Genomic DNA, 112,658 nt, shown 5'->3' on the forward strand with positions numbered 1-112,658 from the left:
AAAAGTACGATATCTCGCTCGAACGGACATTGAGCGGGCACAAATCGGCAAATGCGGTGAGCGAGTTCCCTATCCCGAACGGAGAGCCGATCGATCCACCGACGAATGGGGCGCAGCGGCGCAAAATTATCGCAACCCTTTGGAGAGTGGATGGGTAAAACATGTTCCATAGAAGCAAGCCAAAAACAAGGCCCAAACGTTATCTACTGGGAAATGTAACAAGAAATTTACAAAACTGGCATGGGGGGAATAACCTATCGCTTGTAGAGATTTCCGCCGATCCGATCGAGAGCTTGTAGGCTAGAAAAGTCGATTCTTCGATTCGCCGCCATTTCAACTATGCAAAAGACTCATGCCTTCGCACTTCTAGCCCCCGTACCAGAGGAGCACCTCATTTCTGGATTGGAAGCGATCGCCGCCCAGTTAGACTCTGATGACTTACCAGCAGACCACGTCCCCAAAATTGCCTTTGGGAGCATGGCCTTTGAAGTGCTGGCGGAGGTCGAAAAACTGCGGGCTGGGAAATCTGTTGAGGTTTTAATTTATGCCTCTCACGCCAAAGGAGAGCAGCCTCTGAATCCAGAAGCGACTTGGCGGGGGCTGTACGTGGGGTGTGTGGGGTCGCGTCGAGGTCGTTATCCAGGAAAATCTATTTTCCGACCTCAAGCTACGGCAACCGACAAACTCAATTGGGCCGTGTTTTGGGAAGTGCAGGAGCTAGAACGGCTCAAAACATCAATACCCATTGGGAGTTTGACGGGGAAGGGAAAAAAGACGCCCTATCAATCTCGATTCATCCCGGAAGGTCCGGTTCAGATTGACTATCCCGCTTCTAAAGGAAAGCAAAATCCGTAAACAAAAAATCAAGTCTACTCTTCGAACGCATTCAGCTCGGGCATTAAGGCCATTGCTTCATACATCCACGTAGACCGTGACGGCAGCGATCGCCACGTACATGTCATCGTTTTTGTCATTCAATTCAGCAATGGCCCTGCCCTCCACCACCATGCCGCCCCGCTCTACTGTCAGGGTCTTTTCTCCAAAAGGCAGTACCGCCAACACCTCCGCCTCGCGCACGTCCTCCGGGAACGGCACCGCTACTTTTACTTCAATACTCATTTCGTTGGGGTGCTCTAGCCCCGCAACCTCCCAGATGCCGGGGAGGGCGTTATGGGCGATCGCGTCGCGCACCGCGCGGGCCGCCGCTACCGTAGGGTCTTGACCGTGTTGGTCCACCCCCATCCCCATCTCGATCGCAAAACGTTTGCGCGCCATTTCCCTATCCTTCACACTGTAAATTACACCGAGACTCGACGAGGCAATCCATGCAGCTCCACCTCTCCACCTGGCCTGAAGTTGAAGCCTACCTGCAAACCTCCCAAGGCATTATTCTACCGATCGGTTCTACAGAGCAACACGGCCCCACGGGCTTGATCGGCACGGATGCCATTTGTGCCGAGGCGATCGCCAAGGGGGTTGGCGAAGCCACTCAGGCTTTGGTAGGACCCACCATCAACGTGGGGATGGCGCTCCACCACGCGGCTTTCCCCGGCAGCATGAGCCTTCGTCCCAGTACTTTAATCCTGGTCGTTCGCGATTATCTCGTCAGCTTGAGCCGTGCTGGCTTCCGCAAGTTCTTTTTTATCAACGGCCACGGCGGCAATGTCGCCACCCTCAAAGCCGCGTTCTCGGAAGCCTATGCTACCCTGACCGATTTGCAGGTGCCAGAGGGCGATCGCGTTCAATGTACGGTTGCCAACTGGTATATGTGTTCTGAGGTATATCGCAAAGCCAAGGAACTCTATGGCGACAAAGAAGGTTCCCACGCCACTCCTAGCGAAGTGGCGGTGACGCAGTTTGTCTATCCTGAAGCCATCAAAACAGCTCCTTTGGATCCAGAGGTTGCCAAAGGCCATTCCATTTACGGTGCCGCTGATTTCCGCCGTCGCTACCCAGATGGACGCATGGGTTCTGACCCCTCCCTCGCTACGCCAGAACAGGGCAAAGCGTTGTACGACTTGGCTGTCAATAGCCTGACGCAAGACTACCTTCAGTTCGTCCAACAACCCTAACGGTCTGCCGATCTGGTGCGCGCTCATTGTTGAGGTCGCGCGCTGAGAGACCGTTAAGTTTTCGACGCATAAAGTTTTACAAAACAACATCTCGTGAAGGAAAGATCGTAAAAGTTGCATTTACCCCGAAGGCTTGCTATACCGGAGATATAGAGCGCACTGGCTCCCTTCACAGGCTTCCTTAGCGCTTAAATAAATTTGAGATTTCACCATGATGTCGTCCGGTGCTGCGATCGTTCAATGGGGACGTTGTCCTCAGTTTGTGTGTGGGGTTTTAGCTGCTTCCATCTTTTTGGCTGCAAATTTACCAGGACTGACTCAAGCTCAAGAGACCGCAAAATCTCTCAACGCTCAACTTTTCTTCCTGCAGGCTGCTCCTGCGGCGCAGCAGGTTTCCGTACCGCCCAGCCCTCTCCAGAGCGGTGCGGCGGTAAGCCGTAAAGATCCGCTGAACAGTGCCTATCCCATTCCTTGGGACTCGATCTGGGCGCACCAGCACCAAGCCAGCCAGGCTGGTCAAACGGTAACAAAGCGCTATCTAAGCGCGGCACTCCTCTCTCCAGACGGCCAAACAAAGGTCCATTCAGAGATTCAACTGCATCTCAACCCAGAGATGACCGACAGCTATATTTCGAGTCAGCTCGTCATTTCAGACCCGCGCGGAACCGTTTTGCAGAGCATTCCTTCAACCTTTCACCTCGGCGATGGCCCCGTGAAAGAAACCGCCGCCCGTCAAGATGGCACCCTCAGCATTTTAATGCCAGCCGCTTGGTCTAAAGACGGTCAACAGCTCTTGGCCCGACAATTTGAAGCAGTGTTTGGGTCGGATGTGTCTTCCGACTACGCCCTCGTTTGGAATCGGAGAAACCAGCAGGCGAGAATCGTCGCGCCGACACCGCTGAGCTACGATACCGCCGTTCTTCTGGGTTGGAGCCACAGCAATCCGGACCAAATTTTGTTTGAGACTTCTACGCTAGGGGAATCCAAAACCACCACCCTTGCAGTCAGCCACGACGGGACGACCATCGCCTCTCCCAGCGATCGCCCGCTTCCGATCGGACAGCGCGTGACATTCCCGACGCCCTCCCAAGCAAGGCGATAGACAGATCGCGCCCATCCATTGCCCATTGCGGGGATGGGCTTATCGGCTGCTGGGAGTAAGATTGACGTCTTTGACTTCGCCGGGCTTGCCCATCAGTTTTGCAGGCTGGCCGTTGACTCCAAGCATGACGCCACCCGCATTTCCAGCAGAGATCTGGATTGACTGCTTTGCGGTAATGGTCCTAGCCGTTCCGGTCTTGAGAACGCCTTCATAACTGGGCTTGCCATCTACGCTAATGTCAAGGTAGGAATCTGCCTTGAGGTTGAGCTGCGCCTGAACGGGGGCTGCTGGTTTCGGCTTGGCTGCGGCAACGACCTTTTTGGGGGCCGCCGCAACGGATGCTTTCGGTGAAGGACGGCTCGCGCCAACCGTTCCAGATGTCGAGTCTGCTGGCTTAAACAACGCGTACAGCAACGCCACGGCTCCAAGGACTGCCGCCAAGTAAAGGACGTAGAGATGCCAAGGCCGCAGCGCGGTGCTCCCCGCCCCTAACATTTTCGCGTTAGCACTGCCTACGTGCGCCTTACCCAGCGGAAACGACTCAGACAGAGAAACGCCATCCAGGCCCATCGCTTCCGCAAAACGACGAATGAAGCCACGCACGTAGAGCGGTTCGGGAAGCACTTCGAGGTTCCCCTTTTCGATCGCCTCTAGAAAACGATGCTGAATCATCGTTTTAGTGGCAATTTCTTCTAGGGACAGTCCTTTTTTGGTGCGATGGCTCCGCAAATGGGCACCAAGTTCCGTTAGCTTTTGAATCTGCTCTGGGTCGAAAACGGTAGGGCTGCTCATAGAATGGTTTCCTTTTGGCGTGCGGCGCGGGCCTCGATCTTGATAATAGGACGCAACGCATCAATTTCAGATAAAGTCAGAGATCGATATTGACCTGGGCTTAATATACATCCATAAGTATCCACTAGGGCAATAGGGCCAATGCGGGTGCGGTGGAGCTGCAAAACAGGATGCCCAAGGGCTTTTGCAACGAGCCGAATCTGGCGGTTGCGCCCCTCCTGTAAAATAACCTGAAGCTGCGTTGAGTTTTGCAATGCATTCGGCGGAGCGAGCACTTCAACTTCGGCGGGCAAGGTTAGCCGCCCCTCTAGGAGAATACCGCTGCGCCACCGATTGAGGGTGGCGGCAGTGGGGGTTCCGCGCACCGTTACTTCGTACGTTTTGGTAACGCGATGGCGGGGGTGGGTTAGGGCAAATGTGAGCGCTCCATCGTTGGTGAGCAAAAGCGCTCCTGTGGTTTGGGTGTCCAGCCGCCCCACGGGGTGCAGCCCCGCAGCCCGATCCTGCGGCGACAGCAGATCTAAGACCGTCGGTCGCCCCTGGGGGTCGGAACAGGTGCTCACAACGCCCAAAGGCTTATGGAGCAACAGGTAAACGGAGGATGGCCGAGGCGATCGCCCGATCGCTTTCTCCTCTACTTCGACGAAATCGACATCGGGGTCTGCCTTTTGACCCAACGCAGCAACGCAGCCATTCACCCGCACCTTGCCGTCTAAAATGAGTTGCTCGGCGTGGCGGCGAGACGCAATGCCCCGTTGCGCTAGTATTTTTTGCAGTCGTTCTTGCATATCGGATCCTAGCTGCCCCTGTTAAAGCGGCAGTACGAGCTGGGCAGCGGCATTAAAGCACTGTTTGGCTAACCCCTGCACCACCAAAACCGTCGTCAGCAGCGTTGAAAACGCCAGCATAAACATAATCAACATTTGGTAAGAAGCCGCATCCAGAGGATTGATGCCGCTCAGTAACTGTCCCGTCATAATGCCGGGGAGCGTCACCACTCCCACCACCATCATGGCGTTGAGGGTGGGAATCAGTCCAGTGCGGATGGCAGCTTTGCGGTAGGCGGCGATCGCCTGCTCTGGCGTTGCCCCCAGACAGAGGTGCGTTTCGATCTCGGCGCGGTGCGTTTGGACCATCTGCATCAGCCGTTCGCCGGCCAGCGCCGCTCCGTTCATCACGTTGCCCAGTACGATCCCGGCCAGCGGAATGAGGTATTGAGGGTCGAACCACATTGCGGGGCGAATCACCAGAACGGTGGTGTAGGTCAGCACGATCGCCAAACTCGTCGCCATCGAGCCGCCCAGCAGCCATAACTCATTGGGGATGCGTTTGCCGATGCGGTTGCGGGTTTCCATGGTGGCGATCGCCAACATTCCCGCAACGACCGCCAATACTGCCCCAGGATTTTTCCAGTCAAACACAAACCACAGCAGATAACCGACGACAACGAGCTGAACGGTCGTCCGGGCCGTTGCCACCATCAGCTCTCGTTCCAAGCCGAGTCGCTGCCACCTCGAGAGGGCTACGGCGATCGCCATCATGCCTACAGCTCCGAGGAAGTCAGCGGGCTGAAGCGGAATCAGGTCGATCGCAATCGCATAAAAATAAAGACTGGTTTGGAACATCTGAACCGATCGCGATACATTAAGGCTTGTGCTTTATATTTACTACAAATGAGGTTGCTTCCAAATCCTGCTGGCTTCAGGTCGTGGCGCAACTCCATCCCTCCCCAACGGGTATAAGGCTTGCATTGTACGAGGTTGCCCCCTTTTTGACTGTTAGGATAACGACTGAGTGAACACAATCCCCCCCCTCGATCTCGGGCGTCAGTATCGAGCGCTTCAAGACGATATCAATGCGGCCGTTCTAGCGGTGTTAGCTTCAGGTCAGTATATTGGCGGGCCGCAGGTTACCCAATTCGAGCAAGCCTTTGCGACCTACATCAATACCCCTTTTTGCATTAGCTGCAACTCCGGCACCGATGCGCTCTACTTGGCGCTGCGGGCCTTTGATATCGGCCCAGGGGATGAGGTCATCACCAGTCCGTTTACGTTTATTGCCACCGCAGAAGTCATCAGCATGGCAGGCGCCACGCCGATTTTTGTCGATATCATCCCCGAAACCTTCAACCTAGATCCCCAACAGGTCCAATCTGCCATTACCCCGCGCACGCGGGCAATTATGCCCGTCCACTTATTCGGACAGCCAGCGGACATGACGCAGTTGATGGCGATCGCCCAAGCCCACGCGCTGCCCGTGATCGAAGACTGCGCCCAAGCGACGGGGGCGGTATGGCCCGATGCGACCGGTCAGCCGCAAAAGGTCGGCAGCATCGGACACATCGGCTGCTTTAGCTTTTATCCCAGCAAAAATTTAGGCGGCTGCGGCGACGGCGGGGCGATTACGACCCGCAACAGCGATCTCGCCGAAAAAATGCGCGTTTTGCGCGACCATGGCCGCAGCAGCGGATACATCCACGAAGCCATCGGCACGAACAGTCGCTTGGATGCCGTGCAGGCTGCGATTTTATCCGTCAAGCTCCGCCACCTCGATCGCTGGAACCTGCAGCGAAAAGCTATCGCGGAACGCTACGGACAGCTCCTCGGCAACATTCCCGGCATTACCGTTCCCCCCGATCGGGGGGATAGCGTCTGGAACCAATACACTATCCGAGTCGCCCACGAAGGCGACCTGCAATACCTGCGCCGAAGCCGCGATCGCGCCCTTTTATCGGAAGCTGATTTTGTCCTGAGAGCCCGCGGCGTCGAACCGCCCGCACCCCGCCGCGATCGCGTGCGGGTCGCGCTGGCGGAGCAGGGCGTTCAGTCGATGGTTTACTATCCATTGCCGCTCCACCTTCAGCCCGTGTACGCGCATCTGGACTACGAGCTGGGCCAATTGCCGATCGCAGACAAAGCCGCCCTAGAAGTTTTGTCTTTGCCCATGTTTCCCGAGCTGACCCCACCCGAACAAGAACGCATTCGCAATAGCCTCAAAGAGGTGCTTCCCTATTGTTAATAAATGGGCTGTTAATCGTTCTCGAACTCAGACTTTTAGGTTGGCTTGCATGAGATGTAGAGCCTCTGTGGTTTTTTGTCGTTCTAGAGCCCTGGATAAAATATTTGCAACGATTTCAAGAAATTTAATCTCTTCTGGAGAGAATGATTTGTGCCGGGTTGAGTAAGCCCCTAATACGCCATAGGGTCCGTCGTCGGGCAAGTTGATAGGGACGATCGTACCGCTCTTAATGCCATGCGCTTGCAGCAAAGGGCGATCGGTATATGGATGTTCTGCGCTCAAATATTGTGCGATCGAAACGGGTTCGTTGGATGCAATCGCAAGTTCCGCCAAGGAACCGTGTTGGTCGATCGACGCGCGTCCGACGAGACCTTCGTTCCAACCTTCACCTGCTTTAAGCAATAAAGCATTTCCAACGGGAAGCAATTCCAAAATACCGCAAAGTTCGATGTCCATATTCTGAACGATAGATCTTGAAGCTTCCTGCTGTAACTCAACAAAATGCGTTCCATCCAGGGCTGACAGAGCGAGCTGGGCTACAGCAGATTCGCGATCCAGTTGAAAGGTTAGCTTTTTCTCGATGAGCGTAAAATTACGATCTCGTTCGGATTTAGACACAAAAGAACTACTTACTGCACCTTCACCCACTTTTTCTGAGGGGAGGTGAATTTGAGATTTCACCATCATCTGCTTGATAGTTCGAATGCGCTCTAAATAGTTGATAATTCTCACAATAAATTCTGGGCCAATAATAGGCTTGTTGATATAATCGATCGCTCCCAGATTGAATACTTGATTGACAATATCAGCATTGTTATGAACGGTCAGGAATAGTATGGGTAAGTCGTCCCAATTCGAGTTACTGCGAATTTGCTCGCACAGCTCGATACCGCTCATTTCTGGCATTTCAACGTCGAGCACTAATAAATCTGGAACGCTATGGGAGAGTGCTTCCAAACATTGGCGAGGATCGTTCAGAGTGATGACCTGAATCCCCCAGGGGCGAAGGAGAGAACTGAGTACTGTCAATAATGTAGAATCGTCGTCGACCACTACAATTTTCGCTCGAGTTCGATCGGCTTGTTTCCAGGTTTCAACTAAGGTGTCTAAAATCTCGGGAATGGGCTTTTCTTTCTCTAAAATCATCTGTCCGCTGAGGAAAGAAAATTCCGGGTGATTTTGAAAAAGCTCTCGATCGGCAAAGAGAACGATCGGAATGGGAGGAACTTGTTTGTTTAGCTCGGCCCAAAAGCTCAAAGTATCCTCGGAAGAATTAAAAGCTAGAGGGTCAAATAAAATGAGATGGGGCCGATTGAATAAAATTTTATTTCTTGCGTCGTCTAAAGTATGGGCGACTTGAGACGCAAAGCCAAAATTTTTCGATTGGACGAGTAGATCGCGAATAGAATTAGTTGGGGTATCGATAACGAGCAGAGAAAGGTGTTCTACGTCACCTTGAAAAGATGGCAAGCTTTGATGCTGTGGGGGTCGATCGATCTTCAGGCGTAAAGCGTCGATCAGCGCGCGAAGGTCCCCTCTGTTTTTTGAGTTTGCAACATCGTCTAAACGCAATTTTTCCTCAATATTACGGGCCAGTTCGGTGGCTTCAAAAAGACCAAAGGTACCCAATGTGCCCGCTAGGGTATGGGCTTCTTGCTGTGCCCTTTTGCAAAGTTCGCAATTGAGTTTTTGGTTCGAAAGGCTGGCCGCCGCCTCTTCCAATATTTCTATACGTTCTCTGACTCGATCTTTCGATCGATACCAAATACCATCTAGCAAACCTTGCGTTTCTCTTTGTCGATCTTCTCGGCGATCGAACGTATTTTTTTTCTGGCTGTCGTTATTTTGTTTGTGCTGCGGTTCCGCTGGCAGCAGTTCTATCGGCCTCAATCGGTAGCCGATGCCGTAGACTGTCTCGATTAAATCCTGGGGCGCTCCCGCTTTTTTTAATTTCTGTCTCAGCCCTTTAATGTGGGTGCGAATCGCTTCTTCTCCAGGCATTTCTTCAAATGCCCAGAGGTGCTCGAGAATCATGCCGCAACTGAAGACCCGCTTACCGTTACGCAGAAACAGTTCTAGTAATGCATATTCTTTTGGCGTTAATGGCAGCAGTTTGGAGCGATAGGTCACTTGACAGCGGCTCGGGTCGAGGGTCAAGTCGCCCCAATTTAAAACGGGCTGAGATCTGAGTTCGCTCCGTCGCAATAGGGCGCGAACCCTTGCAACCAATTCTTCTTCCTCGAACGGCTTAACCATATAGTCATCCGCTCCGGCATCCAAACCAATGGCCTTTTCATGACTGCTGTCGCGCCCGGTCAGCAGCATGATCGGAGTTTGCAGCCCTTTTTCCCGAATGCGTCGGCATAATGCGATCCCGTCCAATCGAGGAAGGGCCAGATCTAAGAGAATGAGGTCGTATTCAAAAGATTCGATTAAGTCCCAACCGACCTGGCCGTCGTTTGCAATTTCGACGGCATAGCGACAATCATTCAGCATGGCTGAGATTGCTTCCGAAGTCAGCCGATCGTCCTCAATGACAAGAATTTTCATAGCGCGGACAAACTCTAGATTCAACGGGAAACCAGGAAGTGCAATGGGAAGGCTATTTTGTCGGATCGATGCCTGCCTTCTAGTCTAACGGCATGGGAGAATGTAGCAGCGCGATCGGTGCTCTCAAAGAACGTCAGAAACCCGCTCGCGCCCTGCACGATGACAGCGTCAAATTCGGAACCCGACCATGTTGCCTAGCGATCTTTTGATGCATCGATTGAGCGGGGAAACGCTGATCCCCAAACGGTTGCCGCTGGAGACAGGGTACGGGGCGATCGCCGCCGAACTGATCGCGCTTTTTCGCGACGCCCAGGGCAGCACGCGAGGCGAGGTGAACCGCCAGCTCTTGGAACTGGAAGGTGAAGATACCGACTACCGAACCAAGCGCGGGTTAGCCCACCTGCTGGCTCAAAACTACAGCACCTTTGAAATTCGCAGTCCCCTAGATCCGCAATTGCTGCGCCAGCGCGCCTTCAGCCTAGCCGCCCGGTATGCCCCCACGCCACTACGGGCCGCTCAAACGCTCCAAACCCTAGCCCAACAGCTCACCCAAGAATTGGGCCATGAGGTTTTGCCCGCACAGCTTACCCGAGGGCTATATGCCGACCTCAACGAAAATCAAATCCTGACCCAGTTTGAAGAACCGACCCCTGAAGCGCTACTGCACCGCTATAACCTGTCCCAAGTACAGGGCGTGTTTTACCGTGCCAGCGATATTGTCATCAACGCCCATCGTAACGATCCGGGAGAATACAAGCTGTTATTTCGGTACCTGAAGCTCTTTGGCCTCATGACCTACATTGAGGGGGATACCGAACACGGATTTACCCTTACCATTGACGGACCCGCGAGCCTATTTCAAACCAGTACCCGCTACGGGCTGGCCCTAGCTAAGCTTTTGCCCGCACTGCTGCACGTGACCAAATGGAGTCTGACCGCAACCCTGAAAGTGGAGGATGCCTATACTGGCTCGACGAGTCTGAGGCGTTTTGCCCTCGATTCAGGCTGCGGATTGGTGAGTCATTACCCGCCGGGAAAAACCTTTGACAGTCTGATCGAGGCAGGTTTCGCAGAGCGCTGGGCCAAGACGAAGACAGACTGGCATCTAGAGCGGGAGGTAGACTTAATCCCGATTCCTGGGAGCGTGATGATTCCAGATTTTCGGCTGGTGCATCCCGACGGACGAACTGCACTGCTGGAAATTATTGGCTATTGGCGACCGGAGTACCTCAAGAAAAAATTTTCTCAGGTGCGTCAGGCTGGACGCAGCGACCTCATTTTAGCGATCTCAGAACGGCTCAACCTCGAAAAAGCAGGGGTTGACTTTAAAGATACGCCTGCTCCGCTAGTTTGGTTTAAGGACAAGCTGCTGCCAAAAGCCGTACTGAATCTTTTAGAAACATAAAGAAACGCGTCTGGAATCCTCGTGTCAACAACCTCAATCCAACGCGCGATCGGCCATCCATCTATGGGGATGACTGGTTAAAACCCATGCGAAGTCCTGTTCTAAAACGATCGTTGTAAGTTAGAATGCTAGATCTAGCACTAAATTTAGCTAGGGTGAATTCGGCTTTAATCCATTCGGCAGGCTTCATCAAGCACTCCCCCACGTTCGGTGTTCGTCTAACATCAGCAGGAGGTGTCAATTCTACGGAGGATATCTAGGAAATACTAAGCATGGTCAATCAGAAAACAGAAGCGCCAAACGTTGGCTTTACCCACGAAGATTTTGCAGCCTTACTCGATAAATACGACTATCACTTTAACCCTGGCGATACGGTGGCGGGGACGGTGTTCAGTATTGAGCCAAGAGGCGCTCTGATTGATATTGGTGCAAAGACCGCCGCTTATATTCCCATTCAGGAAATGTCGATCAACCGCATTGACAATCCTGAAGAGGTGTTGAATTCTAACGAAACTCGCGAGTTTTTCATTCTAGCGGATGAAAATGAAGACGGTCAGCTGACGCTCTCCATTCGTCGGATTGAGTACATGCGAGCTTGGGAGCGCGTCCGCCAGCTTCAAACGGAAGACGCAACGGTGCGTTCTGCAGTATTTGCCACCAATCGCGGCGGCGCGCTGGTGCGGATTGAGGGGCTGCGGGGCTTTATTCCTGGGTCTCACATCAGCACCCGCGCGGCGAAGGAAGAGTTAATCGGTGAAGAGCTGCCGCTCAAGTTTTTGGAGGTGGATGAGGAGCGCAACCGTCTCGTACTGAGCCACCGTCGAGCGCTGGTCGAGCGGAAGATGAACCGCTTAGAGGTAGGTGAAGTGGTGATCGGCGCGGTGCGCGGCATCAAACCCTACGGTGCGTTTATTGATATCGGCGGCGTGAGCGGTCTGCTGCACATTTCTGAAATTTCTCACGACCACATCGATACGCCCCACAGCGTCTTCAATGTGAACGATGAAGTCAAGGTCATGATTATCGATCTGGATGCAGAACGCGGACGCATTTCGCTTTCGACGAAGCAGCTCGAGCCGGAACCGGGGGATATGGTCAAAAACCCTCAGGTGGTTTACGACCAAGCTGAGGCAATGGCGGCAAAGTATCGCGAGCAAATGGCTTTAGCTCAACAAGCGGCTAGCGATGCAGCGGCTGCGAAGGAAGTGGCGGCTGCGGCAATCGACGAGGATGACGCTGAATAGGCGATCGCCTTTTGCAATTAATAAAAACGCCTTGGCTGGTTCGAGATAATGAAGAACGGCCAAGGCATTTTTGTTGGCAGCTTTCATGCTCTATTGCGTACCAAATAATGGCGATCGCCCATCAATCAAAATCGGCGTATTGAGGCGGGTTAGCCCCAACCCGCTTCGCAATCTTGGGGTATTTGCCGCTCGGGGCATCTTCCGTTATTGACAGCACGTCAATCTGATGCCACCAGTCATCGCCAAAGTCAAACCAATAACCAAAGGACTCATCTTCAGTCAAGCCGAGTTCGCCAAGCGTGGTAGTAGATACATCGCCCGCCAGCTCATCGTCGGGGTCTGAAAAAGCCTGTTTTAATCCATAGCGTCTAGCGTTGGAATCGTGGGGGCCGCGACCGCCCACTTGAAACTCGTACAGATGCTCCTCTTCTCGGCCAAATGCCTTAAAGAGAATTTTATGAAGATCCTCTAAAGTGTTGCTGGCTTTAATTTCAATGGTGCGCGAGATCGTTGGATTTTTTTTGGCAAATGCTTCCGTTATTGGCCCATCCAATATGAACGCCTCTAGGACTAGCAGAGCCTTCGGAGAGGTAGGAGCAGGGGCAGCCGCTTTTTTCTTAGGAATTGTTGCGATCGCGGGAGCCGCAGTCTTCGAGCGATCGTCTCCAGGGACGTACGGAATTAAGCCTTTTGCGTGGGCTATCTCTTGAAATTCTCTAGGCGCAGATCTGGCGTCTATAATGTACCCATTCACAGAAATCATCCAGGCCATCGGATTGTCGTCTAACTGACTGGGCAGACACCAATCGGGATCCATCTGATGCATTTTGAGCGTATCGCGCACCAGTTTTGACTTGGCTTGTCCCGTGCTGGCACTAACTCCAAAGCTCTCGTACAAATCCGTTGCTCTAATATGCGGATCTTGGGAAGCGTCAAACAGAAAATTGACCATCCCGATGGCGTGGGTGATGCCGCAAGCCCAAGTTTTTTCAGTCCCGCTGAGAAGCGGCGAGGGTCTTTTCCGACAAAGCGCTGCGGTTGCAAAACGGATAAACTCAGCATACTCAGCGTTTAGATGTTGCTGGGCAAATTTATCCGTAAGGGCAACAATGCGAGCGAACTTTTCTTGCATTGCCTTGGGGACATCTTCTGATTTCTTCGCGCGCGCCATCCTGATTCCCTCGAAGTAACGCTTTTTATCCGGGTAGTGCGAGTTTCATCCTCAAAACACGAGCGCGATCGCCCTCCATTTCACCCGCTAGAATACCGATCTACTAAAAACTTTAATACAAATGTATTTTTAAGTCATTTTACTTCCGATAATCTAGTCTCTACCTATCCGTACGCCGAAGTCGTCAAGCTCATCGATCCCACTACAGTCTGAAAAAATGACTATTCCCGCTGCCAAACTCATGCCTTCCCCATCGCCATCCTTAGCGCTCACAATCGGCGACCCAGCCGGAATTGGGCCGGAGGTCGTACTCAAAGCGCTGGCTCGCGGATCTGACGGTATTACAATTTTTGGCGATCGCCTCACTCTCCACCAAACCTATCGCCAAATCGAACGAGCCCAAGGCACTGACTACGTTCGCACCCATCTCGCCCACCCCGACACCCTGACCGTTGTCGAACCAGAGCATGACGTCGGAGATTGGAGTCTAGGATCTCCCTCAGCCCAGACCGGTGCAGCCAGTTTTGCCGATCTAGAGAGAGCGATCGCCCAAACCCTAGCAGGCCACTACGCGGGTATCGTGACGGGACCCATTGCAAAATCCGCGTGGAAAGCGGCGGGCCATCTCTACCCCGGTCAAACCGAATTGCTGGCCGAAAAAGCTGGCGTCAGTCGATTTGGCATGATGTTTGCGGCCACCTCGCCCGTTACCCAGTGGCAGTTGCGCGCGCTCTTGGCCACCACTCATATTCCTTTAGCGCAAGTACCTCAGGCGCTCTCGCCCGAGCTTTTGTCCTTGAAACTAGACTTGCTGATCGAGACCTTGCGAGTTTTATTTGGAATTGATTCGCCGACCATTGCGATCGCCGGACTCAACCCCCATAGTGGAGAGCAAGGGCAACTCGGCACTGAAGAAATAGACTGGATCGTACCCTGGCTGGATCGAATGCGCGATCGCTACCCCCAGGCCACCCTTGAAGGCCCCATCCCGCCCGATACGATGTGGGTTAGGCCGGGACAGGCGTGGTTCGGGCAAGCGCTCGGGCAAGACCGACCGCCCCACGATGCCTACCTGGCGCTGTATCATGACCAAGGACTCATCCCTGTCAAGTTGATGGCCTTCGACCGCGCCGTGAATACCACCATCGGTCTGCCGTTTATTCGGACTTCCCCCGATCACGGGACGGCCTTCGATATTGCAGGGAAAGGGATTGCCGACGCGACGAGCATGAAAGCGGCGATCGCCCTCGCGCGAGTCCTTGCGAGACCTGCATCGCTCGACCCAATTCCCCATTGACCGAACGTTCCTCAGGAAACCCTTGATATTGCCATCTGCTTTTCATCAACTGCATTGCCAGAAGGATCGAAATGAATCGAATGCGTCTTAAGCCACACTTGCTCTGGGCGGGATTAGCAGGATTCGCTACCCTCAGTGGATGGAGCTTTTTTCAACAGCGAGATTTGCTGCAAGCACAGTCTAAACCGCCCGTCTCCTCTCCGGCGATCGCGCCTAAACCGCCTGCGGTCAAACCAAAACCAGCGGCGAGTCAGTCTAAACCGCCATTGAAGCCTGGGACGAATCAATCTGCTCCTGCGGCGGTTGCAGACCCGGTATTGGTGGGTGCGGGGGACATTGCAGACTGTACTAAGTCAGAAGACGAACTGACCGCGCAGTCGATCGATAAAATCCCCGGTACGGTCTTTACGGCTGGAGATGATGCCTACCCTCGCGGAACCGCAGAGGACTTTCAGAACTGCTACGAGCCAACTTGGGGCCGTTTTAAGGCTCGCACCTTCCCAGTCCCCGGCAATCACGAATATTATTCTCCCAATGCCGAGCCTTACTATGCCTACTTTGGCGCTAAGGCCGGAGTTGCGGGGAAAGGTTACTACAGCTATAACTTGGGCAAGTGGCATGTGGTTGCTCTCAACAGCAATATCGATGCCCAGACTGGCTCAGAGCAGGAGCAGTGGCTCAAGGCCGATCTGGCGGCCCATCCCAGAGCCTGTACTCTGGCCTACTGGCACCATCCGGTATTCAGTTCCGGCGTCCACGGCAACGACCCCAAGATGCAAGATATTTGGCAAACGCTGTATCGTGCTGGCGTAGATGTTGTGGTGAACGGCCACGATCATCACTACGAACGCTTTGCGCCTCAGAACCCCGACGGAAAAGCCGACCCCAAGCGCGGTATTCGTCAGTTTGTGGTGGGAACTGGCGGAGCGGAATTGCGCGAATTGGCGACAGTCCGCCCCAACAGCGAAGTTCAAAATACAGCAACCTACGGAGTCATCAAATTTGTCTTGAGTCCGAAGTCCTATCGGTGGGAGTTTATCCCCATCCAGGGCCAAACCTTCACCGATCGCGGGACGCAAGCTTGCGTTACCTCGTGACTGGGTTCCCACGAGTCTATTGTCCGAGGCAAAACGATCGGAATTTCAGCAGCTTACCCAAACTTAGGAGAACAACACTATGACACGACCTCTTCCAAGCCTTAGCTTTCCCCCGGCAGGAGGGAAAATTTTGGTTGGTGGCGGCATTCTGCTTCTGGTCGCGCTGTTTTTTCGGCCCTTTGCGATTGTCAATGCAGGAGAACGCGGGGTTGTCATGCGGCTGGGCCGGGTGCAGGATGAGGTTTTGGATGAAGGATTTCACTTTATTTTGCCGTTTGTGACGTCGGTTAAAAATATGAGCGTTCGGGTGCAGCGCAGTGATATTAAGGCCCAAGCGGCTTCTAAAGATCTACAAGATGTCACGACGGAATTGGCGCTGAACTGGCATGTCGATCCCGTTAAGGTCAACACGGTTTTCCAGCGAATTGGGGATGAAACTCAAATTTTGCAGCGGATTATTAGCCCGGCAGTTTCTGAGGTTTTGAAGGCGGCAACCGCTAAAAAGAATGTCGAAGAAATTTTGACCAAGCGGACGGAACTGAAGAATGAAATCGATCGGGAGCTTAAAACGCGCTTAACCCCTTACGGCTTGGCGGTTGACGATGTATCGCTGGTCGATTTCCTGTTTTCGCCAGAGTTCAATAAGGCTATTGAAGCGAAGCAGGTGGCCGAACAACAGGCCAAACAGGCTGAGTTTGTGGCGCTCAAGGCAACGAAGGATGCGGAGGCTGAGGTGAATCGGGCGAAGGGGCAGGCGGAAGCTCAGCGGCTGCAAAGATCCACCCTCACACCCGACCTATTGCAAAAACAGGCGATCGAGAAGTGGGATGGCAAGTTTCCGACCTATATGGGAGGAAATGGCCCGCTACCGTTTATTAACGTGACGCCTGGTGCAAAGTAATACCAGTTCCAGGAACAAAGCTTACCGCTGGCTTCGACTCCGCTCAGCCAGCTAGAGACTGCACTCCCCGCTTCAGCTCGCTGCCACTGGAATTGCGTGCAGGCAAGTCTGAATCAAATCCCCTGGGCCTCCACCCACTTGGTAAATGGGGCAGTGTAGTATGGCTGAAACCTGCTCTAGGGTCATATCATCCAAAAATTGAGTGGTGCCATGCTTGAGCATGAGGGTCGGCACCAGCAAGCCATCGCCTAAGTCTTTGCCCTTCAAAGCACGAACGATATCGGAACCCGTCAGCAACCCCGTCACGGTCATGGTCTGACCCCAATATTCGCTGTGGAGTGCTGCCATTTCAACGGTCAAGCCGTTTACGCGATTCAACGTCTCTAAAATACCCTGGAACGCCTGTTCGACAGTATTGCCGACAACCCAGGTCAATCGGCGGGGTGGGGAGATCTGGGCGGGCAGCGATCTTGCTGCTCCTTCAAACTGGGTCAAAAACAACCGAATGGAACCCACGCCGTTGTCAATTTGGGGATAGGACTCATAGTGTTCTGCGGGGGGCAATTCCCGACGGGCAATCAAAAACCATTCATCTGCGAGCCAAACAAAGGTCGAGCCGAACTCGCACTGAAACTGCGCTTGGAATGCCTGGACTCGATCGATTATTTCGCGGGCTTTCTCTGTCGTGACTGGAATGACCTCGTTCAGATCGGGTCGAAAACGGGTCAGTCCCACGGGCACGATCGCCACGGAAGCTACTGTAGGGATATCGCCTCGATGGAACCGGGCTAGGTCGCGTATCGTTTGCGCCAAGTGCTCGCCATCGTTAATGCCGGGACACAGCACCACTTGGGCGTGAATCTGCAGCCCTCGCTCTTGGAACCATTGGAGCTGGTCTAGAATTTTGCCCGCTCTGGGGTTTTTGAGCAAGCGGGTGCGGATTTCTGGTTCTGTTGCGTGGACCGAGACGTAGAGCGGAGAGAGTCGCATCCGTTCGATGCGGTTCCACTCGCGATCGCTCAGATTCGTCAGGGTTAGATAGCTGCCGTAGAGAAAGCTGAGGCGATAGTCATCGTCTTTGAGGTACAGGCTTTCCCGCTTGCCGGGGGGTTGCTGATCGATAAAGCAAAACGGGCAGCGGTTGTTGCACTGAATTAAGCCGTCGAAAAACGCGCTTTCAAACTCTAGCCCCAAGTCTTCGTCGCATTCTTTTTCAATCTCAACGGTGTGGGGTTTTCCTTCCGCATCGAGGACTTCTAGTTCGATGTATTCGTCCGCGCACAGAAACTGATAGTCAATGAGATCCCGTAGGGGTTGACCGTTAATGGCGACCAGACTGTCGCCCACCTCAAAGCCCACCTCGGCGGCGATCGACTCGGGCAGGACTTGACTGATGCGGGCGGGACGGATGGCAGAATCACTCATGGAGCTTTTTAAGAGAGGAAAGGAAGCAATCTGAAATCCTCTCTTCAATTTATCTTAGTCCTGAGGGCATTACCTATCACCTGTATCTGAATTACTCTGGCACTCCCTCTTGCCACGTCCACGCTGCTGCTGAAGAAATGCGATTGCATTACCGCTTATTCCCCCGCTAATCGAAGAATGTCGCCAATAATCTTATCGGTCAACCACATCCCTTGGGTACGAAGCTGGTCAATCACTGGGGCGATCGCGTTAAGATGTCCTGATTTTTTAGCTTTGATCAAAACACCTAACGTTCCTGTGTATTTGAGCTGATAAAGATCGGCAATACGTCTACCAAGACTGTCATCCAGAATTAACAAGCTTTCAGGGGATTGAATCCCTAAAGCAATGACTTCAGCTTCCCCTTGGCCTAGGTCGGTCACATTAGGGACAAGAGCTGGGGATGAAATGCGGACAACTTGAATCCACTCAACCAAACTGATGATAGGAACATCCACACCTTAGAAGTAGACCGACTTGTAATTCTTCGCAAACGGCAAATGGAACAGTGATTTTGTTATAAAGCTTTTGGAGTAGATCTAAGCAGCCTACTTGATGTAGATACTGTAATGGCGATGTATCGACAATGACCGACTGTTTAGGCATTGTCGATATCATGCTCTAACTCTTCAGCGGTGAACGCAAATGGCGAAACATGATACTGACCAAGGACATTCAAAAATTTGACTCTTGACATTCCTGCCAATTGAGCAGCTCGTCCTGAAGAGAGTTTGCCTAATTCAAACAGCTTAACGGCTGCCAGAATGGATAATTCCTGCGATATTGTCTCAGGAGACTCTTTCAAACTAATCAGGACTTCATTCGGAACATCGATTTGAACCATGCTCATAAAAAAGTTGCTCAAAATGAGAGGCTAATTTAATTTTAGGGCAGATGACCTCAAAAACAGATCCACGAACGCCAGGCTGTTGAGGTAGGTAGGCGATAGCTAGCTCTTTCAGAGCAGTGACGCACCCAGAGTCCGCAGAACCAGCTCAAAGAAGCTGCAAAGACGATCGCCCAGCCCCAAAATCGCGATCGCAGTCCTAAACCTCGAATTGATTGAGATATTGGCGGAAAAGTCGGTCATCTGGATGAATTGTCAAGCTAAACCCTCTAAAATCATAGGGATATGTCGGTTTAGAGCACATGGCAAAACTGGGGCAAGGGACAACAGAAATCATCAACCGACTGAGACAAGAAGCTTTTGAGATTGTTGATGAAGCGACTGCGCTTGAATTCAAGATTTTCGATCGGTTTGGGGAAACGGAACAAGTGTTGTCTTACATGGATGAGATGAAAAATGTGGCGGAGGAGGCGATCGCGTTATTATCACGGCTGTCTACGCTGCAACTCCAAGTTGCGCAGTCTCAACCTACTGCTGCGCCTGCTATGCTGGAGCTGTTAGCCTGCATTATTCACGAGGTGTATGAGGAGTTGTAAGTTTCACCAAAATTAGAGCTATAGGATGAGATGAAAAGTAAAAGTAGGCAAAAAAGCGATACAAATCGGCTCAAAAAGGCTAAAAACACCTATATTTCCGACAAATAGAGACAAGAATCCTATGACGGGCTTGGCCTACTCAAATTTGAGGGACTGGGACTGGGATAAGTTCCGAGAAATTTGACGCATCTCCTGGGCATAAGGGCAAAACGCAGCCAACTCCACCAGAATCCGTCGGGTAGAAACCGTTACCTTGGCAGCTCCTTTAATGAGCAACAACCGTAGGCGTTCCACCTGAGCCGTTGCCAGTTGTGTTCCATGGGCCGCTTGGCGAATTGCAATCATCAAAATGTAAGCAGCTTGAGCCAAGAGCAGACGAAACTGATTGGCAATAAAAGTGCTGCAACTGAGACGATCTGCTTTGATGCCGAGTTTGAGTTCTTTAATGCGATGCTCGCTGTCGCCGCCGCGTTGAACGTAGAAGTGGTCGTACAATTCTTGAGGCGGTTGCTCCAGATTGGTCACCACAAATCGAGGATTGGGGCCTTGGTCGAGCCATTCTGCCTTCATGACTAATCGTCTGGGTTCATCCCACGTCCGTGCCGCGTAATAGACATCGTCAAACAAGCGAGCCTTTTGCTGGGTTTGGATGTGTTGCAATCTTGCCCGTTCGAGCAAATCGGCAATTTTACGCTCCAATACCGCATTGCGGATAAAGCCAAGGGCATAGCCCACCTTGGAGCGTTCGCAAACCTGCATGATTTCGGGTAAGGAGAATCCCGCATCGCCTCGCAGAATCAGTCTCACAGACGGCCAAACGCGTTTGAGTCGCCAAAATAGCCAGCGTAAAATGCCTGCGACGCCTTTGCCTGAATGACTATTGCCCGCGCGTAACTGCAAAATCAACGGATACCCTGTACTGGCCTCGTTGATGAGCACTGGAAAGTACATATGATGACCGTAGTATCCATGGAAACAGCTCAATTGTTGATTCCCATGGGTTGGGTCGTCCCAGCCATCGATATCCAACACGATTTCGTCGGGTGCGCTCTTGTAGCGTTGGATGAATCCATCCACCATTCGGCTGCGCATGGCAGCGACTTCTGCTTTGCCAATGTGGTTCTCAAGTCGAGTGATGGTGGGTTGGCTTGCCAGTAAATCTGTTCCGACACTCGGCGATCGTCCGCAGGCAACCTTGAAGATGGGGTCGTGGCGCAGCACGTTACTGTCATTGGCATCTTCGTACCCTCCCACCATTTGATATACGCGTTGACTGACCAACTGATGCAGGTTATGGGTGATTTTGCTCGGGTCGCGCCAGTCCTGGATACACGCTGACAATCCTCGACACACTTGAACCTGCTCTTCTGCTTGTCGAGCCAGCAAGATCCCGGCATCTGAGCTTAATTCTAGATCTGAAAATCGAACGACTAAAGGGCGTGGCGTGGGGAAATTGTAGGGCAGGTCCGAATGACACTCTGTCATGGCACAATGGAGATACTAAAAACTCTAGAGAGCCTGATTCTAAACCGTTTCAGGCTCTCTTTTCTTGTGTTTTCCTATCTCTCATGAATTATCCAGGTTAGAGCAGGCGATTCAAAGAACCCTTGTTAGGATTCCAGCGTTAGAACGCAGCATTCAAGAAGTCAAGATGGAATGGAATTTTCTATGACTCAACAACCGCGCATTCCCGATTCGGCAACCTCGAAACGACTTTTGGATAATTTGCGTCGATCGCGGTTGGAGTTGGCTGAAAGCAATTTGGAACTGGCTGAAATTAGTGCTTTGCTGGAGAACGATCTGAGGCAACAGCAGTTAAAAAGGGTTAGGGGTTCGCTCCAGAATAATACTGAACGGGTCTAATGAGGCGATCGCCTAGTTATGTTTTTGCTTGACAGACGAGATCGCCCAGCCCCAAAAATGCGATCGCAGTCCATAGCTCCAAACCCACGATCGCCTCCCCAAACTCCAAATCGATTACAATCTTGGCGAAAAATTTGGTTGTCTGAATAAATTGTTAAGCTAAGTATTAAGTTTTGGGAAAGAAAAATAAACTGAGCCAAGCTGTTGGGCGATGTTCAATCAATGATTATGGTAAACCAGATAGCCATGTTGACTGCTAATCTGCTCGCAATGCCAAATGTCTGCTTGGCTGAGGTGGGCGATCGCAGGCGAGGGCATTCGGTGCAAATTTGGATTGAACGTTATTGAGTATTACAGTGGATTGAAGCTATATCATTAAACTGAATTAAACCATCAAATGATAAAGTAGTGTTATGTCCAAATATCCAACAAGTTTGTTCGTTTCAAAATGTATCTGCTTAAACACTCATTTAGTGTTAACTTGGTGAGTTTGCTAGTTGCATAATCTGTAGAATATTAGTGTTGCCCTATATGAGAATTTATGCTTAATCTGGATTACGCAAACCTTGTTCAGGTTGCTCAGCCCTATAAAGTTCCAGGCCGCGAAGAAGCCAGTGCCTTTTTAAGTTGGTTTCTAGTAAACATATATAGGTTAGATATTATTGAAGTCCAGGATATTGTTTGTGATGGTCATGGAGACAAGGGAATTGATGGAATTTACGTCAATGAAAGTGAAGAATGTATAGATATTTTTCAATCCAAGACCGTACAGAATCCTGGTAAAACGTTGGGAGATACTCAACTCAAAGAATTTGTAGGAAGCCTAGAGCAACTAGCAACGCTTGAAGGCGTGCAATCAATGATTTCAACAACGGGGAACTCGCAGCTTAAGAATTTATTGATTGAGTATAAAGATCTTCTTATATCTTCGAAATATACGATTCGAGGAATTTTCGTCACTAATGCTGTCAAAGATTCTAATGCCGAGAGTTTTTTAAGAGCCACTTCCCCAACAACTCATCTCAAGGTGTGGGATAAGCCTCTTATCATTCAAATGTATGTACCTAGTGAGAAGGCAATACCAGCAACATCAGAAATTTCTTTTGACGTTTTTGGATATGACTATGTTGAATACAATGTTAGTAATACTGCAAAAGTTGTAATTGCTCCAGTATCAGCAGTTGACTTGGTTCAGATGGAAGGTATTGAAAATCAACAGCTTTTTGATTTGAACTTGAGAAAAGATCTGGAGAAAACGAAGGTTAACAAGGATATTGGGAAAAGCATAGATAATGCTTCCGAGCACGGAAACTTTCTGCTTTATCACAACGGAATAACTATCATTTGCGATAAATTAGATACTTCAGATAAAGGTAAAGTAAAAATTCAAGGATATTCTGTAGTAAATGGTTGTCAAACGGTATCAAGTCTCTATAGAAACAAATCTAAAGTCACTCAAGATCTAAGGATATTAACTCGAATTATTCAAGTTAATTCTAATCAATCAGATCTAATTTCAAGAATTACTTATAACAGCAATAATCAGAATGGAATTAAGGCTAGGGATTTCAGATCCAACACACAAACTCAGGTTAGACTTCAGCAAGAAATTAATCAATTTTATCCAGATTATTTTTATGAGATTAAGCGTGGAGACGAGCCTGAACAGCGAATAGTAATTGAAAATACGCTTGCTGGACAAATTTTACTGGCCTTTGATTTGAAGCGACCTTGGGCTGTTCAGAGATATAGCAAGATATTTGACGATTTACATCAAGAGATCTTTGCTCGTCCAGAAGTTAGTGGAGGAAGAATCGTAGTTTTATTTGATTTGTATAAAGAAATAGAAAAAGATCTGCCACGGATTGAACCTTCACTATTTGGTGGTTATCAGATTACTAAATTCTTCTTGCTTTATCTTCTTTCGGAGGTTTTGTCGGATGATGAAGTTGGGAAGATTTTCTATAAGAAGCCAGAAGATTTTTATAGAGAGACTGCTCAGAAAGAGAATCTTCTCAAATGTATTCATATAATCTTAGGTGATTTAATTATCGATTTGAATGGTGAATTCAAGGAGGCAGGTGGAGAGAAATTTGACTTTAAAGCAACATTTAAAGCCCCAAATTTGTTGCGGAGCTTAACGAACAAAGTGATTGCATCTCATAAAAAGCTTATTGCTCGTGAACGTGCAGAATCATTCTCGCAGTTGTGGAATAAATTAGAGAGTCAAGTGTGACGTCCATATAGCGGTTCCGGCTCCCGTGAGGTACAGATTGAAGCCTGAAACCTTTATGCAGTCTTGTTCCACGTGTACCTCATGTCGCAGGGAACCGCTATATTCCATATCAAGAACTGTTATCCCGATCTAGTGTTTGTTCGAAATGCCCCATTCTTTCGTCTACTTTTTCTCAATGTTTAGAACTTATGAGGGTGATTTGTGTGCTCACGTTTCAAATTTAGAAAGCTTACTCCTTCTACAAAAAATATATTCTTGAATACAGATAGAATAAAGCTGAAATCTATAAACTGTTTTGCTCAAGCTTAAATTGGCACAGCCAGTTGTACGATCACCTCTATGTATGACGACACCTGCCGATATCTCGCCGAACACTCGATTCTAGAGATTTATCAGCATGGGCGATCAATTCGCCCTTCATTGATTTATATTTCCCGATTGGTAAGAAACTTGAGATTTTGCAACGCTTTGACCGCTATTTGCTATATTGCAAAGTGGGATGAGTTTTACACATGAATTTTGAGTGGGATGAGCTAAAAAACGAGCGTAACATTGACAAGCACGGCTTCGACTTTGCTGATGCATATCGGATTTTTGACTTGCCAATGGTAGTTGACCTTGATGAGCGCAGTGACTATGGTGAAGATCGATGGATTGGGACAGGACTTCTAGATGAACGAGTCGTCGTCGTCATCTTTACCGAACCAGATCAAAAAACAACCCGTATTATTTCACTAAGAAAAGCACTCTCTCATGAAAGAAGGCGTTATGAGCAATACCTCAAGAACCGACTGGTCTAGAATTGACGCGATGACAGACGATGACATTGATACGTCTGATATTCCGCCTCTGACCGACGAATTTTTCTCCAAGGCAAAATTACGGATGCCATCATCGCCGATCGCTACAGTTTCTGTACCTGTAGATTCTGAGACCTTGAAATGGTTTCAATCAAAAGGTGAAGATGCCGAACAGCATATGACTGCCGCACTAAAAATTTATGCAGCAGCGCAGCAGACATCTGCCGCCATGCGTCAGTCAGCTTAAATTGGCTCAGCCAGTTATAGAATCACGTCTATGTATGACGATACCTGCCGATACCTTGCCGTCTATTTAAGGAAGGACATCATGCAAGAATCTACCGTTTATCGTTCAATCTTGGCAGAAGGCAAAGCAGCAAAACAACGGGAGATTGCGATAAATCTTTTGTGTAGAGGAGTAGCAATCGATATCATCGCCCCTTCCACAGGCTTATCAGTTGAGGAAGTCCAACAACTTCAGCAGCAACTGAACGAATCTCAGCAAAACTAAACAAAATCGGTATGGCGTTGGTAGAGACCGACTTCTTGGAGGTCAGTGCTTGACTTAAGCGATCGCCATAATTTTCTCAGCGTCTCAAGATACCAGCGTGAAGTTATTCCCTTGCCATTTTCCCCATTCTTGATAAAACTAGCAACCTTTGCCAGAATGCCCCTCGATTCACCCGATTCTTGACGATCGCCGCAAAAGCAAGAGATTCTAGAGATTTATCAGCCTGGGCGATCGCACTTCTAGGCAAAAATATCCTTAAGTGATGTATGATTATATACATCACTCTGAAGCGCCACATCATGCACCGAACGCAAATTTATTTGCCGGAAGACCTTCATGAGCGACTAAAAATGCGCTCAAGAGCAGATGGCCTAAGCATCTCCGAATTAGTCCGTCGTGCAGTCGAAAAAGACCTTCAACAGGAATCTTCAACCCGCAGCGCACGTCAGTTTTTTGAAACCCTGAAACCCCTCGAAAGTTTTGCAGACTGCGAACCAGAGCAATACGTGCGATCGCTACGGGATAACAGCCGCATCCTCAGGGACGAGCAGAATATCAATGGCTGAGCGCTTACTATTGGATACCGATGTCATCATCAACTTGCTGAAGAAACATCCAGACACCGTTGAGCGCTTCATAGAGCTGTCAGAGCGCGGCACAATATTTTTGCTATCGCCCATCGTTATCGCAGAAATCTACGCAGGCGCATTCAAACACGAACATTCTCAGATTGAAACCTTCTTTAGCTTGTGCCAACCCCTAACCCTTGACGGAGAAGTTGCGCGTACGGCAGGACATTATGCCAACCGCTATCGAAAAGCATTTCAAGGGATTTCCTTAGAAGATTATTTTCTTGCGGCCACAGCCCATCAGCAACACTGCCCATTGTGGACGGGCAACCGCAAGCACTACCCCATGGATGATGTCGATCTGTTTCCAACTCAGCGATCGGTGTCGTAGGTAGTTGTTGTTGTCTTCATCGAACCCATGACCTCAAACAGGCTGACCTAGCAGGAATCGTTGGTTCTCGCGACGTTGTCTCTGAGGTCGTTAACGGGAAGAGAGACACTAGCAAAGCCCAAGCTTCAGCCCTCGCTCGGCTTTTTCATGTCGATGTGGGGCTTTTCATGGCTTGAGGGATGGCAGGAGCGATCGCTTGTCTTAGCCATATTTAACCCGCTTCGCTGTAGACAACAATTTACTTGAGTTGCCCTGCAAAGACCGCAATCAGAAGCGCTACCCCCAACGCCAGCCGATACCATACAAATCCCCAAGTGTTGTGATTGCGCAGAAATTTGAGGAGCCAGGCAATGGAAAGGTAGGAAAACACGAAGGAAGAAGCGGTACCAATTAAAAGCGGTAGCAGCATATCGTGCTGCCCGAGGGCGTCTTTGCCTTGGACGAGGGTGGCAATGGTGAGAGCCGGAATGCCCAATAAAAAGGAAAACCGCGCTGCCGTATCGCGCTCTAGACCTAACAAGAGCGCAGCCGTTAACGTCGAACCAGAACGGGATGCCCCCGGCAGCAGGGCAATCATTTGGCCCAAGCCCACCAGAAAGCCGTCTTTGACCTCAAGCTGGTCGAAGTTGCGCTTCCGGCTGCCGATTTTCTCGGCTAAGGCCAACAGCAGGGACATAATAATGGCCATTGCGGCAATGAGCAGCGGGCTTTCTAAGGAAACATTCAAAACCTTTTTAATAAACAAGCCCACCGCTAAGGCCGGAATCGTCCCGACGATAATGCCAACCGAAATTTTCCATTCTTCCCGCTGCCAGTCTTTGGCCCGGAATGCGGCGATCGCCCCGGTCACAATCTTGAAAATATCCTGCCAAAAGTAAATGACCACAGCCACAACGCTCCCAAATTGAATAGCGTCGGTGGCTTCCTTGGTCCAAAGGGCTTTCCATCCCAGAATATCGGTAAAGATGAGGAGATGGGCCGTACTGCTGATGGGCAAAAATTCGGTAATGCCCTGCACGATGCCTAAAATAACGGCCTGCACCCAAGTGAAGAACCCAATTTCGGCGGAGGCTGTGCCGGAACCAGGCAGTCCTGCGATCGTGTGGGAAACAAAATGTCCGAGGGTTGGGATGTCTGCGATCGCCACGGGGTTGCTCCATGCCATTAACTCTAAAAGTTTAGCGCCAAGACGGACATTTACTAGGAGCCGGGGTCCCTAATTGTTTGGCTTTTGGAGAATGAACGCGGGATCGCTTTTTCCCGCGAAATGCGGCGATGCCCCTAAACTGCTTCCCTATGACCTAATTCCTCTGCCGTCAAAACCTCCGCAGCCGTCAGTCTTAAACTGGGGAAGGTTGCCGATGCGATCGCCTCCACTTTTGCGACACAAATGGCGATCGCCTATGCTAAAAACATCCTCATCTCATAAGTAGACCAGCATAACCGAAGTCGCCCTCAACCTCCTGTAGCCACTGCTTGCCCGTCCAAATTTTTTTCGCATTGTCGAAAAATGGATCGAAGAAGACCCAACAAAATTGACATTTCCCCAATCCCATACAGTAACGATTCGCTCAACTCTTTATTAACCTCTAGTCGATAGAATTTCCAGCCCTCGCCATTAGTGACAATGCCATAGATATCAATGATTTTTCCCAATTGTTGACAGATCGATCGACAGGTCTGCATCTCCACCAAACACTGAGCCGCCCCCTGTTCAAAATCATCTTTTTTTGCCTCAATTACGCACACAAAGGGAGCTTCTAAATAAGCCCGACGCTCAGCAATTAAGTAGTCTGCATTGCCACAAACATCATCCCCTTCCAAATAAGCACCCTTCCAGACCTTGAGGCGATCGAATCCCTCTAATCCCTCCTCACAGATGGCATCAATCAACAACGTCTTAGACACTTCTAGACTTTCTAAGTCAAATCGTTGTAGCCTCTCTAGTCTTTGTCGAAAAAAGTCGCTAATGGGAATAGGCTGTGCCTCAATTGCCCAGCGCTTGAGATCTGTTACCCCCAAGTACTTAAATGCTTCCCGGTAAGTGAAGCTAGAAAAAGGTTTTTTTCGCTGTTGGATTGCCTGGACCATAGGGATTATCCTGCATCTCTAGGTTTACTACAATTATGCTCTGTCCTGTCAATGAAGGGCTAATACAGCTTCCATCGAATCGTAAATAATGGATGAAGCCATCCATCGCAGATTGCGTGAGCCATGGCCTGTATGAGCATTTCGACCCAACTTCGACAAAAAGTAATGTTGACGCGCTCGCCCTCTTCACCCCCACTTATTCCGCCACCATCAAAATCTCCACTGCCAATAGGCTCAGTTCAGTGGAAATTGTAGATGCGATCGCCACAACTTTAACGACACAAATGGCGATTGCTGACGCTAGAAATATCCTCATCCCAGGGTGGTCCAGCAGGACCTCGCCCCTTCAAGCTTCCTATTCCGCCTCAGCCTGTTCTTCAAAACGGCCTTGACGAGCGTGCTTAAGACATTGTGAAAAAGCACGGTCAGATACCCCCATGGGGGATATTGCGTGTTATCGTTACATAGATACACAAAGACCTCATACTACTTTGTCAGCAACCATCTCGCCCCCCGTCATTTCTGCCAGCGTGCAGACCCCAGCAGCAGCACCTATGGTTCAAGACGTCGGCCTCGGCTCTCGGCTGAGCTGGCGTTTTTTTGGACTAGCCGCTTTCTTGGTTTCGATTCCAGTATTTATTCAAGCGCCCTTGGTTCGCCAGTGGCCCTGGGTGAGCCTGGTGCTGACGCTAGGCTGGATTGCCTTTGGATATACGCTTTGCCGCAAGTCTAGCAACCCCCTCTACGGCGATTTGGTTTTGGGATTTACCTGGAGTTGGTTTGCCGGATCCATCTATTGGGGATGGTTTCGGTGGGAACCCTTCATTCATTTGCCGATCGAGTCCGTGGGCGTCCCCTTTGCCCTTTGGGCGCTGATGCAGCAGCGGTATCGGGTCGGCGCATTCTTTTACTTAGGCTCCCTGTGGGGCACGGCCATTACGGATGGCTATTTTTATCTTTTAGGACTCATTCCCTTCTGGCGTCAGGTCATGCAGGTTGAGGTGCGAGACTCCTTGCCGATTTTGCAAACGGCGCTGCTCCAAATTCAAACTGTCAGCGGGGCGCTGTGGGCAGGTGCGCTAATCCTGGTGTTGTGCGTCAGCGGTCTCCTGCCCTTGGTCAGCCGTCGGGTATGGCGCGGCCAGCACGAAGCGCTGCACTGGTGGGCATTTATGGGAGCGGTCTTAAGTACGCTGGTGGTAGACGGCCTGTTCTGGTTCGCCGTGCGCTTTGCCTAAACGGTAGGGAGCGATTGCAGTTGTGACTCGATCTTCCGATATATTCCCTACAGTAGCGGCCAAAAAAGCCCTGCGGAAGCAGCTATTGGCCCAACGTCGAGCATTGACGGCTGACGCATGGAAATTCAAAAGCGACGCAATTTGCCTGAAATTAGCCCAATCAGAATGGGTGCAGAATGCTCAGACGATCTTGGTGTATTGGGGCGATCGCCAGGAACCGGATCTCAGACCGCTTTGGGAGCACCATTTCCCAGATAAACAGTGGGGGCTGCCCCGGTGCGTCGAAAAACAATTGGTGTGGCACCGATGGCAGCCAATGGAGGCAAATCAGCTTCAGCCTGGCCCCTACGGTATTTTAGAACCGCTGCCTACGCTGCCGATTCTGCTACCCAGCGCCGTAGATTTGATTCTGGTACCTGCGGTGGGCTGCGATCGCCGGGGATTTCGGTTGGGCTATGGTGGCGGATTCTACGATCGGCTGTTCGGCGATCCAGCCTGGGCCAACATCCCGACGATTGGAATTGTGTTCGAGTTCGCTTTCCTCGCAGAACTGACGCCCGATCCGTGGGATTATCCCCTGAAAGCGGTTTGCACGGAACTCGGCATGACGTTGTCGCGCTTGCGCCGATAAAGGTCGCAAACATTGCATCGTAGAGCGTCTTTCAGGATCCGTGCCAAAGCGATACGCGGAACGATCGTCCATTAACCGACTCTGCGCTGAATGTCAGACAACTGCTCGTAAAGCAGTTAACGAAACGCTTTGCAAAGATCGGGAACCTGCTAATAGATCGAGCATTCTGGGGAATCATAACCCCCAACACTGCCCCTTCATCCAATGAAAGCAAGTCTTCCGATCGGTGCAAACTATTGGCGCGCGGCGATCGCCCTCACCCTCGCCCTCACCCTAGGCAGCAGCGTCCGCGCCCAACCGTCCCTAGAGCGAGAAGCCATCGCCCTGCGCCCGCTGGGTCCCAAAGGATTGCAACAATTCCTCAACGCCCACAGCAAAGAACTCGCCGCAACCCTACCGCCCAAACCCCTCCGCGATGCCCTCGATCGCCTCTGCCAGCAGCGCGACTGCTACGCCTCCCGCCTCTACTGGTTCACCGACCTCGACCGAGCCAAAGCCGCAGCCGCAATCAGCGGCAAACCCATCCTCTCCTTACGCCTCCTGGGGAACCTCGATCGAGACCTGAGCTGCGCCAACAGTCGTTTCTTTCGGGTCGCGCTGTATCCCAATGCCGAGATTTCTAAAGTCTTGCGCGATCGCTTCATCCTCCATTGGCAGTCTGTCCGTCCCGTCCCCAAAGTCACCATCGACTTTGGCGATGGCCGCAAACTAGAGCGCACGCTTACAGGCAATAGCATTCACTACATCCTGGATGCCTCCGGTCGCCCTGTCGACGCCATTCCGGGGCTTTATGGACCTCAGGCTTTTCTGCGCCAGTTGCAGCAAAGCGAGGGAGTTGCAAAAACCATTGCGACCCAAACCGATCGAGATCGCAATATTACGCTGAAGAACTATTACGGCGATCGCCTCAACGCAATCCAATCGCAATGGTCGACCGATCTCGCTCAATTGGGGCTGAAAGTGCCAGCTCGTCTGGCATTAGAAATGCCGAGCAGCGATTCGGGGATTCTGCCTAGAGCCGATCGGGCCGGAACCTTTGCCGCCGCTAAAATGGCAGTTGAAAACCCGATCGTTTCATCCGCGCTGAATCAAAGAACCTTGGCTCAAATGACCGATCGGGTAACCTGGGAAAAATTGGCCCAACGCTATGCCAGCGATGCAAAACTAGATGCTCGCAGTCTGGATCTCATTCGAGCCAAGCAAGCGGCAGGGGCGATCGCCGCACCCCAAACCGCCGCTCAGTCCAGATCTGTGCCATCCATCGCGAGATCCTTCGAGTCCGCAATGGCCCTAGATACGGTTAGGAACGAGTATTTGCTGCACGCTCAACTTTACAGGTGGTTCCTGCAAGATCCTAAAACCCAGAATGCGGACGCGCTGAATGACAGGGTATATGCAGAACTGTTTTTAACGCCCAAAACAGATCCCTGGCTGGGATTGCTGCCGGGCGATAGCTACAGTGCGTTGGACAATGACGGGATCTCAACGCGCTGAAGGTTGCCGATGGGTTCGCAAGTCCAGGCGCTTTGGATGTTTCAGCTCCGAAATAATCGACTGTAGAGCGTTTCATGGGCCATACTCGCAAGTGAAAGTCCCCAACCGCAACTTTCTAAGTTCTCGTCGGGTAATTGCAAAATCTCTTCAGCAGAGGTGTGAATTGCGAACTCGAGATTTAAAAGGAGTTGCTGCCCTGCGGTTTGCCCGAGCGGGATTAACTTAATTCCCGCACTTGTGAGATTGGTCGCCCAGCTTTGCAAGTAACCCAGGAGTGCATCGGTCGGCTCGATTTGCCATGCTGCCGCAACAATACCAAAGGCAATCGCAAAGTTACATTCTCGGGCAAACAGCTCGTGCAAAATCGGCCAGGATTTATCCGCCCTATTGCCCTGCATCGGATCGTCTAGGTCCAGCAGCAGCCGCAATAGCGATCGCCCCATCTGCCAGCTTTGCAAGCGCAGCTCCTCCGTATCGCGAGCCGCCGACCACCAGTCATTCCAAGCCAACAGCGCAGGACCATCCCGATCTTTTGCGACGCGACAGGCCCGTAACATCACGCCCGCCTCCATCCGCATCGCCCCGCAGCGCAGTTCTTGCGTCATCCAATCTTGAAGCGCAGCAGCAGAATCGATGCATCGAGACTCCACGAGAAATTCCAACCCCTCGGAGTAGCTGTAGGCTCCTACGGGAAGGGTCGAGCTTGCAAGCTGAAGGAGTCTCAGCAACGGAAAAGAGGTCGAACTTGGATTCAGCAAAATTTTGTCGCCCATCCTTAGCTTGCGAATCAGAGGCATCCTCAGCTTACCGCCAGAAGATCGTTCGATCCACGAACGCCTCGCCACCCCGCACCCTCAACATCAAACTTTCTGAAATCGATCGCCCTTTTAGCCGTCGCGGCAAGTTCCACACGAGAATCGGGTATCCTCACTGCTGAGGGCAACGCGCGATCTGTACAGACAGACTCGACCTGGCGAACGACTAAAGCCTAAGGGCTATAAGAAACGTCGCGCTTCGCGTCCTTCTCTCCGCCAATGTCCTTCCCCAAAAGCTGCCATGGACTCTCATAAACCCGTGCCTCTGACCGCCACCGGACAGCCAGCCTTCAGAGATATCTTAGGACCCCTCGCAGCAGGCTTTTACGCCCTATTCGCGCTGCTGCCCGACAGCAGCAGCCTCCTGGTATCTTGGCCCTGGGTCTTCGTGTGGCAGGTGGCTTTACTGCTGCCCTGGTTCTGGTTGCTGCGGCATTGGTGGGTTCAAAATCAAGTAACAAAGTTGGGCTATAAGCTCGACTGTGGCGTGGGTTTAGCTGTTGTGGGGCTGCTAGGCTCCTCGCTCCTCGCGCCATTTCCGCAGCAAGCGCGCTGGTATGGCTGGGCGGCCCTCTGCGCGCTGGCCGCTCTCTACGCCCTCAATGCTTGGTGTGCTAGCCCGGAACGCAGATTGAAGTTACTGACGGCCCAAGGCGGCTTGAGTATTGCGTTTATTGCAGTCAGTCTGAGCCTTTGGATCGGTCAAACCCTTTTGCCAGAACTGAGCCGCCTCAACAATTTACGGGTCGCAGGGTTAAACCTCTCCTACGATTTTTCGGTGCTAGAGCTGCGCAATTGGGCACCCATTGGGCATCAAAATTATGTAGCGGGCTATCTCGTCCTCAGTTTGCCCCTGCTGTTGGGGCTAACCCTAATTTCCAAAACTCAGATGCGCTGGGTCTGGGGAGCAGGCACCCTTCTGGGACTGGCGGATCTCTACACGACCAGTTCCCGTGGCGGCTGGTTGGGCACTGCGCTGGTGGGAGTATCGGGTGGATTATTGCTGCTGGGACATCGCCGCCTGCCGCTTCGGGTTCGCTGGACGATCGGGCTGGCGTTACTGGCGGGATTGTTCGGCATTGTCTTGGCAAATAATCGGCTGCGATCGCTGTTCTTTGCTGCCACGTCCGATAGCGCGGGCGGAGAAACTGCCTTTCGCCTGATTACCAACGCAACGGGCTGGGCGATCGGGCTGGCGCATCCGTTTTTTGGGGCTGGGCCGGGCAGCGTCCCGCTGCTGTATCAGGCATACCGACCCGCCTGGGCTGGTCGAGAAGCCGAGCTGGTCTATCAGCTCCACAGCACCCCCGCTCAGATTTGGGCAGAACTGGGTGCAGTTGGGATGGGGCTGAGCATTGCGATGGTGGGCTGGCTGGGTTATTGGGGCGTTAGATTGTGGCGCGCGCAACCTGCTGAGTCGAACGGCGATCGCATTCTAACCTGGAGTCTTTTGGCTGGATTGGCTGGGTACGGTGTCGTCAGCATTACGGACTACCAACTCGATATTGTTTGCATTAGCGGCACGCTCGTCGTGTATCTGGCTGGCTTCCTGTCTCTCCTGCGTCAATATCTGCCCTCTAGTTCGGGCGATCGCGCTGTAAAAACAGCCCGCATTGCGTGGCTGTGTTGGGGAATTGTTGGATTGCTGATTGCCGTGGGGATATGGTTAGCGCCTATCCATCGGGCTTGGCAGCTCTCCAGCCTGGGTTTTGCTGCCCTCAGCCAAAAACAAATCGAACCCTTCCAAAATTATCTAGAACAAGCCCATCGGCTTGCCCCCTGGGAACCCTACTATTCCTATCAACTCGGCTGGAATCTGAGTACTGCCACCAGCCAGGATGCACGAGTCAATCGCACTAGGCGCGATCGCGGTCTCGAATTCTTCAAACGTAACGTTCGGGCTTCTCCCCATCAGGAGGCGGGAACGAGCAGTTTGGGGTGGCTCCAGATGTTTAGCCGCCAACCGTCCCTCGCAACGGCATCGTTTCTCCAATCGACTCGCTTGATGCCTGCTAAGCGCGGCGTCTTTTACAGCTTAGGAATCAGCCTTTTGGGTCAGGGGAAAACGGACTTGGGCGTTCAGGCGATCGCCTTAGAGATTGTTAGAGATCCGCTCTTTCTCACGAGTCCTCTTCTAAGAACTTCACAACTCAATTCAACTTATCCCAAAATTCAAAATGCAGTAGTAAGTCTTTACCAGCAAATGCTGAAGGCTCATCCCCAGCAAGATTCCTTCACGGCTTATCTTCATCAATGCCTTGGCGGGGTCTACTGGTGGCAGGGGAAGTTAATCGAAGCAGATGCAGAATGGCGCAAAAACGGATCCAGCTTGAGTCAGACCGTACTCGCGATATCCAAAAACAATAAGCCCCCTACCGAAGTTCCAATCCTCAAAGCCTGGTTAGACCCTCAAAATCGAACCCAGTGGGTTGCCAAAGCATTGCTGCAAACCCGGCAAGCATTGCCCGATCCGAAGGAGGTGCAGGTTATCCAAACCGGAATGGATCGGTCTAAATCTTTTGATATGTGGGTCAAACAAAATGCGCCCCTGCGGCAATCTCCGCGAGAGCGGGCTGGCTTTGGCGTACTCAGCCGCCACATCGACGGGCCAGCGCCAACCGACTTTTTCCCTATAGTGGAGAACGTGGCAATGACCCAGTTTTTGGCAGAGCTGTTGCCCTCCCCAAGCTATAGCCCCGATCTAGATAACGCTTTGCAACCCTTTCGAGGAAAACTGTGGCAGTCGATTGCGCCGACCCAAGCCAAGCTTTAGCGTCAGCAAAGGAATGGGCTTGTGCTATGAGTAAGGCAGTGAAATTTTGACTTGTCCAGTCCTGTTGTCAGGGGAAGATGTGTGGCCTGGATTTGAACTGACGATCGATTAATGCTCGCATTTGCATTATAATAAATATTATAATTTTGGGTGGACTCCAGGTATAGTTAGTCACCCGTAAACGAGCATTGGGGATCGCACTATGCAAACAAAGCTTAGAAAAGTTGGAAGTTCGCTGGGGGCCACATTGCCCAAAGACGTTATCGATCGGCTGGGGCTGAGGGAAGGAGATCGGTTGAATATTGTTGTTACATCTGAAGGAATTATGCTCTCCCCTTACGATCCTGATTTTGAAGCATTTCTTGCGGCTGCGGAAGAGACCACTGCTGAGTATCGGGATGCATTAAAAGCTTTAGCTTGATGAACGAGCCAAAGTGGGTCAGACGAGATGGCGTGTTGGTGGTTCATGACCGTCAAATAGAGCTATTTGGCGGTCAGTACGGTTTGCGAGATGCAGGTTTACTTGACTCGGCGATCGCACGGCCTAAAAATTTTTACTGTTATGAAGGCGCTGACATCATTCGTCTAGCGGCAGCCTATTGCGGTGGAATTTGTCAAAATCATCCATTCATTGATGGCAATAAAAGAACGGCTTTTGTAATCATGGTTGCATTTCTAAAAACCAATCACTATCGATTTCACGCAGAACAAGTCGAAGTAGTAAGCATTATGGAGCAACTAGCCGATGGCAAAATTTCGGAAGAAGAATTGACGGACTGGGTGAGAGCAAAATCTGAAATGCTGCTTTGATGCTTTGGCTAACTTCAAAAGGCTCCGTTCGCAAATAAAACAATCCGAATCGTTTCAACTAAAATTTCAAAGTCCAGATTCAAGGTCCAGTTGTCGATGTAATACAGGTCTAGCCGCGCCGCCTGGTCGAAATCATCGATGTGCGATCGCCCGGAGATTTGCCAGAGTCCGGTAATGCCAGGTAAGACCTGATGGCGAATGTGATGCCAGGAGTTGAAGCGCTCGACATCGCGGATGGGCAGCGGCCTTGGCCCTACGAGGCTCATCTGGCCGACTAGCACGTTAATGAGTTGGGGCAGTTCGTCGATGCTGGTGCGGCGCAGAAAGCGACCAATCCGCGTGCGGCGCGGGTCGTCTTTGATCTTGAAGAGGATGCCGTCTTGGGATTCGTTGCGGGCTTCTAGAGAGGCTTGCAATATTTCAGCATTGACAACCATCGTCCGAAATTTCCACATATGAAAGATTTTGCCGTGGAGTCCGACGCGTTCTTGCCGATAGAAAATGGGACCTAGGGAGGTGAGTTTGATGGCGATCGCAATGCCAATCAGGAAGGGGGCGAGGACCAATATCCCTAGGGCGGCGGCTGTAATATCGATATAGCGTTTGATGCGGTAGTCCAGGCCCAAGAGCATGGGGGGGGCTGCGCGCAGGGTGGGCATTCCGGCAAAGATTTCAGGAATGCCGCGACGGTGGAGGACTTCTACGCTGGAGGGAATCAGCCGGAGAGTAATGCCCAAACGTCTGAGCTGCCAGTAGAGGGTGGAGGCGAGTTCGGTGGGGGGCAGTCCTTCGACGATGACTTCTCGGGCTTTGGAGTTGAGGATGGCGCTCAGGGTCACTTTGGCGTTGGCCGTGGAAGCGAGGGCTGCACCGACGACGTGGTAATGCGATCGCTGTTCTAATAATTTCGACAGGTGGGGTAGGCGTTCTGCGGTGGCGATCAGGAAAATACCGACGGTGGGTTGGCGTTGTTCGAGCTGCTGGAGAACTAGGGTGGAAATGAGGCGAAACCCGATGATAAAGGCCACGCTGAGGGACCACGCGCTGAAGAAGAGCGATCGCGGGACGTCCAGTTTGGGGTCGTAGAAGTAGCTGATGACGAGGGCAAAGAGATAGGCAAGGCTGACGAGCTGAGCGGAGCGAACGTAGTCTTTCCAGGCGGTGGCGCGGTTGTACAGGCCACCGCCCGCCAGGGTCAGCAGGGTGATGGCGGAAAAGATCCAAAACAGGCTGGGTAAGCCGAGCCAAGTCCACCATACCAACTGAGGCGGAATGGGAGAATAGAGCCGATTGAGCTGGGCTGCAATTTTCCACGCGCAGCCGAGGGCTGCAAAGTCTGCTACGACCAGAACGCTGATATTGAGCCACTGCTGCCGATCGTTCCGCCAAACGTTGACGGAATGAATGGCTCTAATATCTTGCGGATGAGTTTTTTTTTGAGTGGGTGGGTTCACAACTGGCCGACTAAGGGTGATGCGCGGGCGCTATGTTTATCCTACCCAGGGATGTCGCGATGGTTTGCTCGGGCTAAACGAGAATGGTCGTACGGTTACAATAAAAATTGAAGCTAGGTTGGGTTTTATTCGCCATGACGCTCTCAATGCACCCCCCTTTAAGCCCTGTTGCAGAGCAACGCGTTCTTTTATCTGGGGTGACTTGGCCGCAGTACGAGAGTTTACTCGAAATTTTTGGAGATCGTCCTGGGCTGCGATTGCTTTATTCCGAAGGGATGCTGGAAATTTTTATACCTTCTTCCGAACATGAAATGCTCAAAAAGGTAATTTCAAGACTCCTAGAGCGCTATGCGGAAGAGGTCGATATTGTAATTCATGGCTATGGCTCGACGACGTTCCGCAGTGAAGCAAAGGCTCAGGGGTTAGAGCCGGATGAGTGTTATTGCGTGGATACCCTTAAGGAGGAAAGACCGGATTTTGCGATCGAGATCAATTTGATGAGTGGGGGTATCGATAAGCTGGCGATCTATCAGGGGTTGGGGGTGCCAGAGGTGTTGATTTGGCAGAATAATGCGCTCGCGCTTTATGGTTTGCGAGGCGAAATTTATCAAGAGGTGCCTTGCAGTCAGTTTTTCCCTGGTTTGGATTTTGGATTGTTGGCTCAATACGTGCAGCCTTACAATCAGCCCCAAGCGGTCAAGGCGTTTCTTGAGGCGATTCGTTTGCGGCAGGAATGATTTAAAGTTTGAAGCCAAGCTGAATTTTGAGTGCTTTTTCCAGGGCTTGCATGTCTGAGCTAGACAACTTGCCAAACAAACTTTTACATCTGCTTTTATCCGCTGTTGTGATTTGATCGGCCATTACCTTGCTTTTTTGACCGTCTACAGTGACGATCGCCTCGCTGGGGTAAAGCCTACCTGTATTACTGGTGAGTGGAACGACTTGAACTCGGTTTAAAGCTGCATTAGATGCGTTATTACTCACAATTACAGCAGGTCGAGTTTTTTGAATCTCTCCGCCTAGAGATGGATCGAAGTCTACCCACCAGACTTCACCGCGTAGCATCAGCAACATCTCCAATCAATGCATTGCTCCATTCCAAGGCTTCTTGTTCGCGTTCAGTATCAGCAGCCATGGCTTGATAAGCGGAGGCAAGGTCATCCTGCATGACGTGGGGTCTTGCTAAATCTTCTAGGAATTGGCTAATTTTGCGCCGCCCAATAACGCGCACGAGTCCGTCGTAAACGTCTTCATCAAGGGTGATGGTCATTCGCTTGTGCATAATTCCAAAACTTATCGTATACGCACATGCATTGTATCAAAACTTGGCGTTGGTATGGGCGATCGGGCTTACTTCCCAAGCGATCGCCCATCCAACCAAAGTGTTATGTCAAAATAATAAAAAAGCGCTTAAGATTTCAAGTAGTGCTTGACTTACAGACCTATGACATTAGCGCCCGCCCCAGTAAAACAATACATAAAGCAACACGATCGAGGATATTGGATTGAAGACACCCGTATCTCTCTTGATTCAGTCGTCTATTCTTTTTTGAACGGGGAGTCGCCTGAAAGTATTGCCCAAAATTTTCCGTTGCTTTCATTGGAACAGGTGTATGGGGCGATCGCGTTCTACCTTGCTAACCGTGAAATGGTTGATGTCTATTTACAGGAGGGTGAGGCAGAATTTCAGCTTCTGCAACAATCTTTCAGAGAAAAGAGTCCCCTTCTGTATCAAAAACTCAATGCTGCTCGAGTTCAAAAGCAGAGTTTGACGTGACCAAAGTTCGATTTCAAGCTGATGCTGACCTCAGACAGGCGATTGTATCTGGCGTCATTCGCAGACAACCTAAACTTGATTTTCAGTCCGCCAATAGAACTCTTGCATGAATCCTGGAAGCCGTCCGAATGAATTCGGGGCTACAAGAACAAAGTCTGCCTTCGCAGACTAAATCTGGATTTCTCTTAAGTCCGCGAAGGCGGACATCGTTCTTGTAGCCGCGATTTTAATCGCTAGGATATTCGTGCAAGAGGTCTAATGAAGCAGGGCTTGAAGGGATAAAAGATGGAGCTGTGTTAGCTATTGCGGCGCAGGCTGGTAGGGTTCTGGTCACACACGATCGTAAAACGATGCCGACTGAGTTTGGCCAGTTTGTTTTATCGCAAACCAGTTCTGGAGTACTGGTTCTTTCCCAAAGTCTCGCGGTCAGCGATGCAATTGATGCACTCATTTTAGTTTGGGAAGCATCTATGGCTGAGGAATGGATCGATCAAATCATGTCTTTGCCGTTTTGAGAAACGGCATGTTCTTTTTCCCAAACAGGATAAGACTCAGTGCGGATGCTTAAGCCCGGAAGTGGGGGTAGCAAGTGCTTGCGGGTATAGCGCACCATGCTTTTGAGGTGTAGCCACGTGTAAAGGCTCCAAAGCTTTTTATCGCTGACGGCGATGTGATGGTGAATGATTCGAGCGGTGGGGACGTAATAGACCTGCCAACCTGCGGTATGCATACGATGCGCCCAGTCGATGTCTTCGACGTACAGAAAATAGCCTTCATCTAGAGGGCCAACGGTTTCTAGTACTTCACGACGGATAAACATACAAGCTCCTAACAGCCAGTCTACGGGCTGCGGCTGGGTGCGATCTAAGTCCTGCATGAGGTGATGCTGGTTGAGGTGAGATTGCTTCAGAAATACGCGAAGCGGGGTGCGGCGGGCAATGACTGAACCGAGGGTTGGGAAGCGACGAGGGGAGGGCTGAATTTGACCGTTAGGAAACAAAAGCTGGGCACCACACATGCCAACTTGGGGATGGGTATCCATAAATTCGATGAGCTGCGATAAGGCTCCGGGCTGGATTTCTGTGTCAGGGTTTAGCAGCAATAGATAACGTCCGGTTGCTTTTGCCATGCCAAAGTTATTATTGGCTGAAAATCCCTGACGTTTGGTATTGATATGGAGTTTGACGGAGGGGTATTGTTGGGCGATCGCAGCACTCTCATCATCAGATCGGTTATCCACCACAATGACTTCACCGCCGAGTCGTTTTACTTCTGGCACTAGGGCAGCTAAACATCTCTCAATATATTGAGCATGATTGTGGGTTACAGTGATAACGGAGATTGATACTTGAGTCATTTTATATTGAGAAAAGATTCAACAAATGAATTAACCAAGTAGTTTCTTATAAATAAATTCTGTTTTTTCCGCCAATTTATCCCAAGTATAATTCTGTTTTACCTTATTTTTCCCTGCTTCACCCATTGCTTGAGCTTGAGTGGTGTTTGATAATATCTGACAGATTCTATCAGCTATTTCATTGAAATTCTGCGAAATTAAGTATCCATCAATTCCATGAGTAATAACATCAGAAACCGCAGGAATATTACAGCCAATAACAGGTTTAGCAAAGCTCCATGCTTCTGTATAGACACCACCAAAACTTTCTTGATTTGAGGGAACGCAAAGCAATGTACAGGCAGCTAAAGCGTTCGTTTTTTCCTGTAAATCTACTGTACCCAATCGATGAACTCGTCTGTCTTGGAGACGGGCAAAATCTTTCTCTGATTGAGCAACTGGAGGGCCGATGAAGACAAAGTTGGCTTCAGGAAATTTTTTCCATACCATAGGCATTGCTTCTAAGAGTTGCCGATAGCCTTTATAAGGGTAGTGCTGTCCTAAAAATAAAATAATGGGTTCCTCAATTTGATAACGCTGTATAAAGACTTGAGGTTCTGCTTTTTCAGCCAATATTGGGCCTATGCCTGTAATGTGAATTCGTTCTTCTTTCACGCCTAAACCGATCAGCACCTCTTTCTCAGCTTTGGTAAGCGCTATAACTGCATCGGCTTGTTGATACAACTTTAAGTATTCACGGTAGCGCCATCCAACCCAACGAGGATGATGAACGGCAGTCAAGACAAATGGGATATCATATTTTCTTGCCATTTTTAGAGAAGCATAACTAAGACCTTCTCGACCTATACGAACGTTGTGAACCAAATCTACGCGATCGGCAAAAATCTCTAAATGTTTCGCAATCACTCCTGCAATTATAGGCAATGCTATCCTCATTAAAGGGTAATACAGCGGAAGAATAGGTGCCAAATAAAATTTCTCTGAAATCTTTAAGCCAAGACGATGAACTGGAATATTATCAATGTAGTAATCTTGTGGAATCATAGGCGCATTGAGAGTTGTTCCTAGTAACCAATCTGTTCTATTCTTATTCCAGTGGCATACAACCTGAACAGCGTGTTTTCGGAGCATTTCCTGTCCCAATAAATGATGATGAAGCTGGGCACCACCAATAAATGGAGGATAAGCTGTAAGAGTATATAAACAACGCATATAATTTAGAATCAACTAGCATCCACAACGGTTCGATAAACTTGCACAGTCTGCTCAGCACAATAAAGCCAGCTAAATTTCCGCGCACGATCTAGTGAAAGCTGGGATAACTTAGACCGAAGAAGACTATCACTACCTACGGTAAGAAGGGCCTGGCAGAGGGCATCTTGGTCTAATGGATCGATCATTAATCCAGCATTTCCAACAACCTCAGGCAAAGAACTTGCAATTGAAGAGATAACCGGAACGCCGCATTGCATAGCTTCTAATGGTGGTAAGCCAAACCCTTCATAAAGAGAGGGATAAATAAAAGCAGTGGCACCACTATAAATTGCACTTAGGTCAACATCAGGAATATATCCTGTAAAAATAACACGAGATTGTAATTCAGGAATTTTCTGAATAGCATGAAAAATATCTGTATTTTTCCAGCCATTAACTCCAACTAAAACAAGATTAAAGTCTAAACCAGGCATTTCTGCGAGCAGTCGGCCAAAGCAATTAATCAAAAAAGCTAAGTTCTTACGAGGTTCTAAAGTTGAAAGACTCAGGAAATAAGGTTTATTCGGAATCCCATAGCGGCACAACACTGAATTAATAATTTCCCTTTTAGATACAAAATTAAAATGATTCGCAGCCGCTAGAGGAATTACAAAAATTCGTTCGGCTTTAATATTAAAGAGTCGGAGAATATCTTGTTTTGTAAATTCAGAATTGCAAATAACCCAGTCTCTATCAACATCAAGGCTTTGTAAAATAGTATCAAACAGATGAACTTTACCCTTCGTCATCCACTCAGGATGAATTCTAGGAATTAAATCATAAATTGTGAGTATTCTTGGAATATTACCTATAAGATCTCGATCGGGCAGAGGATGATGAGGCGAATGATAAACGTCAAATAATTGAGAAGTTTTTTGCAAAGCTACATCAATTTTTGCTATATAATCAAAAGGAATACGAATTGCTAGAGACCCTTTGTAAAAAAGAGAGTTATTGTTAATGTATTTTTGAATAAGTATTTTTTGGGTTTTAATTGCTATTTCATAGATAAAGTCTAAATGAAATTGGCTAGTATAGTGCTCAAATAAAATATTATCTTTATCGGAAAATTGTTCAAAATACAATCTAGTACTGATACTGTCCCATATCTGACTTGTTTGATTAAGTGTAGTGGCGACTAGTTCTACCGACTGCTGGTCAACAATAGTATTAAAAAGGGATTCTACAGCTCTGTAAATTCCTGTCCTAGCTTTAGGATTAATAAATCCTAAGCCAAGCATAGTCACGTCATATGCAACTCTCATATATTTAATTAGCTATTATAATTTTCATCCGTATAAATTATTATTGATTAATATTCTTTAAATATCCTAGCTTTTCTTCAATCATCATTTCTATAACTTCAGTCATGGAACTTTTTGCTTTCCATCCTAGATGTTGTTCTGCTTTAGCTGGGTTCCCTTTGCCAAACGCGATGTCAGTTGGTCGTAGGAGGCTTGAATCGACAACAACATGATTGCTCCAATCCAAATTCAGCTTTGCAAAGACACTATGCACAAAGTCTTCTAATTTATGAGAAATACCAGTTGCAATAACATAATCATCTGGATTTTCCTCTTGAAGCATTAAGTACATTGCTTCTACATATTCAGGTGCCCAACCCCAGTCTCTCTCAATCGTAAGGTTTCCTAAGGATAACTTATGGTCTTGAAGCCCTAATGCAATTTTACAGGCTGAAGTAATAATTTTTTGTGTAACGAACCGCTCTGGACGTAATGGAGATTCGTGATTAAATAAGATACCTGAACAAGCAAATATATTATAAGCTTCGCGATAATTAGCTACTTCCCAAAATGACGCTGCTTTTGCAACTCCATATGGACTTCGTGGACGAAATGGGGTATTTTCATCAGCCGCATGATTCCCACTATTCCCAAAACATTCGCTAGAACCAGCATTATAAAATTTAATTGGTTCACCTAAAAAACGAATAGCTTCTAAGAGATTAAGCGTACCTGTTGCTATGCTTTCTAAGGTCTCTACTGGTTGTCCAAAAGATAAACCAACAGAACTCTGACCAGCTAAGTTATAAACTTCGTCAGGTTTAACTTTTACCAGAACTTGTAAGACGCTCCTAAAGTCATTAAGTGCCATAGACTCCAACTTGACTTTCTCAAGAATTCCAAGTCGAAATAAGTTTCGAAATGATGACATCTGTGCATCACGAGAAGTCCCATATACGACATAGCTTTTATTGAGAAGCAATTGAGTAAGGTAGGCTCCATCTTGTCCAGAAATTCCACAAATCAAGGCAGTTTTCATCATGTAAAAACCATTTTTTCTTAAAAATCAGCTATAGCAGGTCAATAAGCTTTATCTTTATACTCTAAATAGCCAAACTTATTTATCGACTATTTAAAACTTTTTTGTACACTTCCACAGTATCTGCTGCACACTTTGACCAACTAAAATTTTTGGATCGAATTAAGCCTTTATATCGAAGTTCTTGAGCTAGATCTTTATCATTCAGCACTGTTAGCATTGCCTGACAAAGTTCATCTTCATCCGCAGGATTGACCATAAGACCTGCATCTCCAACAACTTCTGGTAATGAAGTGACATTCGATGTAATTACAGGTGTTCCGCATTGCATTGCTTCTAAAGGGGGTAAGCCGAAACCCTCATATAGAGAAGGAAAAATGAAAGCAGAAGAACCGCTATATAAAGCGCTTAAGTCGGTATCTTCTACATAACCTGTAAATATTACGCTCGAACTAAGTTTAGAAGAAGAATCAATGCTATTAATTATTTCCGCTAGCCTATAATGTTTTGAACCTGCTAAAACAAGTTTAACATTTAGATTAGGTTGCTCCTCTTTTAACTTATAAAAACAACGAATAAGATGAATAAGATTTTTGTGTGGGGCAAGATGGGTAGCAAGGCTAAGAAAATAATTTCCTTCGGGAATCCTATAAAGTTTCCGAACACTGTCTATAGCTTCAAGATCTTTAACTGGATGGAAATGCTTTGCCGCTGCCAAATGAGTAACAAAGGTACGTTCTAAAGGAAATCCCGTGTACTCACAAAATTCTTGCTTTGTATGCTCAGAAATACAAATAATCCAATCATCCTTTAAATCAACACTACTAAGTGTGTCTTTAAATGCCTTGTTTAAGGATGGAGCAACAAGGTCAGGTTTAACTACTGGGATTAAGTCCTGTATCGTCAGAACTCTAGGAATTTTTTTTGTTATTTTTTTTGAAGGGAGTTTATGATACGTAGAGTGTATTATGTCTACACTCTGCCAATCAATTTTTTGGTAAGCATCAAACAGTGATATTAATTGGAATATTCCCTTGTTGTAAGCTAACTTCAATGAATGGTTATGATCGATATTAGATTCTTCTGGATGATTAAAAGAATAATATTTTTCATAAAATGATTTAATTCCTAGGCGACTCTTAAATACATCAATGTGCTTATATTTTGCCCAAGTTGGCTCTTTCTGGATACATGATAGAAATTTTACGGAGTTAAATATTAAGTTTTTTTCAATACATATGCATGACAAAAATAATTCGATACCACCTTTATTCCCTAATGCATGCATTAGTTCCTCAGTCTCTCTAAAAATACCAGATTTATGATCTTGCCGTTTAAGTTCTTTAACTAGAAATGAAATATCATAAGCAACTTTTATTTTCATAAATATTTAATAAACTTACTTAACAACCTTTGTTCTTTTCTCTAAAAACTACTTTTTAAAGGGTTAGTTAACAGAATCAAAGATATTGACGACTATCTTATTCTTCAAGCGATACTTTATATGCTTCGATTGTTTGATTTGCACAATTTCTCCAATTAAACTTTTTAGCTCTTTCAATTGAGGCTATACACATTTGCTCTCTTGTTAGGGAACTATTATATATTTCAAGGATATTCTGACATAAGCTATCCTTATCTAGTGGATCTAACATTATTCCAGCGTTTCCAACTACTTCAGGCAGTGAAGAAGTATTTGATGTTATGACGGGAATTCCACATTGCATAGCTTCTAATGGTGGCAGGCCAAAGCCTTCATAAAAAGAAAGATAGGTAAATACCAGTGAGCCACTATATAACGCTGCCAAATCTTGATCGGCAACATATCCTGTAAGAATTATTCGTTTTTTCACAAAACTATGATTTTCAATCTCTTCAAAAATACTTTGATAACTCCACCCTTTTACACCTACTAGAACAAGATACAGATCCGTAAGATGTTCTTCTAGAATTAAATTTGCAAAGCATCGAATAACGTGATCAATATTCTTTCTAGGTTCTAAAGTACATATGCTTAGCACATACTTAGCATCAAGAGGAATATTGTATTTAAGTTTTATAGACTTTAATTTTTCTAAATCTTTACAGGGATAAAATATATCAGTATTAGCAGCTAAGTAAGTTATAAATGCCTTAGAAGGATCGAAATCTTTTACGTAATTGCACAAATCATTTTTGGTTGACTCTGAAATACAAGCTACATAACCGTCTCTACCCACACTTTTTAAGACAGACTTTATGAAATCTCTGTTATTTGTGCCTCTACAATAATGTGGATGCAAGATTGGAATTAAATCATAGATTGTTATAAAATTTTTAATTTTTTTTGATTCTTTTATGATGGAAGGTATTGGATAACAAGGTGTATGAAAGATATCTGCTGCGTTTAATATTTTCTTATCTATAGTACTAGGGAAAAACTTATTACTGTACCTAAGCGACTTTCTTAGAACCTTCAGTAAAAAGCGTTTTAATCCTACTTCATTATAAATTTTACCATTCAAGTAATCAATTCTTTTTCCGACAAACTTCTTGGTATCAGAATGTCCCACAAGCGTATTATTAAGATCGGGATTTTCCGACAAGTATTTCAAACATTGTAGTAAGCAATCTAGCTGTGAAGTTGCGCTAAAAGTAAGATCACACTCACCCATTTTTGCCAGTTCATATACTAGGTCTTCTACAACTCGGTAGATGCCCACCTTATTTATAGGATCATTGTGCCCTATCCCTAGCAAGGATATATCGTAAATTACATTCATTAGTCCACCAAAAATAATTAAATTGTACTAATTAGTCTGTAGTATTCAAGAAGTGTCAATATAAAATCATGAATCCTCTACGAATAAAACTTTCTAACCCAGAAACATCATTTATTGAGAGCACTAGCGCAAGTAAAATATATTAAATTTATTTTCTAAATTTCATCATTAATAAGTTGCAAATCGCATTTAAAGAGTCAATCGTGACACACATATTTTAACAGGCAAACGACATCCTCCATAGCCTCGATCTCCTACTAAATCACTAGAGCTAGAAGTAGATTCCCAAGTTAATGTATCATTGATTGCATCTAATGGATAAGTATTTGAATGTAATGCTATAGCAATTGAATAAAATCCAGGATGAAGTGGATTCCTGTCCAAATAAAAATTTATATCATGCAAACCAGTCCCTATATTTAAGGGTGGTTGATCGTGATCGGAGTCGAGAGTCATAACTCTTGAACCTGTTATATTATCAAACCCGATTCCGACCAAGAGATTGTCTATTTTTTGAAAACAGTTGATTGTAAATATCAAGCTTAAAGGCTTTCCATAACTAAATTCGGTACCTTGAGATAATCTCAAGGAAAGTAGTCGTGCTTTTTCCCCAAAATCATTCTTTCTAGGAATAGAATTTAAGTCAACACAATAATTTGTGCGAGACTCTTGGCTAGAGTAAATCTGAATTGCTTCTTCAACTGTCGAAACTTCTTCGACTTTTCCTTGACTAAAATAGATTGCACTAGAACATAAACGCCTAATAGCTTGCATATTGTGACTAACGAATATAACAGTTCTGCCTTCCTTTGCAACTTCTCCCATTTTACCTAAGCATTTTTTCTGAAATGCTCCATCTCCTACCGCCAAAACCTCGTCAACGATTAGAATTTCTGGTTCTAGATGGGCTGCAACAGCAAATGCTAGTCGTACATACATTCCCGAAGAATAGCGTTTTACAGGTGTATCTAAAAATTTCTCAACTTCCGAAAATTCAACAATCTCATCAAAATTTTTGCTAATTTCTAATCGGCTCATGCCCAAGATAGCTCCGTTGAGAAAAATATTTTCTCTTCCCGTTAATTCTGGATGAAAACCTGTACCTACTTCCAATAGGCTAGCTACTCGTCCATTTAAGGTAACTTCACCTAGGGTTGGCTCTACAATGCGGCTCAAAATCTTTAGTAGTGTTGACTTCCCCGCACCATTGCGTCCAATGATGCCAATGCGATCGCCCTGCTTCACCTCAAACGACACATCCTTCAGAGCCCAAAACTCCTCCTGTGTCGAACCCATTGCAAGATCTTGCTTAGAACCAGAAAGATGACGACCTATAGACTTGACCCCATCAGCGATAACATCCCTAAGCGCCGTGTACTGCTGAGCCTGTTGGTGCCTGATAATATATTTTTTGCTAAGATTTTCGACCTTGATTACCGTATCAGACATAATCAATATTCACCTTCCTAAATCACATCAGCGAAGGTTCGTTCCATCTTGCGGAAATACCAGATCCCGCTGCAAAACAGCGCCAGCACAACCGCCATCGAAAGCAACGTTGTCCAGCCCGACAAAACACTGGATTGACCCGTAATAGCCCACCGAAACCCGTCAATCACTCCTACCATTGGATTCAGCGAATACAGCAGACGCCACCTCTCCGGTATCACACTACTGCTAAACCCGACAGGCGATAGGTATAGCCCAAACTGGATCAAAAAAGGCACCACAAACCGAAAATCTCGATACTGTACGTTCAGCGCGGCCAGCCACAGCCCCGCGCCCATCGAAGCCAAAAAAGCCATTAACGTAAATACAGGTAGCGCTACAATCCGCCAAGACGGTAAAAAGTTATACCAGGCCATCAATCCTAACAAAATCATCCCAGAAATCAGAAAATCGACAAAGCTCACGATGACAGAACTTGTGGGAATAATTAGCCGAGGGAAATAAACCTTAGACAGTAAATTCGAGTTGCCAATCAAACTATTGCTGCATTCAGCTAAAGCATTGCTGAAAAATTGCCAAGGTAGCAACCCCGCAAACACCAGAATCGGATAGGGCACCCCATTCGACGGCAGCTTGGCGATCGCCCCAAACACCACCGTAAATACGATCATCGTCAGCAAAGGTCGCAGCAACGCCCACGCAATCCCGATCGCCGTCTGCTTATAGCGCACCAAAATATCGCGCCAAGCCAAAAAATAAAATAACTCGCGATAGCGCCATAAATCCTGCCAATACAGACGCTCAGACTCCCCAGCGCGGATAATAAGCTGCGGTCGAGAATGGGTCATGCTAAAAACCTAACGCGCGATCGCATTTTGAGTAGACCTTTCCTAAAGAGTAAGTGAAGCTTTGTCCTAGACGTGTAGAGTCTCAACAAGACTATGAATACACTCCAATCCTCAGTATGCCCAAAACAGGCTTGCAGCGATCGCAAACTTCACAAACCTTCTGTCTTGCGGGCTAACCCATTCCTTACAGCCACAGCCGAAACCAGCTTATTGGCAGAATTACAGAAAGAAAGTCTAGAATTAATCTCTAGATATCCAGTATAGAAACTATGGCTATCAATATTAAAAACGCCGAAGTGGATTCCCTCATCAAGCGACTGCGCGAATTAACGGGTCAGGGTCCTACAGAGATCGTGAAAGCAGCCTTAGAGCGCGAATATCGAGAACTGCGGCGGCAACGGCGGCAAACTCAACTCGCAGAACATTTATCGGCCATTCAGTCTGCTGCCTCTCAGAAAGCGAATGACTTTGTGCCAGATTCGCTCTACGACGAAGATGGCTTGCCGAAATGATTGTGGATACCTCAGCGGTCATGGCGATCGCATTGCAAGAACCCCATTGGGAAACCCTTTACCAACAGGCGATCGAGGCACCAGAATTACTGATGTCTTGCGGCACATTGCAAGAACTCACGATCGTGGCCCTACGCAAAGGGTTATTAACCGAGGTTGAAGCATTGCTAGCGCATTTAGACCTAGACTACGTTCCCGTCGATCGGACTTTGGCACTCAAGGGCCTAGAACTATACCAGCGCTACGGCAAAGGAGGCGGTCATCCCGCTCAACTCAACTACGGAGATTGTTTTGCAGCGGCAGCAGCCACAATTCATAAAATGCCCCTGTTATATGCGGGAAAAGACTTTCAAGCAGCAGGGTTCTAGACAACGCGATCGCCTTGCTCCTTTGCCCACTGACGCACCGCCTTAGCCCAACTGGTTTCGCCCATCTCCTGGGCACGAATCAATAATCTTTGCACCGCCTCTACCGTGACCATCGGCAGCGCGAGAGATTGACATTGTGGAATGTACTCGGTCGCAGTCAACCCCAAAATCTTGAAGCTTTCTCCATCAAACTGCCAAACCTCCGGCACGCCCAGGGCCGCATAAATTGGCAATCGGGGCAAAGAAGGATTGCTGATATCAATTTCGATGGCTAAATCCGGCGGCGGGTCGATCGCCAGATCGATTTCCATTTTGCCCCGCACAATTGCTTCATTCTGAATGTAATAGCACTCATCCGCCTCAACCCCCTTGAGCAGATCCTTTCGACTCCAAGTCGAAGCACTCAAACTGCGGATTTCTAGATTCATCTCCTCCGTCACAATCTCAACCAAACGCCCCAACAACCGTTTATAGGTCTCATGGGGCGGTAAAGGCATAAAAATCTCCAGTACGCCATTGTCATAGGTCAAGCGCTTGGCAGGCTGAGATTCCAACTCCTGCACGAGAGACTGGTAAGTCTGCCATGTGATGCCTTGCAGCATCACTCCAGAAGAATGCTGCGGGCGATCGGGATGGGTGACGGTAAGCATAGCCAATTTTCTCAATTCTTGAATCTGGATCGCACAAGTCTCCGATTCAGTAATAACAGTCTAACTTTATCGCTCATCGCGGCTAAACCCGGCCTTGCGGCCAAGGGTAAAATGGATTGTCGTAGCAGGAATCCCCATGGCCCTCGCGTTCTCAGAAATCGATACGGCGCTTTCCCAGGCTGAAACGTGGGACCAGCCGACAGCAGCCTACGTGCATATCCCGTTTTGTCGGCGGCGCTGTTTTTACTGCGATTTTCCGGTTTCGGTCATCGGCGATCGCCTTCGAGGAGAAACCTCTCTCGGCATTCAGCAGTACGTAGACTGGCTGTGCCAAGAAATCCGCGCGACGCCGTCTCAAGGTCAACCGCTCCAAACCATCTTTTTTGGAGGCGGAACGCCTTCCTTGCTCGCAGTAGAGCAAGTCCATCGAATTGTAGAAACCCTCGGCCAGCAATTCGGATTGGCAGAACGGCCAGAGATTTCGATGGAGATGGATCCTGGGACATTTACCTCAGACCAAATCCAAGGCTATCGGCAGGCTGGGGTAAACCGCGTCAGTTTGGGTTCGCAAGCCTTTCAGGATGAATTGCTGCGCGACTGCGGGCGCACCCACCGGACGCCAGACATTTATGCAGCCGTAGATCTATTGCGGCAGGCGGGATACGACAACTTGAGCCTGGATCTGATTTCAGGACTGCCCAACCAAACCCTCGCGCAGTGGGAAGACTCGTTGAACGCGGCGATCGCCCTAGCCCCGCAGCACCTTTCGGCCTACGACCTCGTGTTGGAGCCGGGCACCGTCTTCGGGAAGCGGTTTGATCCAGGGGAAGGCCCGCTCCCCAGCGATAACACGACGGCTCAAATGTATCGATTGGCCTCCCAAGCCCTACAAGCCTCTGGGTACGAACACTACGAAATTTCGAACTACGCCCGGCCTGGATTTGAATGTCGCCATAACCTGGTCTACTGGCGCAATGCATCCTACTACGGCTTCGGCATGGGAGCCGCCAGCTACGTGCGGGGGCAACGCTTCAGCCGCCCCCGCAGCCGGGAAAGCTACGCGCAGTGGCTGGTCAACTACATCGAACAGGGCGGCCCGATCGACGCACCCGTGACTTCGGCTAACGATCGTCTGTTTGAAACCTTTATGGTGGGTCTGAGGCGCACCCAGGGCGTTGCCCTCAACGCCTTAGCGCAAAACTTTGGTACAGCATTTATCGAGCCGTTACTGCAACGCCTGAAGCCCTATCGCGATAATGGATGGGTGGAACTCACCCCTAACGGCGACCTGCGGCTGAGCGATCCCGAAGGGTTTTTATTCTCAAACGCTATCCTAGTAGCGTTGTGGGAAGCGATCGCCGAGGAATGAACGGAATGGGTCAAAATGGCGGTATGGGTCGACCGCAAAACATCAGGAGGTTGCCATGCCTTTAATCAGAATTGTGCTTGTCGCGCTGTCGATCGGCATTGCTGCTGCTCTAGTGCTGCAAAATGCCGTGCCTTTAACCATTACGATTCTGGGGATACCCACTCAACCGATTTCCCTCGGGCTGGCGTTACTCCTCTCGGTATTGCTCGGGCTGCTGGTTGGCGCGCTTTTACAGTATCTGTTGCAGGGCGCGCCAGCATTGCGAACTCCCCGACGTCCCTGGTTTCAGCGCTCCGCCCGCAAGGCCAAAACGCGCCGATCTAAAGCCTCTACCTATCGGTCTTCTCGGACTGCCTCGCATGCCAGCGCGTCGGACTGGTATCAACCCGCCGCGCGAGATTGGCACGGCAGACCGTCCAAGGTTTCCGCCACGGAGTATGACGCGCGAACCCCTGGTGCGAAGCTTTCGCCGGAAGAAGAAGACTACGACTACGACGATACGCCGCAACAATCGCGCTGGAGCCATCTGTTTGAAGAAAATGAGAATGGCTCGGATTCCCGCCGCAGGGAGAGAAAACAGCCCGGCAGCGATCGCGTGGTGGATGCAGACTATCGCGTGATCCGACCGCCCAGTCGCCCCCTGACCGATCCTGAATGGGACGATGAGTTTTTTGAAGACCGGCCATAGCTCCCTAACATCCGTGCAGCCTTTGCGATAGCAGTTCAGCATAAGATAAATAAGCTGCTATATCGCTTTGAGATCGAGGAACAAACTGCACTATGGTTCAACTGACGCCCAACCCCAGCTACAGCATTACCGTTCAAGTTCAAATCCCCAATCATGCTGGAATGCTGGCGCGGGTGGTGCAGGCCGTTGGCGAAGCCGGGGGCAGCATTGGCGATATTGAAGTGGTGCAGCGCGATCGCACTTCTGTCACCCGCGACATCACGATTGATGCTGCCAGTCAAGAACACGCCGACGCCATTGTGCAGTCCCTCAAAGACCAGCTCGAAATCCAGGTTTTATCGGTTCGAGACCGCACCTTCGAACTGCATCAGGGCGGCAAACTCATTACCAGTAGCAAACTGCCCCTCCAAGGTCAGGACGAACTGGCCATGGCTTACACCCCCGGCGTGGGTCGGATTTGTATGGCAATCGCCCAAGACCCCGACCGCGTTTACGAACTCACCATCAAACAAAGCACCGTGGCCGTCGTCACCGATGGCAGCGCCGTATTGGGGCTGGGCAACATCGGCCCGGAGGCCGCCTTGCCCGTCATGGAAGGCAAAGCGCTGTTGTTTCGGGAGTTTGGGCAGCTCAATGCATTCCCTGTCTGTTTGGCCACCCAGGACGTGGATGAAATTGTCGAAACCGTCAAGCGCATTGCGCCTGTTTTTGGCGGCATTAACCTCGAAGACATTAGCGCTCCCCGCTGTTTTGAAGTGGAAGCAAGGCTCCAGCGCGAACTAAACATCCCTGTGTTTCATGACGATCAGCACGGTACGGCGATCGTCGTGCTGGCGGCGCTGACCAATGCCTTCAAGTTAGTCGGGAAGTCTTTAGAAAACGTCAAAATTGTCATTAACGGCGCAGGCGCGGCGGGGGTTGCCATTGGGCGGCTGTTGCGCAAAGCGGGGGCAAATACAATTTGGCTGTGCGATCGCCAGGGAATCATCAGCACCTCCCTCCCCAACCTCACCCCCGAAAAGCAGGAGTTTGCCGTAGATGCCACGGGCGATCTCGCCACAGCGCTCAAGGATGCCGACGTGTTTCTAGGGGTGAGCGCACCAGGGGTGTTGACGCCTGAGATGCTGAAACGGATGGCAAAGGACTCGATTGTCTTTGCCATGGCGAATCCGGTGCCCGAAATTCAGCCGGAGTTGGCGCAAGGGTTGGTGGCGGTGATGGCGACGGGCCGCAGCGACTACCCCAACCAAATTAACAACGTGTTGGCCTTCCCCGGCATTTTTCGGGGTGCGCTCCACTGCCGCGCCGCAACCATTACCGCGACGATGCATCTGGAGGCGGCCCATGCGATCGCTGCCCTCGTCAGCCCCCAAGAGTTAGCCGCAGACCATATCATCCCCTCTGTCTTCGACGAGCGCGTGGCAACAGCAGTCGCAGCCGCTGTAGAGCAAGCCGCCCGCGAAGAAGGCGTCGCCCAATGTTAGATCGACAATGAAACGGACCCCCGAACCAGACCTGATGAACGGCTTGGAGCAGGCTTACGCCTACGCTCGTGCAGACTTCGAGGAGCCTCACAATTACTGCATTGAGCTACTGCGGCAATCGTTGCCAAATTTGCCCCAAACTGGCACGGCTTTAGACCTCGGCTGCGGCCCCGCTGATATTGCCATTCGATTTGCGCGGGCTTTTTCCGATTGGTCTGTAGACGGTCTAGATGGTTCCCCAGCGATGCTGCACTATGGTCGCGAGGCGGTGCAAAAGGCAGGCTTAGATGGGCGCGTTACTCTGAGCGAAGCCTACTTACCAGCGGGAAACGCACCCCGCGATCGCTACGGTTTGATTTTTTCTAATAGCCTGCTCCACCACCTTGCCGACCCCAAGATTCTATGGCAGTCGATCCATCGATGGGCAAAGCCCGATGCTGCCATTTTTATAATGGATTTGATGCGTCCCGACAATGCTGAAGTCGCTGCCCGACTGGTCGATCGGTACGCTGCCAACGAACTCGAAGTTTTGCGCCAGGATTTTTATAATTCGCTCTTAGCCGCGTACAGCATCGATGAAGTCCTCGTTCAGCTCCAGCAGGCACAACTGGAATATTTGGCAGTGAAGCTGGTGAGCGATCGCCATTTCATCGTCTCAGGAAATTACGCGGGATGGTAATAAAACGAAACCCCCAGCAATAGATAGGTCGCTAGCAACAGTGCCCCATCCAGCCAATTCGAGCGACCGCCAAAGCTGACCAGATTCGTGACCGTCACGGCGATCGCCAGAGCCACCACCTCAAAAGGATTGAAATTGAGATCGATGGGCTTCCCCCATAGCTCTCCTACGAATACCAGCACGGGTGCAATAAAGAGCGTAATCAGCAAGCTATCCCCTGTCACAGTAGAGACAGCCAGATCCATTTCATCTTTGAGCGCGAGACGGGTAATGGTAACGTAGCCTGCTACATCGCTGATCAGCGGCAGCAGAATAACCCCCGTGAACAACGGCGTTAAGCCCAACCCCTGCGTGGCCGACTCCACCACCCCCACAAAGAGATCGGACTCGAACGCAATGCCGATCGAGGCCGCCAGTAAAACTGCAATCCAACTGCCCAGCGCGGATTTACGAGAAGCCAAAGTTGCTTCGTCGGGCGCAATTTCTCCCTCTGCCAGACCGACATCGTAAAGATAGCTGTGAGTTTTTAAAGAAAACAACAGCGTTAGCCCGTACAACACAATGAGAACCGTCGCAGTCGCCATCGAAATATGGCGGATGGCACTAGGGTCTACGATATTGGACGTATAGGTGACAAGCGTAGGGAGGGCGATCGCCACCACCGCCAGCGTCATAAACGACCCGTTGACCCGCGCAAAAATCGGCTTAAAAGATTGCTCCTTATAGCGCAAGCCCCCCGTTAGCATGCCCAACCCCAACAACAACAGCAGCGCCCCCAAAATGCTGCCCGTGATACTGGCCTCCACAATATCGACCAACCCTGCCTTGAGCGCCACCAACGCCAAAATCAACTCCGTCGCATTCCCAAAAATGGCATTCACCAACCCACCCAGGGAAGGACCTGTCACCACTGCAATCTTTTCCGTCGCCGTACTCAAAATAATCGAAAGGGGAACGATCGCCAGCACCGACGTACTGAACACCGCAAAGTCTCCCCATTGGAGAGACTCAGCAGCCCAAGAGAGCGGCATAAAGCCCAAACAGGCAAAGACGAGCGTTGCCTTGAAAGACATGAGACCCTTAAGGTCGAGCTTAAAACCGAGGCCATCCATAGAAAACCGATGAGGGGGCAAAACTCCTATTGTCGCAGAGGCTAAGGGTTTCTGGACAGGATGCAGCATTCCGCCATCCCAGCGAACGCGAACCCATTTATTTACAATCTAGAAGCAGGCGTAGCCCTAATATCGACCTTAGACTAATCTACCGATCGAGCATCCCGCTCTCTATCCATCAATAGGCTGCTCTTGAATGAAGCACTCCTTGATAAGATTATGTCGATAGGCTTACAGGGCAAGTTGCTTCTGCGCTGCCGCAAGGTCTGCGGTTTAGCTAAAGCTGAAATCTGTCTAAAGCGCTGAGTTTCACGCTTTTCCAGATTTTATTCTCATCATTGTAAAGAGGATCGAACGTCATGGCTTACGAATTTCCAACTTTGCCTTATCCTGAGACTGGTTTAGAGCCGCATATTTCGGCCAATACATTACAGTTTCACTATGGCAAACACCACGCCGCCTACGTTACCAATTTCAATAATTTGGTAAAAGAAACACCCCTTGACAGCCTTCCTCTTGAAGAAGTCATTAAAACAACCTCTGGCGATAAGGATAAGGTGGGTATCTTCAACAATGCCGCCCAAGCCTGGAATCATACCTTTTACTGGCATTGCATGAAACCGAACGGCGGCGGTGCGCCCTACGGTCCCTTGGCAGACAAAATCAATGCCGACTTCGGTAGCTTTGACGAGTTTAAAACGGCGTTCAAGCAAGCGGGCGCAACCCAGTTTGGCAGCGGTTGGGCGTGGCTTGTTTTGGACAGCGGCACGCTTAAGGTGACCAAAACCGGAAATGCAGATAATCCGCTCACCCAAGGGCAAGTTCCCCTCTTAACCATGGACGTGTGGGAACATGCTTACTACCTCGACTATCAAAATCGCCGCCCGGACTACATGGAAACCTTCCTCAATAGCCTGGTCAATTGGGATTTTGTTGCCGAGAAATTTGCAGCAGCCTAGAAGATTTTAGCGACCGTTCCGTAGGGGTGCGTGCTGGCGTGCTCCTACGGAATGTCGGGCATTCAATTAAAACAATGCCATTTTTTTGAGAGGAATTCTCGCTACGGCTACCTAGATTCTGACTGGGGCAGCCCCGCAAGTTGTCGGCTAACGCGACGCAGAACGCCGTTCACAAACTTGTGTCCGTCTTCAGTGCTGTAGCGCTTTGCCAATTCCACTGCTTCATTGATGGCAATGCGCTCGGGCACCTCTAAAAAGTGGATTTCTGCAACGGCAATTTTTAGAATGTTTCGATCGATCTGCGCCACGCGGGTAAGCTGCCATTCAACTAAAGAAGCCTCTAAAATTGCGTCGATTTCTGGAGCGCGCTCGTGGAGCGACCGCACTAACGCAAGCGCGTATTCTCTGACGTCGTGCTGGCTGGCAATCTGAATCAGCTCTGGCAGATCGACAGCGGTCCCAAGGCGATTAATAGCAGTCTGGGCTAATTCAAGCGAATCGGAGAGCATTGCCTGAGCGCTTTGAATATCTGCCGAGAAGACCCTGCTTTTTTCCAGGCGATCGCTGCTTCTCTTCAGCTCTAGGGAGGCGGTTTCTATCGCATCTTTGACTTCTCCGACCAACGTTCGCACCGCAGCCAAGACAAACGATTGCAGTTCTTGTGCGGAGAGCTTTACAGAATTCGAGGGCATTTGACTGGCGCTCAGTAGCGCTAACTCACGGGCAATGCGACGAGGTTGCATGGCAGATTTAGTTGACGAGGTTCAGCGACGGCTTGCTCATTCTATCAGTCCTTCACGGCCCCCATTTATTTTGCGGTAAGGGAAACCTGAGATTCCCATTCTTCGTCACTGACCGTTGAACTGGCTCGATACCCTACGATACGGCATGAATTAAAGCATGAATTAAAGAAGAATTGTCTTTTTTTATGGCTGTGATATGGATCTCACGCTGTGGTGACCAATATCATAGGCTTAAGTAATAACTCAAACCTAATCTAAAGATTGCTGAGCCAGCTACCGCATCTTTCTTTATTCACCTCTACTGTTGAATTCACTCTAGGAGCACAACATGGCTAACCCCATTCCGCTAATGTCTGGTTTAATTGTGACTGTCGGGTTAGTCGGTGCCGCTTTAACACCGTTCTCGGCAGTTTCTGCAGCGCCGTCAACCCCTAACTCATCCGCTAAGACGGCCTATAAATACAGCCCGACATTGATTAGCCGCTATACCACTGGTTGCTCCGAAAAACTTCGAGCCAAAGGAAAGAGCGCCGCTCAAGCCCAGCAGATGTGTCAGTGTTCCATGAAAAATATGCAGGCGCAGCATACGCAAGGGCAGGCCATTGGCATTTTAATGAAGGCCCAGTTTAGCGGTTCGACGGATCCCAGTACGGGCTTGCCCACTGCCCTCACGAAGTATTTTGAGTCTTGTCGAGCGGCCACATTATAGCCAAGATTTTGCTGGCGGTTGAAACCGCGCCTACAAGAACGATGTCCGCCGACGCGGACTAAGAGTGGATTTCAACCTGCGCAGGCAGGTTTTGTTCTTGTAGCCGCGATTTTAATCGCTGGGGTTATTTAATCCACGATCCTTAGCACCTAAACCAGGGGATTACAGTCCCTGGTTTAGGCGTTTTAAAGCGCTTGCCCAACGATCGCACCTTCGGTATTAATAGGAATCTTTCTTAAAAATAAAAATCTTATATACTTTTATAAAAATCAGATTTAGTGCTAATACTTCTCATTACTGTGTTTGTGAGTTAGCGAGTTCGCTCATCATGCCAAAGCCAACAGAGCCAGATAAGCTCGCACCGAATCGCCGTCAATTGTTGAAATGGGGTTTATTAGCTGGGGTTGGGAGTACTGGAGCGATCGCTGCCCTCAGCCAACTGAAAAATATCAAGCCGCGATCGACCGTCACCGTGCCGCCATCTCCCGATCGCGGGCCGATCGCCGGACAAGCCACAACGCCGCTCGCGATGCTGCGGGATTTCGATCGCGGCACGGTCCGCCGAGAGAACGGACGAACTATCAGAGAATTTCGCGTAGAAGCCCAGACCTCTTCCATCAAACTGGATGCCGCCCATTCCTTCATTACTTGGAACTTGAACGGACGAGTGCCAGGGCCGACGTTTCGGGCAACGGAAGGCGATCGGATTCGCGTCATCTTTTACAACCGAGCGGGGCGCTCCCACTCGCTCCATTTTCATGGCGTGCATCCAGCTGAAATGGATGGGGTCAAACCCATTCGCAATGGCAGCGTGGCGATCTACGAGTTCGATGCCAAACCGTTTGGCGTTCACCTTTACCACTGCCATGTCGCTCCCGTCACCCGACATGTGGGCAAAGGTCTATACGGCATGTTTATCATCGACCCGCCACAGCCGCGCCCCCCAGCAGACGAAATGATCCTGATCATGGCGGGCTACGACGTGAATGACGACAAAAAAAACGAGCTGTATGCGTTTAACGGGCTGCCGCACTACTACATGCACCATCCCATTCCCATCCAGCAGAATCAGCTCGTTCGGCTGTATGTCCTAAACATGATTGAATTTGACGCCGCAGTTACGTTTCACCTTCATGCCAATATGTTCCAGGTGATTCGGACGGGGCGATCGCTCCAGCCCAGCGAAGAAACGGACGTGATTACGATGGGGACGGCGGAGCGACATATTTTAGAGTTTAGCTATCCCTATGCGGGCAAGTATATGTTCCACCCCCATCAAGATGCGATCGCCGAAGCGGGATGCATGGGTCTGTTTGAAGTGGTGAGCAATGAGGCCAAAATCTAAAGCTAGATTCTAAAGCCAGAACTTTTGTGAAAATGTCCTGCATCTTATTGACATCTATTCTTAAACAAGGAAATAATGGCCTATCCAGCGATAAGTAAAAATAGTTTGCATTAGGCAAAAGTAGCCTGGTTTTATAGGCTGCACGATCTACAACGTAAAAGTGTGGAAAATTTTTACATGTCTAACCGTCGCATCCTTGCCTTAGGACTCTCAGCTGTGGGCCTATTGACCTTGGCTGCCTGTAGCAGTCAGGATCCCACTGCCCCCGCGCCCCCTACCGCATCCTCTCCCATGAGTTCGGGAACGAACCACAGCGCCATGGGTGGCAAAGCGATTAATATCAACAACGCAATTTTGTCGGAGTTGGATAAGCTCGAGGATAAGTTGGGCGTTCCGGCCTTATCCGATAAGATCCAGGCCAGCCGTCCCTACGGCAACGTGGAGGAATTGGTTGCGAAAAAAGTCGTCACCCAAGCGCAGTTCGACCGCATCAAAGACATGGTGACCGTCGAAGACGTTCGGCTTACGGGTGAGGCTAAAGACATCGATTACATGACCAAGTTGGGCCTCATGAAGGGGCATCTTTTGGTTGCCAAGGAATTACTCGATCTCAAGAAGCCCGATCGGGCTGAGCCGCACATCGGACACCCCGTCGAAGAAATTTATGCGGATGTCGAAGATCAGCTCAACGAGCGCAAAGTCAAAGAATTTAAAACTTCTCTGATTGCCCTCCAGGATTTGGTCAAAGCAGGTGCCAAAGATCCCGCTAAAGTGGACGCGGAGTTCAAGGCCTCCGTGCAGTCCGTTGAAGGGGCGATCGCCAGAGTGCCCGACGCCCAGCGCAAAGATCCCAAGTTTGTTTTGCAGGTTATCAATGGCTTATTAGATACGGCAAACGCAGAATATGGTGCGGCCATTGCCGACGGCAAAATTTCTCAGGAAATCGAGTATCAAGACTCTCGCGGGTTTGTCGCGTACGCCAACGAACTTTATAAAGGCATCGCAACGACACTGGCAAAAGATAGCCCAGCAGCGCATAAAGCCATTACCGCCTCAATGGCAACCTTAAGCAAAGCTTGGCCTTCCCCGTTGCCTCCCGCAGCTCCAGCCATGACAGCGGATGAAGTTTCTAAGCTCGTTAAGACCATCGAGGTAAACGCTCAAAGATCGAGTCAGCCATCTTAAAAAGACGATGGATGAGTCTCGCCCGACGATCGGTTCCCTGGCATCATGTCGAGCGCACTTTTTGGCTATACTCAGCGGCTATACCTGTTAGGCAGACAGCTACGACATGTTTTCGATCGCAGTTGGGGGTATCTATTTCCAAAGTTTGACGGGGCGGATGGTTTTTCCTGTTTTCAAAAATCGAGCGTTTGCTTCAAAGAAATCGCCATCCCAGCTACATTAAGGAAGCAGTCTGAAAGACTCGACCTCAAGCATCCCTAAAACTGAAACGATGAAAGATCTAGATCGAGATAAAACCATCTATTTGCTCAATGCCATTATGGAGGCAGAGCTTGCTGGGGTGGTGCGCTACACCCACTACTCATTAATGGTGACAGGCCCAAACCGCATTCCGATCGTGCAGTTTTTAAAAGGGCAGGCCAGCGAGTCCTTAATGCACGCCCAGCAAGCAGGCGAAATTATTACAGGGTTAGACGGACATCCGTCGCTGCGCGTGGCGCCCCTTGAAGAAACCTTCAAACACTCGATTTACGACATTTTGCTCGAAAGCCTCAACCACGAAAAAGCAGCTCTCGATTTGTACAAGCAGCTTTTAGATACCGTGGCGGATGCCAGCGTCTATCTAGAAGAATACGTGCGGGGCATGATCGGTCAAGAGGAACTGCACGGGATGGAGCTGAGAAAAATGCTGCGCGATTTCAGTCCAAACGAAGGCTAGAAGAACGCTATTTTCATAAAAGATCGGCAAAGTCGTCTTTTTCCTTCACATCCTCAATCTCGATAAAGGCGCAGGGATAGGGAATGAATAGGGTTCGCTTCTCGTTCCAGATGCCACCTTTTTCGGCAACCACTTGCATGATGCCTTCGACATCGCCGCTCCCGACGTGGATGGTGATGGAGGCGGAGGCAGCTTCCTGCTCTCCTTTCTTAAAGGTGGGGCTGTAGAAGGTGACTTTTCGGCCTTTTGCCATGCGAAGGAGACTCCTTGGGGTTGAGACGAGCGGTGTGTTAGAGCAGTGGCGATCGCAGCGATCGCCACCGCTAAGTCTCAATCTTAAAGCCTAGAATGACGAGATCTCGATCGATGTTATCCAGTAAACCTACACCGGGCAAGAACCCCCATTGCTGAAAGCCAAATTTTTGAAATAGGGCTAAGCTCGGCTCGTTATGTCCGAAAACGAACGCCAGCAGTCGGTCTAAGTTTAAGCAGGGCGCGCAACGGATCGCTTCCGACAGCAAGTAAGTGCCCAGCCCCGTTCGACGAGCAGACGCATCGACGTACACGCTCAGCTCCGCAGTGCGGTTGTAGCCTGGGCGACCGTAAAAATCAGAAAAACTCAACCACGCCAAAATCTCATCGTTTGCTTCGACAACCCACAGCGGTCGGGTATCGGGTCGGTGTGCGTGGAACCATTGGATTCGGCTTTCAACCGTCACGGGTTCGAGGTCTGCCGTGACCTGCCGAGAGGGAACCGTAGCGTTGTAAATTTCAACGATGCGGGGCAGATCGGCAAGGGTGGCTGTACGGTGCGATCGCTCCAAAGAAATGCCAGTTCCGAACATACGTACCTAGCTTTAGGGTTGGTTCTTCATTCACTGTTTTAGTATAAAGAACGACTTTTGCTCTCGGTCTAAAGGACATAACTGGCGATCGCCTCAATAAAGAAGTCATCGATCGCTTTTTAAGATTTTTTTAATGGAAATATAGGAGTTTTTCTGCGGTGCAGGGCAAACTAAGGACAGACAAAACCCGAGCGGGTTTGTAGAATGAAACTCTCATACACTCATTCATGGGTTGCTCTTGAGCGATAAACATAACCTTATTCAACAACTTTTTACTTAGTAAGGTATTGGCAAAATGTCAGACAAACGGAATTTCCTCTTTCCCCACAGCCAGTACCGGGGTCCTGTCAACCCGGAAAACCTAGTTTTCAACGCAAATCTTCAGGAATTTGCCCAGCGCGTGAGCTATATTACGTGTCTAGAATCCAACGGCAAAATTACCCCTGAAGACTCGTACCGCCAAATCAAAACGCTTTGGAAACAATTAAAACAATCTAAGAAATCCCTTTGCATTGGCAAAAATCTGTTCGGGCAAGAAGGGTCGGCTTAGCAACCCAGACAAGGCTTGGAGCGCGCTGGTTTTGGCTCTAAACGCCAGAGGCTTCTAAGTCGGCGTTAATAGCCCCCTCAAGCGCTTCCAGAGTTTGAATTCGACCGCGACAGTCTTGAAGCATTTGAGTAACCCAGTTTCGGTCTTTCCCGTTGGCAATGAGATGAACCAGGGGTTCGTCGGCATCGGGTAGAACCAAAATCCAATGATCCAGAAGGGTCGGATGCTTGATTTTTACGCCATCGATCAGCTCGATTTGCTCGATTGGGTAGATTTCAACTAAATTCCGCATGAGCCTCCCTTTTTGATTCCAAGGACAGCGTACGGTGAGGGTTTGGTAATGGATCTGCGGCAGATCTGCCATGAGCTGCTGGAGCGTTTGTCGGTGAAGGGTCAGCATCTCAATGAGTTTGGCGATCGCAAACATGGCGTCAAACCCTGGGTGGAGTTGCGGAAAGATAAATCCAGTTTCGGCACTGCCCCCTAAGACAACGCCTAAATTTTTGCGGCAGGTTTCCATCAGCGCCGTCGGGTTGACCTTCGTGCGGATCGCTTGGCCGCCATAGCGACGGGCAATCTCATCGACTGCACTAGAAACGTGGGCGGGAACCACCACAATTTGATGGGGATTGGCGCGAAGACTGATATCGACCATCAGAGCGGTCAAATTTTCGGAATGAATGGCCGTGCCCTCGTCATCGACGAGAATGAAACGCTCTCCATTCGCCGAGACCTGGACGCCAAGGTTAGCCTTGAGCGCCTTCACGACAGCTCCTAATTGGCCTAACAATTCTTCGCGTTCTTCAATGCTGGGAATGCTTTGGCGCAGGCTGGCGTTGAGGACGACGACATCGCAGCCAAACTTACTCAGCAGGTGCGGCAGTACGGCTCCGGATACCGCATAAACGTAATCGACGACGACCTTAAAGGGCTTGAGGCTGTTTCCCGCAATATTGAGCAATTTCTCGAAGTCTGAAGCGTATGCATTGAGCGTTTGGCTCGGGTAGGTGATGTCTCCAATATCGGAGATCGTCGCCCGGCGAAAATCTTCTTTAAAGAACGCTCCTTCAATTTTCTTTTCTTTGGTTTTCGATAAATTGATCCCCTGATCGTCAAAGAACTCGATGAGCACGAAATCCGGTCGCTCGGGATGGATGCGAGTGTGGATGCCGCCGCTGACGCCCAGGGTACGGGCGGCACAGCGAGAAATCGGCAGGGCGATCGCCTCTAAGTTTTGCACCTGGATTCCGACAGACATCAGCCCAGAAACCAGCGATCGCGACACCATCCGCGAAATACTGCGCTGGTCGCGGGACACCATCACCTGCGATCCGGGAGTGAGGGTAGAGGCATAGGCTGCTCCCAGCCGCACGGCAAACTCCGCGGTGATGTCTACATTGGCTAGACCGGACACTCCCTGCTGCCCGAATAAGTGGCGCTGGGCGGTGTTGCCCCACACTAAATTGATATTGAGCGTCGCGCCCGCCTCAATTCTTTTGCTAGGCCAAACTCTGATGCCAGCGCTCACTTGAGCCTCTTCTCCGACGGTAGACAGCGCTCCAATCACTGCCCCATCCAAGACCCTGCCCCGTCGATCGACCCGCGCGCCCCGCGCGATCGCGCAGGCGCGCAGATGGGCTTCCTCGCCAATGATGGCTCCATTCCAAACAATAGAGCGCTCGAGTACGGCCTTCGCCCCCACAATGACATTGTCGCCGAGGACTGTCCCTGCGGTAAGGATCGCTCTCGCACCAATGCGGCAGTTCCCCCCGATTAAAACCGGAGGGTGGATCTGAGCTTCGGCATCGATGAGGGTATTTTCCCCGATCCAAAACCGATGCTGGCGTTCGGGGTAAGCCATATCTAGGCAGACTTTACTGTGGAGCGCGTCGTACTGAGCTTCGCGGTACTGATCCAGGCTACCGATATCTCGCCAGTAGCCCTCGGCCACGTAGCCATACATCGGATAGCCCCGCTCCAACAACAGCGGGAATAGATCTGTCGAAAAATCCGTTGAGGTTTGGGCGGGCAGGTAGTTCAAGACTTCCGGCTCTAAAATATAAATCCCGGTATTGACCGTATCCGAAAAGATTTCGCTCGAAGCAGGCTTTTCTAAGAACCGCTGAATGCGCCCCTGACGGTCGGTCATGACCACCCCAAACTCCATGGGGTTGGGCACTCGCGCGAGCACGAGGGTCGCTTTTGAGTGGCGCTGGCGGTGGAAGGCGATCGCCGCTGAAAGGTCGAAGTCGGTCAGGCTATCGGCGCTGATGACCAGAAACGTATCGTTGAGCAACGGCGCGACGTTTTTGACGCAGCCTGCCGTTCCTAAAGCCAATTCTTCTTCGACGGCATAGGTCAGCTTGACGCCAAGGTCGAAGCCATCTTGAAAATAATCGCGAAAGACATCCGGCAGGTAAAATAATGTTGCAATGATGTCAGTAATGTTGTGACGCCGGAGCAGGTTGATGATGTGTTCCGCAATAGGTCGATTGAGGATAGGCACCATGGGTTTGGGCAAATCGCAGGTGAGGGGTCTCAAGCGAGTTCCCTCGCCCCCCGCCATTAACACTGCTCTCATAGGACCCTCCGCAATGACTTGACAGATTGGGAAGGGCGCGAGACTTCTCGCGCCCCTACAGTGCCTCTAGCGAACTTGAAAGGTTACGGGCGCGTTCTGCACGGCCATTGCTTCCACTAAGCTGCGCACGACGGCAATCATGGCCACTTCGCTATTGAGCTGGTTGACCGCAGAACCCACTCCAATGCCGCTGGCCCCGGCGGCGATCGCCATGGGTGCTGTCACGGCAGACAACCCGGACGCGCACAGCACTGGGACAGAAACTGCCCGCGCGATTTCATAGGCTGCGGCTAAAGTCGGCGCTGCTTTTTCGATGAGTCCCAAAGCGCCAGCATGGGTGGGCTGGCTGCTGGTGCCGCCTTCGGTCTGAATGAGATCGGCCCCTGCTTCTACGAGGTCGATGGCAAGCTGAACCTGACGGTCGAGTTCTAAGGTATGGGGGACCGTCACCGAAAGCGCGATCTGAGGCAACAAGGCCCGCGTCTGACGCGCGAGTTCCAAGACTTCAGCGGCGCTAAACAGGCGACCTTGGCTGTAAAAACTATCGAAGTTGCCGATTTCAATTAAATCCGCTCCGGCTGCCACTGAGGCGACGAACTGCTGGGGATCGACCGCCGAGACGCAAATGGGAAGATGGGTGAGGGATTTGGCGATCGCCACCAGCCCCGGATCGGCTGCGATATCCACAAACGTCGCACCGCCTCGATCGGCGGCGCGCACCACTGCTGCCACTCGTTCTGCGTCAAAGTTATGGAGTCCGCTGATAATTTTAAGGGCGCAACGATTTGCAAACGCCGACTGTAAACTCGGATGCATCATAGTTTATGTTTTCCTATGTATTGGATCTGCTGGCAACGGTGAAAGGCTCGGGGCAATGAATACTTGGCTACATGCCAGCCTGCAATACATTTAATGGTACTTCAACCCCGTCCCACGACCCAACTGCTCCCTCGTTCGCAGAAAATCTACGGCAGCATTCTCAGTCCGTTCCCTATCGTCCTTTCCTCTCCTTAATCCCCCATTAATCCCTATGAGCGAAGCATCCGAAACCCTCTTTAGCAAGATCGTCCGTCGCGAGATTCCTGCCGACATCGTCTACGAGGACGAGTTGGCGATCGCCTTTCGAGACATTAACGCCCAAGCTCCGGTTCATATCCTGGTCATCCCCAAGAAGCCCATTCCCAAGCTATCGGATGCAGAACCGGATGACGGGGCGCTACTGGGCCACCTGCTCCTAACTGTCCAGCGCGTCGCCGCGCAAGAAGGGCTGACCCGAGGTTACCGAACCGTCATCAACACAGGAGAAGATGGGGGGCAAACCGTCCACCACCTCCACCTCCATATTTTGGGCGGACGTGCCATGAAATGGCCTCCCGGTTGAAAAACGAGCGACGCTTCAAGCCTGTCGATACCGTCATAACCGTCCGGCTCGCCATCAAATCTTAAGGAAACCTGTAGAACTTAACAATCCGCAATAAAGGCAGTAGTATTGAATCAGGCGAGAGTCACACAACTCAACCCTACCTATTATTTCTCAATTCTTTAACGCACTCATAAAACCATGACAACCGTACTGCAAAGACGCGAAAGCGCCAGCGCATGGGAAAAGTTCTGTAGCTGGATCACCAGCACCGACAACCGACTCTACATCGGTTGGTTCGGCGTCTTGATGATTCCTACCCTTGCCGCTGCTACCATCTGCTTCATCATTGCTTTCATCGCTGCTCCTCCTGTGGACATCGACGGCATCCGCGAACCCGTGGCGGGTTCCTTGATGTACGGCAACAACATCATCTCCGGTGCTGTTGTGCCTTCTTCTAATGCAATTGGTCTTCACTTCTACCCCATCTGGGAAGCTGCTTCCTTGGATGAGTGGCTTTACAACGGCGGTCCTTACCAGTTGGTCGTCTTCCACTTCCTCTTAGGTTGCGCTTGCTACCTCGGACGTCAGTGGGAACTGTCCTACCGTCTCGGCATGCGGCCTTGGATCTGCGTTGCTTACGCCGCTCCTCTGTCTGCTGCCACTGCTGTGTTCTTGATCTACCCGATCGGTCAAGGGTCTTTCTCCGATGGCATGCCTCTGGGTATCTCTGGAACCTTCAACTTCATGTTCGTGTTCCAAGCCGAGCACAATATCCTGATGCACCCCTTCCACATGTTGGGTGTGGCGGGTGTCTTCGGCGGTAGCTTGTTCTCTGCGATGCACGGTTCTCTCGTTACCTCTACTCTGGTTCGCGAGACGACTGAAGTGGAATCTGCCAACTACGGTTACAAGTTCGGTCAGGAAGAAGAGACCTACAATATCGTTGCAGCCCACGGCTACTTCGGTCGGTTGATCTTCCAATATGCTTCTTTCAACAACAGCCGAAGCTTGCACTTCTTGCTTGCTGCATGGCCTGTTGTGGGCATCTGGTTCACGAGCTTGGGCATCAGCACGATGGCGTTCAATTTGAACGGGTTCAATTTCAACCACTCCATCGTGGACAGCCAGGGCAATGTGATCAATACTTGGGCCGATGTGCTCAACCGCGCCAATTTGGGTTTTGAAGTGATGCACGAGCGCAATGCTCACAACTTCCCCCTCGATTTGGCTGCTGGTGAGTCTGCTCCTGTGGCGATGTCTGCTCCTGCTATCAACGGTTAATTCTTTCCCGATTGGGTTGAATTAGATTTTTGGAGCGCCGCCCCTTGTAATAAGGGGCGGTGCTTTTTGGTGGAGGGTGTCGTCTAGGGTTATGGGTGGTGCTTCGGGCTTGGTGGGTTCGTAATATTGGGGGTGTCTTCCCCCAAGCCCCCGCTGAGGGACGGCTGCGTCCCCCAGACCCCCTCCAGATGGGATACGGGTCATACGTTTGGATGTTTGGTTTGGGAAGGATGAGTGGATTGCAAATTTTGGGCAACGCGATCGCTCGCTTCGCATTACATTAAAGATTGGCAGGGCAATGTCCTAGTCTTGACTCTACAGAAAGGATTTCAGATTCGGTATGACTCGTCAAATTCCCGTCATTGTCAATGGAGCGGCAGGCAAAATGGGCCGCGAGGTCGTTAAGGCTGTCGCTGGAGCGAAGGATCTGATGCTGATCGGAGCGGTCGATCGCGATCCTCGGATTCAGGGGCAGGATGTTGGTGAGGTTTGCGGTCTCGAAGCCCTCGAAATTCCGGTGCTGAGCGATTTAGAGTCGGTGCTGGCGGCTGCGGCACAGGAGCCGCAGCTTGGGGTTATGGTGGACTTCACTCACCCCAGTTCGGTTTACGAAAATGTGCGGGCGGCGATCGCCTATGGAATTCACCCTGTGGTAGGCACGACGGGTCTGAGTACCGCTCAAATCGAAAGTCTGAGAGCTTTTGCAGATAAAGCTAGTACGGGATGTCTCATCATTCCTAACTTTTCTATTGGCATGGTGTTGCTCCAGCAAGCGGCGATCGCTGCTTCGCAGTATTTCGACCACGTCGAGATTATCGAGCTGCACCACAACCAAAAAGCCGATGCCCCCAGCGGTACGGCCATTCAGACGGCTCAAATGCTGGCCGAACTCGGCAAAACCTTTAATCCGGCGGCGGTCGAAGAAAAAGAACATCTAACTGGAGCTAGGGGAAGCCTTGCCGACGAAGGTATTCGGATCCACAGCGTGCGGTTGCCCGGTTTGATCGCCCACCAAGAGGTGCTGTTTGGGGCGCCGGGACAGCTCTATACCCTGCGCCACGATACTAGCGATCGCGCGTGTTACATGCCTGGCGTTCTGCTGTCTATCCGCAAAGTCCTTCAACTCCAAACCCTCATCTACGGGCTCGAGAAAATTTTATGACCGCCGTTAAGTTTGACCTGCAAGGCACCAATATTTACCTGATCGGCATGATGGGAGCGGGGAAGAGTACAACAGGTCGCCTCTTGGCCCAGCACCTCGACTATCGCTTTTTCGATACCGATGCGGCGATCGTCCAAGCGGCAGGCTGCTCTATCTCGCAAATTTTTGCTGAGTCTGGCGAATCTAGCTTTCGGCAACTGGAAACCCAGACGTTAGGGCAACTGTCTGCTTATAAGCGCCTGGTGGTAGCGACGGGGGGCGGCATCGTCATCGAGCGGATGAATTGGAGTTATTTGCACCACGGGTTAGTCGTTTGGCTGGATGCATCGCCCCAAACTTTGTGGCAGCGCCTCCAAGGCGATGCGGCTCGCCCGCTCCTACAAGCAACGAATCCGCAGCAAAAACTTGAAGAACTGCTCCTCCAACGCACGCCCCTCTACGCTCAGGCAGATCTCCGCATTGCCATAGAGGCCCGAGAGGATGCGGAAACGGTCGCTCGTCGCATACTGAATGAAATTCCTAAAGTTTTAAAGCCCGAACGGCTGGCGCAACCTCCTGCGCGGGCTGAAAAACGCAGCTAAATCCGCTTCAGAATGCTCAATCCATGGCTGTCAGTCCCGCAGCTGGTGAGTAATCCGTAGGCTTGACTGAGTTCGAGGATGCGCTGGGTTTGGTCCGGGCTGGATTGCCAAGGATCGATATTACCGTAGCAATAGTAAGCTTCAACGCCATCGATCCCCAAGCGAACCGCAGCTGGAATCAGATCCGCAGGGCCTAATTTGTAACGGGCTGGATGGGCCAAAACCGCAAGCCCTCCCGCCTCCTGAAGGGCTTGGATGACCTGGACTGCTTTAGATGCCTCCCCTACGGGAGATTGTCCGTATAAATAGGGCTTAATCGCGGAGTGCTCTAGGTCGAATCCGTATCCCAAAATATGGACTTCAGTCCCCAATAATTGAGCTGTTATTTCAACCCCAGACCACAAATAAGGCTCTAAATGCTCCCCTGCGGACTGCAAGCTCCACCGATCTAGCCAGCGCCGCGCGGCCTGGTAGCCCGCGACCGTATGGTGGTCGGTAATGGCCAAACCCTTTAATCCGTAAGAAACGGCCTGCTGCACCAGCGCTTCTGGACGCATCTGACCGTCGGAATAAACCGTATGGAGGTGGAAATTGTAGATAGAGGGGCAGCTTTCAGGAGTAATCGACTGAAAGACTGATTTAAGGGACGTTATGGAACCCTGTAAACCTGGATTTACAACCATCGTGGCGCTATCCTACGCGTTGCCCACTGCGATCCTAGTATGATTTTTAGAATGCTGCTAGGATTCCTAAGGACTTTATGCGGTCGTTTCGAGCTTTAACCGTCTGACATCGAGCGATTTCGCGTCCAGAAGACACAAATTCGAAGCTAAGCCTCGGGTTCGGGCGTTGAGGGTGTGGTGAGAAAGTAGCTTAAAAAAGCGCCCAGAAAACCGATTCCAAACCCAGCAAAATTCCGAAAAATAGGAAGCCAGTCCTGCGTGCGCACGAGCACGGGTCCCAAGCCAAAGGAGAAAAACAGCATTCCCCACAGCGGAGAGAATAGCAAAGCCCACTGCCAAGCAAACACTTGGCCCGCTTTGCGAGGTCGTCCGGCAAAGCCGCAAATAATTCCCCCGATCGCAGAAGTGACCAAGGTCAAAATCCATTGCTCTTGGGGCAGTCCGGGGACGACGCTACAGCCTCCTTTTCGCAAGCATCCCTCCACAGAGGCTAACGCTTGAATAATCGCCCGATCTTCGCCGTTATCTCGGACAAAGTATTGGTTGCCAAATCGGGTCTGTAACTCGATCCAAAAGGTGCGCGGCAGCAATGGATAAAAATCGTTGCCGACCGCAAAGCTTAAAATGTTGCCGCCTTTTCCGTCAGCGACCAAGACCGTACTTTTTGCGTCTAATTTCCAAAAGTCGATGACTGCTCTGCCGGGCGTCTGCTCGAATTGGGTTAAAACCCTCAGCCTCCAACCAGTCTCAGCCTCGAAGGCTTCGAGTTCTTTGACAAGATTTTCTCTCTGAAGGCTGGTCAAGACTTTTGCTAAATCCACAACTGGAGTCGGCTCTGCAGGCAAAAGCTGAGGATTGTTGTAGGCTTTTGCATCTGGACTCAATACCCACAGCCCAAATACGATCGCCACAACCAAACTAGCCCGAATCCAACGCATCACGAGAGGATGTTTCATAGCTTTACAGAAGGAGTACATCGATAAATTGCAACTCGTTGCAAAACAAGTTGACAGCTCTTAACACTTATTTACGTTTCTCTAATAATACTACGACTTCAAGCTCAACGGGTTCGCGCCGCAAGAAGAATGCAGTCCTGCGATTCTGCAGGAGGCCGATCGCAAGGTGGCATTGCCCTTGGGCGATCGCCCGTTCTAGACAGCGCCAAGATCGACTGCGATCCAAATTGCCAACCTCTATCCATTAGTTGAGGTTTTTCTCAGAAAGTTTGGGTACACTAATCTGAAATCTTGAAGGAATGGGCGATTGGAAACCTTTTTTAGCCGCAAACAGTCTATTAGCCCTTCATGTCGCGCTCGGTTCGACTCCTCCAGCGGTTTGCTTTTAAATCGATGCGTGCCTCTGGCCAAACGCTAGGGATGCGACGACCGACAGACCATTACCTCCTCTTAACTTAAGGGATCTTTACTAAAGACCAGGTACGGACATTTACACCTTTCTTTATTTGGTGATAGCTAGAGGGATAGCTTATGATAATTTCATGAACTCATACTGACTTCGTTTAGTCCGGTTATACTGAACGGTACAGTTCTTAGCCGGACTTTTCGGCCAGCGTATATCTGTTCATCGCAATCCCGTCCTGTATTGAGGGGGATACTGAGGATCCATGGCAAAAGTGACTGACAAGAAAGCATCGACTCCCGCTCCAGCAGGCCGCGATATGGTTCGGACCTATCTTCACGAGATCGGTCGCGTTCCGCTCCTGACCCACGAACAAGAAATTGTTTTTGGCAAACAAGTGCAGCAGATGATGGGACTTCTGGAAATCCAGGAGGAGTTGACCCAAGCTTTGGGTCACGAACCGACTATGGCGGAGTGGGCGCAAAAATCTGAGTTGAGCGACTCGGAGTTAGAGCTAACGTTGAAGCAAGGCAAGCGCGCCAAGCAAAAGATGATCGAAGCGAATTTGCGCTTGGTGGTGGCGGTTGCGAAGAAGTACCAGAAGCGCAATTTGGAGCTATTAGATCTGATCCAGGAAGGAACTTTAGGTCTGGAGAGGGGTGTTGAGAAGTTCGACCCTACCCGAGGGTATAAGTTCTCGACCTATGCTTACTGGTGGATTCGGCAGGCTATTACGCGGGCGATCGCCCAGCAGGCCCGTACCATTCGGCTTCCGATTCACATTACCGAAAAGTTGAACAAAATTAAAAAAGCGCAGCGAGAGCTGTCCCAGAAGCTGGGTCGCAGTGCCACTCCGGCTGAAATTGCGAAGGAATTAGAGTTAGATCCGACTCAAATCCGAGACTTCTTAATGATTTCCCGCCAGCCCGTCTCTTTAGATTTGCGCGTCGGCGACAATCAGGATACCGAGCTGCGCGATCTGCTGGAGGATGACGGACAGTCTCCCGAACAGTTCACGACGGGAGAAGCCCTGCGCGAAGATGTCAATCAACTCCTCGGGGAGCTGACCCCCCAGCAGCGGGAAGTGTTGACCCTGCGCTTTGGCCTGCATACGGGGAAAGAGCTCTCCTTGGCGAAGGTGGGCGAGCAGCTCAGCTTGAGCCGAGAGCGCGTGCGCCAGCTCGAACGACAAGCCCTCGATTACTTGCGACGCTGCCAGCTCGATGTCCGTCAATATCTTGCCAGTTAACCGTCGTCGAAAACTGTCGAAACCTTCTAAATTCGCCAGCGAATCTTCCTCCAACGGAAAAGGCCCCTCTTTCAGGAGGGGTTTTTCATGGGGACCGAGTTGGACTTCACTTTGCCCGCGCGTGCCCTGTTATGATTCCAGGAAACGACGGGCGTGAGGGTTTAGGGTTTTTATGATCGCGTTTGACGCAAGACACATTTTCGATGCTTCGAGGCAAGGGATCGCCTATGAAGCAATTCGACCGCTGAATTTGTACGATTCGCCCGCCCTCAATGCTTTAGCCACCCAAGCCCAAGCTGGCAGACAACTGCGATTTCAGTCCGTCGGCGCTGCGGAGGAGGGGGTGGCTCTGCCGATGGTGCTTTGCGAGGATGACTACCCTGGTTGGATGGGCCGATCGGATTTAGCAGCCCTTCAACCTGCAACTGCCGCCTACGTTCCCTCTAGCCTGTCATTGGCAGAGATTCAGGCGCGGATTCCGCTGGCGATCGCTTTTGCACGAGCGGCCATGGCCCAACCCAACTGCTATCTTTGGGGCGGTACCCTTGGCCCCAATTACGATTGCTCTGGGCTAGTACAACACGCGTTTTCAACCCAGGGGATTTGGCTCCCCAGAGATGCATACCAGCAAGAAGCTTTTGTAGAGAGAATTGAGAATCCAGGCGATCGCCCAGAAGCGCTTGTAGATGTTCTAGAACTTGGCGATCTCATCTTTTTTGGGACGCCTTTGAAAGCCACCCACGTTGCCATCTACTTGGGTGGTGGAGACTACATCCACAGTTCTGGGAAAGACCGAGGGCGCAATGGCATTGGCATCGATTCCTTGGTCGATCTCAAAGAGACGGTCAGCCAGAACTACTACGCTCAAATTCGCGGGGCGGGGCGCGTCGTTCGCAGCTACGCACCTCGGTCGCTCTCTTAAAGATTGCTATCTCAAGATAGAAAGCTGATGCTCTGGCGGGTCGAAGCCGAGATGCTTCCAGGCGGCTGGAGTGGCCACTCGCCCCCTAGGAGTGCGGTTGAGGTAGCCAATTTGCAGCAGGTATGGCTCGTACACTTCTTCGATGGTTTGGGAATCTTCTCCCGTCGCGGCGGCTAGGGTATCGAGTCCTACGGGTCCGCCGCCATAGTGTTCGATCATGACGCCGAGCAAACGGCGATCGGTCCAGTCTAGGCCGCAGGGGTCTACGTTAAATAATTCCAGTGCTTCGACGGCGATCGCCCCTGTGATGGGACGGACTTGCTTGACGGCTGCGTAGTCTCGGACCCTGCGCAGCAGGCGATTGGCAATCCGGGGCGTACCGCGCGATCGCCGCGCGACTTCTTGGGCTGCATCGGGGAGGATTTCGACGCCTAGGATGGTGGCGGTGCGCAAAATAATTTGGTCGAGTTCGTCGGGTTCGTAGAAGCGCAGCCGTTGGATGAAGCCAAAGCGATCGCGCAGGGGTGAGGTTAGGGCACCGACGCGGGTTGTGGCACCGATGAGGGTAAAGGGCGGGAGGGGGAGGCTGCGAATGCGGGCGGATTGGCCTTTGCCGATGGTAATGTCGAGACGATAGTCTTCCATTGCGGGATAAAGCAGCTCTTCGGTCATCCGCGATAGGCGATGGATTTCGTCGATAAATAAGATGTCGCCCTTTTGGAGGTTCATGAGCAGCCCGACGATATCGCGGGGGCGCTCTAGGGCGGGGGCGCTGGTCACTTTACAGTTAACGCCCATTTCGGTGGCTAGGATGAGGGAAATGGTGGTTTTACCCAACCCTGGTGGGCCGTAGAGCAGGAGGTGATCTAGGGGTTCTTGGCGGGATTGGGCGGCCTGAATGGTGATTTTAAGGACGTCTTTGAGTTCTCGCTGCCCGATGTATTCAGATAGCTTTTGAGGCCGCAGTTTTTCGTCATTTTGGCTGCGTCGTTCTTCTGGTGCGGCTTCCGGTCTGACGAGGGAGGGCGTTTCGGCGATGGGCAGAGCGGAGCGGTCTGGGGTAATTTCTGATGCGGCTTTTTGCTTTTGGGATGGCTTGTCGTCTGGCTGAGACGGTTGAGCCTGGGAGGATACGATCGCCATGGTGCTACTGATACAGAGCTACTCTTGAGTGTAGCTAAATCTGAGATCGACGGCGCTGTTTCTAATAGCGGTTGGATCGAGCGGAGATACGATTAAAGATAATTTTCACGTAATTTAATTTCTGAGCCTCAAAAAGGATAATAATGCCAGAAACACCATATAGTTTACAATTAATAGATATTGATAATTCACGACAAGATCTATATACGGAGAAGGAGCTTCTACTTGATGCAATCTTTTTCGATATTTGAGCGATTCTAAACCTATCAAAACAATTGATAAGACATAAAATAATATTATTGACTCATTTTTGAACTTTTCCCATCCAAAAATTAAAATTACCAATCCTAAAGATATCAAAAATAGGCTCTGCAGCGATACTTTCCAGGCAGGTATCTTATTTACTTTTTCTCGATCCTCCTCATCAAGACTGTTACGTTCTTTTTGCATAGATGAAGCTAGAAAACACATGAAAATAAATTGAAGTATAGCGGCACCAAAAATTATAGTATTCATTTATAGTTTTACTAAAATTGCAGCTCTACAAGTAATTCATGAAGACGAAGATTAAGATAGAATTAATTGCTTTTATCTATTGCCATGAGAATTCCGTTTGGATTCAATTAAAACGCACAAGACAAGCAAGTAAACATAATTTCATTCTGCATTGAAGCTGCCCTTAACTGCTAGTCAAACAATATAAAGAATGAATAAATTGAAAATCCTAAAATTTTTAAGATTTGAGCTTTAAGCCAGATTGAAATATACGAAGGATGAAATTCATTCTTTCCAAGCTCTCTATAGTTAACTAATGCAACAGACACAAAAAACACAATTGAAGTTATGTAGAATAATACAAATAAGTGATATTTAAAAGCTTGCCAAACAATCGCGGAAATGTAAACCAGGCTTATAGTCAATAAAAATAGCATAAAAGTAGGCCATTTGAATTTATGTATTTGCTTAGCTTTTAGTTGATTTTCGGGATCGAGCTTATTAAGTGCTTCCTCTTCTAAAGAACTTGAACAAATCGTAGTTACAATCCAAAATAACGTTGCTACGTAAAACATCTGCTGATTCTCTTGAAATAATTTTTCTCGATTAAATTAATTACAAAAAATATTTTTTCGCGAAGTCGAGCACCTATTGAATGACAAATGAAAGCTTGGGGTGGAATACTTTACATTCTTTAGGTATATGCCTAGCATACTTAAGGGACAATGTATTTTATTTGCTTTGAAAACCGCAACATTTATTAATCCAAAAAACACTTTAAAATCCGAGGATAAAGCAATACAATCTATTGCAAAATAACACCTTCAAAGGTTGTATTGCTCAAGTCTGCACCTTGAAAAAATGTTCCAGGCAATGTTTTTAGATCTGAGATCAATTTCAAAAGCTGATACCCAGAAAGCCAAAGCGAGCTCGCGCCCACCCCGGACAGCCCCAAAGCCAGCAACACATTTGCCGTACTCCACGCAGCGATCGCCCACATCCCCACAAAGAATGTAAACCCGTAAGTCGCGCTCGCGCTGGCCGTTGCAACCCCTAGCTTCAGCCAAGGGCGATCGATGGCAACCCGAAGCAACAATCCCATCGAGAGCAGCCCCACGATCGCGCCAAAAGTCGCATTTGAGGGATTCGAGTTAGAGAAATATCCCCCGTAAAAAAAGCCAAACAGCATTCCATTGAGAAGACCTGTCATCCATTGGCCTATCTGCTGGAAAGGACGGGTTGCAAAAAAAGTAATGGCCGAAAAAACACCAATACCAGCCAAAACGCAATGGAGGAGAACGACATAGAACCAAGCTGGGTCTTCCCACGTTTTGCCGAGCGTCCCAAACACCATCCGCGAAACGGCATCGATCGTCACCGCAGCAACGCCAAGGATTACAGATAGCCTCAACCCAGTTTGAAATCGCGAGCGCCCCATCCGGGCGCGATTGAAGTTTGCGCCGATCGCACAAGCCTTGCGAAAGTCGCAACCTCTGAGGTCAGCCCCGCTAAAATCCGCTCCCCTCAAATCTTGTCGGGCAAAAGAGCGATTTCGCAAATTCTGTCCGGCAAAGCTACACTGGCTTTTGTCTCTCATTGAAAGCAGTTTTTGGGTTTTACTTTGGCTGTGAAGCGCGCGCTGCAATTTAAATAGACGCTAGAAATGTTTAACGGAAACGGTATGATGTCTTCCGATTTAAAGCTTAGGTCATTTTGGCCTTGGGCCTTTGTCATAGGTCTATTGAGTCTTCCGATTGTCCTTTGCAGTCCATCGTATCTGCATCGCCCTCCGCAACAATCCCAGACAAAACGCCTATTTCAGGGCATCGCTTACCAACGAACCTTTCGCTCAACACCTCGCCCCATGATGGTGCATGTCGTAGCTCTCGATTTGAAGGCACCCGGTCTTACAGCTTTCGTGACTCCCTCCATTTCCGTCACTCCCTCCGCTCGCTCTAAACGCCCATCCCATACCTTGGCGCGAACCACCTCCGTTTTTGCCAACGAATTTGGACTGCAACTGGCAATTAACGGAAATTTCTTCTATCCATTTCATGAGGACACCCCGTGGGATTACTATCCGCACCAGGGCGATCGCGTATGGGTTTCGGGCAACGCAATTTCTAATACCAACCCCTACCCCGTCGGAAAAAACAAATTGCCAGCCATTTGTTTTACGAAGCAAAAGGCTGAAATAGTTGCAGATGGCTCCTGTCCGACGAAGACGGCTCAGGCGATCGCTGGGAATGAAATCTTTGTAAACCACGCTCAGCCATTGCAGCATCCATCCCGACAGGCTAGAGATTGGGACAAACCCTACCCGCGCACTGCCATCGGGCTAGACCGTTCGGGGACGAAAGTTTGGCTGATCGTGGTTGATGGCAAACAACCCTTATACAGCGAGGGTGCAACCATGACAGACCTGGGGGAGATCGCCGCCCAGCTAGGTCTCGAATCAGCCCTCAATCTAGATGGCGGCGGCTCTGTTACCCTGGCGATCGCTACTGCCAAGGGACCAATGCTGTTGAACTCGCCCATTCATGCCAAACTGCCGACCGTAGAGCGCCCTATTGCCAACCACCTCGGATTTTATGCAAATCCCGTTCGGTTCAAGAACGACGGGTAAACATTTGCACCGCAAAAACGCGTCCGCTGCCGGGATCGATCGCGAGTCCGTAACCAAAGCGCTGGTAGTTTGGATTCATCAGGTTCCGGCGGTGGGGCGCGCTGGACATCCACTGCCGCTGAAACGTTTCGAGGAGTTGGGCCTTAATGCGCTTCACCCTCGGGTCTTCCCTCATCCCTATATTTTCAGCCGGGAATCCGCTCCCGCCCGCAGCGGTGAGGCGATCGGCGGGCGATTCCCCTTCGGGAGAGTAGTGATCGAAGTAATTGCGCCTGAGCATATCCTCCGCGTGGCGCTGAGCCGCCTGGGATAGCTCTAGATCCTCCGCCATCGGGGGAAGACCGTCCGCAACGCGATCGCGGTTGGCCAAGTCCAGCGCAAATTGCCGTACATCTGGTCGGTTTAGCTTTTGAGGGGCGAAGGCTAAAGGCTCCTGCCCGCGAGGGGCAGCCCATGCAGCATCAGAAACTTTGTTTGAGATCGTCAATGGAAAAATAGACGCGAAAGAAAGGCTCAGCCAGACAAGCCGGGATAAAAAGAAAGGGAACGCAAGCTGCATGGGGATTGTTAACTTAAATTAAGCCGAGCAAAAGTAGAGTGCCCCGCTCGAGCGCCCAGTCGATCGGCAATCCCAAATTTCCCGCCCCCTGCGTTAAGGCAGCGGGCAGCAGCGAATGAAGGTGAAGCGGCGAAAATGCTAACCAGCAGGGCGATCGCCAAAGTGCTGAAACCCTCGATCTAGGCTGAGCTTCAGATCCGGTTGAGAACCGCTGGCATCCTTGAGGACGACTTGTGGGTCGGTCGCGATCTCTCCAATGAGGGCAGCCTTTCCTCCCAGTTGGCGGACGAGTTGTCGGGCGATCGCCTCTGGCAAGCACAGGACCAGTTCGAAATCTTCTCCCCCGTACAGCACCCAATCGAGACGGTCTTGGGCAGAGAGAACGGTCCCGAACGCATCGGGAACGGGCAGGCATTCTTGCCACAGACAAGCCCCCACGCCGCTGGCGCGACAGATCTGAAGCACCGCGTCAGCTAAACCATCGCTGCTGTCCATTCCAGCGACGCGGACAGTCGGGTCGATTTGGCGCAGGAGCGGCGGCACGTCCAAGCGCGGGGTAGGGCGTTGATGGGCGCGTTTGAAATTTTGGCGCGTTTCCTCGCTCCAGTCTTGGCCCCATTCGGGATGGAGCAGCAATTCCAGCCCTGCCCGCGAAGCCCCGTGCAATCCCGTTGCGACAATGGCATCTCCCGGTCGGGCGGCGGAGCGCAGGATTTGACGATCGGGCAGGACTTCCCCTAAGGCGGTAATGGATAGGGTCAAGATCGGCGATCGACAGAGGTCGCCGCCCAGAATGGGGGTGTGATAGCAATTCAGGCATTCGGTCATACCTTCGTAAAGCTCGTCGAGCCAGCGGACAGGTGTTTCTGAGGGCAGTCCCAGGCTCACGGTGATGCCCAGCGGATCTGCTCCCATGGCTGCTAGGTCGGAGAGATTTGCTGCCGCCGCACGCCAGCCCGCATCTGCCGGAGAGGTCGTGCGAATTGCTGGGTTGGCTAATCCCAGGCTGAAGTGGGTGCCGTCCACCAGCATGTCCGAGGTGACGACCAAGTGGCGATCGCCCCGCGTTGGCAAAACGGCAGCATCATCCCCCACCAAGTGGGCGGGACAAAACCGATAAAGGCGCTGTAAAAGCTGCTGTTCGCCGATCTCGCTGACGAGGCAATCGGGACTGAGGGAATATTCATCCATTGGACTTGGTCCTGTGATACGTGCGATCGCCCCTAAGGTCCATCCGAGCAGAGAATCTCATTCTTTAAATAACGACGATTAAACTATGACAGTATGTTGAACGTTCGGTATGGGAATGTGGCTAAAAATCTGTTCGACCAGTTCTCCAAGCTACTTCTCGAAGAGGTGCTGTCTCCGTTTGGCTCAGTCGAAACAAGCTGTGAGGTATCTGGCGAAGCCCAATTTGTAGATGTTTATTTTGAGCCAAGTCCATCTCCTACGCTTGCTGCCCGCGAGCTAGGGCTGTCGGGAAAAATTGCGCAGACGCCCTGCCTCTTAGAGCCGTTCAGAAATCAGCCCACACCTGCTGAAGTTCGCAGTTGTCTGCTGAAGCTCTATCAAGTGCATGGGGACTATCAACGAAAAGCAAGGCGGGAACAAGAAAGCATTGCGGAAGAGGCTTTGCCCCAATTATGGATTTTGGCTTCTTCTGCATCGGATGCTTTGCTGAGTCGATTTGGAGCTACGCACAATGATGAGTGGGGTGCTGGGGTCTATTTTCTAGCAATTGGTCTCAAGGTAGCGATTATTGCCATCAATCAGCTCCCGCTGACTGAAGAGACAATTTGGCTAAGATTGTTGGGTAGAGGGCAGACTCAAAAACAGGCCGTCACAGAAGTCATCGCGTTTGATACGAGGGATCCTAGGCGGTCAACTATACTGAGGTTACTAGCAAATTGGAAAATCAGTATTGAGCTTACGGATCGAGTTGAAGCTGAAGAGGAGTTGATGATGGCTTTATCGCAAGCTTATTTGGAATGGGAACAACAAACCGAACAAAAGGGTAGAGCTGAGGGCGAACAGGTAGGCGAAGCAAGGCTAATCATGCGACAGCTAACCCGTCGATTAGGGCAGGTTGCACCTGAGATTGAAGCTCAAGTTCGAGCGCTTTCTCTGCCCCAGCTCGAAGCTTTAGGTGAGGCACTGCTGGATTTTTCTGGGCCTAATGATTTGGTGGACTGGCTGCGATTAAATTAGGGTCGTCTTACGAGGTCGGCCCCCACGCTTGCCATTCTCTTTAGAAGCTTTCGCCTTCGCGGCTGATTTCGCTTGCCCACCCAGCCGTCCTAACTCAGACATCCAGTTTTTTGTGCCAAAGATTCCTGCAACCAGTTGCGGCACCCCTAAATCCACGTCCAGGCTTCTCCAGTGCAAGCCATAACCAGACGGTGTGACTTCAACTTCGGCAAGCTGTTCGGCGATCGCCACCTCTAAGCCTTGCAGCAGCTTATAAGGAAAACCCATTACCACACCACTCTGGAGTTCAATAAAAATTCTTTCTGAATCTATTTCATACCAAGCCTTTACAGCACGAGGTTCAGTTTCTGCTAGCGCTTCACCCGCTTGACGAGCCCGATCGATTTGCGATTGCAAAACCGCATCAATTTCAAAATTACTGCTACTCATGAATTTTTCTCCATTGGGCTAGTAAATCAGCCTGATGTTCTTTAACGAGGCAAAGCGATTTGACCACGTCCTTGTCACTAATTTGTCCAGTAATTGTCATTAGAGTGGGAGAAGTGTCTTTACCTCCCAAATTGATTCGCACTTCACCACTTCCCTTAAATATATGGACGTGGCAAGGGAGGTGGTCGTTGGGATAAATGACCACCCGAAAGCCATTGTGTCGAAGAACCTGCGGCATAATCATTCCTGCACACCCTCAATGTAACCTAACCGTTAGGATATTGCAGCTTTATCCAAAGCGATCGCCCATCCAAGCCACCCACGCCGAGATCCATTAATCTGGAGAGAACTCAGCTAAAGCGCAATGCAGCTATGTCTCACCACTCCCACCTGTTCTTCGACACCGAAACCTCGGATCGCAAGCGGTTCGACCTCCCCGGCGCGCGCCCCCACTACATCCCCGATCGCCCCGGACAGGTCGAGCATATCTTCCTAGACCTTGCCTTAGATTTTACCAACCAGCGCTGTACGGGCACCTGCAACATTCGCCTCAATCCCATCCGCAGCGGCATCGAGCAACTGACCCTAGATGCCGTAGATCTAGACATTCAAGACGTGCGGATCGGGCGCGCCAAACAGGGATTTGACTGCGACGGCCAGCAGTTGATCGTTACCCTCAAACAACCCACCGTCATCGGCAAAACCCTCAACCTCAGCATCGCCTACACCGCCGATCGCCCCCAACGGGGACTCTACTTCGTACAGCCGGACGAACATTATCCTAAAAAGCCCGTCCAAGCCTGGACCCAAGGGGAAGACGAAGACTCCCGCTACTGGTTTCCCTGTTTCGACTATCCCGGTCAACTCGCGACCTCAGAAGTGCGCGTGCGCGTCCCGCAGCCCTACATTGCCGTTTCTAACGGCGCTCTGGTCGATAAATCCACGGACGGCGACGACGCCATTTACCACTGGCGACAGAATCAGGTACATCCCACCTACCTCATGACCCTTGCGGTGGGAGACTTTGCCGAACTCGCCGATGAGTGGAAACACCCCAACGGTTCTGCGATTCCAGTCCTGTACTACGTCGAAAAAGGCCGCGAAGCCGACGCCCAGATCAGCATGGGCAAAACCCCGCGCATGATCGGATTCTTCAGCCAGAAATACGGCTACCCCTATCCCTATCCCAAATACGCCCAAGTCTGCGTCGATGACTTTATCTTTGGCGGCATGGAGAACACCTCCACCACCCTCCTGACCGATCGCTGCCTCCTGGACGAACGCGCCGCCCTCGACAACCGCTCCACGGAAACCCTCGTCGCCCACGAGCTGGCCCACCAATGGTTTGGCGACCTACTGGTGATCAAACACTGGTCCCACGCCTGGATTAAAGAAGGGATGGCTTCCTACTCCGAAGTGATGTGGACGGAGCACGAGTACAGTGCCGACGATGCGGCCTACTATCGCCTTGAGGAAGCCCGCCGCTACTTTGGCGAAGACAGCAGCCGCTACCGCCGCCCCATGGTGACGCACGTGTATCGCGAGGCGATCGAACTCTACGATCGCCACATTTACGAAAAAGGCTCCTGCATCTATCACATGCTCCGCGCCGAGCTGGGCGAAGACCTGTTCTGGAAAGCAATCCAAACCTTCGTACGGGACAACGCCCACCAAACCGTGGAGACGATCGATCTGCTCAGGGCGATCGAAAAAGCGACGGGGCGCAACTTGGCCTTTTTGTTCGACCAGTACGTCTATCGCGGCGGGTTTCCAGAATATAAGGTGACCTACAGTTGGGATAGCGATGCAAAACTGGCCAAAGTAACCGTCACCCAAACCCAAATAGACGATAAAGATCCCGAACCCACTCGCTTCGACCTCAAAATTCCGATCGCCTTTAGCGTCCTGAAGCAGAAGAAAGCTTCAGTCCTGCAAACCCTAACGGTACGGGTTCGCGAGAAAGAACAATCCTTCTACTTTCCCCTTCCCGAAAAACCTGCATTTCTCAGCTTCGACGCGGGGAATCACACCCTCAAACAAGTCACGCTAGAGTATCCCTTGCCCGAGCTAAAGGCTCAGCTTCACCACGATCCCGACCCCGTCTCGCGGATCTATGCGGCGGAGGCGATCGCCAAAAAGTCCACCCTCGAAGCCGTCAAAGCCCTCTCCAAAGCCCTCGATTCCGACCCGTTTTGGGGAGTGCGGGCGGAAGCGGCCAAACAGCTCTCTACGATCGAGCTGGATCAGGTCTTTCATGCGCTCCAGACGGGGTTGAAAGACCCGGAAGCAAGGGTGCGGCGTGCCGTGGTTGAGGCGATCGCCGCGTTCAAGACCAGCGACAGTTACAAAGCCCTGAAACCGATGACGGAAAAAGGCGACCCCAGCTACTACGTGGAAGCGGCAGCGTTGTCTGCCCTAGGGGCGATCGCCGCCTCGCCCTTGCAAGACAAACCGAAGGAAGAGAAAGCCATCAAGCTGTTTAAAGGCGTGCTGAAGGAGCGCGGGGGCTGGAACGAGACGGTGCGCGGGGGCGCGATTTCCGGCCTCAGTCAGCTGAAGTCTTCTGCGACGGCCCTCGGGATTTTGCTGGACTACACCGGGGTGGGGACGCCCCAGCCGTTGAGGTTGGCCGCGATTCGGAGTCTGGGGGCGATCGCCTCCGGTCAAGCTGCCGCCCAAGTGGATCGAATCTTAGAGCGCCTGTCTGGGTTGGCGGACGAGTCTTTCTTTCTAACCCAAGTTTCAGTTGTCATTGCCCTAGGGCAAATGGAAACGCCTAAGGCGATCGGGATTTTGCGGCGATTGGCTTCTCGTACGCCTGATGGACGGGTGAAGCGGATGGCAGAGGAAGCCATCAAAAAAGTGCAAGGTGCGCTTGGGTCCGACCAAAACCTTAAATCCATTCAAGGCGAGCTGGAGGAGCTGAAGAAATCGAATCAGGAACTCAAAAGTCGTCTAGCGGAGTTAGAGGCCAAGGCAAAGTAACGTCCTCCAAGTCAATTGGCGTATTTTGCCTAAATCGTCAAAACTAAGAAGAGACGGTATGTCCTTTTGCCATAACTGTAATGCCTGCTTCCGCCCCGCCCGCGCTGCAAAATCCAACCTGCCACCAAACTGCCTCAGGTTTGACCGTCATTGCCGAACAGATGCCCATCGAGGCCGTTAACTTTAGCCTTTGGATTCCCATCGGCTCTGCGGTCGAAACCGACGACATCAACGGCATGGCTCACTTTCTCGAACACATGGTATTCAAAGGTACCCAAGCACTGGCTCCCGGTGCGTTCGAGCGTCAGGTTGAGGCGTGCGGGGGCGCGACCAATGCCATGACCAGCCAAGACTATACTTGCTTCTACATCAATACCGCCCCTCAGGACTTTAAGGCGATCGCCCCCCTTCAGATGGACTTAGTCCTCAACGCCGCCATCCCCGAGCTTGAATTCGAGCGCGAGCGTCAAGTCGTGCTTGAAGAAATCCGACGCTCCCAGGACAATATTCGCCGCTGTGTATTTGCGCGGGCGATGGCGTTGACCTTTGACCGCCTTCCCTACCGCCGTCCCGTTTTAGGTCCGGCAGAAGTCATCGCGACCCTCACCGCCGAACAAATGCGGCAATTTCACCGCCAGTGGTACGCGCCGTCCAACTTAACCGCCGTCGTCGTCGGCAACTTACCCGTTGAAGTCATGGTGGAAACGCTGGAGCAGCAGCTTAGCTCCCATCGCACCCCTGCCGTAAAGCCAGTGCCAGCCCCGCTCTTACCAGAACCTATTTTGACCGAAACGCAGCACCAAGAGGTCCGGGACGACCGACTGACAGAAGCAAGGCTCATGCTTCTTTGGCGCGTCCCCGGTCTTGAAGATCGCTGGCAAACTTACGCCCTCGATGTGCTAGCGCGAATCTTGGGTGCGGGTAGAACCTCGCGGCTGGTCAAAGATCTCAGAGAAACCCGAGGGTTAGTCACCCACATTAGCGTTAGCAATCTCACCCACGTTGCCCAGGGAATCTTTTGGGTTTCGGCTCACCTGCCCGTCGAAAATATCGACGTTACAAAGGCCGCAATTTTAGAGCATATCCGGCAAATTCGCGAAGATTGCGTCACTGCCGCAGAACTGACCCGAGTGCAGCGACAAACTGTCAATTCTTTTATTTTTGAAAATGAAACCCCCTCTAGTCGGGCGGGCCTTTATGGCTACGCTCAGGCCATTGCGGGAGATCTAGCGACGGGACTTAACTACGCCAGCTGCATTCAGGCAGTGGATCGAGTGGCGGTGCAGAATGCCGCCCAAACGTTTCTATCTTTAGAGGGGTATCGAACTTTGGTCATGTACCCTTAAACCGTTGTCACTGCTAGAGCGAGGCTTGAAAGGAGCGGAGCTAAAAAAGCCAGACGATCGAAGAAAGCCCCCTGCAGTAGCATGAGTGAAGTCCATTCCGCAGACAGGTAGGTGCTATGACCGTCGAACCCGCGCAATCCGTCGCCGAACGCGAATGGTGGGCCCAGCGATGGATTGACGTCCTGGAATCCTTTGGCTGGCGACGCCGCCTAGAGCGCGCCAGAAACTACGTGCGCGAAGGTAGAGTGCTGGCGCTCAAATTCCAAGGACCGCAAGTCCTCGCCCAAGTCCAAGGAACTGCCCCAGAACCCTACGAGGTTTCCCTGGGCCTAGACCCTTTCACCGACGAGCAGTGGAGCTACGTCATCGAAGAACTCTCCACGCGAGCCATCTTCGCCGCTAAGCTGCTGGCAGGCGAAATGCCCCAGACCATTGAAGAGGCTTTCACCGCCAGCGGGCTCAGTCTATTCCCCTTCAGCAAATTCGACATCCACAGCACCTGCGACTGTCCCGATCCGGTCAATCCCTGCAAGCACATCGGCGCAGTGTATTACCTTTTGGGCGACTACTTCAGCCAAAATCCGTTTATCTTATTCGAGCTGCGGGGCCGGACTAAAGCCCAGATCGTCGATTCCTTGCGCCAGTTGAGAAGCACCCCGGAAGCCGCTGCTGAGGTCTCCGGCGATCGCCTCGAACGCCCGTCCGTCCTACCCGATCTCGCCCAGCGATTTTGGCCGTATGCCGCTCAGCTCGACTCGTCTCTCGTCGTCATCGCGCCTCCGCCGACTCAAGAAAATGTCTTGGATCTACTGGGACCGTTTCCTCTAGAGGAGCCTGCGGGGTCAAATGGCGGCAACTTAGAAGGGCAGAAACTCCTCGAAGCCCTGCGGCAGATGTATCAGCAGGTGCATTACCAAAGCCTCATGAATGCCATGATGGCGCGGGAACGCGAGTAGATTTGAGGGTGGAGCTAAGCTTGAGCAGAACTCGAGCAGTTGCGACTCGAAACCCAACTCCTCTGCTCTTTCAGCGCGGCCACACGCAGAAAAGGGGAGAATCTCAATTCCCTTTGAGCCCATTGCGATGGGTGAAAAAATTGAGATTGTATTAGCTGTTATATTCAACGCTTGCAACAACCGGATAAACTGACCCACAACAGCCTCATCCAACCCGGACTGATGAGTCGCAATACTCAAAAGCAAAGTGCAGCTAGCAGCAAGTCTAGTAGAGGCAAACAATCGTGAAAATTCTTCAAACCAAAACGCTTCGCGGACCAAACTACTGGAGCATTCACCGGACAAAGCTCGTTCTCGTGCGTCTGGATGTGGAAGACCTGGCCGATAGACGCTCGAATACCCTTCCCGGCTTCTACGAGGGCCTCGCTAAGACTTTACCCAGCCTCAGAGCGCACATTTGTACGCCCGGTTGTCGGGGCGGGTTCCTGGATCGAGTCCGGGAGGGCACCACGATGGGACATATCCTGGAGCGCGTGGCGCTAGAACTGCAAACCTTGGCTGGAATGCCCGTGGAGTTCGGTCGCGCCTGCGAAACGGCAACAACTGGCGTCTATCAGGTGGTGGTTGAGTATCAAAATGAGGCGGCAGGGCGCTATGCGACAAGAGCGGCGCTCCGCTTATGTCGGAGTATTGTCGAGACAGGAACCTATCCCAGAGGCGAACTGGAAAAAGATTTAGACGATCTGGCCCGCCTCAAGTCTGAAGCCTCCCTAGGCGCGAGCACTGAAGCATTGGTGCGCGAGGCGGAAGCCCTCGGAATTCCTTGGATGCATCTAGAAACCTGCGACCTGTTTCAGTTGGGCTACGGCAAATTTCAAAAACGGATTCAGGCTTCGCTGACCTCCCACAGTAACGTTCTGGGGGTGGAACTCGTTTCCCATAAGGAACGGACTAAAAAGATCTTGCGCGACATGGGAGTGCCAGTCCCTTTGGGCGAAGTAATCTACGCCTTCCGAGAGTTAGAAGATGCGATTCATCGACTGGGGGGCTATCCGATTGTCATTAAGCCCTTGGATGGCAACCACGGTCGGGGTATTACGATCGATATTCAGTCTTGGAAGCAGGCGCAAGTCGCCTACGATCGCGCTAAAGATGTCTCTAGGGGAGTCATCGTAGAGCACTTCTACCAGGGCCGAGATCACCGCATCTTGGTGGTCAACCATAAAGTGGTGGCGGTCGCGGAGCGAGTCCCCGCCCACGTCGTCGGGAACGGACGATCGCCGATTTGGGCGTTGGTAGAACGAGAAAACCAAGATTCTCGTCGCGGCGAAGGGCACGACAACGTGCTGACCCACATTCAACTGGACGATGCCACCGATGAAATGCTGGCCCGTCAAGGCTACACCCTCGATACCGTTTTGCCTTCAGGTCAAACCTGCTACCTGCGGGCGACCGCCAATCTGAGTACGGGCGGGATTGCCATCGATCGCACCGACGAAATTCATCCCGATACCGTTTGGCTGGCGGAACGGATTTCCCGCATTGTGGACTTGGATGTCATCGGTATTGATGCGATCGCGACGGATATCTCGAAACCGCTACAGGAGGGGGGTGGCACGATCGTAGAGGTCAACGCGGCACCGGGGTTGCGGATGCACGTGTCTCCCAGTCAAGGGATGGGGCGTAACGTGGCGGCGCCCATTCTCCAAATGCTGTTTCCCCCCGGAACGCCGACGCGGATTCCGATTGTGGCCATTGCTGGCACGAATGGCACAGCAACTCCAACGCCGCTGATCGCCCACATGTTTGCTCAGGTTTACGAGGCGGTGGGCTTTACCACCGCCGATGGCACTTATATCGAAAATCGCGGCGGACCGAGCGTTCGCCTCCTAGAACGGAGCGATGCCGCCAATCCCCAACGCGCCCGGATGATTTTGCAAGATCCGACCGTCGAGATTGCGGTCTTAGAAACAGCACCGGATGAGATTTTGAACTCGGGGTTAGCGTTTCAAGACTGCAATGTGGGCGCGATCTTAAATGTGGCGGCGGATCGGCTGGGGGCTAACGATCGCGCTACCGCCAACCCAATGGCAAGGACGAACGCGGCGATCGCCAAAATGGTTCGTGCGGACGGCTATGCCGTCCTCAATGCCGACGACGAGCGCGTTGTCGCGATGGCCGGGCAGGTGATGGGGAAGGTTGCCTATTTTTCTATGGATGCGGACAATCCCTTAGTGCGATCGCACGTTCTGCAAGGCGGCATTGCCGCAGTCTACGAAAAAGGACACCTTTCGATCTTGCAGCAAGATTGGGTTCACCCGATCGAGCGCGCAGAGAGAATCTCGATGGCTTTGGGAGGGTGCGCGCCTTTGACGATCGCCAACGCGCTAGCGGCTAGCCTGACTGCCTTCGTTCTGGGGGTAAAGGTAGAACAGATTCGAACGGCTCTGCACAGTTTCTCAGCTTCGGTTTGGCAGGCTCCGAGACAGATGCCAGGACAAATGGAATTGTTCGACCTCGATCGCTACAATTTCGACCCGCTCAAATCGCATCTGGATTTCAAAGACGAGCAGGTGGATTTCAAAGACGAGCAGGTCGAGATCCGAGGTGAGCTGGACCTTCAGCCTGCATCGCTAAGATCGAGCGCGCTTGACGCGTCGGCGATCGCCCCTCGGAACGGGCTGCCGCACCAAAACCAAGATCGGGCGATCGGGCAGGAGCGTCCGCTGAAAGAGCAGGTGTTAGGGGGAAGGTCGTATTCCGACGTTGAAGGCTACCCAACCCGGCAATTCATTCGCGATCGAAATTATTCTGAGACCCAGACGGAATTGAAAGATCGCCCCCCTGAAGTCGCGACCATCGCTACTACTCCGACCGAGAATAAACCACTCGATGCTCCAACGTTCGAGGCAAACCATACCGAGTCCCCCACGCAGGAAAGGTTCACAGCACGGGCAGCCGATCGAGGTACCCCAGTCAAAAACTGGGCTGAGGCACGAGGACCGGGTTTCAAGCAAACGGCCCTCAACAGATTGCGCGAGACTGCCACACAGGTATTCGACATCGGGGAAATTATCGCAACCGTCGCGCTCGCATTCGGCAGCGTCGCGGCAGAGATGGCCCTTCAGAAAGGCAAAGAACTGGGAGCGATCGCCTGGGGTAGATGGATTGAAGCCAAGAGCGTCCAACAACCCGTCAATCGGAATTGCTAGAACAGCTCAAAGCTCTTTAGTGCCCGCCGACAAGCAATGCCGCCTTTAGGTACAGTTCCTTCAGGCAAAATCTGGCGTTTGAAGCCCATTAAACTTGGGCTTTGCGACGCACAGTGATATTATGCAGCTCTTAGGGGTATTTTATGATTGAAGGAGAACCTCTCCTAGCTCAAAGTCTATGGCAATTTCAACCCATTATCCAGTAATGGTGATTGGTGGAGCAGAAGATAAGGTCAACGGGTCCAGTATATTGACCGCTTTCTTTCAAAGTGCTGGCGGGTCGCTGGCTTCAATCGGCATCATACCCTGCGCTTCGCAAGAACCCAGCGTCGTTGGCGATCGCTACTACCAAATCTTCACGAAAATGGGCGCTCGGGAAGTTCAAATCCTCGATATCCGCCAGCCCAAAGAGTGCGACGAGGAGAATTGGCTGAATGTTTTGAGCGGCTGCACCGGGATCTTTATGACCGGTGGCGATCAGTTGCGCCTTTGCGATTTAATGGGCGGTAGCGAGTTTATCGAATCTGTCAAAACAAGGGTACGGCTGGGCAATCTCGTATTGGCAGGAACCAGCGCTGGCGCTGCGATCGTGGGTGAAAAGATGATTGCAGGCGGAAGCAGCGGCGAATCCCCCAATCAACTTTTGGTCGATTTGACGGAGGGTTTGGGCATTTTCCCAGAACTGCTGGTCGACCAACATTTTCACAATCGCAATCGCATGGCCCGGTTGATGAGCGCGATCGCCGCCCATCCAGACAAGCTGGGCATTGGTATCGATGAGGATACCTGTGCGGCGTTTGACGGGGATGGAACGTTTGAAGTGCTCGGGAAAGGAACTATTACCATTATCGATCCGGGCGGTTTGACCCATACGAACTACCCGATAGTGAAAGAACTCTCTCCCCTCAGCCTGCACAACCTTACCGTTCACGTCCTGAGTCAGGGCGATCGCTACAACTACCAACGCCGAATTGTTTTGGTATCCTGAGGAACGAGCAGGGGCCAGACAACCCTAACGATGGCTGGGAGCAGCTTGAAGCCATTGATGGAATGTAGCAGCTAATACAGAATTGGAGATTCAATTTGAAATTAAGTAAAGGTGAATCCCCCCAGCGCCTCGATGCAAGATTTGCAAATTTGGATGGATCCCCAGGCTGAGCTTTTTCGAGCTGAGTTGAAAGGTCGATATTGCATCCCACAGATTGTCCTCAAAGTTATGCGGAATTAGCAGAGATCGTCTCTAACGCCATGAAAATACTCCAAACCCAGACGCTTCGCGGTCCAAACTACTGGAGCATTCGTCGAACAAAGCTCATTCTCGTGCGATTGGATTTGGAAGACTTGGCCGATAGACCTTCGGATACCCTTCCCGGCTTCTACGAGGGCCTCGTTGGAGTATTGCCCAGCCTCGAAGAACATTTTTGCTCGCCTGGCTGTCGGGGCGGGTTCCTGAGCCGAGTGCGAGAAGGGACCATGATGGGACATATCCTGGAGCACGTGGCGCTCGAGCTGCAAACCTTGGCCGATATGGAAGTGGGGTTTGGACGCACTCGCGAGACGGCTACCCCCGGGATCTATCAGGTTGTCATCGAGTATCAAAACGAGGCGGCAGGGCGCTATGCCGTCAGAGCGGCGCTGCGGCTTTGCCAGAGCGTTGTCGAGACGGGGACCTATCCCAAGGACGAACTGGCCAAAGATTTGGGCGACTTGGAGCGGTTGCGCGCCGAAGCCGCCTTGGGTGCCAGCACTGAAGCGCTGGTGCGGGAGGCGGAAAACCTCGGGATTCCGTGGATGCAGCTAGAGACCTGCGATTTGTTGCAATTGGGCTACGGCAAATATCAAAAGCGAGTTCAGGCGGCGCTGACCTCCCACAGCAACGTTCTGGGGGTGGAGCTGGCTTGCAATAAGGAAAACACCAAAAATATCTTGGCCCATCTCGGGGTTCCGGTCCCCCTAGGTAGAACGATCTACTCGTTTAGCGAGTTAGAAGACACGATTGAGGATTTAGGCGGCTATCCGATCGTGATTAAGCCCTTAGATGGCAACCACGGTCGGGGCATTACGATCGATATTCAGTCTTGGGAGAGCGCGGAAGTGGCTTACGATCGCGCCCGCGAAGTATCCAATGGCGTTATCGTGGAGCATTTCTACCAGGGCCGAGATCACCGCATTTTGGTGGTCAACCATAAAGTGGTGGCGGTCGCGGAGCGAGTCCCCGCCCATGTGGTCGGGAATGGCGTCGAGACGATCGCCGACTTGGTAGAGCGAGAAAACCAAGATTTCCGGCGCGGCGAGGGGCACGACAACGTGCTGACCCACATTCAACTGGACGATGCCACCGATGAAATGCTGGCCCGTCAAGGCTACACCCTCGATACCGTTTTGCCTTCAGGTCAAACCTGCTACCTGCGGGCGACCGCCAATCTGAGCACGGGCGGGATCGCCATCGATCGCACCGACGAAATTCATCCCGATACCGTTTGGCTGGCGGAACGGGTCTCTCGCATTATCGATCTAGATGTGGCGGGCATTGATGTCATCACGACGGATATCTCGAAACCGCTGCAGGAGGCGGATGGCACGATCGTAGAGGTCAACGCGGCACCAGGGTTGCGGATGCACGTGTCTCCCAGTCAAGGGATGGGGCGTAACGTAGCGGCACCCATTCTCCATATGCTGTTTCCCCCCGGAACGCCAAATCGGGTTCCCATCGTAGCGGTGACGGGAACCAACGGTAAAACGACTACCACTCGTCTGATCGCCCATATATTCGGTCAGGTTTACGAGGCGGTGGGTTTCACCACCACCGATGGCATTTATATTGGCGATCGCCTCATTGAAAAGGGGGACACCACGGGACCGCAAAGCGCCCAGCTCATCCTGCAAGATCCGACGGTCGAGGTTGCGGTTTTGGAGACGGCGCGGGGCGGCATTTTGCGTTCGGGTCTGGCATTCCAGCACTGCGATGTGGGCGTGGTCTTAAACGTAGCAGCGGATCATTTAGGCTTGGGCGACATCGACACGATCGACCAAATGGCAAAGGTCAAAGCGGTTATCGCGGAGGCGGTTAGCCCGGACGGCTATGCCGTCCTCAATGCCGATGACGAGCGCGTCGCGGCGATGGCCGAGCGCGTCCCTGGGAAGGTTGCCTACTTTTCCATGGACGCGGACAATCCCTCGGTGCGATCGCACGTTCGGCGAGGCGGTATTGCCGCTGTTTGCGAGCAGGGCTACCTGGTCATTTTGCAACAAGATTGGGTGCATCGCATCGAGAAAGTGGAACGGATTCCGCTGACGCTGGGCGGGCTGGCTCCCTTTATGATTGCCAATGCCCTCGCGGCCAGTCTGGCCGCCTTCGTCCAAGGGGTAAAAATCGAGCAGATCCGAGCCGCCCTGCGGACGTTCCGCGCTTCGGCCCAGCAGACGCCGGGGCGGATGAATTTGTTCAAGCTCGGCCACTATCACGCCTTGGTGGACTACGCGCACAATCCGGCTGGCTACGCTGCCGTGGGCAGTTTTGTAAAAAATTGGTCTGGGCCTGCCATTGGGGTCGTGGGAGGGCCGGGCGATCGCCGCGACGAGGATTTGATCGAGTTGGGAATGCTGTCGGCTTCGTTCTTCGAGCAGATTATCGTCAAGGAAGATGACGACAATCGGGGTCGTCCCCGCGGCAACGCAGCGGAATTAATCGTCCGAGGAATTCAGTCCGCTGCGGACAATGGCGCTCCAGTCGCTCATACGATTCAGTTGGAGGAAGCCGCAGCGATCGAATGGGCATTGGATAACGCACCGGAGAATGCGTTGGTGGTCATTTTCCCCGATAGCGTGAGTCGGGCGATTTCGCTCATCATGGCCCGCAATCCAATTCTGGATGATACAGAAGCTGCACTGTCTCCAGACTTAAAATCCGAGAATTGGCCGCTGTTTGCGACCACTACAAGCAGTAACGGCAGACAAAACATTGGGTAGCTCGAGGAGATGGGTCAATACTGTTTGGATAAGAAGCAAAGACATTGCACCCGCCCACGTTCGGCTGAGCTCACCGTCGAAGCCTCACGTCGAAGCCTAAATCCCCCAATTCTGGGGGACTTTGAGTTAGAACCCCCCAGAATAAAGCCCGGTAGGGCTATAAGAAAGGGGGGCTGGGGGGCGAATGCAGGGATGAATAGACTTAACCGAACAGTATTGAGAGATGGATTGATGCTTTTTTGACCCACAAGAACGCAGACAATGCAGGTAATGTCCCCATCTGATGGTCGAACTAGGCTTTGATTCAACGGCTAATCCCATTGATTCTACACAAAGATTTTAAGCAAACTGGCTGAGATTGAGGGCCAGCAGCGCCAGCGCGATTGCAATTCCATAAAACGTTGCAACCACGCGGGATTCCGGCCATCCCGACTGCTCGAAATGGTGATGAATGGGAGCCATCTTAAACAGTCGCTTGCCAATCCCGTCCGGTCCTTTCGTCGCTTTGTAATAACCAACCTGGGCGATCACAGACAGCGACTCCGCCAAAAACAAGCCGCTCACCATCAGCAATACCCAGAGCGAGTTACTAATCAGGCCCACTGCTGCCAGCGCGCCACCCAAAGCCAAAGAACCCGTATCGCCCATGAAAACTTTTGCCGGGTGATGGTTGTGGGCCAGAAATCCCATACAGCTTCCGCTCATACAGGCGCAGAATAAAGTCAGCCCCGGCCAATCTGGCGCGACGATTTGGCCCAGACCGAAGAAGGCGATCGCCGTCGTACCTGCTGCCAACCCGTCCATGCCGTCGGTCAAGTTCACCGCGTTGCTTTCTGCCGCCACGACAAAGACAGCCAAAAACAAAAATAAAATGCCAATCGGCACTGCCAGCCCAAAGGGAAGGACCAAGGTTGAAATATCGGGCCTTGTCAGCAGCAGCCAAAGGGCAAATAAACCGCCCGCCCCAAACTCGATCGCCAAGCGAACCCTTGCGGACAGTCCCTTATTCGACTTTTTGCGCAGTACCTGCCAGTCGTCCAGCCAGCCCACAAAGCCGAGCGCCGCAGTCAGCAACGCCGCTGCCGTCACTTCAAGCCCTTGAATCCCCGCCATCCAAGCCCAAGCTACACCCAGCACCAGGGATGCGGGGACGAAGAAAATTCCCCCCATGGTGGGCGTCCCCGCCTTCTTGAGGTGACTTTGGGGTCCGTCTTCGCGAATCACCTGCCCCGCCTTCAGGCGTCTCAGCCAGGGCACAGCCCAATACCCCAGAGCGCTCGCAAGCCCAGCGCTCGCAACAAAGGGCAGCGTAAAGCAGCTCAAAGGCTGACTCCATCGATTTGCCGCGATATCTGAGAGCATTGCGCTGACGAGCAATCCAGCCAGAAGCAGCACGTACAGTCGTTTGCCAGACCAAAAATCGATCTGCGCGGGAGAGGGACTTTCGATCAAAATAAGGTCCCCTTAGTCTTCCGGTTCGTCATCTGAATCGTCGTCGTAGTCTATATCGTCGGTGCCGAGCAGCGCGCCGCTCAGCTCGTCGTCTTCTTCAAGCAGACTGGGATCGATGGGGATATCCCGTTCCATCAAGCGACCCGTACCCTCCAACCAGCTCAGGATAGAGGCGTCGGAACTCGACTTCAAAATTGAAGCGTGTTGCTCTCGCGGCTGCGATCGCAAAGAAGGGTTATTCATAACTGCGGTTGTACTTCGAAGAAATGACCGATACCATCTTACTGGAATCTCTACCGAACTGGTGCAGATCGAGCGGACGCAGATCCGCGTTCGGCCCTTTGCCGATAAAGCTAGACCGACGGTACGGAACCCGAAGTGCGATCGGATAGAATAACGACAATTTAGACAACTTTCCAATTTAAAATTGGCGAATGCGCGATATCGTCATCGAACCAACTGCCATCAAAAATTTCCTTAAATTGGGTGTCTCCATGATTGGCAAAACAGAGCTGCTCGAACAAATTTCCGGCGTAAATCGGGGTCTCTTGACCAGCGAGAACGATCGGATTGCAATTAATGCGACGATCGCTCAACTCGAAGATCGCAACCCGACTCCCCGTCCAGTGGAAGCTGCAGAGTTACTCCAAGGCAACTGGCGACTGCTCTATACCACGAGCGCTGAATTATTGGGGTTGGGACGCTTCCCCCTGGTGCAGCTCGGGCAAATCTACCAGTGCATTCGGATTCGCGAGGCCAAGCTTTATAATATTGCCGAGGTTCAGGGCATTCCGTATTTGGAAGGGCTGGTGACGGTTAGCGCCCAATTTGCACCCATCACCGAAAAGCGGGTTCAAGTTCAGTTTCAGCGATCCATTGTGGGGTTGCAGCGGGTTCTCGGCTACCAATCGCCTTCCCCATGGATCGAGCAAATCAATGTTCAGCCTAAATTGAAGGCGATCGACTTCGAGATCGACCCCCAGCGGACGCCGGGCTGGCTGGACACGACCTATTTAGACTCGGATCTGCGCATCGGGCGCGGTAACGGGGGCAGCTTATTTGTACTCACCAAAACGCCGGGGTAAACAGAATGGGCCGTCCAAGCTTGTATGTTGCCATTACAAATCATGGCTTCGGTCACGTCACCCGTACTGCTTCGGTCTTAGCAGAGCTGCAGCACCGCTGTCCCGAGTTGCACCTCATTGTGGCGACGACGGCTCCCCGCTGGCTGCTAGAGGCTTACCTGTCGGCAGATTTTATCCATCGCCCTCGCCAGTTAGATATTGGCGTCATTCAGAGCGATAGCTTGACCCTAGATCCAATCGCCACGCTTTTGGCCTTGGAGGAACTTAAAGCCAATGCGTCTGAGCTGATCGATGCAGAATCGCGCTTTATTCGCGCGCAAGGGGTGCAGCTCGTCCTCGCCGATATTCCGCCGTTGGCCGCGCCAATTGCCAAAGCGGCAGGAGTCCCTTGCTGGATGATGGGCAATTTTGGCTGGGATTTGATTTACCAGCAGTGGGGAGAAAAATTCGACGAGATGACGCAGTGGATTCAAGGCTGTTTTGCCGACTGCGATCGCCTTTTTCGCTTGCCTTTCCACGCACCTATGCCGGGATTCCCGGTCGTCGAAGACATTGGCCTCACGGGGGGGCAACCCCGCTTCTCTGCCGAAGCGATCCGCACCAAGTTGAACCTGACCGTGCCGAAAGAGCGAGTGGTATTGCTCACCTTTGGCGGTTTGGGACTCAACTATATCCCCTATCACCATCTCGAATATTTCCCGGACTGGCAGTTCATCACCTTCGATACGAAAGCGCCGACCCACTGGACCAACCTCATTAAGGTCAACGGTAAAGCCTATCGCCCCATCGATTTGATGCCTGCCTGCGGTCTGATGGTGAGCAAACCGGGCTACGGGACTTTTGCCGAAGGGTGTCGCGTTGGAATCCCCATTGTCTCCTTACCGCGTGCCAACTTTGCAGAGGCCCAGTATCTCCTAGCCGGACTGCAGCAATATTGCTTCCATCAAATTTTGGGGGTGGGAGAATTTACCGCATCGAGCTGGGAGTTTTTGAACCGTCCCATGAATCCGCCCCAGTCTGCAGAGCGCCTCAGAACGGACGGCAACGAGGCGATTGCCCGGAAAATTGTGTCGTTTTTCGGCTATTGAATGTCCCTCGCATCGAGCCAGGGGCGCGAGACCTCGCACCCCCATAACGCGCGGATGGTTTAGCCGAACAGCCAGCCCAACAGCCGAGAAAACAATCCTTTTTTTTGTTGGGCTTGCAATTGCCGGAAGTCTTCTTGAAGCGCCTCATGCACCGTCCATTCCACCTTGGACTCGGCTACAGTCTGCCACTCGCTCAGATCCCGCTGGAGCTGGTGGACGTCTTGCCTGAGCTCTCCAATGAGTGCTGTTTTGTCCGCAATGCTCTGTTCTAGAGCCTCGTATTTGGCTGGTTCTATCTTTTGGGCGGCGATCGCAGTCGTTTCTTGGAGCTGCTGTTCTAGCCGCTGCACGATCTGCTGAAGCTCTTGAGCCTTTGCCGTTTGGGTGTCGAGCTGCTGCTGAAGCTGGACGCGCTCCTGCGGGTCGAGCGCCGATTCGGCTCTGTCTTGCCAGTCTTTTGCTCGCGCTTCAGCCTGGGCCAACCTCGCCTCTAACGGCTGAATCCGACCCAACTGGGCTTCTAACTGCTGAATTTGGCGGTTCAGTTCCTCCTGTCGGTCGGCGTGAAGTTGGGGATCGATCTTGGCTGCTGCCATGCTTTGCAACGCAACAATTTGTTCTTCTTTCGCTGCCACCAAGCTCTGCAACGACACGATTTGTTCTTCCTTAACCGCCGCAATGCTTTGCAATGACATGACCCGGTCCTCGAAGCTCGTGACCTGACGCTCCAGATCGTAGATTTGGGTTGCCTGCAGCGCGATCTGGCTTTGGAGTTCGTTTTGACGAGCCTCTGCCTCGATCGTTTTTGCATCAGATGCCATTTGTAACGCCTCGATCTCTGCGATTAGACCACCCGCCCGATCGCGCAATTCCGCCAGTTCTGCTTCTAAAGGACGGGCCAGTGGAACGGCATCGGCGATCGCGGGCGGATCCTTGCGGTCCGTCGTGCCAATTTCAGGCAGTTCGGAGGGAGGTGACGGCTCAGTTGGAGGAGAGAAGGCGCTCAGCAGCGATCGCTCGACAGCAGCTTGAAGGTTTGGATCGATGGCTTGCAAGCGGTAAGCGTCTAGAGGAATGGCCGTAACGGGTTCCAAAGAACCGATCTCTGAATGGTTCGATACATCCAATAACCGATAGAGATTGCCGGACTCATCGGCGTAATAGGTGCTGGCAGCCGTTGCGTAATAGCCGGGGTCTAAGTTGCGTTCTTCTTGAAGGAAGAGTTCAAACTGGGACAAAACTTGCTTGACAGTCTCGCATTCGGACCGAGTGCCCCAAAAAATTCGCCCGCAACCGAATTCATCCCATCGCTCCGATTCAATGTCTGGCAGTCCGGCGTTGCGAATAGCCGCTCCAACTTCTGCCATGGGTGTGGTTTCTGCCTCTGGCTGCCCACCCATTCCGTCGCTGTTCGACTCGAAATCAAAGCCGATGGCGAAAGCGTACTGTTCGGACATAGAAACTCCTCAGTTCAAAAAATTGTAGGTTTTCGATCGGCCATTCCGATTGAGGGCGTCCGATTGAGGGTGTCTAAATGCTAACGCCTCAATGCATGAAAGTAACGCCAATCGGGGCAACTTGCCAAGGCGGTCAGTGTATTAATTTAGGACGGGCCGTCTGCGGTTCCGTCGAGGCGTGTGAGATGGAAGGGACATGCAATATTTCAAGCTTAAAGCCAGTCTAACCAGTTTAATTTTAGAACGATCCTATTGCGGTATGGCTCACTACGGTTACTCGATAAGAACGCGTTCGAGCTTCAGCGCCAGTACCGTTTTCCCCTCCAGAAAACCCCTACGATCGTGCCGAGGATGTGGATGTAGTGGATTTCAACCAGACTCAGCCCCGCGATGTCGAGATGCTGAAAAAGCCACAAGCCGACCAACAGGCACAGCACTAAAGCCCACAGGGTAGAGCTGTAAATCGAGCTGCCGCGCTCGAATCGCTCCAAGAAAAAGACTCCCAGACTTCCAACCGCCAGCCCCGCACAAGCATAAATGAGCGTAAAGCCCGACCGAGTCAGCAAAAGCCCGATCAGGGCGGAGTGACTGTCCAGGCGATTGACTGCACTACCGGCGATCGCGTCAGCGATTTTGACCGCAACGACCCCCAGCAGCGAGGCTAAGAAAAGCGATCGCCACGGCAAGTATTTAAGAGAATTCACAGGTCGCTATCCTCGTTCAACGTCAGGTAGATTCCCCCTAGAGCATCGGACACGATCGAAGGCAGGATGGGCTCCAGCCGATCCGCTTCTGCCTTCCACCTTTAGGACTTTACCCTAAGACATGAACCGTGAAGGAACCCGAACGATCGTCAAATCTGTCGGCCCAAAGCTTCCATGGGACCCTCCACGCTACCGCTCAAAAACTGGTGAAGGTAAGGGTTATCCGATCGATCTAAATCGCCTGCGGAGCCTTCCCAGCAAACTTTTCCCTGATACAGCAATATCAATCGCCGTCCCGTGCGGCGAATGGTGCTGTGCTGGTGGCTGACGATCGCATAGGTTTCGCAGCCCGAGGTTTTTTGGAGTCGCACGATTAAATCTTCGATCACCGTTGAAGCAATGGGGTCGAGTCCTGCAGTCGGCTCGTCGTACAACAGGATTTGAGGGTCGTCAGCCGCATCTTCAGGATCGTCCAAGACAGCTCTGGCAAAGCTGACCCGCTTGCGCATCCCGCCGGACAGTTCCGCTGGATAGAGGTTTGAAATCCCCGGCAACCCAACCAACTCCAGCTTTTCTTCTACCAACTCTCGAATGCGACGGCGCGGCAACCTCGAATGCTGATAGAGGTAAAATCCAACGTTCTCTGCCACAGTCAAGGAGTCGAATAAAGCGGCCTGCTGAAACACCATGCCCATGCGGACTGGACGCTTGGGATCGTCAATGGCCGATTGACTGAGCTGTCCGTTGAGATAGACCTCTCCCGAATCTGGAGCCAGCAAGCCCGCCATAATGCGCAGGAGAGAAGACTTTCCCGTACCGGAGGGGCCTAGAATCGTCAGGGAGTCGCCAGGATAGATCTTCAGATCGACCCCATCCAGGACAATACTGTCTCCAAATCGCTTCGAGATTCCCTTAAGTTCGATCAGCGGTGTTGTCATGGCATAGGTGAGATTGGCGAGAAAAGCGCCGAAATCGGCTCAATTAAATCATGTTTCGAAAAAGGCGTTATTGCAAATCTAGCAGAGTACCATTGAAGTGGGTTGATTAGAAATAGCAATCGGAGCCAACCTAAAAATCAGAACTTCATATCTTTTTGCGGTTTAATGGCAAGCTCTTGTGACCTGGATCGCACCGTCCTTGAGAGACCTATGAAATGCTGAAAGCAGGGTTGTCTTAGCGTTTAAGTTTAACCTCCGTTTTGTGAGGAATAGCCATGATGAATCGAATATTAGCGAGATTGGGCAGCGCGGTCGTGCTGAGCGGCGTATTAGCGATCTTGAGCGGACGCGGAGCGGCCCAGGCGATTCCAGCGGGTCTAAAGATAGCCAGCATTAACGCTCGAGATTACGCGGAACTGCTGCGGGTCGTGCCGAAGACGGCTGAAGATTACTACAACCAAGGTCTGGCGCTCCACGGACGCGGTCAGTTCGCGGCGGCCATTGAAAAATTGAGCCGAGCGGTGGAGTTAGAGCCGGATAATGCCGATTTCTATTTCAGTCGCGGTCTGGCCTATGCCGATTTAGGCGATCAGAAACTTGCCATTCAAGACTACGGTCAGGCGATCGCCCTAGACGGTCAGCTAGCCTCTGCTTACTACAACCGAGGGAGAGCCTGGTTTGCCCTGCGGCAGCCCGATGCGGCGATCGCCGATTTCTCCGAAGCGCTCGCCGTCGATTCCGGCTTCATCGCAGCCTACTACGGTCGCGGGATGGCCTACTACGACAAAGGGGATCTGAAAATGGCGCAGAGAGACTACGGGCAAGCAAAACGGCTCAACCCGCAGCTCGCTGAAGCGTTCTACGATAAAGGCTTTATCCGCCCGTTGGTGGGGGGCGATGCCAATTTCCGCTAAAGCAGGCTAGGACGGTTGCCAGTCAGGCGATAGCGACGGTAGTCTTCTAGAATTTGGCGGTGGTCAAAACAGAGGGGGGTCGGCAGGGCCGAGAGGTCGAACAATCCTACGGCCTTGGCATCGTCTGCTGCCTGGGGCGTTCCGGTGGCTGCGGCAATAAACACCACGCTGAGGGTATGGAGTCGCAGGTCTCGCTGGGGGTCTGAGTAAACGTAAAATTGCTCCAGGAGACGGACGTCGAGGCCCGTTTCCTCTGCCGCTTCGCGGACGGCAGCGGATTCTACCGTTTCGCCATAGTCTACAAATCCGCCTGGGAGCGCCCACCCGAACGGCTCGTTAAGGCGCTCGATCAGCACCACGCGATCGTTCAGCTCGATGATGATATCGACGGTCGGGACGGGATTGCGGTAGGCCATACAGTGTCTCGGAACGATGCCTACGCATCCGCAAAGATATAGCGGTGTAGCTCGCTCGGATCGGGTTCGGGGCTTTGTTCGGCAAACTCGACCGCATCGTCCACCAAGTCCTGGATCTTTCGATCGATGCCCCGCAGATCTTCCTCGCTGGCTAAATTTTGGCTCAACAGGTAGCGCTCGAACTGCTGGATCGGATCCCTTGCCAACCACTCGTCTTTTTCGTCCTTGGAGCGCAACTCATCGGGATCGGCCAAGGAGTGACCTCGGAAGCGATAGGTGAGGCACTCGATTAACGTGGGGCCTTCTCCGGCACGGGCGCGGGCCACGGCTTCCTGGGCGATCGCCCGGACCGCCAGCACGTCCATACCGTCCACTTCGTATCCCGGCATCCCAAAGACGCTGGCCTTTTGATAAATCTCAGTTTGAGACGAAGCCCGCTCGTGGGCCATCCCGATCGCCCACTTATTATTCTCCACGACGTAAAGAATCGGGAGTTTCCAAAGCGCTGCCATATTCAAACACTCGAAGAACTGACCGTTATTGGTGGTGCCATCCCCAAAGAAGGCTGCCGTCACTTGATCTGCAGTTTTGTCGCCCAACGCGTGACGGCGGTAGTGCGTCTGGAAAGCCGCTCCCGTCGCAATGGGAATCCCCTCGCCAATAAAAGCAAAGCCGCCCAGAACATTGTGCTCGGCGGAAAACATGTGCATCGAGCCGCCTCGACCCCGGCTGCACCCCGTTTCCTTGCCAAAGAGTTCCGCCATGACCTGCCGAGCGGGCACCCCCGCGCTGAGGGCGTGAACGTGGTCGCGGTAGGTGCTGCAGACGTAGTCATCGGAGCGCATGGCCCGAAGCACGCCCGTCGAGACGGCCTCTTGTCCGTTGTAAAGGTGGACGAAGCCAAACATTTTGCCGCGATAGTACATTTCGGCGCACTTGTCTTCAAATCCCCGACCCAGAACCATATCTTCATACAAGACAAGGCCCTCTTCGCGGGTGATTTGGGCGGGCGGGGCAGAGATTTTGGGGAGAACGCGATCTTGGACCATGAATTATCCTTCGTGGAATGCCTTACGGAATATGACGCAGAAACATCAACACAGTACTAAACAGTACTAAATGCCCTCGGATGGGGGACGCTTTGTAATTTTTATAAAAATTTCACACGCAAAAATAATAGATTTCAAGCTAACTTCTTATAGAGTATACGGTTGGTTCGGGCTTGCAGGTTATGATATTCCCAAATTGTTTTTTCGATCTGTCTCTGCTTTTGGTTTAGATTCAGACCTTATATAATGAGTCGCCTGCTGTTTATTCCTAGTATTGTTTGCTGCCAAGGACTTCAATTGTGCAAATTTCCTTAGACTTCTACAGAATTCTAGGTGTACCGACTCGGGCAACGCCCGACCAACTTCAGCAGGCGTTTGAAGATCGGTTGCAGCAGATGCCTCGGCAAGAATACTCTAGTGCCGCGATCGCCACCCGGAAGCAGCTCCTGGAAGAAGCCTTCGTCGTGCTTGCCGATCCCCAAAAGCGAGAAGCCTACGACAAAAAATGGTCGGAGCAAGAAGCCGCTTCCGAATCCGAAACTCCTCCAGATCTGATGCTGGACATTTCCGATGCAAAGCTATCGGGTGCGTTGCTCCTGCTGCAAGAGGTGGGGGCCTACCAGCAAATTTTAGATATTGGGGCGGCTTACCTCCAGCGACCGATCGACTTGAACAAGGTCCCGACTCGCGCGGGGGCGCTGGAGGACGATATCATCTTGGCGTTGGCGCTGGCGAACTTAGAACTCGGTCGCGAGCAATGGCAGCAAAGCCAATTTGAATCCGCTGGCGATTCGCTTCAGAAGGGATTGACCCTTCTCGAACAAGAACAGCGCTTTCCAGACGTGCAGGCCGAAATTAAAGGAGATCTCTACAAACTCAGGCCCTACCGCATTCTAGAGCTGCTCAACAATCCAGAATCCTCGGCGGAGTCGCGCGCTGAAGGGTTAGCGCTTTTGCAATCGATGTTAGACGATCGCGACGGTATCGATGGAAATCAGGACGACCAGTCCGGGTTGAGCGTCAATGACTTTTTACGGTTTATCCAGCAATTGCGGGAATATTTGACCGTGGAGGAACAGCAGACGCTGTTCGAACGAGAAGCGGCCCGTCCGTCGGCGGTGGCGTCCTACTTGGCCGTCTATGCCCTGATTGCCAGGAGCGTTTCCGAAGGGAAGCCCGAACTGGTGAAGCGAGCTAAGGCGCTGCTGGTTCAGTTGGGCGATCGCCAAGATATTGCAATCGAACAAGGCATGTGTTGGCTCTTGCTCGGTCAGCCGGAAGCCGCCCACCAGAGCGTTATCGCCAGCCAAGATCGAGAGTCTTTGAGCTTTATGCGCCAGTACTCTGAAGGCGCGCCAGACTTAATTCCAGGGCTTTACCTGTATACCGAAAATTGGTTGCAGCAGGAAGTCTATCCTTATTTTCGAGATCTCGCAGGTCGTTCGGTCTCCCTGCAGCACTATTTCAACGATCCGGCCATTCAGAGCGTTCTGAGCAGCATTGAGTCGGCAGACATCGGGAGCAGGCCTAAAACAGCCGCATCGGGAGCCGTTTCTCCCCCCGCAGCAGTTCCCTTTCCCGCTAAGCCCTCAGCGCCCAAGTACGACACGCCTCTAGAACCTTCCTACAGCGCTTTTGCTGGCGACGTCGAATTGGGGAGCGGGTCTTCTAGCAATCGCTCGCCATCCTCGGCCCAGCCGAAGAAAGGGCCGCGCAGTTCTGAAGCGCGGCAGCAACCCACTTCGACGAGAAACCAAAGCGCTCGTCGAACTGCATCGCCGCGCAGCAGGGACGATCGGGTGGCTGTAGGCAAAAGGCGTTTCGGTTGGCCTGTTTGGATCGTCACGTTTTTGCTGGGCCTTGGCTGTGTTGCAGGGGCCCTTGCCCTAGGGCGGTTGTTCGGTCCGAGGTCCGTCCCTAGCGGTGCTGAATCGCCGCAGCCATCGGCGGTTGCGTCAGAGACAGGACCCAACCCTACTACCAGTGCGAGTCCATCCTCAAATCCGGCAGGTTCGTCTAGTGCTTCAGGACTGCCCTCGACGGCCCCGACGACGCCCTCTTCAAGCGGCAGCCCCAAACCGCCGTCCCCTTCCCCTGTAACGAATCCAGACGTGCTCTCCAAACCTGAAGCAGATCGGCTGGTGAGGTCTTGGCAAGCCGCAAAGGCAGAAGCCATGGGCGAGCAGTACGCCGTCGCTAGCCTTCAGGCCGTTTTGGCAGAGCCCGTTCTCTCGGAATGGAAAAGTCGAGTCGATCGAAATAAGGCTGCGAACGGGTATTGGAAATACACCCTCGACCAGCTCGAAATTCAAAATGTCGAGTCCTTGGGCAAAGGTCGCTCGGCTATTAAAGCGCGAGTGAAAGAAACGGCTCAGTATTACGAGCGCGGCAAACTGGTTGCAGGTCAGTCGTACACGGATACCTATCCCGTGAAGTACACGGCAGTGCAAAAAGACCAGCAGTGGCGCATCCAGGAAATGCAGGTGTTGTGATTATCGGCTCCACAGACTTTAAAGGGTTGGTGCGCCAGCTCGGCCTCGCGGAGGGACAAACGAGTTTGGCCCGGAATCCTCACCTCAATCCAACGGTAACGGGGGTGGCAGCGATCGACCGAGCGCAGGAGGGCGCGGTTTCCTTTATTGAGAGTGCGGCCCTAGGGCATTGGGTGACGACGACCCAAGCCAGCGCGGTGATTTTGCCACCGCAGTCCGAGGAACTGTGCCGCATCGCAGACCAGCGCGGGATCGCTTGGATGGTTCTAGAGCGCCCGCGCCTGGGCTTTGCCCGCGTACTAGCGCTGTTTTATCGACCCTGGCAACCTGAGGCAGTCATCCACCCCACGGCAGTCATCGATCCGACTGCGACCCTAGGGGCTGGGGTAGCGATCGCCGCTCGCGTGACGATTCAGGCTGGGTGCGCGATTGGAGAAGGGGTCTGCATCCATCCCAATGTGGTCATCTATCCCGACGCGCGCATTGGCGATCGCACCGTTCTCCATGCCAATTGCACGATCCACGAGCGCGCGGTCATCGGGCAAGATTGCGTCATCCACAGCGGAGCCGTCATCGGTGCGGAAGGGTTTGGCTTCGTCCCAACCGAGACGGGCTGGTTTAAGATGCAGCAATCCGGTCGCGCCGTCCTCGAAGATGGGGTCGAAGTGGGATGCAATAGCGCAATAGATCGTCCTTCTGTAGGAGAGACGCGCGTGGGCAAAGGAACTAAAATCGACAACTTAGTCCAAGTCGCCCACGGCTGTCAGATCGGTCAGCACTGCGTTTTGGTCAGTCAAGTCGGGCTGGCGGGGGCCGTGCATTTGGGCGATCGCGTCACGATCGCGGGGCAGTCAGGCGTGGTCGAAAAGGTCAAGATCGGAGCGGGGTCGATCGTCACGGCCAAAACCGCCGTTTTTAAGGATGTCGCCGAGGGCCAAACGGTTTCCGGCATACCCGCCATGCCCAACAAGCTCTGGCTGCGAACCACCGTACTCCTGCGCCGCCTGCCCGAGCTGTTCCGCAAATCCGCGCCGCCCCAATAACCTCCCCTTTTTATCGCTATGATTTCCGAACCCGCTCTGGACCCTTTGGTTGCGATCGCCCGTCAGTTTTCGCCCCGCGCGGCCATCGATCGGCTTCAGCCCTTTGGCAACGGCAACATCAACGACACCTTTTTGGTCGCAACCGCCGCCGAGCGCGAAGGTCGATTTGTCCTTCAGCGGATTAACACCCAGGTCTTTCGCCAGCCCCAACTGGTGATGCAGAACATGCGCACCTTGACGGATCACGTGCGCAACCGCCTCGCCTGCGATCCGCTCAGTCCGGGTTGCCGCTGGCAGGTGCCAAAAGTGATCCTGACCGAAGAGGGCCAAGACCATTGGATTGACGAACAGGGGCAATTCTGGCGCGCGATCGGCTTTATTGAAGATTCCAAAACCTTTGACACCATTCAAGATTTGGACCACGCTCAGGAGATGGGTGCGGCCTTGGGGCGGTTTCACGATCTCGTGAGCGACCTCCCGCCGGATCGATTGGTCGATACCCTTGAAGGATTTCACATTACGCCAAGCTACCTTCAGGTCTATGATGGAGTACTGGCAACGCGAGGTAGCCTGCCGCAATCCCCCGAGGCAAACTATTGCCTGCAATTTGTCGGCGATCGCCGCGCTTTAGCGACCGTGCTCGAAAATGCCAAGGCCAAAGGCAAACTCCCCCTGCGCACCATGCACGGGGACCCAAAGGTCAACAACGTCATGTTCGACACGGCCACCCGCGCCGCCATCAGCATTATCGATCTCGATACGGTTAAGCCAGGTCTGGTTCACTACGACATTGGCGATTGCCTCCGCTCGGCCTGCAATCTCCTCGGAGAAGAAACCGAGCAGTGGGAAAGCGTGCAATTCGAGACCGATTTAGGCGAGGCGATCCTGCGGGGTTACTTGGCCCAGTCTGGCAGTTTTCTCACCGAAAACGACTACGACTACCTGTACGACGCGATCCGCCTCCTGGCCTTCGAGCTGGGCCTGCGCTTCTTTACCGATTATCTGGCAGGCAATGTTTACTTTAAGGTCAAACATCCAACCCACAACTTAGCGAGAGCGCTCGTCCAATTCAAGCTGGCCGAAAGCATCGAACTTCAAGCCCCGACCCTCCGCACCCTCCTTCAGGACCTGAGATGAACGACCAGATTTTTTCGCTCCAACCGTTTGGGAAAGACCCGACGCTCCCTAACTTAGAAGTCATTGGCACCATCGCTCGCCGCGATCCCTTTCTTCTCGTGCAATACACGCTGCTCGGCGAAATCGACCGGGTCATCGTCCCCGCGCCAAACAACAAACCGACCCGCAAAACCGAGCTGTGGGAGCAAACCTGTTTTGAGTTTTTCCTGAGCATCAGAAATTCCCCCGCCTATTGGGAATTCAATCTTTCTCCTACGGGAGATTGGAATATTTATCGCTTCGAGGACTACCGACAGGGCATGCAGGAAGAGACCGCCTATACGGAACTTCCCTTCAGCACCGAAACCGAAGCCGATGCGTTTTCCCTATCCCTCAGGTTAGATCTAGACGAAATTATTCCCGTGGGGCGGGTGTTGGATGTGGGCATCAGTGCCGTAACCGAGCTTGAGGGCGGCAAAATTACCCATTGGGCCTTGAAGCATCCCAGCACCCAAGCCGATTTCCACCGACGAGAAAGCTTTACCCTGAAACTATAGGGGTTTCTAGCAATAAATCGGGGGCGATCGCCCTAACGCCGCTTTTCAGTAAATTGCTGGCGGCGGCTTCATCGAGCGGCTTTGCAAAGAAATAACCCTGGGCGTATTCGCAGCCCATTTTTTGGAGTAATGCTGCCTGGGATAGGGTTTCTACGCCTTCAGCCACGACCTCCATCTTGAGATTGTGGGCTAGGTTGACGATGGTTCGCACGATTTCCAAACTGTCGTTCGATTCCATCTGACTGACAAACGAGCGATCGATCTTGAGCGTGTCGAGCGGGAAAGAATTTAGGTACTTGAGGGATGAATAGCCCGTCCCAAAGTCGTCGATTCCCAAACAAACGCCTAAGGTTTTGAGCGTGTTGAGCTGCTGGGCCACGAAAGCCTCGTGCTGCATGATCACCCCCTCGGTGATTTCAAGCTTGAGGCTGCCGTAGGCGAGTTCGGTTGCGCAAAGGACGTCGCGGATTTTGCCAACAAAATCGGGTTGAGCGAACTGCTTGCTCGAGACGTTGACGTGAATGGTCAGAGGAATTGCGGAGGGATATTGAATCTGCCACAGTCGCATTTGACGGCAGGCTTGTTGGAGCACCCAATCCCCTAGAGGAAGGATAAAACCAGTATCTTCCGCCAAGGGAATGAAGTCCGACGGCGGAACTAAACCTCGTTCTGGGTGCTGCCAGCGGATCAGGGCCTCGAATCCCGCAATGTTGCCTGTTGCAAACGACACGATCGGTTGGTAGACCAGGAAAAACTCCTGCCGTTCGATCGCCCGTCGCAGGTCGCTGTCCATTTGCAGCAGCGCTAAACTTCCGGTGTGAATATCGCCATTGACAATTTCATAGCGAGAAATTCCAGATCGCTTGGCGCGGTACATGGCGGCGTCCGCATCGCGCAAAATATCTTCGGGATTTTGGTAATGCGGACCGCTAATGGCGATGCCGATGCTGGCCCCGGTAAAAACTTCTTGTTGTTCGAGAAAAAAGCAGGTGGACATTTGCTGTTGAATCCGCTCCGCGATCGCCAGGGCATCATCGACGGATTCGATACTTTCGAGCAATATTACAAACTCGTCGCCCCCAAACCGCGCGACGATGTCGCGATCTCTGAGGCAGGTTGTAAGGCGTGCGGCAACCTGCAACAGCATTTCGTCTCCCAAGAGATGACCTAAGCTGTCGTTGACGACCTTAAATCGATCCAAGTCTAAAAACAGCACGCCATACCGAGCGCTCTCAGGCATCTGATTTCTCGCAAACGCCTGTTTGAGGCGCATCATGAATAAATGGCGATTGGGCAGTCCTGTCAGCGCATCTCGGAGCGAGTCTTCTAAGAGCTGCTGCTTGACGGAGTAGTAGTCTGTAATGTCCGTCAAGGAACCCGAAAGTCGATAGGGCGCTCCAGACTCGTTGCGTCGAGCTAATCCCCGACAGCGGAACCATCGGTACTCCCCCAATCGAGTCAGCAATCGGAACTCGGTTTGAAACTGTTTTGCCGCACCCGAAAGATGAAATGCTAATTGCTCTCGAACCGTCGGTTCGTCGTCTGGATGCAGGCGACCGAACCATTCCTCCGGGCGATCGCCGATGTCTGCTTCGTCGTAACCCAGCATGGCTTTCCACCGGAGCGAAAAGTAAATGCGGTCCGTACTCAAATTCCAGTCCCACAACCCGTCGTTGGCTCCCTCCGCTGCTGCTGCGTAGCGATCCTCGCTCTCGCTGAGGCGCTGTTCGGCTTGGATGCGTTGGGTGATATCGACGAGGTAGCTCCGCACGAGATTGCTTTCGATCAGGTAGTGAATGACCTGCTCGAAGATCGATTCGCCCACGCGAACCTCTCGCGCGAGGTGTTTTTGGGGGGTTTGCAACTCTAGAGACAGTAAATTTTGCAGCAGCGGGTGCTGGCGATCGTGCTTCAGGTCGGGGAACTGTTCGATAGCGGCAGGATTGAGATACGTAATTTGGCCGCTCAGATTGATTTCAAAGATGGGGTAGGGAATCAGTTCGATAAAGGAAGAGAGCCTGATCAGCGCTTGGTCTCCCAACATTTGCAATTCTTGACGGCGCAATTGTCGGTGCGCGTCACGATCGCGATCCTCAGGAGGGCGCAATGCGAAGCTGGTGGGATCGATATCGTTGCTGAAGGAAGCTAAATTGCAGTGATACCTGGCTTGAACTTCTGGGCCAATATGAATTACATCTTGGTCTTGGAGGTCGTGGGAGTGGCAGCGATTGCCATTGATCCAAAGTCCGTTGCGGCTGCGACTGCCCTGGAAATTGCCGTCGATAATGCGAAACGCATAGGTTTCGTGGGGAAGGCCATTCAGCCTGAGTAGAATGGCATGCTGGCCGGAGACCGTATTGTTGTTGATTACAATTGCATTGCCGACGTGTCGTCCGATCGAGTAGGTAGCAGCCTCTAGCGGAATGGTTTGGTTAATACCAGGCCCTTCAATGGTCAAATAATGATTTTCTGCAGGCGTGTTGGGGTAGAGAGTGCCGGAAAAGTCCAAGGATTCAAGCCCCGGATCGTTCAGGTGAGGTGGAACCTCAGACTTTTCAGTTGTAGCGTGATGCTTTAACTGCGGCTGCTTTTGACCGTTAAGGTTGTTTTGCATCGACTCCATCGCCTTTTCTGACTGTAGGAAACACTGCCAGTAGTAGGGCTTTAAGGGCTGTCTATTGGCGATGTACCTAGAGTGCCTTCTTTAGGCAGTAAACCTAACAACGTGTATTGATAGGTTGAGAACGATGGGGGTTCTGGTTTACCTGACCTTCCCGAGGCGCTTGGCTGCGGGAACTGCTGCCGCGCGCGACTCCAGCTGAAATTCTGGGATATCCTCGAGCTGGCGGTTTTCTAGGCTGTATTGCTCGCAGACCAAGCTGAGGCGATCGCCCCCCTGGGTCACGGTCCGGACAGAATGGGTCAAATCTCCCTGAAAATGCAGTAGCAGATTGGTTTGAGGGCGAATCTGTCCCACTTGCCGCTGGCGCGATCGCAGAATCAACTCGCCGCCTTCCAAGTCCTCGGGCACCGAGACGTAGAGCACGCTAACCACCGCAGGCGGCTCGATGGTTTTGCAGTAGGAGCGCAGGGAACGATCGATGTGGGGGTCCACCCGCGAACCCGCGTGGAGCAGCAGTGGATTGAGGTAAAAGGCATTGCAATCGGGTAGGAGGGCTTGCGCCAGGTAGCGCTCGAAGTAGGGAAATCGTTCCGTCACTGTGGCGAGATGCGATCGCCGAAAGACCACCGAAAACCCTTTGGTTTTGACAAAATCGCGATTGAGGTTATTGACGGCAAAGTAAGGACAGTCTAGGATGCGCCGCTGGAGCTTGGTGAGGTAACTGTCGGAAAAGGCTTGGGCGGACTGGCGGTAGTAGTTCAAGGCGAGTGGGGAGTAAGCGAGGCGATCGCATCCTAGCACTCCTCGCTAGCCGACGCTCAGCTCGTCGGGCGGCGGGCATTCTAGGTGCATCGGTCGATGGGTGCGCGGGTGGGTGAAGGCGAGGCGGTGGGCGTGGAGCCAATAGCCGCAGTCGCCGGGGACGGGTTGTTTTGCGGTGCGGTCTGCGGAGAAGGGATGCGGGATGCCCCCCACGCCGTAGAGCGGATCGCCCACCAGCGGAAATCCTGCGGTCGCTAAATGGATGCGGATCTGGTGCGGTCGCCCCGTCACGATCGCGACGTCTAAAAGCGTCGTCCGATCGCCCCGCCGCAGGACTCGTACCTCGCTGCGGGCAAAGGGACCATCAGCGGTTGCACCGTAGAGGTAGCCCAATTGCGCGTGAAAAATTTTGCCCATGGGTTGGGTAATGGTAAAGCAATCGGGCATCTCGCCCGCTCCGACCAACGCGCGGTAGGTTTTGCAGATCTGGCGATCGCGCATTTGCTTGCTCAGATGGGATTTGGCGAGGGGCGATCGCGCCAGCAACACCAGTCCCGAGGTGCCGCGTCCGAGCCGATGAATCGGGACGGGCGTCTCTTGGGGATAGCAGCGCCGGAGTTGATGCAGGAGGGTGTGTTCTAAAAAGCCCCCGCCTGGCAGGACGGGCAACCCCGAAGGTTTCGCGACGACCAGCAAGTCGGAATCGTCGTAGCGCACTTCAAAGGACAGCGGCACCTCCGGCTCGCACCAAGGCGGACGGCAATAGGCGAGTTGTTGCCCCACCTGGAGTTGCGTTTCGGCAGTCGCGGGAATGCCGTCGAGTAAAATTTGTCCGCCCTCGATCCGACTTTGCCAGTCCGCCGGACTCGAATGGCGATACCGATGGGTGTAATACGCAATCACGGTCTGTCCGGCATCCGCCCGCCCCACCCGATCGCGATAAACCCAACCCCGATTCACCGCTCAAAGCTCCGC

The 112,658-nt window shown here is 51.7% G+C and carries 112 protein-coding genes and 2 pseudogenes (2 of these 114 only partly in view); 60 read left to right on the forward strand and 54 right to left on the reverse strand.

The genetic code is table 11. From position 1 onward, the window contains the following. A pseudogene (locus tag R6H26_RS17395) lies at window positions 1-116 on the reverse strand (Mo-dependent nitrogenase C-terminal domain-containing protein) (its annotated part extends 133 nt beyond the left edge of the window); the annotation flags it as partial. 223 nt (window positions 117-339) lie between these two features. Between R6H26_RS17395 and R6H26_RS17400 the strand changes: the two are divergent. Beyond that, the gene (locus R6H26_RS17400; RefSeq protein ID WP_404784123.1) at window positions 340-855 is read left to right on the forward strand and encodes a hypothetical protein; all 516 of its coding nucleotides are present in this window, start codon (window positions 340-342) and stop codon (window positions 853-855) included. A 57-nt stretch (window positions 856-912) separates the two neighbouring features. Here the strand turns inward: R6H26_RS17400 and R6H26_RS17405 are convergent, their stop codons facing one another. Beyond that, the gene (locus tag R6H26_RS17405; RefSeq protein ID WP_404784124.1) at window positions 913-1,275 is read right to left on the reverse strand and encodes a Lin0512 family protein; all 363 of its coding nucleotides are present in this window, start codon (window positions 1,273-1,275) and stop codon (window positions 913-915) included. Window positions 1,276-1,325: 50 nt separating this feature from the next. Between R6H26_RS17405 and R6H26_RS17410 the strand changes: the two genes are divergently transcribed. Then, entirely contained in the window at window positions 1,326-2,072 is a 747-nt protein-coding gene (locus R6H26_RS17410) for a creatininase family protein (protein WP_404784125.1), read from the forward strand. 211 nt (window positions 2,073-2,283) lie between these two features. Continuing rightward, window positions 2,284-3,174 (forward strand): hypothetical protein, encoded by an 891-nt coding sequence (locus R6H26_RS17415; protein ID WP_404784127.1) that lies wholly within the window; start codon window positions 2,284-2,286, stop codon window positions 3,172-3,174. A 39-nt stretch (window positions 3,175-3,213) separates the two neighbouring features. Here the strand turns inward: R6H26_RS17415 and R6H26_RS17420 are convergent, their stop codons facing one another. Genes R6H26_RS17420 through R6H26_RS17430 form a run of 3 tightly spaced genes read right to left on the reverse strand, consistent with a single transcriptional unit; the run spans window position 3,214 to window position 5,591 of the window. Continuing rightward, window positions 3,214-3,966, reverse strand: a complete 753-nt coding sequence (locus R6H26_RS17420) for a helix-turn-helix domain-containing protein (protein ID WP_404784128.1) — start codon at window positions 3,964-3,966, stop codon at window positions 3,214-3,216. Continuing rightward, window positions 3,963-4,754, reverse strand: coding sequence for a pseudouridine synthase (locus R6H26_RS17425; RefSeq protein ID WP_404784130.1), 792 nt, complete (start codon window positions 4,752-4,754; stop codon window positions 3,963-3,965). Before R6H26_RS17425 ends, R6H26_RS17420 begins: the two co-directional genes overlap by 4 nt. A gap of 21 nt (window positions 4,755-4,775) precedes the next feature. Next, a complete protein-coding gene (locus R6H26_RS17430) occupies window positions 4,776-5,591 on the reverse strand; it encodes an ABC transporter permease (protein ID WP_404784131.1) in 816 nt (271 codons plus the stop codon). Between the two features lie 169 nt (window positions 5,592-5,760). Between R6H26_RS17430 and R6H26_RS17435 the strand changes: the two genes are divergently transcribed. Continuing rightward, on the forward strand, window positions 5,761-6,984 hold the full coding sequence (locus tag R6H26_RS17435; protein ID WP_404784133.1) for a DegT/DnrJ/EryC1/StrS family aminotransferase: 1,224 nt from the start codon (window positions 5,761-5,763) through the stop codon (window positions 6,982-6,984). Between the two features lie 27 nt (window positions 6,985-7,011). On the opposite strand, the gene R6H26_RS17440 is transcribed toward R6H26_RS17435, so the two are convergent. Next, window positions 7,012-9,534 (reverse strand): response regulator, encoded by a 2,523-nt coding sequence (locus R6H26_RS17440; protein ID WP_404784135.1) that lies wholly within the window; start codon window positions 9,532-9,534, stop codon window positions 7,012-7,014. 187 nt (window positions 9,535-9,721) lie between these two features. On the opposite strand from R6H26_RS17440, the gene R6H26_RS17445 reads away from it, so the two are divergent. Together R6H26_RS17445 and R6H26_RS17450 are read left to right on the forward strand one after the other, a co-directional pair. Then, on the forward strand, window positions 9,722-10,939 hold the full coding sequence (locus tag R6H26_RS17445) for a DUF790 family protein (protein ID WP_404784136.1): 1,218 nt from the start codon (window positions 9,722-9,724) through the stop codon (window positions 10,937-10,939). A 272-nt stretch (window positions 10,940-11,211) separates the two neighbouring features. Next, complete coding sequence (locus tag R6H26_RS17450) at window positions 11,212-12,183, forward strand: 30S ribosomal protein S1 (protein ID WP_404784138.1); 972 nt, start codon at window positions 11,212-11,214, stop codon at window positions 12,181-12,183. Window positions 12,184-12,304: 121 nt separating this feature from the next. Here R6H26_RS17450 and R6H26_RS17455 read toward each other — a convergent pair whose 3' ends face one another. Further along, window positions 12,305-13,354, reverse strand: coding sequence for a plasmid pRiA4b ORF-3 family protein (locus tag R6H26_RS17455; protein WP_404784140.1), 1,050 nt, complete (start codon window positions 13,352-13,354; stop codon window positions 12,305-12,307). Between the two features lie 217 nt (window positions 13,355-13,571). Between R6H26_RS17455 and pdxA the strand changes: the two genes are divergently transcribed. The 3 genes from pdxA to R6H26_RS17470 all read left to right on the forward strand — a co-directional run bounded on the left by pdxA (window position 13,572) and on the right by R6H26_RS17470 (window position 16,649). Further along, window positions 13,572-14,651 carry a 4-hydroxythreonine-4-phosphate dehydrogenase PdxA gene (gene pdxA / locus R6H26_RS17460; RefSeq protein ID WP_404784141.1) on the forward strand — a complete coding sequence of 360 codons (1,080 nt, stop codon included), beginning with the start codon at window positions 13,572-13,574 and terminating at the stop codon, window positions 14,649-14,651. A 71-nt stretch (window positions 14,652-14,722) separates the two neighbouring features. After that, a complete protein-coding gene (locus R6H26_RS17465; protein WP_404784143.1) occupies window positions 14,723-15,748 on the forward strand; it encodes a metallophosphoesterase family protein in 1,026 nt (341 codons plus the stop codon). 79 nt (window positions 15,749-15,827) lie between these two features. Beyond that, window positions 15,828-16,649, forward strand: coding sequence for a prohibitin family protein (locus R6H26_RS17470; RefSeq protein WP_404784145.1), 822 nt, complete (start codon window positions 15,828-15,830; stop codon window positions 16,647-16,649). A 72-nt stretch (window positions 16,650-16,721) separates the two neighbouring features. On the opposite strand, the gene R6H26_RS17475 is transcribed toward R6H26_RS17470, so the two are convergent. The 3 genes from R6H26_RS17475 to R6H26_RS17485 all read right to left on the reverse strand — a co-directional run bounded on the left by R6H26_RS17475 (window position 16,722) and on the right by R6H26_RS17485 (window position 18,963). Continuing rightward, window positions 16,722-18,074, reverse strand: a complete 1,353-nt coding sequence (locus tag R6H26_RS17475) for a TIGR03279 family radical SAM protein (protein WP_404784146.1) — start codon at window positions 18,072-18,074, stop codon at window positions 16,722-16,724. A gap of 155 nt (window positions 18,075-18,229) precedes the next feature. Continuing rightward, window positions 18,230-18,571: a DUF3368 domain-containing protein gene (locus R6H26_RS17480; protein WP_404784147.1), complete on the reverse strand. Its 342-nt coding sequence runs from the start codon at window positions 18,569-18,571 to the stop codon at window positions 18,230-18,232. A gap of 140 nt (window positions 18,572-18,711) precedes the next feature. Next, window positions 18,712-18,963, reverse strand: coding sequence for a UPF0175 family protein (locus R6H26_RS17485; protein ID WP_404784148.1), 252 nt, complete (start codon window positions 18,961-18,963; stop codon window positions 18,712-18,714). Window positions 18,964-19,262: 299 nt separating this feature from the next. Between R6H26_RS17485 and R6H26_RS17490 the strand changes: the two genes are divergently transcribed. After that, the gene (locus R6H26_RS17490) at window positions 19,263-19,556 is read left to right on the forward strand and encodes a hypothetical protein (RefSeq protein ID WP_404784149.1); all 294 of its coding nucleotides are present in this window, start codon (window positions 19,263-19,265) and stop codon (window positions 19,554-19,556) included. A gap of 135 nt (window positions 19,557-19,691) precedes the next feature. Here R6H26_RS17490 and R6H26_RS17495 read toward each other — a convergent pair whose 3' ends face one another. Next, window positions 19,692-21,041 carry an IS1380 family transposase gene (locus R6H26_RS17495; protein WP_404783571.1) on the reverse strand — a complete coding sequence of 450 codons (1,350 nt, stop codon included), beginning with the start codon at window positions 21,039-21,041 and terminating at the stop codon, window positions 19,692-19,694. A 183-nt stretch (window positions 21,042-21,224) separates the two neighbouring features. Between R6H26_RS17495 and R6H26_RS17500 the strand changes: the two genes are divergently transcribed. The 7 genes from R6H26_RS17500 (at window position 21,225) to R6H26_RS17530 (ending at window position 25,926) form a co-directional block, all read left to right on the forward strand. Continuing rightward, window positions 21,225-21,419, forward strand: coding sequence for a hypothetical protein (locus tag R6H26_RS17500; RefSeq protein ID WP_404784150.1), 195 nt, complete (start codon window positions 21,225-21,227; stop codon window positions 21,417-21,419). A gap of 541 nt (window positions 21,420-21,960) precedes the next feature. Then, window positions 21,961-23,655 carry an AIPR family protein gene (locus tag R6H26_RS17505; RefSeq protein ID WP_404784151.1) on the forward strand — a complete coding sequence of 565 codons (1,695 nt, stop codon included), beginning with the start codon at window positions 21,961-21,963 and terminating at the stop codon, window positions 23,653-23,655. 512 nt (window positions 23,656-24,167) lie between these two features. Next, a complete protein-coding gene (locus R6H26_RS17510) occupies window positions 24,168-24,455 on the forward strand; it encodes a BrnT family toxin (RefSeq protein WP_404784153.1) in 288 nt (95 codons plus the stop codon). A gap of 10 nt (window positions 24,456-24,465) precedes the next feature. After that, complete coding sequence (locus R6H26_RS17515; protein WP_404784154.1) at window positions 24,466-24,702, forward strand: hypothetical protein; 237 nt, start codon at window positions 24,466-24,468, stop codon at window positions 24,700-24,702. A gap of 81 nt (window positions 24,703-24,783) precedes the next feature. Continuing rightward, window positions 24,784-24,966: a hypothetical protein gene (locus tag R6H26_RS17520; protein ID WP_404784155.1), complete on the forward strand. Its 183-nt coding sequence runs from the start codon at window positions 24,784-24,786 to the stop codon at window positions 24,964-24,966. A gap of 299 nt (window positions 24,967-25,265) precedes the next feature. Continuing rightward, window positions 25,266-25,532 carry a CopG family transcriptional regulator gene (locus tag R6H26_RS17525; RefSeq protein WP_404784157.1) on the forward strand — a complete coding sequence of 89 codons (267 nt, stop codon included), beginning with the start codon at window positions 25,266-25,268 and terminating at the stop codon, window positions 25,530-25,532. Further along, window positions 25,525-25,926 carry a type II toxin-antitoxin system VapC family toxin gene (locus R6H26_RS17530; RefSeq protein WP_404784159.1) on the forward strand — a complete coding sequence of 134 codons (402 nt, stop codon included), beginning with the start codon at window positions 25,525-25,527 and terminating at the stop codon, window positions 25,924-25,926. The genes R6H26_RS17525 and R6H26_RS17530 overlap by 8 nt, the downstream gene beginning before the upstream one ends. A gap of 238 nt (window positions 25,927-26,164) precedes the next feature. On the opposite strand, the gene R6H26_RS17535 is transcribed toward R6H26_RS17530, so the two are convergent. After that, entirely contained in the window at window positions 26,165-27,091 is a 927-nt protein-coding gene (locus R6H26_RS17535) for an undecaprenyl-diphosphate phosphatase (RefSeq protein WP_404784161.1), read from the reverse strand. 290 nt (window positions 27,092-27,381) lie between these two features. After that, on the reverse strand, window positions 27,382-28,017 hold the full coding sequence (locus R6H26_RS17540; protein ID WP_404784163.1) for a hypothetical protein: 636 nt from the start codon (window positions 28,015-28,017) through the stop codon (window positions 27,382-27,384). Window positions 28,018-28,109: 92 nt separating this feature from the next. On the opposite strand from R6H26_RS17540, the gene R6H26_RS17545 reads away from it, so the two are divergent. From R6H26_RS17545 to R6H26_RS17560, 4 genes are all read left to right on the forward strand, one after another. Next, window positions 28,110-28,409, forward strand: a complete 300-nt coding sequence (locus R6H26_RS17545; RefSeq protein WP_404784164.1) for a hypothetical protein — start codon at window positions 28,110-28,112, stop codon at window positions 28,407-28,409. Window positions 28,410-28,508: 99 nt separating this feature from the next. Beyond that, on the forward strand, window positions 28,509-29,255 hold the full coding sequence (locus R6H26_RS17550) for a DUF3120 domain-containing protein (RefSeq protein ID WP_404784165.1): 747 nt from the start codon (window positions 28,509-28,511) through the stop codon (window positions 29,253-29,255). Window positions 29,256-29,277: 22 nt separating this feature from the next. Beyond that, the gene (locus tag R6H26_RS17555; protein ID WP_404784167.1) at window positions 29,278-29,886 is read left to right on the forward strand and encodes a 5-formyltetrahydrofolate cyclo-ligase; all 609 of its coding nucleotides are present in this window, start codon (window positions 29,278-29,280) and stop codon (window positions 29,884-29,886) included. 204 nt (window positions 29,887-30,090) lie between these two features. Beyond that, window positions 30,091-31,380 (forward strand): hypothetical protein, encoded by a 1,290-nt coding sequence (locus tag R6H26_RS17560; RefSeq protein ID WP_404784168.1) that lies wholly within the window; start codon window positions 30,091-30,093, stop codon window positions 31,378-31,380. A 41-nt stretch (window positions 31,381-31,421) separates the two neighbouring features. On the opposite strand, the gene R6H26_RS17565 is transcribed toward R6H26_RS17560, so the two are convergent. Then, on the reverse strand, window positions 31,422-32,225 hold the full coding sequence (locus R6H26_RS17565; RefSeq protein WP_404784169.1) for an urease accessory protein UreF: 804 nt from the start codon (window positions 32,223-32,225) through the stop codon (window positions 31,422-31,424). A 211-nt stretch (window positions 32,226-32,436) separates the two neighbouring features. Here R6H26_RS17565 and R6H26_RS17570 point away from each other — a divergent pair, with 211 nt between their 5' ends. From R6H26_RS17570 to R6H26_RS17580, 3 genes are all read left to right on the forward strand, one after another. Then, a complete protein-coding gene (locus R6H26_RS17570; RefSeq protein WP_404784170.1) occupies window positions 32,437-34,968 on the forward strand; it encodes an O-antigen ligase family protein in 2,532 nt (843 codons plus the stop codon). Window positions 34,969-35,170: 202 nt separating this feature from the next. Continuing rightward, window positions 35,171-35,389 carry an AbrB/MazE/SpoVT family DNA-binding domain-containing protein gene (locus R6H26_RS17575; protein ID WP_404784171.1) on the forward strand — a complete coding sequence of 73 codons (219 nt, stop codon included), beginning with the start codon at window positions 35,171-35,173 and terminating at the stop codon, window positions 35,387-35,389. Continuing rightward, complete coding sequence (locus tag R6H26_RS17580; protein ID WP_404784173.1) at window positions 35,389-35,778, forward strand: type II toxin-antitoxin system death-on-curing family toxin; 390 nt, start codon at window positions 35,389-35,391, stop codon at window positions 35,776-35,778. Before R6H26_RS17575 ends, R6H26_RS17580 begins: the two co-directional genes overlap by 1 nt. 14 nt (window positions 35,779-35,792) lie before the next feature. Here R6H26_RS17580 and R6H26_RS17585 read toward each other — a convergent pair whose 3' ends face one another. Continuing rightward, the gene (locus tag R6H26_RS17585; protein WP_404784175.1) at window positions 35,793-37,232 is read right to left on the reverse strand and encodes a sugar transferase; all 1,440 of its coding nucleotides are present in this window, start codon (window positions 37,230-37,232) and stop codon (window positions 35,793-35,795) included. A 134-nt stretch (window positions 37,233-37,366) separates the two neighbouring features. Here R6H26_RS17585 and R6H26_RS17590 point away from each other — a divergent pair, with 134 nt between their 5' ends. Then, window positions 37,367-37,969, forward strand: a complete 603-nt coding sequence (locus R6H26_RS17590) for a Uma2 family endonuclease (protein WP_404784179.1) — start codon at window positions 37,367-37,369, stop codon at window positions 37,967-37,969. A gap of 1 nt (window position 37,970) precedes the next feature. Here the strand turns inward: R6H26_RS17590 and R6H26_RS17595 are convergent, their stop codons facing one another. Next, the gene (locus tag R6H26_RS17595) at window positions 37,971-38,297 is read right to left on the reverse strand and encodes a type II toxin-antitoxin system PemK/MazF family toxin (protein ID WP_404784181.1); all 327 of its coding nucleotides are present in this window, start codon (window positions 38,295-38,297) and stop codon (window positions 37,971-37,973) included. Beyond that, window positions 38,284-38,502, reverse strand: a complete 219-nt coding sequence (locus R6H26_RS17600) for an addiction module antitoxin (RefSeq protein ID WP_404784182.1) — start codon at window positions 38,500-38,502, stop codon at window positions 38,284-38,286. Before R6H26_RS17600 ends, R6H26_RS17595 begins: the two co-directional genes overlap by 14 nt. 174 nt (window positions 38,503-38,676) lie before the next feature. On the opposite strand from R6H26_RS17600, the gene R6H26_RS17605 reads away from it, so the two are divergent. Beyond that, a complete protein-coding gene (locus R6H26_RS17605; RefSeq protein ID WP_404784184.1) occupies window positions 38,677-39,009 on the forward strand; it encodes a DUF433 domain-containing protein in 333 nt (110 codons plus the stop codon). Window positions 39,010-39,254: 245 nt separating this feature from the next. Next, window positions 39,255-39,524: pseudogene (locus R6H26_RS17610) on the forward strand (DUF5615 family PIN-like protein); the annotation flags it as partial. On the opposite strand, the gene R6H26_RS17615 reads toward R6H26_RS17610, so the two are convergent. The 8 genes from R6H26_RS17615 to R6H26_RS17650 all read right to left on the reverse strand — a co-directional run bounded on the left by R6H26_RS17615 (window position 39,500) and on the right by R6H26_RS17650 (window position 48,962). Then, window positions 39,500-40,366 carry a glycosyltransferase family 2 protein gene (locus R6H26_RS17615; protein WP_404784186.1) on the reverse strand — a complete coding sequence of 289 codons (867 nt, stop codon included), beginning with the start codon at window positions 40,364-40,366 and terminating at the stop codon, window positions 39,500-39,502. The pseudogene R6H26_RS17610 and the gene R6H26_RS17615 overlap by 25 nt on opposite strands. Window positions 40,367-40,396: 30 nt before the next feature. Continuing rightward, the gene (locus R6H26_RS17620; RefSeq protein ID WP_404791361.1) at window positions 40,397-41,578 is read right to left on the reverse strand and encodes a glycosyltransferase family 4 protein; all 1,182 of its coding nucleotides are present in this window, start codon (window positions 41,576-41,578) and stop codon (window positions 40,397-40,399) included. A gap of 11 nt (window positions 41,579-41,589) precedes the next feature. Beyond that, complete coding sequence (locus R6H26_RS17625) at window positions 41,590-42,861, reverse strand: glycosyltransferase family 4 protein (RefSeq protein WP_404791363.1); 1,272 nt, start codon at window positions 42,859-42,861, stop codon at window positions 41,590-41,592. A 64-nt stretch (window positions 42,862-42,925) separates the two neighbouring features. Beyond that, window positions 42,926-43,906, reverse strand: a complete 981-nt coding sequence (locus tag R6H26_RS17630; protein WP_404784187.1) for a GDP-mannose 4,6-dehydratase — start codon at window positions 43,904-43,906, stop codon at window positions 42,926-42,928. Between the two features lie 79 nt (window positions 43,907-43,985). Beyond that, window positions 43,986-45,287, reverse strand: coding sequence for a glycosyltransferase family 4 protein (locus R6H26_RS17635; protein ID WP_404784189.1), 1,302 nt, complete (start codon window positions 45,285-45,287; stop codon window positions 43,986-43,988). Window positions 45,288-45,384: 97 nt separating this feature from the next. Then, window positions 45,385-46,665 (reverse strand): glycosyltransferase family 4 protein, encoded by a 1,281-nt coding sequence (locus R6H26_RS17640; protein ID WP_404784191.1) that lies wholly within the window; start codon window positions 46,663-46,665, stop codon window positions 45,385-45,387. A 189-nt stretch (window positions 46,666-46,854) separates the two neighbouring features. Beyond that, on the reverse strand, window positions 46,855-48,114 hold the full coding sequence (locus R6H26_RS17645; protein WP_404784193.1) for an ABC transporter ATP-binding protein: 1,260 nt from the start codon (window positions 48,112-48,114) through the stop codon (window positions 46,855-46,857). Window positions 48,115-48,131: 17 nt separating this feature from the next. Then, window positions 48,132-48,962 (reverse strand): ABC transporter permease, encoded by an 831-nt coding sequence (locus tag R6H26_RS17650; protein ID WP_404784195.1) that lies wholly within the window; start codon window positions 48,960-48,962, stop codon window positions 48,132-48,134. A 269-nt stretch (window positions 48,963-49,231) separates the two neighbouring features. On the opposite strand from R6H26_RS17650, the gene R6H26_RS17655 reads away from it, so the two are divergent. Further along, a complete protein-coding gene (locus R6H26_RS17655; protein ID WP_404784197.1) occupies window positions 49,232-49,474 on the forward strand; it encodes a type II toxin-antitoxin system VapB family antitoxin in 243 nt (80 codons plus the stop codon). Continuing rightward, entirely contained in the window at window positions 49,471-49,842 is a 372-nt protein-coding gene (locus R6H26_RS17660) for a type II toxin-antitoxin system VapC family toxin (protein ID WP_404784199.1), read from the forward strand. Before R6H26_RS17655 ends, R6H26_RS17660 begins: the two co-directional genes overlap by 4 nt. On the opposite strand, the gene R6H26_RS17665 is transcribed toward R6H26_RS17660, so the two are convergent. Next, window positions 49,839-50,492, reverse strand: coding sequence for a Uma2 family endonuclease (locus tag R6H26_RS17665; protein WP_404784201.1), 654 nt, complete (start codon window positions 50,490-50,492; stop codon window positions 49,839-49,841). The two genes, R6H26_RS17660 and R6H26_RS17665, sit on opposite strands and share 4 nt — an antisense overlap. A gap of 136 nt (window positions 50,493-50,628) precedes the next feature. Here R6H26_RS17665 and hemW point away from each other — a divergent pair, with 136 nt between their 5' ends. The 4 genes from hemW (at window position 50,629) to R6H26_RS17685 (ending at window position 54,712) form a co-directional block, all read left to right on the forward strand. After that, complete coding sequence (gene hemW, locus R6H26_RS17670; RefSeq protein ID WP_404784203.1) at window positions 50,629-51,861, forward strand: radical SAM family heme chaperone HemW; 1,233 nt, start codon at window positions 50,629-50,631, stop codon at window positions 51,859-51,861. Between the two features lie 55 nt (window positions 51,862-51,916). Then, window positions 51,917-52,549, forward strand: a complete 633-nt coding sequence (locus R6H26_RS17675; RefSeq protein ID WP_404784205.1) for a hypothetical protein — start codon at window positions 51,917-51,919, stop codon at window positions 52,547-52,549. 92 nt (window positions 52,550-52,641) lie between these two features. Continuing rightward, on the forward strand, window positions 52,642-54,033 hold the full coding sequence (locus tag R6H26_RS17680; protein ID WP_404784207.1) for an NAD-dependent malic enzyme: 1,392 nt from the start codon (window positions 52,642-52,644) through the stop codon (window positions 54,031-54,033). Between the two features lie 7 nt (window positions 54,034-54,040). Beyond that, window positions 54,041-54,712 carry a class I SAM-dependent methyltransferase gene (locus R6H26_RS17685; RefSeq protein WP_404784209.1) on the forward strand — a complete coding sequence of 224 codons (672 nt, stop codon included), beginning with the start codon at window positions 54,041-54,043 and terminating at the stop codon, window positions 54,710-54,712. Here the strand turns inward: R6H26_RS17685 and cax are convergent. Further along, the gene (cax, locus tag R6H26_RS17690; protein WP_404791364.1) at window positions 54,697-55,785 is read right to left on the reverse strand and encodes a calcium/proton exchanger; all 1,089 of its coding nucleotides are present in this window, start codon (window positions 55,783-55,785) and stop codon (window positions 54,697-54,699) included. The genes R6H26_RS17685 and cax overlap by 16 nt on opposite strands. Before the next feature lie 398 nt (window positions 55,786-56,183). On the opposite strand from cax, the gene R6H26_RS17695 reads away from it, so the two are divergent. Beyond that, entirely contained in the window at window positions 56,184-56,783 is a 600-nt protein-coding gene (locus R6H26_RS17695; RefSeq protein WP_404784211.1) for a superoxide dismutase, read from the forward strand. Window positions 56,784-56,890: 107 nt separating this feature from the next. Here the strand turns inward: R6H26_RS17695 and nusB are convergent, their stop codons facing one another. Next, on the reverse strand, window positions 56,891-57,526 hold the full coding sequence (nusB, locus tag R6H26_RS17700) for a transcription antitermination factor NusB (protein WP_404784213.1): 636 nt from the start codon (window positions 57,524-57,526) through the stop codon (window positions 56,891-56,893). Window positions 57,527-57,854: 328 nt separating this feature from the next. On the opposite strand from nusB, the gene R6H26_RS17705 reads away from it, so the two are divergent. The 4 genes from R6H26_RS17705 (at window position 57,855) to R6H26_RS17720 (ending at window position 61,483) form a co-directional block, all read left to right on the forward strand. Beyond that, window positions 57,855-58,235 (forward strand): hypothetical protein, encoded by a 381-nt coding sequence (locus tag R6H26_RS17705; protein WP_404784215.1) that lies wholly within the window; start codon window positions 57,855-57,857, stop codon window positions 58,233-58,235. Between the two features lie 328 nt (window positions 58,236-58,563). Continuing rightward, on the forward strand, window positions 58,564-59,580 hold the full coding sequence (locus R6H26_RS17710) for a multicopper oxidase domain-containing protein (RefSeq protein WP_404784217.1): 1,017 nt from the start codon (window positions 58,564-58,566) through the stop codon (window positions 59,578-59,580). Window positions 59,581-59,757: 177 nt separating this feature from the next. Continuing rightward, window positions 59,758-60,765 (forward strand): helix-hairpin-helix domain-containing protein, encoded by a 1,008-nt coding sequence (locus R6H26_RS17715; RefSeq protein WP_404784219.1) that lies wholly within the window; start codon window positions 59,758-59,760, stop codon window positions 60,763-60,765. 271 nt (window positions 60,766-61,036) lie between these two features. Next, window positions 61,037-61,483, forward strand: coding sequence for a bacterioferritin (locus R6H26_RS17720; protein ID WP_404784221.1), 447 nt, complete (start codon window positions 61,037-61,039; stop codon window positions 61,481-61,483). Window positions 61,484-61,496: 13 nt separating this feature from the next. Here R6H26_RS17720 and R6H26_RS17725 read toward each other — a convergent pair whose 3' ends face one another. Both R6H26_RS17725 and R6H26_RS17730 read right to left on the reverse strand, forming a co-directional pair. Further along, entirely contained in the window at window positions 61,497-61,736 is a 240-nt protein-coding gene (locus R6H26_RS17725) for a hypothetical protein (protein WP_404784222.1), read from the reverse strand. A 70-nt stretch (window positions 61,737-61,806) separates the two neighbouring features. Further along, complete coding sequence (locus R6H26_RS17730) at window positions 61,807-62,328, reverse strand: GNAT family N-acetyltransferase (protein WP_404784224.1); 522 nt, start codon at window positions 62,326-62,328, stop codon at window positions 61,807-61,809. Between the two features lie 295 nt (window positions 62,329-62,623). Between R6H26_RS17730 and R6H26_RS17735 the strand changes: the two genes are divergently transcribed. Next, window positions 62,624-62,878: a hypothetical protein gene (locus R6H26_RS17735; RefSeq protein WP_404784225.1), complete on the forward strand. Its 255-nt coding sequence runs from the start codon at window positions 62,624-62,626 to the stop codon at window positions 62,876-62,878. A 37-nt stretch (window positions 62,879-62,915) separates the two neighbouring features. Here the strand turns inward: R6H26_RS17735 and R6H26_RS17740 are convergent, their stop codons facing one another. Next, window positions 62,916-65,459: a sugar phosphate nucleotidyltransferase gene (locus R6H26_RS17740; RefSeq protein ID WP_404784227.1), complete on the reverse strand. Its 2,544-nt coding sequence runs from the start codon at window positions 65,457-65,459 to the stop codon at window positions 62,916-62,918. A 66-nt stretch (window positions 65,460-65,525) separates the two neighbouring features. Continuing rightward, the gene (locus tag R6H26_RS17745) at window positions 65,526-66,278 is read right to left on the reverse strand and encodes a DUF561 domain-containing protein (RefSeq protein WP_404784229.1); all 753 of its coding nucleotides are present in this window, start codon (window positions 66,276-66,278) and stop codon (window positions 65,526-65,528) included. A 211-nt stretch (window positions 66,279-66,489) separates the two neighbouring features. Between R6H26_RS17745 and R6H26_RS17750 the strand changes: the two genes are divergently transcribed. Further along, window positions 66,490-66,840 (forward strand): histidine triad nucleotide-binding protein, encoded by a 351-nt coding sequence (locus R6H26_RS17750; protein WP_404784231.1) that lies wholly within the window; start codon window positions 66,490-66,492, stop codon window positions 66,838-66,840. A gap of 180 nt (window positions 66,841-67,020) precedes the next feature. Next, window positions 67,021-68,103, forward strand: coding sequence for a photosystem II q(b) protein (gene psbA, locus R6H26_RS17755; RefSeq protein WP_404784232.1), 1,083 nt, complete (start codon window positions 67,021-67,023; stop codon window positions 68,101-68,103). Between the two features lie 21 nt (window positions 68,104-68,124). Here psbA and R6H26_RS17760 read toward each other — a convergent pair whose 3' ends face one another. After that, window positions 68,125-68,307: a hypothetical protein gene (locus R6H26_RS17760; protein ID WP_404784234.1), complete on the reverse strand. Its 183-nt coding sequence runs from the start codon at window positions 68,305-68,307 to the stop codon at window positions 68,125-68,127. A gap of 136 nt (window positions 68,308-68,443) precedes the next feature. Between R6H26_RS17760 and dapB the strand changes: the two genes are divergently transcribed. Further along, window positions 68,444-69,265: a 4-hydroxy-tetrahydrodipicolinate reductase gene (dapB, locus tag R6H26_RS17765; protein WP_404784236.1), complete on the forward strand. Its 822-nt coding sequence runs from the start codon at window positions 68,444-68,446 to the stop codon at window positions 69,263-69,265. After that, entirely contained in the window at window positions 69,262-69,846 is a 585-nt protein-coding gene (locus R6H26_RS17770; RefSeq protein WP_404784237.1) for a shikimate kinase, read from the forward strand. Before dapB ends, R6H26_RS17770 begins: the two co-directional genes overlap by 4 nt. Here the strand turns inward: R6H26_RS17770 and R6H26_RS17775 are convergent. From R6H26_RS17775 to R6H26_RS17785, 3 genes are all read right to left on the reverse strand, one after another. After that, a complete protein-coding gene (locus R6H26_RS17775) occupies window positions 69,843-70,529 on the reverse strand; it encodes a PHP domain-containing protein (protein WP_404784239.1) in 687 nt (228 codons plus the stop codon). The two genes, R6H26_RS17770 and R6H26_RS17775, sit on opposite strands and share 4 nt — an antisense overlap. 146 nt (window positions 70,530-70,675) lie before the next feature. Further along, window positions 70,676-71,485 (reverse strand): TPM domain-containing protein, encoded by an 810-nt coding sequence (locus tag R6H26_RS17780; RefSeq protein ID WP_404784241.1) that lies wholly within the window; start codon window positions 71,483-71,485, stop codon window positions 70,676-70,678. Between the two features lie 67 nt (window positions 71,486-71,552). Beyond that, window positions 71,553-71,711, reverse strand: a complete 159-nt coding sequence (locus R6H26_RS17785; RefSeq protein ID WP_404784243.1) for a hypothetical protein — start codon at window positions 71,709-71,711, stop codon at window positions 71,553-71,555. Window positions 71,712-72,153: 442 nt separating this feature from the next. On the opposite strand from R6H26_RS17785, the gene R6H26_RS17790 reads away from it, so the two are divergent. Further along, the gene (locus R6H26_RS17790) at window positions 72,154-73,137 is read left to right on the forward strand and encodes an RNA polymerase sigma factor, RpoD/SigA family (RefSeq protein ID WP_404784244.1); all 984 of its coding nucleotides are present in this window, start codon (window positions 72,154-72,156) and stop codon (window positions 73,135-73,137) included. A gap of 172 nt (window positions 73,138-73,309) precedes the next feature. After that, entirely contained in the window at window positions 73,310-74,059 is a 750-nt protein-coding gene (locus R6H26_RS17795; protein WP_404784246.1) for a C40 family peptidase, read from the forward strand. Window positions 74,060-74,065: 6 nt separating this feature from the next. On the opposite strand, the gene ruvB is transcribed toward R6H26_RS17795, so the two are convergent. From ruvB to R6H26_RS17810, 3 genes are all read right to left on the reverse strand, one after another. Beyond that, the gene (gene ruvB / locus R6H26_RS17800) at window positions 74,066-75,202 is read right to left on the reverse strand and encodes a Holliday junction branch migration DNA helicase RuvB (protein ID WP_404784248.1); all 1,137 of its coding nucleotides are present in this window, start codon (window positions 75,200-75,202) and stop codon (window positions 74,066-74,068) included. Between the two features lie 686 nt (window positions 75,203-75,888). Next, window positions 75,889-76,272, reverse strand: coding sequence for a hypothetical protein (locus R6H26_RS17805; protein ID WP_404784249.1), 384 nt, complete (start codon window positions 76,270-76,272; stop codon window positions 75,889-75,891). 230 nt (window positions 76,273-76,502) lie between these two features. Next, on the reverse strand, window positions 76,503-77,294 hold the full coding sequence (locus tag R6H26_RS17810) for a pentapeptide repeat-containing protein (RefSeq protein ID WP_404784251.1): 792 nt from the start codon (window positions 77,292-77,294) through the stop codon (window positions 76,503-76,505). Window positions 77,295-77,561: 267 nt separating this feature from the next. On the opposite strand from R6H26_RS17810, the gene R6H26_RS17815 reads away from it, so the two are divergent. After that, window positions 77,562-78,323 carry a phosphodiester glycosidase family protein gene (locus R6H26_RS17815; RefSeq protein ID WP_404784252.1) on the forward strand — a complete coding sequence of 254 codons (762 nt, stop codon included), beginning with the start codon at window positions 77,562-77,564 and terminating at the stop codon, window positions 78,321-78,323. Here the strand turns inward: R6H26_RS17815 and R6H26_RS17820 are convergent. Together R6H26_RS17820 and thiL are read right to left on the reverse strand one after the other, a co-directional pair. After that, window positions 78,307-78,810, reverse strand: a complete 504-nt coding sequence (locus R6H26_RS17820; protein WP_404784254.1) for a CAP domain-containing protein — start codon at window positions 78,808-78,810, stop codon at window positions 78,307-78,309. The genes R6H26_RS17815 and R6H26_RS17820 overlap by 17 nt on opposite strands. A gap of 210 nt (window positions 78,811-79,020) precedes the next feature. Continuing rightward, window positions 79,021-80,073 carry a thiamine-phosphate kinase gene (thiL, locus tag R6H26_RS17825; protein ID WP_404784256.1) on the reverse strand — a complete coding sequence of 351 codons (1,053 nt, stop codon included), beginning with the start codon at window positions 80,071-80,073 and terminating at the stop codon, window positions 79,021-79,023. A 93-nt stretch (window positions 80,074-80,166) separates the two neighbouring features. Here thiL and R6H26_RS17830 point away from each other — a divergent pair, with 93 nt between their 5' ends. Further along, window positions 80,167-81,090 carry a DUF4351 domain-containing protein gene (locus R6H26_RS17830; RefSeq protein ID WP_404784258.1) on the forward strand — a complete coding sequence of 308 codons (924 nt, stop codon included), beginning with the start codon at window positions 80,167-80,169 and terminating at the stop codon, window positions 81,088-81,090. Here R6H26_RS17830 and R6H26_RS17835 read toward each other — a convergent pair. Together R6H26_RS17835 and R6H26_RS17840 are read right to left on the reverse strand one after the other, a co-directional pair. After that, window positions 81,082-81,519: a DUF2442 domain-containing protein gene (locus tag R6H26_RS17835; protein ID WP_404784259.1), complete on the reverse strand. Its 438-nt coding sequence runs from the start codon at window positions 81,517-81,519 to the stop codon at window positions 81,082-81,084. The genes R6H26_RS17830 and R6H26_RS17835 overlap by 9 nt on opposite strands. Then, window positions 81,512-81,763 carry a DUF4160 domain-containing protein gene (locus tag R6H26_RS17840; protein ID WP_404784261.1) on the reverse strand — a complete coding sequence of 84 codons (252 nt, stop codon included), beginning with the start codon at window positions 81,761-81,763 and terminating at the stop codon, window positions 81,512-81,514. Before R6H26_RS17840 ends, R6H26_RS17835 begins: the two co-directional genes overlap by 8 nt. A 128-nt stretch (window positions 81,764-81,891) precedes the next feature. On the opposite strand from R6H26_RS17840, the gene R6H26_RS17845 reads away from it, so the two are divergent. The 6 genes from R6H26_RS17845 to cphA (R6H26_RS17870) all read left to right on the forward strand — a co-directional run bounded on the left by R6H26_RS17845 (window position 81,892) and on the right by cphA (R6H26_RS17870) (window position 93,987). Further along, window positions 81,892-84,504, forward strand: a complete 2,613-nt coding sequence (locus tag R6H26_RS17845; RefSeq protein WP_404784262.1) for a DUF3458 domain-containing protein — start codon at window positions 81,892-81,894, stop codon at window positions 84,502-84,504. 80 nt (window positions 84,505-84,584) lie between these two features. Beyond that, on the forward strand, window positions 84,585-85,850 hold the full coding sequence (locus tag R6H26_RS17850) for a M16 family metallopeptidase (RefSeq protein ID WP_404784263.1): 1,266 nt from the start codon (window positions 84,585-84,587) through the stop codon (window positions 85,848-85,850). Between the two features lie 116 nt (window positions 85,851-85,966). Next, a complete protein-coding gene (locus R6H26_RS17855; RefSeq protein WP_404784264.1) occupies window positions 85,967-86,806 on the forward strand; it encodes a hypothetical protein in 840 nt (279 codons plus the stop codon). Between the two features lie 284 nt (window positions 86,807-87,090). Continuing rightward, the gene (gene cphA, locus R6H26_RS17860) at window positions 87,091-90,018 is read left to right on the forward strand and encodes a cyanophycin synthetase (protein WP_404784266.1); all 2,928 of its coding nucleotides are present in this window, start codon (window positions 87,091-87,093) and stop codon (window positions 90,016-90,018) included. A gap of 178 nt (window positions 90,019-90,196) precedes the next feature. Continuing rightward, a complete protein-coding gene (locus tag R6H26_RS17865; protein ID WP_404784267.1) occupies window positions 90,197-91,006 on the forward strand; it encodes a cyanophycinase in 810 nt (269 codons plus the stop codon). Between the two features lie 260 nt (window positions 91,007-91,266). After that, window positions 91,267-93,987: a cyanophycin synthetase gene (gene cphA / locus R6H26_RS17870; RefSeq protein ID WP_404784268.1), complete on the forward strand. Its 2,721-nt coding sequence runs from the start codon at window positions 91,267-91,269 to the stop codon at window positions 93,985-93,987. Between the two features lie 339 nt (window positions 93,988-94,326). Here cphA (R6H26_RS17870) and mraY read toward each other — a convergent pair whose 3' ends face one another. Both mraY and R6H26_RS17880 read right to left on the reverse strand, forming a co-directional pair. Beyond that, complete coding sequence (gene mraY / locus R6H26_RS17875; RefSeq protein WP_404791366.1) at window positions 94,327-95,436, reverse strand: phospho-N-acetylmuramoyl-pentapeptide-transferase; 1,110 nt, start codon at window positions 95,434-95,436, stop codon at window positions 94,327-94,329. 15 nt (window positions 95,437-95,451) lie between these two features. Further along, on the reverse strand, window positions 95,452-95,682 hold the full coding sequence (locus tag R6H26_RS17880; protein ID WP_404784270.1) for a DUF3134 family protein: 231 nt from the start codon (window positions 95,680-95,682) through the stop codon (window positions 95,452-95,454). Window positions 95,683-95,873: 191 nt separating this feature from the next. On the opposite strand from R6H26_RS17880, the gene R6H26_RS17885 reads away from it, so the two are divergent. Together R6H26_RS17885 and R6H26_RS17890 are read left to right on the forward strand one after the other, a co-directional pair. Continuing rightward, a complete protein-coding gene (locus tag R6H26_RS17885; protein WP_404784272.1) occupies window positions 95,874-96,524 on the forward strand; it encodes a PAP/fibrillin family protein in 651 nt (216 codons plus the stop codon). 5 nt (window positions 96,525-96,529) lie between these two features. Beyond that, window positions 96,530-97,612 carry a glycosyl transferase gene (locus R6H26_RS17890; protein WP_404784274.1) on the forward strand — a complete coding sequence of 361 codons (1,083 nt, stop codon included), beginning with the start codon at window positions 96,530-96,532 and terminating at the stop codon, window positions 97,610-97,612. A gap of 59 nt (window positions 97,613-97,671) precedes the next feature. Here the strand turns inward: R6H26_RS17890 and R6H26_RS17895 are convergent, their stop codons facing one another. The 3 genes from R6H26_RS17895 to R6H26_RS17905 form a co-directional block, all read right to left on the reverse strand. Then, entirely contained in the window at window positions 97,672-99,069 is a 1,398-nt protein-coding gene (locus R6H26_RS17895) for a hypothetical protein (protein WP_404784275.1), read from the reverse strand. Window positions 99,070-99,368: 299 nt separating this feature from the next. After that, window positions 99,369-99,773, reverse strand: coding sequence for a hypothetical protein (locus R6H26_RS17900; protein WP_404784277.1), 405 nt, complete (start codon window positions 99,771-99,773; stop codon window positions 99,369-99,371). A gap of 149 nt (window positions 99,774-99,922) precedes the next feature. Beyond that, window positions 99,923-100,711: an ABC transporter ATP-binding protein gene (locus tag R6H26_RS17905; protein ID WP_404784279.1), complete on the reverse strand. Its 789-nt coding sequence runs from the start codon at window positions 100,709-100,711 to the stop codon at window positions 99,923-99,925. A gap of 275 nt (window positions 100,712-100,986) precedes the next feature. Here R6H26_RS17905 and R6H26_RS17910 point away from each other — a divergent pair, with 275 nt between their 5' ends. After that, a complete protein-coding gene (locus R6H26_RS17910; protein ID WP_404784281.1) occupies window positions 100,987-101,625 on the forward strand; it encodes a tetratricopeptide repeat protein in 639 nt (212 codons plus the stop codon). Here R6H26_RS17910 and R6H26_RS17915 read toward each other — a convergent pair. Together R6H26_RS17915 and pdhA are read right to left on the reverse strand one after the other, a co-directional pair. Beyond that, on the reverse strand, window positions 101,622-102,041 hold the full coding sequence (locus tag R6H26_RS17915) for an NUDIX domain-containing protein (protein ID WP_404784283.1): 420 nt from the start codon (window positions 102,039-102,041) through the stop codon (window positions 101,622-101,624). The genes R6H26_RS17910 and R6H26_RS17915 overlap by 4 nt on opposite strands. Window positions 102,042-102,061: 20 nt before the next feature. Continuing rightward, window positions 102,062-103,090 (reverse strand): pyruvate dehydrogenase (acetyl-transferring) E1 component subunit alpha, encoded by a 1,029-nt coding sequence (gene pdhA, locus R6H26_RS17920; RefSeq protein ID WP_404784284.1) that lies wholly within the window; start codon window positions 103,088-103,090, stop codon window positions 102,062-102,064. Between the two features lie 299 nt (window positions 103,091-103,389). Here pdhA and R6H26_RS17925 point away from each other — a divergent pair, with 299 nt between their 5' ends. The 4 genes from R6H26_RS17925 to R6H26_RS17940 are packed head-to-tail and all read left to right on the forward strand — an operon-like array spanning window position 103,390 to window position 108,298. Next, entirely contained in the window at window positions 103,390-105,582 is a 2,193-nt protein-coding gene (locus R6H26_RS17925; RefSeq protein ID WP_404784286.1) for an IMS domain-containing protein, read from the forward strand. Continuing rightward, window positions 105,552-106,625, forward strand: coding sequence for a UDP-3-O-(3-hydroxymyristoyl)glucosamine N-acyltransferase (gene lpxD, locus R6H26_RS17930; RefSeq protein ID WP_404784288.1), 1,074 nt, complete (start codon window positions 105,552-105,554; stop codon window positions 106,623-106,625). Before R6H26_RS17925 ends, lpxD begins: the two co-directional genes overlap by 31 nt. An 18-nt stretch (window positions 106,626-106,643) precedes the next feature. Continuing rightward, the gene (locus R6H26_RS17935) at window positions 106,644-107,762 is read left to right on the forward strand and encodes a phosphotransferase enzyme family protein (RefSeq protein ID WP_404784289.1); all 1,119 of its coding nucleotides are present in this window, start codon (window positions 106,644-106,646) and stop codon (window positions 107,760-107,762) included. After that, on the forward strand, window positions 107,759-108,298 hold the full coding sequence (locus tag R6H26_RS17940; protein WP_404784291.1) for a DOMON-like domain-containing protein: 540 nt from the start codon (window positions 107,759-107,761) through the stop codon (window positions 108,296-108,298). Before R6H26_RS17935 ends, R6H26_RS17940 begins: the two co-directional genes overlap by 4 nt. Here R6H26_RS17940 and R6H26_RS17945 read toward each other — a convergent pair. The 4 genes from R6H26_RS17945 to pip all read right to left on the reverse strand — a co-directional run. Continuing rightward, window positions 108,282-110,912: an EAL domain-containing protein gene (locus R6H26_RS17945; protein ID WP_404784293.1), complete on the reverse strand. Its 2,631-nt coding sequence runs from the start codon at window positions 110,910-110,912 to the stop codon at window positions 108,282-108,284. The genes R6H26_RS17940 and R6H26_RS17945 overlap by 17 nt on opposite strands. 147 nt (window positions 110,913-111,059) lie before the next feature. Continuing rightward, complete coding sequence (locus tag R6H26_RS17950; RefSeq protein ID WP_404784294.1) at window positions 111,060-111,683, reverse strand: 2OG-Fe(II) oxygenase; 624 nt, start codon at window positions 111,681-111,683, stop codon at window positions 111,060-111,062. A gap of 45 nt (window positions 111,684-111,728) precedes the next feature. Next, window positions 111,729-112,643, reverse strand: a complete 915-nt coding sequence (locus R6H26_RS17955) for an RluA family pseudouridine synthase (protein WP_404784295.1) — start codon at window positions 112,641-112,643, stop codon at window positions 111,729-111,731. Between the two features lie 3 nt (window positions 112,644-112,646). Then, on the reverse strand, window positions 112,647-112,658 hold the end of the coding sequence (pip, locus tag R6H26_RS17960) for a prolyl aminopeptidase (protein WP_404784297.1). The gene runs 936 nt beyond the window's last position; only the last 12 of its 948 coding nucleotides appear in the window; the start codon falls outside the window, past its right edge — the gene reads right to left on this strand; the stop codon is at window positions 112,647-112,649.

The organism is Altericista sp. CCNU0014 (assembly GCF_044923475.1).
GTDB lineage: Bacteria > Cyanobacteriota > Cyanobacteriia > Thermosynechococcales > Thermosynechococcaceae > JAAURS01.

Excerpts from the sequence above, each read along its gene's own strand:
- R6H26_RS17510 (WP_404784153.1), top strand. The coding sequence starts at position 24,168 with ATGAATTTTGAGTGGGATGAGCTAAAAAACGAGCGTAACATTGACAAG.
- R6H26_RS17455 (WP_404784140.1), bottom strand. The coding sequence starts at position 13,354 with ATGGCGCGCGCGAAGAAATCAGAAGATGTCCCCAAGGCAATGCAAGAA.
- R6H26_RS17570 (WP_404784170.1), top strand. The coding sequence starts at position 32,437 with ATGGACTCTCATAAACCCGTGCCTCTGACCGCCACCGGACAGCCAGCC.
- R6H26_RS17655 (WP_404784197.1), top strand. The coding sequence starts at position 49,232 with ATGGCTATCAATATTAAAAACGCCGAAGTGGATTCCCTCATCAAGCGA.
- R6H26_RS17830 (WP_404784258.1), top strand. The coding sequence starts at position 80,167 with ATGTTGAACGTTCGGTATGGGAATGTGGCTAAAAATCTGTTCGACCAG.
- R6H26_RS17840 (WP_404784261.1), bottom strand. The coding sequence starts at position 81,763 with ATGATTATGCCGCAGGTTCTTCGACACAATGGCTTTCGGGTGGTCATT.
- R6H26_RS17720 (WP_404784221.1), top strand. The coding sequence starts at position 61,037 with ATGAAAGATCTAGATCGAGATAAAACCATCTATTTGCTCAATGCCATT.
- R6H26_RS17885 (WP_404784272.1), top strand. The coding sequence starts at position 95,874 with ATGCGCGATATCGTCATCGAACCAACTGCCATCAAAAATTTCCTTAAA.
- R6H26_RS17680 (WP_404784207.1), top strand. The coding sequence starts at position 52,642 with ATGGTTCAACTGACGCCCAACCCCAGCTACAGCATTACCGTTCAAGTT.
- R6H26_RS17640 (WP_404784191.1), bottom strand. The coding sequence starts at position 46,665 with ATGAATGTAATTTACGATATATCCTTGCTAGGGATAGGGCACAATGAT.
- R6H26_RS17790 (WP_404784244.1), top strand. The coding sequence starts at position 72,154 with ATGGCAAAAGTGACTGACAAGAAAGCATCGACTCCCGCTCCAGCAGGC.
- R6H26_RS17910 (WP_404784281.1), top strand. The coding sequence starts at position 100,987 with ATGATGAATCGAATATTAGCGAGATTGGGCAGCGCGGTCGTGCTGAGC.
- pdhA (WP_404784284.1), bottom strand. The coding sequence starts at position 103,090 with ATGGTCCAAGATCGCGTTCTCCCCAAAATCTCTGCCCCGCCCGCCCAA.
- R6H26_RS17540 (WP_404784163.1), bottom strand. The coding sequence starts at position 28,017 with ATGGTCCAGGCAATCCAACAGCGAAAAAAACCTTTTTCTAGCTTCACT.
- R6H26_RS17450 (WP_404784138.1), top strand. The coding sequence starts at position 11,212 with ATGGTCAATCAGAAAACAGAAGCGCCAAACGTTGGCTTTACCCACGAA.
- R6H26_RS17485 (WP_404784148.1), bottom strand. The coding sequence starts at position 18,963 with ATGAGCATGGTTCAAATCGATGTTCCGAATGAAGTCCTGATTAGTTTG.
- R6H26_RS17405 (WP_404784124.1), bottom strand. The coding sequence starts at position 1,275 with ATGGCGCGCAAACGTTTTGCGATCGAGATGGGGATGGGGGTGGACCAA.
- R6H26_RS17745 (WP_404784229.1), bottom strand. The coding sequence starts at position 66,278 with ATGATGCATCCGAGTTTACAGTCGGCGTTTGCAAATCGTTGCGCCCTT.
- R6H26_RS17945 (WP_404784293.1), bottom strand. The coding sequence starts at position 110,912 with ATGCAAAACAACCTTAACGGTCAAAAGCAGCCGCAGTTAAAGCATCAC.
- R6H26_RS17915 (WP_404784283.1), bottom strand. The coding sequence starts at position 102,041 with ATGGCCTACCGCAATCCCGTCCCGACCGTCGATATCATCATCGAGCTG.
- R6H26_RS17495 (WP_404783571.1), bottom strand. The coding sequence starts at position 21,041 with ATGACAGAGTGTCATTCGGACCTGCCCTACAATTTCCCCACGCCACGC.
- R6H26_RS17600 (WP_404784182.1), bottom strand. The coding sequence starts at position 38,502 with ATGACCATCACCCTTGATGAAGACGTTTACGACGGACTCGTGCGCGTT.
- R6H26_RS17795 (WP_404784246.1), top strand. The coding sequence starts at position 73,310 with ATGATCGCGTTTGACGCAAGACACATTTTCGATGCTTCGAGGCAAGGG.
- R6H26_RS17805 (WP_404784249.1), bottom strand. The coding sequence starts at position 76,272 with ATGTTTTACGTAGCAACGTTATTTTGGATTGTAACTACGATTTGTTCA.
- R6H26_RS17810 (WP_404784251.1), bottom strand. The coding sequence starts at position 77,294 with ATGAGAGACAAAAGCCAGTGTAGCTTTGCCGGACAGAATTTGCGAAAT.
- R6H26_RS17880 (WP_404784270.1), bottom strand. The coding sequence starts at position 95,682 with ATGAATAACCCTTCTTTGCGATCGCAGCCGCGAGAGCAACACGCTTCA.
- R6H26_RS17430 (WP_404784131.1), bottom strand. The coding sequence starts at position 5,591 with ATGTTCCAAACCAGTCTTTATTTTTATGCGATTGCGATCGACCTGATT.
- R6H26_RS17595 (WP_404784181.1), bottom strand. The coding sequence starts at position 38,297 with ATGCTACGCGGTGAAGTCTGGTGGGTAGACTTCGATCCATCTCTAGGC.
- R6H26_RS17935 (WP_404784289.1), top strand. The coding sequence starts at position 106,644 with ATGATTTCCGAACCCGCTCTGGACCCTTTGGTTGCGATCGCCCGTCAG.
- R6H26_RS17425 (WP_404784130.1), bottom strand. The coding sequence starts at position 4,754 with ATGCAAGAACGACTGCAAAAAATACTAGCGCAACGGGGCATTGCGTCT.
- R6H26_RS17845 (WP_404784262.1), top strand. The coding sequence starts at position 81,892 with ATGTCTCACCACTCCCACCTGTTCTTCGACACCGAAACCTCGGATCGC.
- psbA (WP_404784232.1), top strand. The coding sequence starts at position 67,021 with ATGACAACCGTACTGCAAAGACGCGAAAGCGCCAGCGCATGGGAAAAG.
- R6H26_RS17715 (WP_404784219.1), top strand. The coding sequence starts at position 59,758 with ATGTCTAACCGTCGCATCCTTGCCTTAGGACTCTCAGCTGTGGGCCTA.
- R6H26_RS17890 (WP_404784274.1), top strand. The coding sequence starts at position 96,530 with ATGGGCCGTCCAAGCTTGTATGTTGCCATTACAAATCATGGCTTCGGT.
- R6H26_RS17605 (WP_404784184.1), top strand. The coding sequence starts at position 38,677 with ATGACATTAGCGCCCGCCCCAGTAAAACAATACATAAAGCAACACGAT.
- R6H26_RS17895 (WP_404784275.1), bottom strand. The coding sequence starts at position 99,069 with ATGTCCGAACAGTACGCTTTCGCCATCGGCTTTGATTTCGAGTCGAAC.
- R6H26_RS17520 (WP_404784155.1), top strand. The coding sequence starts at position 24,784 with ATGCAAGAATCTACCGTTTATCGTTCAATCTTGGCAGAAGGCAAAGCA.
- R6H26_RS17660 (WP_404784199.1), top strand. The coding sequence starts at position 49,471 with ATGATTGTGGATACCTCAGCGGTCATGGCGATCGCATTGCAAGAACCC.
- R6H26_RS17470 (WP_404784145.1), top strand. The coding sequence starts at position 15,828 with ATGACACGACCTCTTCCAAGCCTTAGCTTTCCCCCGGCAGGAGGGAAA.
- R6H26_RS17685 (WP_404784209.1), top strand. The coding sequence starts at position 54,041 with ATGAAACGGACCCCCGAACCAGACCTGATGAACGGCTTGGAGCAGGCT.
- R6H26_RS17705 (WP_404784215.1), top strand. The coding sequence starts at position 57,855 with ATGGCTAACCCCATTCCGCTAATGTCTGGTTTAATTGTGACTGTCGGG.
- cax (WP_404791364.1), bottom strand. The coding sequence starts at position 55,785 with ATGTCTTTCAAGGCAACGCTCGTCTTTGCCTGTTTGGGCTTTATGCCG.
- R6H26_RS17545 (WP_404784164.1), top strand. The coding sequence starts at position 28,110 with ATGAAGCCATCCATCGCAGATTGCGTGAGCCATGGCCTGTATGAGCAT.
- R6H26_RS17650 (WP_404784195.1), bottom strand. The coding sequence starts at position 48,962 with ATGACCCATTCTCGACCGCAGCTTATTATCCGCGCTGGGGAGTCTGAG.
- R6H26_RS17630 (WP_404784187.1), bottom strand. The coding sequence starts at position 43,906 with ATGATGAAAACTGCCTTGATTTGTGGAATTTCTGGACAAGATGGAGCC.
- R6H26_RS17695 (WP_404784211.1), top strand. The coding sequence starts at position 56,184 with ATGGCTTACGAATTTCCAACTTTGCCTTATCCTGAGACTGGTTTAGAG.
- R6H26_RS17850 (WP_404784263.1), top strand. The coding sequence starts at position 84,585 with ATGCCTGCTTCCGCCCCGCCCGCGCTGCAAAATCCAACCTGCCACCAA.
- R6H26_RS17580 (WP_404784173.1), top strand. The coding sequence starts at position 35,389 with ATGAACGAGCCAAAGTGGGTCAGACGAGATGGCGTGTTGGTGGTTCAT.
- R6H26_RS17490 (WP_404784149.1), top strand. The coding sequence starts at position 19,263 with ATGGCAAAACTGGGGCAAGGGACAACAGAAATCATCAACCGACTGAGA.
- R6H26_RS17775 (WP_404784239.1), bottom strand. The coding sequence starts at position 70,529 with ATGGTTGTAAATCCAGGTTTACAGGGTTCCATAACGTCCCTTAAATCA.
- R6H26_RS17675 (WP_404784205.1), top strand. The coding sequence starts at position 51,917 with ATGCCTTTAATCAGAATTGTGCTTGTCGCGCTGTCGATCGGCATTGCT.
- R6H26_RS17750 (WP_404784231.1), top strand. The coding sequence starts at position 66,490 with ATGAGCGAAGCATCCGAAACCCTCTTTAGCAAGATCGTCCGTCGCGAG.
- R6H26_RS17620 (WP_404791361.1), bottom strand. The coding sequence starts at position 41,578 with ATGCGTTGTTTATATACTCTTACAGCTTATCCTCCATTTATTGGTGGT.
- R6H26_RS17635 (WP_404784189.1), bottom strand. The coding sequence starts at position 45,287 with ATGAAAATAAAAGTTGCTTATGATATTTCATTTCTAGTTAAAGAACTT.
- R6H26_RS17400 (WP_404784123.1), top strand. The coding sequence starts at position 340 with ATGCAAAAGACTCATGCCTTCGCACTTCTAGCCCCCGTACCAGAGGAG.
- R6H26_RS17560 (WP_404784168.1), top strand. The coding sequence starts at position 30,091 with ATGAAAGCAAGTCTTCCGATCGGTGCAAACTATTGGCGCGCGGCGATC.
- R6H26_RS17420 (WP_404784128.1), bottom strand. The coding sequence starts at position 3,966 with ATGAGCAGCCCTACCGTTTTCGACCCAGAGCAGATTCAAAAGCTAACG.
- R6H26_RS17865 (WP_404784267.1), top strand. The coding sequence starts at position 90,197 with ATGGCAATTTCAACCCATTATCCAGTAATGGTGATTGGTGGAGCAGAA.
- R6H26_RS17615 (WP_404784186.1), bottom strand. The coding sequence starts at position 40,366 with ATGACTCAAGTATCAATCTCCGTTATCACTGTAACCCACAATCATGCT.
- dapB (WP_404784236.1), top strand. The coding sequence starts at position 68,444 with ATGACTCGTCAAATTCCCGTCATTGTCAATGGAGCGGCAGGCAAAATG.
- R6H26_RS17530 (WP_404784159.1), top strand. The coding sequence starts at position 25,525 with ATGGCTGAGCGCTTACTATTGGATACCGATGTCATCATCAACTTGCTG.
- R6H26_RS17835 (WP_404784259.1), bottom strand. The coding sequence starts at position 81,519 with ATGAGTAGCAGTAATTTTGAAATTGATGCGGTTTTGCAATCGCAAATC.
- cphA (WP_404784268.1), top strand. The coding sequence starts at position 91,267 with ATGAAAATACTCCAAACCCAGACGCTTCGCGGTCCAAACTACTGGAGC.
- R6H26_RS17440 (WP_404784135.1), bottom strand. The coding sequence starts at position 9,534 with ATGAAAATTCTTGTCATTGAGGACGATCGGCTGACTTCGGAAGCAATC.
- R6H26_RS17665 (WP_404784201.1), bottom strand. The coding sequence starts at position 50,492 with ATGCTTACCGTCACCCATCCCGATCGCCCGCAGCATTCTTCTGGAGTG.
- hemW (WP_404784203.1), top strand. The coding sequence starts at position 50,629 with ATGGCCCTCGCGTTCTCAGAAATCGATACGGCGCTTTCCCAGGCTGAA.
- thiL (WP_404784256.1), bottom strand. The coding sequence starts at position 80,073 with ATGGATGAATATTCCCTCAGTCCCGATTGCCTCGTCAGCGAGATCGGC.
- R6H26_RS17475 (WP_404784146.1), bottom strand. The coding sequence starts at position 18,074 with ATGAGTGATTCTGCCATCCGTCCCGCCCGCATCAGTCAAGTCCTGCCC.
- R6H26_RS17625 (WP_404791363.1), bottom strand. The coding sequence starts at position 42,861 with ATGCTTGGCTTAGGATTTATTAATCCTAAAGCTAGGACAGGAATTTAC.
- R6H26_RS17515 (WP_404784154.1), top strand. The coding sequence starts at position 24,466 with ATGACAGACGATGACATTGATACGTCTGATATTCCGCCTCTGACCGAC.
- R6H26_RS17855 (WP_404784264.1), top strand. The coding sequence starts at position 85,967 with ATGACCGTCGAACCCGCGCAATCCGTCGCCGAACGCGAATGGTGGGCC.
- R6H26_RS17410 (WP_404784125.1), top strand. The coding sequence starts at position 1,326 with ATGCAGCTCCACCTCTCCACCTGGCCTGAAGTTGAAGCCTACCTGCAA.
- R6H26_RS17740 (WP_404784227.1), bottom strand. The coding sequence starts at position 65,459 with ATGAGAGCAGTGTTAATGGCGGGGGGCGAGGGAACTCGCTTGAGACCC.
- pdxA (WP_404784141.1), top strand. The coding sequence starts at position 13,572 with ATGACTATTCCCGCTGCCAAACTCATGCCTTCCCCATCGCCATCCTTA.
- R6H26_RS17535 (WP_404784161.1), bottom strand. The coding sequence starts at position 27,091 with ATGGCATGGAGCAACCCCGTGGCGATCGCAGACATCCCAACCCTCGGA.
- R6H26_RS17710 (WP_404784217.1), top strand. The coding sequence starts at position 58,564 with ATGCCAAAGCCAACAGAGCCAGATAAGCTCGCACCGAATCGCCGTCAA.
- R6H26_RS17505 (WP_404784151.1), top strand. The coding sequence starts at position 21,961 with ATGCTTAATCTGGATTACGCAAACCTTGTTCAGGTTGCTCAGCCCTAT.
- R6H26_RS17590 (WP_404784179.1), top strand. The coding sequence starts at position 37,367 with ATGACGCTCTCAATGCACCCCCCTTTAAGCCCTGTTGCAGAGCAACGC.
- R6H26_RS17905 (WP_404784279.1), bottom strand. The coding sequence starts at position 100,711 with ATGACAACACCGCTGATCGAACTTAAGGGAATCTCGAAGCGATTTGGA.
- R6H26_RS17645 (WP_404784193.1), bottom strand. The coding sequence starts at position 48,114 with ATGTCTGATACGGTAATCAAGGTCGAAAATCTTAGCAAAAAATATATT.
- R6H26_RS17415 (WP_404784127.1), top strand. The coding sequence starts at position 2,284 with ATGATGTCGTCCGGTGCTGCGATCGTTCAATGGGGACGTTGTCCTCAG.
- R6H26_RS17525 (WP_404784157.1), top strand. The coding sequence starts at position 25,266 with ATGCACCGAACGCAAATTTATTTGCCGGAAGACCTTCATGAGCGACTA.
- R6H26_RS17940 (WP_404784291.1), top strand. The coding sequence starts at position 107,759 with ATGAACGACCAGATTTTTTCGCTCCAACCGTTTGGGAAAGACCCGACG.
- R6H26_RS17770 (WP_404784237.1), top strand. The coding sequence starts at position 69,262 with ATGACCGCCGTTAAGTTTGACCTGCAAGGCACCAATATTTACCTGATC.
- R6H26_RS17575 (WP_404784171.1), top strand. The coding sequence starts at position 35,171 with ATGCAAACAAAGCTTAGAAAAGTTGGAAGTTCGCTGGGGGCCACATTG.
- R6H26_RS17445 (WP_404784136.1), top strand. The coding sequence starts at position 9,722 with ATGTTGCCTAGCGATCTTTTGATGCATCGATTGAGCGGGGAAACGCTG.
- R6H26_RS17500 (WP_404784150.1), top strand. The coding sequence starts at position 21,225 with ATGACTCAACAACCGCGCATTCCCGATTCGGCAACCTCGAAACGACTT.
- R6H26_RS17725 (WP_404784222.1), bottom strand. The coding sequence starts at position 61,736 with ATGGCAAAAGGCCGAAAAGTCACCTTCTACAGCCCCACCTTTAAGAAA.
- ruvB (WP_404784248.1), bottom strand. The coding sequence starts at position 75,202 with ATGGCGATCGTATCCTCCCAGGCTCAACCGTCTCAGCCAGACGACAAG.
- R6H26_RS17735 (WP_404784225.1), top strand. The coding sequence starts at position 62,624 with ATGTCAGACAAACGGAATTTCCTCTTTCCCCACAGCCAGTACCGGGGT.
- nusB (WP_404784213.1), bottom strand. The coding sequence starts at position 57,526 with ATGCAACCTCGTCGCATTGCCCGTGAGTTAGCGCTACTGAGCGCCAGT.
- R6H26_RS17760 (WP_404784234.1), bottom strand. The coding sequence starts at position 68,307 with ATGACCCGTATCCCATCTGGAGGGGGTCTGGGGGACGCAGCCGTCCCT.
- R6H26_RS17465 (WP_404784143.1), top strand. The coding sequence starts at position 14,723 with ATGAATCGAATGCGTCTTAAGCCACACTTGCTCTGGGCGGGATTAGCA.
- R6H26_RS17780 (WP_404784241.1), bottom strand. The coding sequence starts at position 71,485 with ATGAAACATCCTCTCGTGATGCGTTGGATTCGGGCTAGTTTGGTTGTG.
- R6H26_RS17815 (WP_404784252.1), top strand. The coding sequence starts at position 77,562 with ATGATGGTGCATGTCGTAGCTCTCGATTTGAAGGCACCCGGTCTTACA.
- R6H26_RS17730 (WP_404784224.1), bottom strand. The coding sequence starts at position 62,328 with ATGTTCGGAACTGGCATTTCTTTGGAGCGATCGCACCGTACAGCCACC.